At 56.2% G+C, this 113702-nt stretch carries 110 protein-coding genes and 4 tRNA genes (2 of these 114 cut by a window edge); 64 read left to right on the forward strand and 50 right to left on the reverse strand.

From position 1 onward, the window contains the following. The 3 genes in view from ACR0JR_RS12575 to ACR0JR_RS12585 are tightly spaced (at most 53 nt apart) and all read left to right on the forward strand, a layout consistent with a single transcriptional unit that may run on beyond the window. A protein-coding gene (locus ACR0JR_RS12575; protein WP_480456429.1) for a maleate cis-trans isomerase family protein crosses the window boundary here: on the forward strand, window positions 1-186 show its 3' end. Its footprint begins 558 nt before the window's first position; only the last 186 of its 744 coding nucleotides appear in the window; the start codon falls outside the window, past its left edge; the stop codon is at window positions 184-186. Further along, window positions 183-386, forward strand: coding sequence for a hypothetical protein (locus tag ACR0JR_RS12580; protein ID WP_170477150.1), 204 nt, complete (start codon window positions 183-185; stop codon window positions 384-386). The genes ACR0JR_RS12575 and ACR0JR_RS12580 overlap by 4 nt, the downstream gene beginning before the upstream one ends. A gap of 53 nt (window positions 387-439) precedes the next feature. Then, window positions 440-1408, forward strand: a complete 969-nt coding sequence (locus ACR0JR_RS12585) for a D-2-hydroxyacid dehydrogenase (protein ID WP_480456430.1) — start codon at window positions 440-442, stop codon at window positions 1406-1408. 220 nt (window positions 1409-1628) lie between these two features. Here the strand turns inward: ACR0JR_RS12585 and ACR0JR_RS12590 are convergent, their stop codons facing one another. Together ACR0JR_RS12590 and ACR0JR_RS12595 are read right to left on the reverse strand one after the other, a co-directional pair. Beyond that, window positions 1629-2384 carry a truncated hemoglobin gene (locus ACR0JR_RS12590; protein WP_480456431.1) on the reverse strand — a complete coding sequence of 252 codons (756 nt, stop codon included), beginning with the start codon at window positions 2382-2384 and terminating at the stop codon, window positions 1629-1631. Window positions 2385-2442: 58 nt separating this feature from the next. After that, a complete protein-coding gene (locus ACR0JR_RS12595) occupies window positions 2443-3564 on the reverse strand; it encodes an NAD(P)/FAD-dependent oxidoreductase (protein WP_480456525.1) in 1122 nt (373 codons plus the stop codon). A gap of 41 nt (window positions 3565-3605) precedes the next feature. Between ACR0JR_RS12595 and ACR0JR_RS12600 the strand changes: the two genes are divergently transcribed. Continuing rightward, the gene (locus ACR0JR_RS12600) at window positions 3606-3959 is read left to right on the forward strand and encodes a winged helix-turn-helix transcriptional regulator (RefSeq protein WP_480456432.1); all 354 of its coding nucleotides are present in this window, start codon (window positions 3606-3608) and stop codon (window positions 3957-3959) included. 104 nt (window positions 3960-4063) lie between these two features. Here ACR0JR_RS12600 and ACR0JR_RS12605 read toward each other — a convergent pair whose 3' ends face one another. Further along, window positions 4064-5077, reverse strand: a complete 1014-nt coding sequence (locus tag ACR0JR_RS12605; protein ID WP_480456433.1) for a LacI family DNA-binding transcriptional regulator — start codon at window positions 5075-5077, stop codon at window positions 4064-4066. A gap of 104 nt (window positions 5078-5181) precedes the next feature. Here ACR0JR_RS12605 and ACR0JR_RS12610 point away from each other — a divergent pair, with 104 nt between their 5' ends. The 4 genes from ACR0JR_RS12610 (at window position 5182) to ACR0JR_RS12625 (ending at window position 11149) form a co-directional block, all read left to right on the forward strand. After that, complete coding sequence (locus ACR0JR_RS12610; RefSeq protein ID WP_480456434.1) at window positions 5182-7503, forward strand: DUF1989 domain-containing protein; 2322 nt, start codon at window positions 5182-5184, stop codon at window positions 7501-7503. Window positions 7504-7538: 35 nt separating this feature from the next. Further along, window positions 7539-8507, forward strand: a complete 969-nt coding sequence (locus ACR0JR_RS12615) for an ABC transporter substrate-binding protein (protein ID WP_480456435.1) — start codon at window positions 7539-7541, stop codon at window positions 8505-8507. Window positions 8508-8571: 64 nt separating this feature from the next. Next, the gene (locus tag ACR0JR_RS12620; protein ID WP_480456436.1) at window positions 8572-9621 is read left to right on the forward strand and encodes a quaternary amine ABC transporter ATP-binding protein; all 1050 of its coding nucleotides are present in this window, start codon (window positions 8572-8574) and stop codon (window positions 9619-9621) included. Window positions 9622-9631: 10 nt separating this feature from the next. Further along, window positions 9632-11149, forward strand: a complete 1518-nt coding sequence (locus ACR0JR_RS12625; RefSeq protein ID WP_480456437.1) for an ABC transporter permease — start codon at window positions 9632-9634, stop codon at window positions 11147-11149. Window positions 11150-11566: 417 nt separating this feature from the next. On the opposite strand, the gene ACR0JR_RS12630 is transcribed toward ACR0JR_RS12625, so the two are convergent. The 7 genes from ACR0JR_RS12630 to ACR0JR_RS12660 are packed head-to-tail and all read right to left on the reverse strand — an operon-like array spanning window position 11567 to window position 18078. After that, window positions 11567-12631, reverse strand: a complete 1065-nt coding sequence (locus ACR0JR_RS12630) for an ABC transporter ATP-binding protein (RefSeq protein ID WP_480456438.1) — start codon at window positions 12629-12631, stop codon at window positions 11567-11569. Continuing rightward, window positions 12631-13416 (reverse strand): ABC transporter permease, encoded by a 786-nt coding sequence (locus tag ACR0JR_RS12635; RefSeq protein ID WP_170477118.1) that lies wholly within the window; start codon window positions 13414-13416, stop codon window positions 12631-12633. The genes ACR0JR_RS12630 and ACR0JR_RS12635 overlap by 1 nt, the downstream gene beginning before the upstream one ends. Beyond that, a complete protein-coding gene (locus ACR0JR_RS12640; RefSeq protein WP_480456439.1) occupies window positions 13413-14276 on the reverse strand; it encodes an ABC transporter permease in 864 nt (287 codons plus the stop codon). Before ACR0JR_RS12640 ends, ACR0JR_RS12635 begins: the two co-directional genes overlap by 4 nt. 28 nt (window positions 14277-14304) lie before the next feature. Continuing rightward, window positions 14305-15345 (reverse strand): extracellular solute-binding protein, encoded by a 1041-nt coding sequence (locus ACR0JR_RS12645; RefSeq protein ID WP_170781917.1) that lies wholly within the window; start codon window positions 15343-15345, stop codon window positions 14305-14307. 41 nt (window positions 15346-15386) lie between these two features. Next, entirely contained in the window at window positions 15387-16319 is a 933-nt protein-coding gene (locus ACR0JR_RS12650; RefSeq protein WP_480456440.1) for a PfkB family carbohydrate kinase, read from the reverse strand. Next, window positions 16316-17341 (reverse strand): ADP-ribosylglycohydrolase family protein, encoded by a 1026-nt coding sequence (locus tag ACR0JR_RS12655; protein WP_480456441.1) that lies wholly within the window; start codon window positions 17339-17341, stop codon window positions 16316-16318. The genes ACR0JR_RS12650 and ACR0JR_RS12655 overlap by 4 nt, the downstream gene beginning before the upstream one ends. A 5-nt stretch (window positions 17342-17346) precedes the next feature. Then, the gene (locus ACR0JR_RS12660; protein WP_170543534.1) at window positions 17347-18078 is read right to left on the reverse strand and encodes a GntR family transcriptional regulator; all 732 of its coding nucleotides are present in this window, start codon (window positions 18076-18078) and stop codon (window positions 17347-17349) included. A 172-nt stretch (window positions 18079-18250) separates the two neighbouring features. Here ACR0JR_RS12660 and ACR0JR_RS12665 point away from each other — a divergent pair, with 172 nt between their 5' ends. Genes ACR0JR_RS12665 through ACR0JR_RS12695 form a run of 7 tightly spaced genes read left to right on the forward strand, consistent with a single transcriptional unit; the run spans window position 18251 to window position 25740 of the window. After that, window positions 18251-19078 carry an FAD binding domain-containing protein gene (locus tag ACR0JR_RS12665; protein WP_480456442.1) on the forward strand — a complete coding sequence of 276 codons (828 nt, stop codon included), beginning with the start codon at window positions 18251-18253 and terminating at the stop codon, window positions 19076-19078. Further along, window positions 19078-21813 (forward strand): molybdopterin-dependent oxidoreductase, encoded by a 2736-nt coding sequence (locus tag ACR0JR_RS12670; protein ID WP_480456443.1) that lies wholly within the window; start codon window positions 19078-19080, stop codon window positions 21811-21813. The genes ACR0JR_RS12665 and ACR0JR_RS12670 overlap by 1 nt, the downstream gene beginning before the upstream one ends. Then, window positions 21813-23297, forward strand: a complete 1485-nt coding sequence (locus tag ACR0JR_RS12675) for a 6-hydroxynicotinate reductase (RefSeq protein WP_480456526.1) — start codon at window positions 21813-21815, stop codon at window positions 23295-23297. The genes ACR0JR_RS12670 and ACR0JR_RS12675 overlap by 1 nt, the downstream gene beginning before the upstream one ends. Next, the gene (locus ACR0JR_RS12680; protein WP_480456445.1) at window positions 23294-24157 is read left to right on the forward strand and encodes a UPF0280 family protein; all 864 of its coding nucleotides are present in this window, start codon (window positions 23294-23296) and stop codon (window positions 24155-24157) included. The genes ACR0JR_RS12675 and ACR0JR_RS12680 overlap by 4 nt, the downstream gene beginning before the upstream one ends. Then, complete coding sequence (locus ACR0JR_RS12685; RefSeq protein WP_480456446.1) at window positions 24144-24725, forward strand: amino acid synthesis family protein; 582 nt, start codon at window positions 24144-24146, stop codon at window positions 24723-24725. Before ACR0JR_RS12680 ends, ACR0JR_RS12685 begins: the two co-directional genes overlap by 14 nt. Further along, complete coding sequence (locus ACR0JR_RS12690) at window positions 24722-25306, forward strand: amino acid synthesis family protein (protein WP_319546706.1); 585 nt, start codon at window positions 24722-24724, stop codon at window positions 25304-25306. Before ACR0JR_RS12685 ends, ACR0JR_RS12690 begins: the two co-directional genes overlap by 4 nt. Window positions 25307-25314: 8 nt before the next feature. Beyond that, a complete protein-coding gene (locus tag ACR0JR_RS12695) occupies window positions 25315-25740 on the forward strand; it encodes a MarR family transcriptional regulator (protein ID WP_170477091.1) in 426 nt (141 codons plus the stop codon). A gap of 61 nt (window positions 25741-25801) precedes the next feature. Here the strand turns inward: ACR0JR_RS12695 and ACR0JR_RS12700 are convergent, their stop codons facing one another. Next, window positions 25802-26968, reverse strand: a complete 1167-nt coding sequence (locus ACR0JR_RS12700; protein WP_480456448.1) for an amidohydrolase family protein — start codon at window positions 26966-26968, stop codon at window positions 25802-25804. Between the two features lie 224 nt (window positions 26969-27192). On the opposite strand from ACR0JR_RS12700, the gene ACR0JR_RS12705 reads away from it, so the two are divergent. Further along, window positions 27193-27996: a ferredoxin--NADP reductase gene (locus ACR0JR_RS12705; protein ID WP_480456450.1), complete on the forward strand. Its 804-nt coding sequence runs from the start codon at window positions 27193-27195 to the stop codon at window positions 27994-27996. A gap of 69 nt (window positions 27997-28065) precedes the next feature. Here ACR0JR_RS12705 and ACR0JR_RS12710 read toward each other — a convergent pair whose 3' ends face one another. Continuing rightward, window positions 28066-28833 (reverse strand): copper chaperone PCu(A)C, encoded by a 768-nt coding sequence (locus ACR0JR_RS12710; RefSeq protein ID WP_480456451.1) that lies wholly within the window; start codon window positions 28831-28833, stop codon window positions 28066-28068. A gap of 87 nt (window positions 28834-28920) precedes the next feature. Here ACR0JR_RS12710 and ACR0JR_RS12715 point away from each other — a divergent pair, with 87 nt between their 5' ends. The 6 genes from ACR0JR_RS12715 (at window position 28921) to ACR0JR_RS12740 (ending at window position 34947) form a co-directional block, all read left to right on the forward strand. Next, window positions 28921-30258 carry a hypothetical protein gene (locus ACR0JR_RS12715; RefSeq protein ID WP_480456453.1) on the forward strand — a complete coding sequence of 446 codons (1338 nt, stop codon included), beginning with the start codon at window positions 28921-28923 and terminating at the stop codon, window positions 30256-30258. Between the two features lie 91 nt (window positions 30259-30349). Further along, window positions 30350-31642, forward strand: coding sequence for an ABC transporter substrate-binding protein (locus ACR0JR_RS12720; RefSeq protein ID WP_010442637.1), 1293 nt, complete (start codon window positions 30350-30352; stop codon window positions 31640-31642). A gap of 30 nt (window positions 31643-31672) precedes the next feature. Then, window positions 31673-32599, forward strand: coding sequence for a branched-chain amino acid ABC transporter permease (locus tag ACR0JR_RS12725; protein ID WP_170781907.1), 927 nt, complete (start codon window positions 31673-31675; stop codon window positions 32597-32599). Then, window positions 32599-33540 (forward strand): branched-chain amino acid ABC transporter permease, encoded by a 942-nt coding sequence (locus ACR0JR_RS12730; protein ID WP_480456454.1) that lies wholly within the window; start codon window positions 32599-32601, stop codon window positions 33538-33540. Before ACR0JR_RS12725 ends, ACR0JR_RS12730 begins: the two co-directional genes overlap by 1 nt. After that, complete coding sequence (locus ACR0JR_RS12735) at window positions 33528-34259, forward strand: ABC transporter ATP-binding protein (RefSeq protein ID WP_480456455.1); 732 nt, start codon at window positions 33528-33530, stop codon at window positions 34257-34259. The genes ACR0JR_RS12730 and ACR0JR_RS12735 overlap by 13 nt, the downstream gene beginning before the upstream one ends. Then, window positions 34252-34947, forward strand: coding sequence for an ABC transporter ATP-binding protein (locus tag ACR0JR_RS12740; RefSeq protein ID WP_480456456.1), 696 nt, complete (start codon window positions 34252-34254; stop codon window positions 34945-34947). The genes ACR0JR_RS12735 and ACR0JR_RS12740 overlap by 8 nt, the downstream gene beginning before the upstream one ends. Before the next feature lie 126 nt (window positions 34948-35073). Here ACR0JR_RS12740 and ACR0JR_RS12745 read toward each other — a convergent pair whose 3' ends face one another. The 5 genes from ACR0JR_RS12745 to ACR0JR_RS12765 are packed head-to-tail and all read right to left on the reverse strand — an operon-like array spanning window position 35074 to window position 39868. Then, complete coding sequence (locus ACR0JR_RS12745; protein ID WP_480456457.1) at window positions 35074-36552, reverse strand: aldehyde dehydrogenase; 1479 nt, start codon at window positions 36550-36552, stop codon at window positions 35074-35076. An 8-nt stretch (window positions 36553-36560) separates the two neighbouring features. Continuing rightward, window positions 36561-37595 (reverse strand): LLM class flavin-dependent oxidoreductase, encoded by a 1035-nt coding sequence (locus ACR0JR_RS12750; protein WP_480456458.1) that lies wholly within the window; start codon window positions 37593-37595, stop codon window positions 36561-36563. Between the two features lie 3 nt (window positions 37596-37598). Beyond that, window positions 37599-38522, reverse strand: coding sequence for a flavin reductase family protein (locus ACR0JR_RS12755; protein ID WP_480456460.1), 924 nt, complete (start codon window positions 38520-38522; stop codon window positions 37599-37601). After that, entirely contained in the window at window positions 38509-39297 is a 789-nt protein-coding gene (locus ACR0JR_RS12760) for an alpha/beta fold hydrolase (protein WP_480456462.1), read from the reverse strand. The genes ACR0JR_RS12755 and ACR0JR_RS12760 overlap by 14 nt, the downstream gene beginning before the upstream one ends. Further along, window positions 39269-39868 (reverse strand): amino acid synthesis family protein, encoded by a 600-nt coding sequence (locus ACR0JR_RS12765; RefSeq protein WP_170477060.1) that lies wholly within the window; start codon window positions 39866-39868, stop codon window positions 39269-39271. Before ACR0JR_RS12765 ends, ACR0JR_RS12760 begins: the two co-directional genes overlap by 29 nt. Window positions 39869-39974: 106 nt before the next feature. Here ACR0JR_RS12765 and ACR0JR_RS12770 point away from each other — a divergent pair, with 106 nt between their 5' ends. After that, window positions 39975-40820 (forward strand): LysR family transcriptional regulator, encoded by an 846-nt coding sequence (locus tag ACR0JR_RS12770; protein ID WP_480456463.1) that lies wholly within the window; start codon window positions 39975-39977, stop codon window positions 40818-40820. 203 nt (window positions 40821-41023) lie between these two features. Here the strand turns inward: ACR0JR_RS12770 and ACR0JR_RS12775 are convergent. Beyond that, window positions 41024-41107 (reverse strand) — tRNA-Tyr (locus ACR0JR_RS12775). A gap of 116 nt (window positions 41108-41223) precedes the next feature. Between ACR0JR_RS12775 and rlmB the strand changes: the two genes are divergently transcribed. From rlmB to ACR0JR_RS12800, 5 genes are all read left to right on the forward strand, one after another. Next, a complete protein-coding gene (gene rlmB / locus ACR0JR_RS12780) occupies window positions 41224-41997 on the forward strand; it encodes a 23S rRNA (guanosine(2251)-2'-O)-methyltransferase RlmB (protein WP_480456464.1) in 774 nt (257 codons plus the stop codon). Window positions 41998-42009: 12 nt separating this feature from the next. After that, window positions 42010-42282 (forward strand): hypothetical protein, encoded by a 273-nt coding sequence (locus ACR0JR_RS12785; RefSeq protein ID WP_170477292.1) that lies wholly within the window; start codon window positions 42010-42012, stop codon window positions 42280-42282. Between the two features lie 175 nt (window positions 42283-42457). After that, window positions 42458-42829: a YHS domain-containing (seleno)protein gene (locus ACR0JR_RS12790; protein ID WP_480456465.1), complete on the forward strand. Its 372-nt coding sequence runs from the start codon at window positions 42458-42460 to the stop codon at window positions 42827-42829. Window positions 42830-43030: 201 nt separating this feature from the next. Further along, window positions 43031-43501, forward strand: coding sequence for a CoA-binding protein (locus ACR0JR_RS12795; protein WP_480456466.1), 471 nt, complete (start codon window positions 43031-43033; stop codon window positions 43499-43501). Window positions 43502-43649: 148 nt separating this feature from the next. Then, a complete protein-coding gene (locus ACR0JR_RS12800; protein ID WP_480456467.1) occupies window positions 43650-44123 on the forward strand; it encodes a GFA family protein in 474 nt (157 codons plus the stop codon). 76 nt (window positions 44124-44199) lie between these two features. Here the strand turns inward: ACR0JR_RS12800 and ACR0JR_RS12805 are convergent, their stop codons facing one another. The 3 genes from ACR0JR_RS12805 to hisF form a co-directional block, all read right to left on the reverse strand. After that, window positions 44200-44766 (reverse strand): hypothetical protein, encoded by a 567-nt coding sequence (locus tag ACR0JR_RS12805; protein WP_480456468.1) that lies wholly within the window; start codon window positions 44764-44766, stop codon window positions 44200-44202. Between the two features lie 69 nt (window positions 44767-44835). Then, window positions 44836-45153: a phosphoribosyl-ATP diphosphatase gene (locus tag ACR0JR_RS12810; protein WP_480456470.1), complete on the reverse strand. Its 318-nt coding sequence runs from the start codon at window positions 45151-45153 to the stop codon at window positions 44836-44838. Beyond that, a complete protein-coding gene (gene hisF, locus ACR0JR_RS12815; protein ID WP_480456471.1) occupies window positions 45150-45911 on the reverse strand; it encodes an imidazole glycerol phosphate synthase subunit HisF in 762 nt (253 codons plus the stop codon). Before hisF ends, ACR0JR_RS12810 begins: the two co-directional genes overlap by 4 nt. Window positions 45912-46031: 120 nt before the next feature. On the opposite strand from hisF, the gene ACR0JR_RS12820 reads away from it, so the two are divergent. After that, entirely contained in the window at window positions 46032-46478 is a 447-nt protein-coding gene (locus tag ACR0JR_RS12820) for a DUF302 domain-containing protein (RefSeq protein ID WP_480456472.1), read from the forward strand. 12 nt (window positions 46479-46490) lie between these two features. Here the strand turns inward: ACR0JR_RS12820 and ACR0JR_RS12825 are convergent, their stop codons facing one another. Together ACR0JR_RS12825 and hisA are read right to left on the reverse strand one after the other, a co-directional pair. Continuing rightward, the gene (locus tag ACR0JR_RS12825; RefSeq protein ID WP_319546725.1) at window positions 46491-46955 is read right to left on the reverse strand and encodes a DUF2867 domain-containing protein; all 465 of its coding nucleotides are present in this window, start codon (window positions 46953-46955) and stop codon (window positions 46491-46493) included. A 4-nt stretch (window positions 46956-46959) separates the two neighbouring features. Further along, window positions 46960-47682 carry a 1-(5-phosphoribosyl)-5-[(5-phosphoribosylamino)methylideneamino]imidazole-4-carboxamide isomerase gene (gene hisA / locus ACR0JR_RS12830; protein WP_480456473.1) on the reverse strand — a complete coding sequence of 241 codons (723 nt, stop codon included), beginning with the start codon at window positions 47680-47682 and terminating at the stop codon, window positions 46960-46962. A gap of 133 nt (window positions 47683-47815) precedes the next feature. Between hisA and ACR0JR_RS12835 the strand changes: the two genes are divergently transcribed. Continuing rightward, on the forward strand, window positions 47816-48217 hold the full coding sequence (locus tag ACR0JR_RS12835; protein WP_010442615.1) for a DUF2147 domain-containing protein: 402 nt from the start codon (window positions 47816-47818) through the stop codon (window positions 48215-48217). Between the two features lie 4 nt (window positions 48218-48221). On the opposite strand, the gene hisH is transcribed toward ACR0JR_RS12835, so the two are convergent. Both hisH and hisB read right to left on the reverse strand, forming a co-directional pair. Continuing rightward, window positions 48222-48860 (reverse strand): imidazole glycerol phosphate synthase subunit HisH, encoded by a 639-nt coding sequence (hisH, locus tag ACR0JR_RS12840; RefSeq protein ID WP_480456476.1) that lies wholly within the window; start codon window positions 48858-48860, stop codon window positions 48222-48224. After that, window positions 48861-49448 carry an imidazoleglycerol-phosphate dehydratase HisB gene (gene hisB / locus ACR0JR_RS12845; RefSeq protein WP_480456477.1) on the reverse strand — a complete coding sequence of 196 codons (588 nt, stop codon included), beginning with the start codon at window positions 49446-49448 and terminating at the stop codon, window positions 48861-48863. A gap of 154 nt (window positions 49449-49602) precedes the next feature. Here hisB and ACR0JR_RS12850 point away from each other — a divergent pair, with 154 nt between their 5' ends. Then, window positions 49603-49842, forward strand: coding sequence for an Lrp/AsnC ligand binding domain-containing protein (locus ACR0JR_RS12850; RefSeq protein WP_480456479.1), 240 nt, complete (start codon window positions 49603-49605; stop codon window positions 49840-49842). Here the strand turns inward: ACR0JR_RS12850 and ACR0JR_RS12855 are convergent. From ACR0JR_RS12855 to ACR0JR_RS12880, 6 genes are all read right to left on the reverse strand, one after another. After that, window positions 49839-50090: a GNAT family N-acetyltransferase gene (locus ACR0JR_RS12855; protein ID WP_480456528.1), complete on the reverse strand. Its 252-nt coding sequence runs from the start codon at window positions 50088-50090 to the stop codon at window positions 49839-49841. The genes ACR0JR_RS12850 and ACR0JR_RS12855 overlap by 4 nt on opposite strands. Window positions 50091-50183: 93 nt before the next feature. Then, window positions 50184-50501 carry a hypothetical protein gene (locus ACR0JR_RS12860; RefSeq protein WP_480456480.1) on the reverse strand — a complete coding sequence of 106 codons (318 nt, stop codon included), beginning with the start codon at window positions 50499-50501 and terminating at the stop codon, window positions 50184-50186. Next, window positions 50483-50704: a hypothetical protein gene (locus tag ACR0JR_RS12865; RefSeq protein ID WP_480456481.1), complete on the reverse strand. Its 222-nt coding sequence runs from the start codon at window positions 50702-50704 to the stop codon at window positions 50483-50485. Before ACR0JR_RS12865 ends, ACR0JR_RS12860 begins: the two co-directional genes overlap by 19 nt. A 106-nt stretch (window positions 50705-50810) precedes the next feature. After that, window positions 50811-52028 (reverse strand): RidA family protein, encoded by a 1218-nt coding sequence (locus tag ACR0JR_RS12870; RefSeq protein WP_480456482.1) that lies wholly within the window; start codon window positions 52026-52028, stop codon window positions 50811-50813. A gap of 112 nt (window positions 52029-52140) precedes the next feature. Beyond that, window positions 52141-52215 (reverse strand) — tRNA-Gly (locus ACR0JR_RS12875). Window positions 52216-52249: 34 nt separating this feature from the next. Continuing rightward, a tRNA-Gly gene (locus ACR0JR_RS12880) sits at window positions 52250-52324 on the reverse strand. 83 nt (window positions 52325-52407) lie between these two features. Between ACR0JR_RS12880 and ACR0JR_RS12885 the strand changes: the two genes are divergently transcribed. Next, window positions 52408-52626, forward strand: coding sequence for a hypothetical protein (locus tag ACR0JR_RS12885; protein ID WP_480456483.1), 219 nt, complete (start codon window positions 52408-52410; stop codon window positions 52624-52626). 15 nt (window positions 52627-52641) lie between these two features. Here the strand turns inward: ACR0JR_RS12885 and ACR0JR_RS12890 are convergent, their stop codons facing one another. From ACR0JR_RS12890 to ACR0JR_RS12900, 3 genes are all read right to left on the reverse strand, one after another. Beyond that, a complete protein-coding gene (locus ACR0JR_RS12890) occupies window positions 52642-53025 on the reverse strand; it encodes an MAPEG family protein (protein ID WP_480456484.1) in 384 nt (127 codons plus the stop codon). A 71-nt stretch (window positions 53026-53096) separates the two neighbouring features. After that, window positions 53097-56534 carry a pyruvate carboxylase gene (locus ACR0JR_RS12895; protein ID WP_480456485.1) on the reverse strand — a complete coding sequence of 1146 codons (3438 nt, stop codon included), beginning with the start codon at window positions 56532-56534 and terminating at the stop codon, window positions 53097-53099. A 324-nt stretch (window positions 56535-56858) separates the two neighbouring features. After that, window positions 56859-58649: a sensor domain-containing diguanylate cyclase gene (locus ACR0JR_RS12900; protein ID WP_480456486.1), complete on the reverse strand. Its 1791-nt coding sequence runs from the start codon at window positions 58647-58649 to the stop codon at window positions 56859-56861. Window positions 58650-58816: 167 nt separating this feature from the next. On the opposite strand from ACR0JR_RS12900, the gene ACR0JR_RS12905 reads away from it, so the two are divergent. Beyond that, on the forward strand, window positions 58817-61339 hold the full coding sequence (locus ACR0JR_RS12905) for an ATP-dependent helicase (protein ID WP_480456487.1): 2523 nt from the start codon (window positions 58817-58819) through the stop codon (window positions 61337-61339). Between the two features lie 3 nt (window positions 61340-61342). Here ACR0JR_RS12905 and ACR0JR_RS12910 read toward each other — a convergent pair whose 3' ends face one another. Together ACR0JR_RS12910 and ACR0JR_RS12915 are read right to left on the reverse strand one after the other, a co-directional pair. After that, complete coding sequence (locus tag ACR0JR_RS12910) at window positions 61343-61633, reverse strand: DUF1330 domain-containing protein (protein WP_010442602.1); 291 nt, start codon at window positions 61631-61633, stop codon at window positions 61343-61345. 369 nt (window positions 61634-62002) lie between these two features. Further along, entirely contained in the window at window positions 62003-62227 is a 225-nt protein-coding gene (locus tag ACR0JR_RS12915) for a DUF1127 domain-containing protein (RefSeq protein WP_170781881.1), read from the reverse strand. Window positions 62228-63128: 901 nt separating this feature from the next. Here ACR0JR_RS12915 and mraZ point away from each other — a divergent pair. From mraZ to ACR0JR_RS12960, 9 genes are all read left to right on the forward strand, one after another. Continuing rightward, on the forward strand, window positions 63129-63632 hold the full coding sequence (mraZ, locus tag ACR0JR_RS12920) for a division/cell wall cluster transcriptional repressor MraZ (protein WP_170543605.1): 504 nt from the start codon (window positions 63129-63131) through the stop codon (window positions 63630-63632). 4 nt (window positions 63633-63636) lie between these two features. Then, window positions 63637-64629 carry a 16S rRNA (cytosine(1402)-N(4))-methyltransferase RsmH gene (gene rsmH, locus ACR0JR_RS12925; protein WP_480456488.1) on the forward strand — a complete coding sequence of 331 codons (993 nt, stop codon included), beginning with the start codon at window positions 63637-63639 and terminating at the stop codon, window positions 64627-64629. Beyond that, the gene (gene ftsL / locus ACR0JR_RS12930) at window positions 64626-64994 is read left to right on the forward strand and encodes a cell division protein FtsL (RefSeq protein WP_480456489.1); all 369 of its coding nucleotides are present in this window, start codon (window positions 64626-64628) and stop codon (window positions 64992-64994) included. The genes rsmH and ftsL overlap by 4 nt, the downstream gene beginning before the upstream one ends. Then, on the forward strand, window positions 64991-66778 hold the full coding sequence (locus ACR0JR_RS12935) for a peptidoglycan D,D-transpeptidase FtsI family protein (protein WP_480456490.1): 1788 nt from the start codon (window positions 64991-64993) through the stop codon (window positions 66776-66778). The genes ftsL and ACR0JR_RS12935 overlap by 4 nt, the downstream gene beginning before the upstream one ends. 22 nt (window positions 66779-66800) lie before the next feature. Beyond that, window positions 66801-68282, forward strand: a complete 1482-nt coding sequence (locus tag ACR0JR_RS12940) for a UDP-N-acetylmuramoyl-L-alanyl-D-glutamate--2,6-diaminopimelate ligase (RefSeq protein ID WP_480456492.1) — start codon at window positions 66801-66803, stop codon at window positions 68280-68282. Further along, window positions 68279-69673: a UDP-N-acetylmuramoyl-tripeptide--D-alanyl-D-alanine ligase gene (locus ACR0JR_RS12945; protein WP_480456493.1), complete on the forward strand. Its 1395-nt coding sequence runs from the start codon at window positions 68279-68281 to the stop codon at window positions 69671-69673. Before ACR0JR_RS12940 ends, ACR0JR_RS12945 begins: the two co-directional genes overlap by 4 nt. 34 nt (window positions 69674-69707) lie before the next feature. Beyond that, entirely contained in the window at window positions 69708-70790 is a 1083-nt protein-coding gene (gene mraY, locus ACR0JR_RS12950; RefSeq protein WP_010442593.1) for a phospho-N-acetylmuramoyl-pentapeptide-transferase, read from the forward strand. 151 nt (window positions 70791-70941) lie between these two features. After that, window positions 70942-72336 carry a UDP-N-acetylmuramoyl-L-alanine--D-glutamate ligase gene (gene murD, locus ACR0JR_RS12955; protein WP_480456495.1) on the forward strand — a complete coding sequence of 465 codons (1395 nt, stop codon included), beginning with the start codon at window positions 70942-70944 and terminating at the stop codon, window positions 72334-72336. Window positions 72337-72448: 112 nt separating this feature from the next. Next, window positions 72449-72823: a glycine zipper family protein gene (locus ACR0JR_RS12960; protein ID WP_259462652.1), complete on the forward strand. Its 375-nt coding sequence runs from the start codon at window positions 72449-72451 to the stop codon at window positions 72821-72823. On the opposite strand, the gene ACR0JR_RS12965 is transcribed toward ACR0JR_RS12960, so the two are convergent. Next, a complete protein-coding gene (locus ACR0JR_RS12965; protein WP_480456496.1) occupies window positions 72820-73998 on the reverse strand; it encodes a BaiN/RdsA family NAD(P)/FAD-dependent oxidoreductase in 1179 nt (392 codons plus the stop codon). The two genes, ACR0JR_RS12960 and ACR0JR_RS12965, sit on opposite strands and share 4 nt — an antisense overlap. A gap of 241 nt (window positions 73999-74239) precedes the next feature. Between ACR0JR_RS12965 and ACR0JR_RS12970 the strand changes: the two genes are divergently transcribed. The 17 genes from ACR0JR_RS12970 to ACR0JR_RS13050 all read left to right on the forward strand — a co-directional run bounded on the left by ACR0JR_RS12970 (window position 74240) and on the right by ACR0JR_RS13050 (window position 92183). Then, on the forward strand, window positions 74240-75286 hold the full coding sequence (locus tag ACR0JR_RS12970) for a Hint domain-containing protein (protein ID WP_480456498.1): 1047 nt from the start codon (window positions 74240-74242) through the stop codon (window positions 75284-75286). 170 nt (window positions 75287-75456) lie between these two features. Then, window positions 75457-76620, forward strand: coding sequence for a putative lipid II flippase FtsW (gene ftsW / locus ACR0JR_RS12975; protein WP_480456499.1), 1164 nt, complete (start codon window positions 75457-75459; stop codon window positions 76618-76620). Then, on the forward strand, window positions 76620-77711 hold the full coding sequence (locus tag ACR0JR_RS12980) for a UDP-N-acetylglucosamine--N-acetylmuramyl-(pentapeptide) pyrophosphoryl-undecaprenol N-acetylglucosamine transferase (RefSeq protein WP_480456500.1): 1092 nt from the start codon (window positions 76620-76622) through the stop codon (window positions 77709-77711). Before ftsW ends, ACR0JR_RS12980 begins: the two co-directional genes overlap by 1 nt. Continuing rightward, window positions 77708-79114 (forward strand): UDP-N-acetylmuramate--L-alanine ligase, encoded by a 1407-nt coding sequence (murC, locus tag ACR0JR_RS12985; RefSeq protein ID WP_480456501.1) that lies wholly within the window; start codon window positions 77708-77710, stop codon window positions 79112-79114. Before ACR0JR_RS12980 ends, murC begins: the two co-directional genes overlap by 4 nt. A 4-nt stretch (window positions 79115-79118) precedes the next feature. Beyond that, complete coding sequence (locus tag ACR0JR_RS12990) at window positions 79119-79367, forward strand: DUF2484 family protein (protein ID WP_480456502.1); 249 nt, start codon at window positions 79119-79121, stop codon at window positions 79365-79367. Further along, window positions 79364-79630, forward strand: coding sequence for a DUF2484 family protein (locus ACR0JR_RS12995; RefSeq protein ID WP_480456503.1), 267 nt, complete (start codon window positions 79364-79366; stop codon window positions 79628-79630). The genes ACR0JR_RS12990 and ACR0JR_RS12995 overlap by 4 nt, the downstream gene beginning before the upstream one ends. Before the next feature lie 22 nt (window positions 79631-79652). Then, entirely contained in the window at window positions 79653-79946 is a 294-nt protein-coding gene (locus ACR0JR_RS13000; protein WP_480456504.1) for a hypothetical protein, read from the forward strand. Further along, window positions 79943-80866, forward strand: coding sequence for a UDP-N-acetylmuramate dehydrogenase (murB, locus tag ACR0JR_RS13005; RefSeq protein ID WP_480456505.1), 924 nt, complete (start codon window positions 79943-79945; stop codon window positions 80864-80866). Before ACR0JR_RS13000 ends, murB begins: the two co-directional genes overlap by 4 nt. Window positions 80867-80977: 111 nt before the next feature. Beyond that, window positions 80978-81895: a D-alanine--D-alanine ligase gene (locus ACR0JR_RS13010; protein ID WP_480456507.1), complete on the forward strand. Its 918-nt coding sequence runs from the start codon at window positions 80978-80980 to the stop codon at window positions 81893-81895. Beyond that, complete coding sequence (locus ACR0JR_RS13015; RefSeq protein ID WP_319546747.1) at window positions 81883-82887, forward strand: cell division protein FtsQ/DivIB; 1005 nt, start codon at window positions 81883-81885, stop codon at window positions 82885-82887. The genes ACR0JR_RS13010 and ACR0JR_RS13015 overlap by 13 nt, the downstream gene beginning before the upstream one ends. A gap of 8 nt (window positions 82888-82895) precedes the next feature. Next, window positions 82896-84230, forward strand: a complete 1335-nt coding sequence (gene ftsA / locus ACR0JR_RS13020) for a cell division protein FtsA (protein WP_010442579.1) — start codon at window positions 82896-82898, stop codon at window positions 84228-84230. Continuing rightward, window positions 84217-84636: a hypothetical protein gene (locus tag ACR0JR_RS13025; RefSeq protein ID WP_480456508.1), complete on the forward strand. Its 420-nt coding sequence runs from the start codon at window positions 84217-84219 to the stop codon at window positions 84634-84636. Before ftsA ends, ACR0JR_RS13025 begins: the two co-directional genes overlap by 14 nt. A 348-nt stretch (window positions 84637-84984) precedes the next feature. Beyond that, window positions 84985-86586 (forward strand): cell division protein FtsZ, encoded by a 1602-nt coding sequence (gene ftsZ, locus ACR0JR_RS13030; protein ID WP_480456509.1) that lies wholly within the window; start codon window positions 84985-84987, stop codon window positions 86584-86586. A gap of 214 nt (window positions 86587-86800) precedes the next feature. Continuing rightward, a complete protein-coding gene (gene lpxC / locus ACR0JR_RS13035; protein ID WP_319546750.1) occupies window positions 86801-87721 on the forward strand; it encodes a UDP-3-O-acyl-N-acetylglucosamine deacetylase in 921 nt (306 codons plus the stop codon). A 126-nt stretch (window positions 87722-87847) separates the two neighbouring features. Beyond that, window positions 87848-88708 (forward strand): outer membrane protein assembly factor BamD, encoded by an 861-nt coding sequence (locus ACR0JR_RS13040; RefSeq protein WP_260025019.1) that lies wholly within the window; start codon window positions 87848-87850, stop codon window positions 88706-88708. 35 nt (window positions 88709-88743) lie between these two features. Then, window positions 88744-90393 carry a DNA repair protein RecN gene (recN, locus tag ACR0JR_RS13045; RefSeq protein WP_480456510.1) on the forward strand — a complete coding sequence of 550 codons (1650 nt, stop codon included), beginning with the start codon at window positions 88744-88746 and terminating at the stop codon, window positions 90391-90393. 104 nt (window positions 90394-90497) lie between these two features. Beyond that, window positions 90498-92183, forward strand: a complete 1686-nt coding sequence (locus tag ACR0JR_RS13050) for a chloride channel protein (RefSeq protein ID WP_480456511.1) — start codon at window positions 90498-90500, stop codon at window positions 92181-92183. Here ACR0JR_RS13050 and ACR0JR_RS13055 read toward each other — a convergent pair whose 3' ends face one another. Beyond that, window positions 92184-93554, reverse strand: coding sequence for a DUF3179 domain-containing protein (locus ACR0JR_RS13055; RefSeq protein WP_480456512.1), 1371 nt, complete (start codon window positions 93552-93554; stop codon window positions 92184-92186). A 316-nt stretch (window positions 93555-93870) separates the two neighbouring features. Between ACR0JR_RS13055 and speB the strand changes: the two genes are divergently transcribed. Further along, on the forward strand, window positions 93871-94842 hold the full coding sequence (speB, locus tag ACR0JR_RS13060; protein ID WP_480456513.1) for an agmatinase: 972 nt from the start codon (window positions 93871-93873) through the stop codon (window positions 94840-94842). Between the two features lie 212 nt (window positions 94843-95054). Here speB and ACR0JR_RS13065 read toward each other — a convergent pair whose 3' ends face one another. From ACR0JR_RS13065 to ACR0JR_RS13110, 10 genes are all read right to left on the reverse strand, one after another. Continuing rightward, window positions 95055-95444, reverse strand: coding sequence for a VOC family protein (locus ACR0JR_RS13065; protein WP_170476921.1), 390 nt, complete (start codon window positions 95442-95444; stop codon window positions 95055-95057). After that, window positions 95441-95755 carry an ArsR/SmtB family transcription factor gene (locus tag ACR0JR_RS13070; RefSeq protein ID WP_170543638.1) on the reverse strand — a complete coding sequence of 105 codons (315 nt, stop codon included), beginning with the start codon at window positions 95753-95755 and terminating at the stop codon, window positions 95441-95443. Before ACR0JR_RS13070 ends, ACR0JR_RS13065 begins: the two co-directional genes overlap by 4 nt. Before the next feature lie 165 nt (window positions 95756-95920). Then, window positions 95921-97141 (reverse strand): aminopeptidase P family protein, encoded by a 1221-nt coding sequence (locus ACR0JR_RS13075; RefSeq protein WP_480456514.1) that lies wholly within the window; start codon window positions 97139-97141, stop codon window positions 95921-95923. Window positions 97142-97301: 160 nt separating this feature from the next. Then, window positions 97302-98513: an ABC transporter permease gene (locus tag ACR0JR_RS13080; protein WP_010442568.1), complete on the reverse strand. Its 1212-nt coding sequence runs from the start codon at window positions 98511-98513 to the stop codon at window positions 97302-97304. A 5-nt stretch (window positions 98514-98518) separates the two neighbouring features. Further along, entirely contained in the window at window positions 98519-99793 is a 1275-nt protein-coding gene (locus tag ACR0JR_RS13085; protein ID WP_170476917.1) for an ABC transporter permease, read from the reverse strand. Between the two features lie 70 nt (window positions 99794-99863). After that, on the reverse strand, window positions 99864-100955 hold the full coding sequence (locus ACR0JR_RS13090; protein WP_170476914.1) for an extracellular solute-binding protein: 1092 nt from the start codon (window positions 100953-100955) through the stop codon (window positions 99864-99866). A 102-nt stretch (window positions 100956-101057) separates the two neighbouring features. Beyond that, window positions 101058-102158, reverse strand: a complete 1101-nt coding sequence (locus tag ACR0JR_RS13095) for an ABC transporter ATP-binding protein (RefSeq protein WP_010442565.1) — start codon at window positions 102156-102158, stop codon at window positions 101058-101060. Window positions 102159-102290: 132 nt separating this feature from the next. Then, entirely contained in the window at window positions 102291-103004 is a 714-nt protein-coding gene (locus ACR0JR_RS13100) for a maleate cis-trans isomerase family protein (protein ID WP_480456515.1), read from the reverse strand. Next, window positions 103001-104146, reverse strand: coding sequence for a M24 family metallopeptidase (locus ACR0JR_RS13105; protein WP_480456516.1), 1146 nt, complete (start codon window positions 104144-104146; stop codon window positions 103001-103003). The genes ACR0JR_RS13100 and ACR0JR_RS13105 overlap by 4 nt, the downstream gene beginning before the upstream one ends. Continuing rightward, the gene (locus ACR0JR_RS13110) at window positions 104143-105186 is read right to left on the reverse strand and encodes a pyridoxal-phosphate dependent enzyme (RefSeq protein ID WP_480456518.1); all 1044 of its coding nucleotides are present in this window, start codon (window positions 105184-105186) and stop codon (window positions 104143-104145) included. Before ACR0JR_RS13110 ends, ACR0JR_RS13105 begins: the two co-directional genes overlap by 4 nt. A 215-nt stretch (window positions 105187-105401) precedes the next feature. Here ACR0JR_RS13110 and ACR0JR_RS13115 point away from each other — a divergent pair. Then, a tRNA-Leu gene (locus ACR0JR_RS13115) sits at window positions 105402-105487 on the forward strand. Window positions 105488-105495: 8 nt separating this feature from the next. Here the strand turns inward: ACR0JR_RS13115 and ACR0JR_RS13120 are convergent. Together ACR0JR_RS13120 and ACR0JR_RS13125 are read right to left on the reverse strand one after the other, a co-directional pair. After that, a complete protein-coding gene (locus ACR0JR_RS13120) occupies window positions 105496-105948 on the reverse strand; it encodes a hypothetical protein (protein ID WP_238528824.1) in 453 nt (150 codons plus the stop codon). 37 nt (window positions 105949-105985) lie between these two features. After that, entirely contained in the window at window positions 105986-106747 is a 762-nt protein-coding gene (locus ACR0JR_RS13125; RefSeq protein ID WP_480456520.1) for a helix-turn-helix transcriptional regulator, read from the reverse strand. Between the two features lie 611 nt (window positions 106748-107358). On the opposite strand from ACR0JR_RS13125, the gene ACR0JR_RS13130 reads away from it, so the two are divergent. From ACR0JR_RS13130 to ACR0JR_RS13140, 3 genes are all read left to right on the forward strand, one after another. Continuing rightward, the gene (locus tag ACR0JR_RS13130) at window positions 107359-109770 is read left to right on the forward strand and encodes a hypothetical protein (protein WP_480456521.1); all 2412 of its coding nucleotides are present in this window, start codon (window positions 107359-107361) and stop codon (window positions 109768-109770) included. Window positions 109771-109899: 129 nt separating this feature from the next. Next, a complete protein-coding gene (locus ACR0JR_RS13135) occupies window positions 109900-111846 on the forward strand; it encodes a type I secretion protein (RefSeq protein WP_480456522.1) in 1947 nt (648 codons plus the stop codon). 36 nt (window positions 111847-111882) lie between these two features. Then, on the forward strand, window positions 111883-113702 hold the 5' portion of the coding sequence (locus ACR0JR_RS13140) for a type I secretion system permease/ATPase (RefSeq protein WP_319546763.1). It continues 472 nt past the right edge of the window; only the first 1820 of its 2292 coding nucleotides appear in the window; its start codon is at window positions 111883-111885; its stop codon lies off the right edge, out of view.

The following is a 113702-nucleotide window of genomic DNA, read 5'->3' on the forward strand; positions in this document are numbered from 1 at the left end:
GCCGATGCGATTGTGCTGTCTTGCACTGACATGCGCAGCGTCGAGATCATCGCCCATTTAGAGCAAGCTGTGGGCAAACCAGTAATCACGTCTAATCAAGCAATGGCTTTCCGTGCGATGCAGCTTGCTGGAATCGGCGAGGCCTTGCCGGGGTTCGGTCAGCTTTTGGAAAGAGAGCGGCTATGAGTTTTGACCGGGTCGCTGAGCTCTCGCTCGCATGCCAGGACATGCTGCGAGGTGCTCTCAACTTGGGCGTAACGCTGCTGATCGACACGGTTCGCATGGTAGCCGCTGCAACAGGTGTGATGGCAGGGCGAGTCACTGTGGATTGTGCCTTTGCCACTCGCGGCACCGCGAAAGATGCCAGGGCGGTTGATGCGGCCTGAGACCAAATTTAGTGAAATGGAACAGCATGTCCGTGCTCTCGTGGAGGAAAACCATGTCTGACACCCCGCGTATCATTCTGCACAACAGCGACACGGCACCGCTTGCCGAAAGCTTGTGCGCCGCATTCCCAAAAGCAGATTATCGTGAATGCAACAGCTATGAGGGTCTTCCTACGCTGATCGACAGCTATAAGCCCGAGGTCGTCTATTCGGTTCGTTTCGCGGGCACGCCTGGCTATCCGCGCGACGCGCTGTTTGGCCCGCAAGGCCCAAGTTGGATTGCCAATGGCGGGGCGGGTACTGATCATTACGGCCAGTGGGACCCTCAGAGGACTATCGTGACCAATGCTGCGGGTGTGGCCGCTGGGATGATGGCGGAATATATCTTTGGCGGGTTTTTGCATTTTACCCTGGATGTGCCTGGTCTGCAGAAAGACAAGGCTGCGCGGCACTGGAACGCGCGTACGGTCAGGCCGTTGGCGGGCAAAACACTCCTGATCATCGGGCTGGGTCATACCGGTCAGGCGATGGCGGCGCGCGCCAAGGCCTTTGGAATGAAAGTCTTGGGAACCCGTGCCCGCCCCAAGCCGATGAAAAATGTCGATGAGGTGCACGCAGCGGATGAACTGCATGACCTTCTGCCATTTGCGGATTTCATTGCAGTCTCGACCCCACTAATTCCAGCGACACGTGGCTTGATCGGTGCGCGAGAGATTGCGGCGATGAAGCAAGGCGTCATCCTCGCGGATGTTTCACGCGGCGGTGTAGTGGATCAAGCTGCCCTTCACGTAGCACTGAGTGCAGGTCATGTGGCGGCGGCGGTACTGGACGTGTTCGAAACCGAGCCTCTTCCCGAAACAAGCCCGCTCTGGGCTCTTGAGAACGTGGTCATCTCACCGCATTGCTCATCGGTTTATGCCGAATGGGAACAGGCTTCTTTTGAGCTGTTTATTCAGAACCTGGATCGCTGGATACGCGGCGAGAGATTGGTCAATATCGTGAACCCTGTGCGTGGATACTAAAGAAAATGACCTGACCTGTAGCCTGTTTGGTTCGGAGCGCATGTTTTCTTCAGGATCAAATTTCAAGCCAAGCCGAATAGCGACTCTTTCCAAGCGGCGCGGTTTCTGCACGGCACAAGGGACAATCATCGGAATCGGTCTGGCAGCTTCAACATAAGTGTTTGTGATGCTGCCAGCTGTTTCGGCGGGGTGATTTGGTGTCTGGCTTGGATTGCAGGCGTCACATCATCAACGCTTTTTCAACAAGCGCCTGTTTGTCCGGATATTGGGACACGTCTACACCGTGCTCAGCCAGCGCGTCGCTTAGCTCTTGCGTGCTCAAGTTTTCGATTGCGGCGGTCGTCATTCTCAGGAAGTTTATCCGGCGCTTTAGCTGTCCGTTCGTTTCACCAAAAATGTGCCGATCCTGGAAGGCGAATTCTTCGGCGTATTTTGTCATGAAGTATGACAGGAACGTGTTGAGGCTGATCCGCACGCGTGGATCATCAGTGAGCAGGTCCGCAGAGGCATCCAACGTCTGTCTCATCAGGTTGGCCCAGCGTTCTGCCCCCTTGTCATTCATCAGAGCAATAGCGTTATGCGCGTGATGAAAGTTCAACCGAAACTCAGCGCCGTGGTAATAGGGGCCACCCCCCATGACATCGATCCACATGGATGCCTGGGTCGCAACATGGTGGTGCAATCCCCCAACCCTTTCGAAGACGGATGTGAACCAAGGCTCATCGGCAAACACGCGTTCATAGAATCTGGTGACTACGCCAACAATTGCATCTTGTCCCAAGACAGAGAATAGCTGCCAGAACTGAATCGGCTTTGAGGTGTCGCCCGGTGCAGTTAGCGAAACAACCTCTGCCATGCGGTGGGCGTCAGCGGGCAGCAGTCCATTTTCGATCGCAGCTGTGATATATGCCTGCTGAACGCGCTCACTCATATACCCGTGGCTCGTTGGAAATTTCGGAAGGTCGACACGTGTCATCAGTTTATGTCCTGGCAGTCTCTTGTCGGGAGGTGAATTGTGGGGCATTCAGCCGATCCTATCGCCCGAACGCCTTGCGATACTTCGAAATAAAAAGGTCTTTTCCCTTCATCTGGCGCGTGACCCAATCGCCAACAGTCGCAAATAGCCAGCTGTTCCCGATTTTGGGACCAAGGGGCAATAAGATCGGGGCTTTTTTCCATGGCACATATGGCTTTAGACCCTCGATCGCCTGGCCTTTCAGTGCTTGTTTCAAGGTTTTGATCAGCCACGGATTCTGTCGGGATATTGCCACAATGGTCATACCGTCACCGATATCGGCAATGTCTCCTGCGATGAAGACGTTCGGGTGCTTGGAAGGGCGTAACCAATTGTCGGTTTGAATCCGGCCAGAAGGTGCCGTGGCGACCCCGGAAAGCGTTTGCGCCAAAGCCGTATTTGGCCTGGATCCGATCACAGGAAACACCAGATCAGCACTAATCACCCGGCCATCGGTCAATTTGACCGACCCGGCATAGGGTCTGTCCAAGTGTAGCAAGTTTTCCGCTCTTTGGCCCAGAACGATGTTCACACCGGCGCGTTCCAGCTTGCGTTTCAACTGCGCGCCCAACTTTGCCGGGTACATTGGAAACAAAGTGTTATCTGAAGAAACCAATGTTATGTCCTTGTCGGGTTGAGCTGCGGCGATTTCCCCTGCCAACTCGGTGCCGACCGCACCTGCTCCGATGATGACAACCGACTTTGCTGACGCCAATTGCAAACTAACCTCAGCACTCGCCTCGCAAAAATCCTTAATGCTGTTGCCTTCAGGTTTGAAAGGCGCAGCATAGGACGAACCTGTCGCCAGGACGATGTAATCGGCGGGATAGATGGTTCCGTCTTCTAATGTAATTTCGGATTGTGTAACCCTTGAGGCCCGACCGCGAATGACGCGTCCATGCATCAGCAAACGATCATAGGGCAGAATGATTTGATCCAACAATTCGGGCTGCAAAAGTGCACGAATGGTCGCTGGTGGCTGCACAAAGGCTTCGCGCTGCTCGATCAGCGTGACATCAGCGTATCCATCCAGTGCTTTGGCGACCTCAAAGCCAACATATCCACCGCCGACAATCACGACTTTCTTCTGGGTCATCTTCTTCCTCGTTGCGTTCCGTAAGTCTGAGGCGTAGTTAAAAATACAAGATCAAAACGACAAGTACGGTCATATAGGATACCGCTATGGCAACGCTCGAACCAGATGAAAACTGTCTGATTGAGCCACTGATAGAGGCGATCTCGGGCAAGTGGAAACTCTTGATCATCTATTGGCTGGCGCAGGAAACCTCGCGGTTTAATCAGCTTCAGCGCAACCTCGGTAGCATCACCCACCGCACGCTAACCCGACAACTTGGCGAGCTACAGGACGCTGGCTTTGTGTCCCGCAAGGACTTTCGGACTATCCCTCCACATGTGGAATACAGTCTGACCTCATTGGGGCAAAGTCTGATCCCTTTGTTGCAGGCCATGCATGAATGGGCGGCCACAAACGCGGGCAAAATGGCACATCCGAAAGACAGCAAGGAGCGCATATAGTTGCGTACGTCCCGGCAGTAATTACATCCTTCCAACGGTTGCTTTCAGGACACTGAAGCCCAGTATCGAACGCGTCGGCCAATGTCTGGTCTGGACCACTTGCCTCAACAACGTTTTGTTGAGTTGCGAACAACGAGTTGTGTAAACAGCTCTTCGGATTTGGGCGCCTGATGAGATGTGATCCAGTTGGCAAGCGCGTCTGCTGCGCGTTCACCCATTTGAGAGACCGGTAAATGTACGCTTGTCAGTGGCGGAACGGTCACAGACGAAGTTGGAAGATCGTCAACCCCGACCATGGAAATTTGGTCCGGGACGATGATATTTTGCGCCTGAAGACCAAGCAAAACCCCCAGGGCGACGACATCGGATAGACATAGAATTGCCGTTGGCCTGGTGCTTAGATTGCCCAAGTGTTTTGCAGCGTCTGCGCCGCCCTGATGGCTGATCTCGGTCTCGAAGGTTGAGAGCTTTCCGTCGAAGGGAAAGGCTTTGAGGCCGGTTAGGCGCGCTCGGGTGCGGTCATTATCGTTAACGTGGCCATGCACGACCGCAATGTCTCGGTGTCCGAGTTCAACAAGGTGTTTTAGGGCAAGTTGCGCCGCAGCCGCGTTATCATACCCGATGGTCGGCAGCGGATTTTCTGGATTAAAGAAAGACGTGACGATCGTTGGCAACGACGCCCGTTCGATCAGTTCGTGAAACGCCGGGCTGTGGGTAATGCCAGTGATGATCAGTCCTTCTGCCCCGATATCCAGCAGGCTTTTGGCTTTCTCGGCTTCAATCTCTAGGCTCGCCTCGGTTGTCGCAACGATCAGAGACAACTGATGGTCTGATAGCTTACGCTCCAGAGCAGCAAGGAATCGGGCAAAGATCGCATTGTCCAGCGTAGGGACCAAAGCCCCAACAAAGCGGGTGCGACCAGAATTGATTGCCCTGGCAGCCGCGCTAGGAACGAATTTTAGCTCGGCAATCGCGGTCTGAACTTTTTCGAGCGTTTCCTTCTTCACCACGGTCGGTTCATTCAGCACCCTGGACACCGTTGCGACGGACACGCCCGCTGCTTTTGCTACATCTCTGAGATTTGAGCGTTTTTTAGGCTCGGGGGTTTTCTGCGTCACTGATTTTAGGGCCCGTCTTGCCAATTTCCAAGTAAAGAGTTGACATATGTAACTGGTTTCATCAAGCTCTGTAACTAGTTACATTTTGGGAATCTGGCTGCACCATGCACGGGTCTACGGTTTTGCATACTTTTACTAACACGGGGTACGACGGCCCCGGTCGCCGGTTCCCGGGCTTCCCAAATGCCCTTGACGCACGCACGCATGTCCTGTCGCCGCGCGAGGCGGTGAAGCTGTCGATCAAACCCGGAGATTTGCTGTCAGTAGAAGGGGCTCGTTCAATGCAGCCATTGGATCTTGCTGCTTTGGCAGAGGGTGGGCAGCCGATGCTTGCGGCGCTTGGGCTGAGCCAAACCGGGTTGGTTGAATGGGACGGTTTTGACAGTGCCCAGTTCTCGGGCTGGATAGCAGCGCGGGATGGGGATCAGCGGGTTCCCTGTTACAGATTTGATCAGTCATCCGAGCCAGTGATTATACGTGCCAGTCAGACGATGACGGTCTGGTTGATCCGACCCGTCGGAGTTGCCGGGCTAATCGAAGGCTCAGGCGCCGGAAATGTGACGGTTCTGCACAAACCCGCAGCCAAACGTGATGTGCAATTGCCGCCTTTTCTGGGGGATACACGAGACGAATTCACCATCGCTCGCGGCAGCGCCATGGCGTATGAGCTTAAAGCTGGCGAATTCGTTCAAATCATCGATGTTGAAGGTCAGCAATGTTCCGATTTCATGGCGTTGCGGGCTGATGGCCTGGACCGTGGCGAGGAATGGATGATCGACTCCACTGCCACTCGGTCCATGGTTAGACGGGCTTTTCCCGGTCCCGGTTTGCTGGATAAATTCTTTGATCGCGATATGCGCCCGTTGCTGAATGTGGTTCAGGACACTTGTGGTCAACACGATACATTCGGTCTGGCGTGCACCGCTCGCGGTTACGAAGAGAGAGGCTTTCCCAGCCATCTAAACTGTTCCGACAACATGACCAATGCTCTGGTGCCCTACGGTGTCAAAAAGCGGACCGCTTGGCCCGCAATCAACTTCTTCTGGAGCACGTGGGTTGACCCGGCTTCGCATCATATCCTGACTGAAGAATCCCGTTCACGCCCTGGTGATTATGTTGCCATGCGAGCGTTGGAGGATCTGGTCTGCACCTCGACCGCCTGTCCAGACGATATTGATCCGATCAACGGCTGGAACCCGACGGATGTGCATGTACGTATCTATCGCCCTGAAACACCGATCCGCCGTGCGGTTGCCTATCGCGAAAAGGAAGACGCCCTCATGTCGATCAGCCAGGAGTCCGCTTTTCATGACCGTCTGGCCCCGCTGACCCAGCATTTTGCGCCAGCGCGTGATCTATGGGCACCGGTCAGTTACCCGGCCCATGGTACTTTGGGTGAATATTGGGCCTGCCGCGAAGCTGTGACAGTGCAGGACATGAGCGGTCTGCGCAAATTCGATATCGTCGGCCCGGATGCCGAAGCGCTGCTGCAACTGGCCACCACTCGAAACGTGGCGAAACTGTCGGTTTGGCGTGGATCTTACACGCTGATGTGCGACGAAAGTGGATCGGTCATTGACGATGGCACCCTGTTCCGTCTGGCACCCGAAATTTTCCGTTGGTGCTGCGGGTCCGAGGAAAGCGGGCGGGTGTTGCAGGAACTGGCAGACGCGCGCGGCTTGCAAGTGCGGGTCCACGCATTGCGCGGAACGATGCCGAACCTGGCTATTCAAGGGCCGAAATCGCGCGACTTGCTACGCAAGATCGCTTTTACCCAACCGCATGTTCCCAGCCTGGATCATCTAAAATGGTTCGGTGTCACCGTCGCACGGCTTAACGATCGCGAAGGTTCGCCGTTCATGCTGTCGCGATCGGGCTATACCGGCGAATTAGGGTATGAAGTTTTCTGCTCAAAATCCGATGCTGTCGCGATCTGGGATGCGGTAATGGCAGCCGGCGAAGAGTTCGGGATCACCCCGATGGGTTCAGCCGCACTAGACATCATCCGGATCGAGGCAGGTCTAGCCGCCGCAAACGCCGAATTCGCACCGGGCGTCGATGCGTTCGAGGCTGGGTTGGGCTTTGCGGTCGATCTGACTAAGTCTGACTTCACCGGCAAGTCGGCTCTGCAACGCAACGCACGCGATCCGCGCCGGGTGCTCAAAGGGCTGCTGATCGGCTGTGATGACGTGCCAGCCCACGGTGCGCCGGTCTATGCAGGAGAACGGCAGGTGGGTGTGGTGACCTCGGCTATACGTTCACCGATGCTGGAGCATGCGATTGCGATGGCCCGATTGTCGGTCGAGCAGGCGGAAAACGGCACTCAATTGGAGATCGGACAGCTCGACGGGCGGATGAAACGCCTGTGCGCGACGGTCTCGGACATTCCATTCATAGATCCGCAACGCAAGCGGGCGCGCGCCTGATGGCGCATGTAACTCAACGAAACGGGAGAAATAATATGAAAAAAGGAATGCTAACGGCAGCATTGTCCCTGACATTGGGCGCGACAACCGCGATCGCACAGGACAAAGTGATGGTCGGTGAACCCAGTTGGCCCGGTGCCAAGATTATGAGCCGCGTCATTGGTCAGGTTATCGAAACACGTCTAGGCGGTGAAGTTGGCTATGCGCCTGGCGCCAATGCGGTGATCTTTGCAGCGATGGATGGCGGGCGTGGCGATATCGACGTGCACCCGGATGTCTGGCTGCCGAACCAGTCTTCGTTCACCGACGAGTATGTCGATCAGAAGGGCACTGTCGCGCTGTCTTCTGGCAGCTACGAGGGGCGCGCCGGCATCTGCGTGCCGAACTATATGGTTGACGATCACAACATCCGTTCAATCTACGATCTGGCCACCCCAATGGCGCAAGAGCTCTTCGACTCGGATGGTGACGGCATGGGTGAGGTTTGGGTTGGTGCTTCGGGCTGGGCCTCGACCAACACATTCAAAGTGCGGGTGCGGGACTATGGGATCGAGACCTTCCTGACACCAACGACCGAGGATGAAACCGTGTTCTATTCGCGCTTGAAGGATCAGGTTGACCAACAGAAGGGTGCGGCCTTCTACTGCTATGCGCCGCATTACGTGCATGCTTTGTATGATGTGACAATTCTGGAAGAACCCGAACATGATGCGACCACCTACAAGATGGTGCAGCCCGATCAGGACGCGGATTGGTTCAACAAGTCCCATATCAGCACCGGTGAACCGGTCAAGACCGTGACCGTCGCCCATTCCAAATCGCTTGAGCAGCGCAACCCGGCAGCGGCGTCCTTTTTGGCCAATATCGACATGGATGCCGGTGAGCTAAGCGGTCTGACTTACGAGGTCGTCGTCAAAGGGCGTGATACAGACGAGGTCGTGGCCGAGTGGATCGCCGCCAATGGCGATACCGTCGACAGCTGGCTTGGTCTGACCACCAACTAAAACCTGTGCGCCCCCGATGATTTCGGGGGCGTCGCTCGATTCATTCAACTGCGGTGGGGTCAGTATGACAGCGGATATCGCAATCGACGCAAAAGGCGTTTGGAAGGTTTTTGGTGCGCGGTCGCAGGAAGCTTTGCAAGCCATCCACAGCGAGGGGCTGAGCAAGGCCGAAGTGCTGGAGCGCTTCAACTGCGTTGTCGGCGTCGCCGATACAAGTTTCGAAATCGAGCGGGGTGAGTTGTTCTGCGTCATGGGCTTATCGGGTTCGGGCAAGTCGACCCTTGTGCGCCATGTGAACCGTCTGCTGGAGCCCACGGACGGCCATATCTATCTGGATGGCGAGGACGTGATGGGCCTGAATGATGAGGGCCTGCGCGACCTGCGCAACCGGCGCGTCGCGATGGTGTTCCAGAACTTCGGCCTGATGCCCCACCGTACTGTCCGCGACAACGTAGCGATGCCGCTGGAAATCCGAGGCACCGGCAAGGCGCGCCGCTGGGAAGAAGCGGACCGGGTGCTGGAACTGGTCGAGCTCAACGGTTGGGAAGACAAATATGCGCATGAGCTGTCGGGCGGTATGCAGCAACGTGTGGGTCTGGCCCGTGCCATCGCCGCCGACCCCGAGATATTGCTGATGGACGAGCCGTTCTCGGCCCTCGACCCGCTGATCCGAAAGCAGTTGCAGGACCAGTTCATGGATCTCAGCCACAAGCTGAACAAAACCACGATGTTCATCACCCACGATCTAGATGAAGCGATCCGCATCGGCCATCGTATCGCGATCATGAAGGATGGGCGCATTGTGCAGATCGGTACGCCGGAAGAGATCATCCTCAACCCCGCCGATGACTATGTGGCCGACTTTGTGGCAGGGATTTCCAAACTCAACATGATCTTCGCCCATGCGGTGATGAAACCGGTTGAAGAGTTCGAGGCGCATCACGGCGAAGTGCCCGAAGATGCCAAAGAGGCGCATCCGGACATGGATTTGTCCGATCTGATGAACCTCTGCGTTGATGGTCATGGAGTTGTAGCCGTCACTCAGGATGGCAAGACCGTGGGTGTTATCAACCGAGCGGGTCTGATCCGCGCGATTCAGGACAGTCAAGCCTAGGGGGACCGCTATGAAACATGTTGATACACAACAGATCCAACCGGAAACCGCCGACCGCCTGAATGGCTTGATCGGAGATTTTGTGGGAAAGGGGCAGTCCTATTACCAAAAGACCTTTGCCTACATGATGCAGGCCCCCGGCTACCGCTTTACGCTGAACAAGGCCGCTGCAATTTTAGGTCCGATATGGTTCGGGGCGCGGGGGCTGTGGTCGTGGTTCCTTGGGTTTTTGGTGCTGGAAACGCTTGCCTATAACCAAATCGGCCTGGGCTTGTTCGGTGATCTGGGCCGTGAGTTTCGGGAACGCGCGGAACAGATTGAGCAGACATTGGAGCTGCGCCGCCAGCAAATTGCAGCGGCAGAGCAATCCGGTTCAACCACTTTGGAGTCATTGAAGCGCGCCGCGGAATCGCTTGAGGGTGCTTTGGCAGGCGCGCAGGAGGCCGCACGTTCGGCGGATTCGACAGGATTCACCTATCTGGTTATCGGGATCGTCCTTCTGCTGGCGTTTAAGTTCCTGGCCGCCTCGTTGGCCAACTGGACGCTTGAAGGGCAGTTCGCGCGCTGGCGTTCGGACCCGAGCGTAGCGCATGGCTGGTCGCTGCCTCGGGTAGTCGTCGCGACGGCGCTGACCGCCGTGGTAGTAATCTTGTCGATGATCAAGTTCGCGCAACCCGATGCGCTAGCAGTACTCAAAACTTTCCCAACCAACCGGGACTGGCGTTTGAACGTCGGGGATGGCGTACAAGCAGTGTTTGAATGGACCAAGACCGCCGGGCGCGGCTTCTTCGATGGGCTGACCTTTGGGATGCGCACCCTGCTGGACTGGATTGAGGTAGTGCTGGTCGATACGCCGTGGCCGGTCGTGGCACTGGTGATTATCATGCTGGCCTATCTCTCTGCCGGACCGCGCGTGGCAATCTTCACCGGTGCAGCGCTGGCCTATCTGGGTCTATTGGATTTCTGGGAAAAAGCGATGACCACGATTGCCCTGCTGGGCGCAGCGGCGCTGATCTCGATCACGCTAGGTATCCCGCTGGGCATCTATTGTGCGCGCCGCCCGCGAGCGTTTGCAATCGTGCGACCGATTTTGGATTTCATGCAGTCGATGCCGTCCTTCGTCTACTTGATCCCGGTCGTGGCCTTTATCGGATCAGGCAAGCCAGCGGGCGTGGTCGCTACAATGATCTTTGGCAGCCCCCCGGTGATCCGTTTTACCGTCCTTGGCCTGCAGCAAGTCCCCGAAACCGTGCGGGAGGCCGCCTTGGCCTTTGGAGCGACGCCCCGGTATCTGCTATGGATGGTAGATCTGCCCCTGGCGCACAAGACTATCATGGCGGGCGTGAATCAGACTATCCTGATGTCTCTGGCGATGGTGGTCGTCGCCTCGCTGATCGGTGCAAAAGGCTTGGGCGAGGACGTGCTGGAGGCACTTCAATATGCCGCTGCAGGACAAGGAATTTTGGCTGGATTGGCGATCCTGTTCTGCGCGCTCATCCTGGATCGGATTGTGGCTGGAAGAAAATGACGAATACATCAAGCGCACGATCACTCGACAGTATTTCGAGGTGGGCGATGCAGATTTGTTCGCGGATGTCACGGTTTCGTCTGAGCCCTTAGTTTGAGCAACCTCTCTGGTCCGGCGTGTGGGCAGCGCAGGCACCTACATGGTGACAGGCTATTTTGTTCTACTAATCTGATTGAAGCTGGTTCGAATTGTTTTCCAACCCGGTGGCAGCGCAGATCCAGTGCCGCATATGTTGGATTGATGTTTGAACCCAGATCGCCGGACTATTAATCGCATTCGCCACCCAGTGAGGCGTCATTCAATTAGTAGGGTGATCCGGCCGCGTGCAGTCAGTTCGTTTATCACGAGGTCACCGTACAACAGGCAGTGTTTGTCGTAGCGCCACGCACGAGGGTTTCGATCTTGATCTTGCTCGTCTCAATTGGGGTCTAACCCAACTGATCCGTCTGGAACGACAATCGTGTGCTCAGGTTTCCAGCTAAGCCATATTTCGCCACCTTCGGGCAAATCCGGGATGTCCTGATCGCGCGCTATGACTTTGAAGGTGTTGTCGTTGTGTTTCAGGACGCAGGTCGCCATCGCACCAGCGAAGATGCGACGGACCAGCGTGGCGGGGAGTTTTGAAATCTCGTCGCCGTCAGGCTCAGAGATTGATATGCTCATGTTCTCGGGTCTGACGGCCAGCGTCGACTGCGGTGTCGCGCTGTGTGGTAATTTGATATCCGCACCGCCAGAATTCAGAGCCAAGCCGCTTTGACCTGTCAGAATATTGGCTTCGCCCAGGAATTCGGCGGTAAAGACGTCGACGGGATTGTTGTAGACTTCGCGTGGCGGGCCAGCCTGTATCATCGTTCCCTGTCTGAGGATGCCGATCTTGTCTGACAAAGTAAGGGCTTCTTCCTGATCATGGGTCACAAAGATCGTTGTAATGCCAATCTCACGCTGAATACGCTTCAATTCTATCTGCATGTCGACGCGCAAGGATTTGTCCAAGGCCGACAGCGGCTCGTCCAATAGAAGCACCTTTGGATTAGTGACAATAGCCCGTGCCAATGCCACGCGCTGTCGTTGACCACCAGACAATTGATGAGGCTTGCGGTCGCCCAGTTGCCCAAGCTGTACCAATTCTAGCGCTTCACTCACGCGGCGGCGTTCCTCGGCGGCACCTACTTTGCGTACACGCAAGCCAAAACCCACATTGTCGGCGACGGTCATATTGGGAAACAGAGCATAGTTCTGGAACATCATTCCGATGTCACGCTTTTCGACGGGAATGTGCTCGACCGACTGATCACCGATATGGATCGAACCACTGTCCGCAAAGATGAATCCGGCAATGGCACGCAGCAACGTCGTCTTACCGCTGCCTGATGGACCGAGCAGGGCAAAAAAACCACCATCCGGAAAGTGCATGGTGACGTCATTCAAAGCCTTGAGTGACCCGAATGTTTTGGTGACGTTTTGGACAGAAACATCGGCCATCAGCGTTCTCCTCCGAAATTTGAGAACCGGGCTGCAAACAGCATCACGGCCATCGAGATTACGATAATGATTGTCGAGATTGCATTGATTTCCGGCGTGAAGCCTTTGCGGATCGAGGTGTAGATCAAAACCGGCAGCGTGCTGTCTCCGGGTTCGGAGAGGAAGTACGATACAACGAACTGGTCAAAGCTGACCGCAAAAGCGAACAGAGCACCGGCAATGATCCCCGAAGCGATCCAGGGCAGGGTGACGCGGCGGGTCACGGTCCAGCTGTCGGCGCCCATGGACCTTGCGGCCTCTTCCAGTGTGGGATCAAATGTCGCCAAGCGGGCGCTGACGACGACGATCACGTAAGGCAAGGCCAGGGCGACATGGCCAATCAGAACCGAGGGTGTGCCGCGGCCAAGACCGACGCCATAGAAAAAGATCAGCATCGCCGTGCCGGTGATCAGCCATGGAATCGCGATCGGCGGGAACAGCATCACCTGCAGGAAGCGCTTGCCACGGAACTCGAACCGGAACAGGGCCAGCGAGGCGGCTGTGCCCAAGATGGTGGCAATCACTGTTGTAGCCAGCGCGATCAGAATTGAGCGGGTCGCGGCATTCAGAATTTCGGTGTTCTGGCCCAGTTTTTCGTACCATTTTAGCGAAAACTCAAAGGGCAGTTGATAATACTGTGACGCGTTGAAGGACATGAACGCCATGACGATGATCGGGGCGTAAAGAAAGAATAGGATTAGGCCAAGCCAAACCTTACCTGCCCAGACCAGATAGGTGTTCTTCATGTCTGTGCCCTCCGTAATACCGGGCTGGCGGTTGCCAGGATCACCAAAACCACCGCAAGCAGGATAAAGGACAAGGCAGCCCCTAAGGGCCAATTGAACACGGCCACGAACTGATCCTCAATCACGGTGCCAAAATAAGTTCCGACACGACCACCCAATATGCGTGGTTCCATGAAAGAGCCGACGACAGGTACAAAAATCAGTACCGCACCTGCCAGCAGCCCGGGCAGGGACAAAGGCAGGATGACGCGCCACAGGATGGTCAGTTTGTTCGCCCCCATTGACCGCGCGGCGTCGATCAGATTGTCGTCGATGGCCTGTAAAGCCAGATACGAAGTCAAGATCACGTAAGGCAAGTAAGAGTGGACCAGGCCGATAACGATCGCAGGGGTCGAGAACATCAGGTTCACATCGACCTCGAACGGCAGGATCGCGTTGAGGCCGAGCTCTAGCACTCCATTTCCGCGCAGAACGATGGCCCAGGAAAATATCCGGACCAGCGAATTCGACCAGAAGGGCAGGATGACTAGAAGGAATAGTGCTTCGCGCGACTTACCCTTAATCGCCTTGGCCAGAACATAGGCGCAGGGAAAGCCAACCAGCACGGAAATCACCGTCACAGTCAGGCCCAGCTTTATGGATTTCCACAGCAGCGTTGCGTAAGTCGAGGTCTGGAAGAAGGCCTGATAGTTTTCAGATGTGTAGTGCCATTCGGCATCGCCAAAAGGCACATCGGACAAAAAGCTGAAATACAACATCGCCGACAGCGGCAAAAATATTGCCACCGTCAGCCAAATATAAGCCGGAGAAAGCAGGCTGACGATCTTGAGCCTGTCTTGTCGGGCGAGAACCGTTGACATGTCTGCTTTCTCCTTAGCGTGCCTGGGCTTATTGGGCGGCTTTCAACCCTTGCCAGAGCTCAAGGTATTTCTCGCGATTTTCATCCGAGACCGGACGCTGGAACTGGACGCGTGCCACGACTGCGGGGTCGCCCAGAACGCGTTTGTTGAAGGCGTCATCAGGCAACGCAGCGGCGGCCTTGGCATTGGCCGAAGCCGGGGCACCGCTTTCGGCCCATTTGACGTAGAACTCTGGATCGATCATCCAATTGATAAAGGCGTGCGCAGCCTCTTTCTTGGTCGATGAGGTTGGGATGGACAGACCATCCAACCAGCCGATTGCACCCTCGTCCGGCACGATGAACTGAACCGGTAGTCCGGAAGCCATCGAGCGGCTCGCAGAACCTGACCAAAAGGTTGCCACATCCAGATCGCCTGCGGCCATGAACTGGTTCCAGTCGTTTTCCGACCCCCAGTAGGTTTTGATCTGAGGCATCAACTCGGCAAGTTTGGCCTCGATGGCATCGAGATCCTGGATGTCGTTGATATCCTGGCCCGTTGCGATAGCTGCGAATTGTACGGCTTCCAACGCGTCATCGCGGATCGAGACTTTGCCTTCGTGCGCCGTGTCCCAAAATACCTCAATCGACGTTGGCATCTCGTTGAATTCATTGGTGTTCACAGCAAAGGATGTCAGGCCCCAGGTCCAAGGCATTCCATGCAGCGCACCTCCGGCGTTGAGGTCCGGATTGGCGGCCAGATTTTCGGGCACGTCGCTAAAATTCGCGACCATCGAGCTGTCCACTGGCCCTATCAGCCCCTCGGCCTGCGCCTGTGGCGTAAAGGCCGCGTTGATCAGCACGACGTCATAGGCACCGGGGTTGGTCCGAAGCTTGGTCAACATCTCTTGTTCAGAATTGAAGTATTCATGAACGACGGTGTGGCCCGTTGCCTCGGTAAAGGCAGAAATGGCCCAGTCTTCGTCGGTTCCATACCCTTGCCAATTGAGAACTCGGATCTCATCGGCCAGAACGGCCGCGCCCGTTGTTGTCAAAGCAACTGTGGTTGCTAATAGGATACGTTTGTTCATTGTGATCTCCCGGTTGAATGGTCTTTAGCTTTGGTTCTCGATCAACCCGCCTCTTTCTTGTTTAGGGCGTCCGCCACGACCGCTTGGGTCGGCGCCGTTGCGGGCCCTTGTTGTGTGGTTGACAACGCCGCAGCGACATTTGCGTAAATGGCTGCTTCCTTTGGGGTATCACCGCGCGCCATTCGCGCGATGAAACTGCCAACATGGGTGTCACCAGCGCCGTTGGTGTCCACCGCTTGAACGCGGTAAGCTGGGATATGGTGAAGAGCATCGGGCCGGGCCAGAATGCAGCCGTCTTCCCCCAGTCGCACAACAGTTCCACCGTCATCAGGGCGGGTTTCAGCAAGTGCTCTGGCAGCAGCAACAGGGTCCGTGTGACCAGTCAGAACCGCAGCTTCGCGCGCATTTGCACTGATCCATGTGGCCCGTCTCAACGCCGTCTGCAGCACTTCATGTGGGAGAGAAGCGATGATGGGCGAAGGATCGAACACTAGGTTATTGATGCGGGCATCCGAAGATAACCTCTGGTGCAGCGCATCACGCGAGCCCGTGTAGTGCAGAGCGTAGCCAGACAAAAGGGTCCAGTCGAATTCGGCAAAGCTGATCTGCGTTAAGTCCTCGGTAGTCACGTGCCCCTCAGCACCGTCGCTTGCCACAAAGGTCCGCTCACCCTGAGGGTCGATCATCACGGTACAGCAGCCCTGATCGCGTGTTAGGTCTTGTGCCCGCAGGAACGGGATACCTTCGGTGTTAAGACCTTCGCGAATAATCTTGGCAAATGGGCCTGATCCGATAGAGCCTCCATAGAATACCATCATACCTGCGCGTTTCGCGGCCACCATGGCGTTGAACCCGCCACCAGGTGCGATGGAGAAACCCTTGACGATAGCTTCTTCACCAACCGCTGGAACAGCTTCGACCTGATAGAGCAGATCGGCCACAACACCTGACATCTGAAGAAGACGATTGGTCATCTTGGGGCCTCCGTCTTTGCGTCAGACGTATGGCGAAGAGAAAGCAACTGTTCCGCTATTACTTCGATGGGTAGGTTGTTGGCAGCACGAACAGGGTCGAGTACAGCGGGTGCGATGGCTTCAATTCCGGCGCATGCCCCGGCCATCGCTCCGGCAATAGCGCCGATTGTATCTGTGTCGTCCCCGATATTCGCAGCAATCCGGGTGGCCTTCCAGACATCCCCCGACGCCATCCTTACGATGCCAAAGGCCGCCGGGACAGATTCATACGAAGAGACAGAAGTTCCGACGATTTGCGCGAATTCTACATCGGTCAGGCCCTGATCAGCGAGATCAAGTGCGTTTGAAATCCGACGGCGCATGTTTGCTTCGCCAAACCGATGGCCGCGTTTCTGCCCTTGCTCTGCGGCGTCCAGCGCTGCGTCGAGTGCTGAGTCGAAATCAAGACCATCCACACCACAGCTGACGACAGTGGCAACAGCAGCAGCAGCGGCGATGGCTTCGCCCGTGTTATGCGTCATACGGCAGGCCAGTTCCACGCGGTCCAAGAAATTCTGCGTTGGCGAGAAATGCGTGGCGATCCCAACCGGTGCAATTCGCATCGCAGCGCCGTTTGTCGTTCCGTTGCGCCCCGTTTCGCTGGCTGGTTCTCCGTTCAGCATCGCTGCAAGAGCCGCTTTGGAAGATGGACCCAGCAGGTCGCGCAAACCACGCGCTCGGACGTCACCCTCCCAATCCAGCAGGTCTTGCGCCCAAAGCGCCTCGTCAAACCCTTCGCCATCTTTCACTAAACGTTGAGCCAACAGCAATGCCTGTTCGGTGTCATCCGTCACCTGCGCCGCCTGTAGGCCATGAGAGACCGGATGGTCGGGGTAGGGGGCGACATAAGCTGTGATCTCGCCATAATGTTGCGCTATTTCTGAGCGCGACAGCGTTTGTGAGGGCATACCCAACGCATCCCCGATGGCCATTCCGGCAAGAGCGCCGCAAGCGCGACTGAAAGCCAGTTCTGCAGTGGCCATAGCCGTCAAAACTCCATGTGCAGACCAAACAGGTCTGGGTCCAGAATGCTCTCGACAAATTCCAGGGAGTCCCCGTCGGCTGAACGGGTTAACCGGCACAGTCGCAACATCGGTTCTCCTGACACGCGCCCCATGACAGCCGCGTCTTCCGCGCTGAGCGCGGGCAACACACGCGCCCATTCGCTACCGCCATTGACCGCCAACCCGCGACTGCGAAGCGTTTCCGTCAAAGAGCCGTTTTCTAGGCCGGTCTCAATTATTTCGGAAAACTCCGAACGCCATGGGACACGGCTGCGTTCCAGCGACACTCCCTGACCGGTGTTCACACGAAAACGTAAACGATCGACCATCAGGACATCGGTGCCGACACTTTCAGGTGCGTCTGCTAAATCCATTTTACCGCGTGTCAGGCGAAGAATCCGCGTCGCAAGTTCGGTTTCACCCGAGGATAATGCAACGCTCCAACCTTTCCGGTCGTCGATCGTTTTTCCCCCAAAGGTAACAAATGATCCGATGCCACGCCGGGTCGTGATCAGACCCTTGCGGCTGAGGATATCGAGGCTTTTGCGTATCGTGTTTCGACTGACCGAGAACCGTTTGACCAGCGCGTTCTCACTGGCCAGCGGTGCGCCTGTGTCCAACCCACCTGACCGGATCTCTTCCTCGAGCATGAGTGCGATCCTGACAGATTTCGGTGCTCCGATCCGATCAGTGCTTGTTGATTCTTGTTCAGACATGTTCATGCTTGTACCTTATCCGGATTCGATTATCTGTCAACTTGGGTATACGGAGGTCCACTTGGCTCAAACTGAGGCCCATGTTTGATTGGATGTGTTCTCATGACAGTTCTGTTGACTCTGGCAAACGTCCACACTTATCATTAGTGTGCTAATGAAAGTGGATATGTGCATGGCCTACTCACAACCAAGCTTGTTGCCCGATGCGCTGGGCATTCTTAAGCAGGCTGGGGTCCGCGTTGTTGCAGGTGGGACAGATTTCTATCCGGCGTTGAAAGCAGGCCAGCATCCCGAAAATCTGTTAGATGTAACAAGAATAGATGGGTTTTCGGACATCACGCAATCTGAAGGGGGCACAAGAATTGGTGCAGCCGTCACTTGGTCGGATGTTGTTGGAACTGATCTTCCTCGGGCCTTTGATGCCTTGAAGCAGGCGGCGCGCGAGGTCGGAAGCCTGCAAATTCAAAATGCAGGTACGGTTGTCGGAAACATTTGCAACGCCTCTCCCGCCGCCGATGGTGTTCCACCTTTGCTTGCATTGAATGCTGAGGTTGAGCTGGCCAGTGCAGCAAAGGGAAAGCGTGTTCTTCCCCTCGAGGCATTTATCAGGGGTGTGCGGCAAACAGCGTTGATGGATGACGAGCTGGTGACAGCGATCATCGTGCCGAAACCCCATGCTGGCATGACGTCTGGTTTTGAAAAATTAGGGAGCCGTCGCTATTTGGTCATTTCCATTGCCATGACAGCGGCAAATGTTCTTTTGGATACACAGGGAAGAATAGCCGAGGCTCGCATCGCAGTAGGGTCCTGTTCCGCTGTAGCGCAACGGCTTACGGCGTTAGAGGCGAGCCTGATCGGTCAGGATCCCGCTGATGTCAGGATTTCTCCGATTGATGTCGCAGCATTAACGCCGATCGATGATGTCCGAGGGACAAGTTCGTATCGGCTTGATGCAGTGCGTCATCAAATTCAGCGTGCAATTTACAAGGCGGTTTCGTGATGAACAAAGCGCTTTCAGGCACCCCGACCCCATTTCGTTTGAATGGACGTGAAGCGGCCCCATTGCTTTTCCCTGGCCAACGACTGTCCGAAGTTCTGCGCGAGGGTTTGGGGCAACGCGATGTGAAGATTGGCTGCGATGCGGGGGATTGCGGCGCGTGTACTGTACTGCTTGAGGGCGAGCCCGTTTGCGCCTGTCTGACCCCAGCACATCAGGTTGCGGGGCGCGAAGTCGAGACTGTGCAAGGACTATATGCCAATGACCCCGTGGCGGCCAAACTGGCGCAGAGCTTTCTGGACCATGGCGCAGCGCAATGCGGGATCTGTACGCCTGGCATGATGGTATCTGCCGTTGCGCTGCTGCGGGACGTGCCTGAGCCCACCGAGGTGCAAGTGAAGGATGCGCTAGGCGGTGTGCTATGTCGTTGTACAGGTTACCGCAAAATCATCGACGCGGTGATGGGTGCGCCCTCGGTTGCCATCGCGACAGCAGGTAAGGTGGGCGATGCGGTTAAGCATTTGGATGGGATCGAAAAAGTTTCGGCTACCATCAAGTACGGCGATGATATTGCACCAGTGGGGTGCCTTGAGATTTTGGTCATTCGCTCCCCCCATGCCCGGGCGGTCTTTGAAATCGGTGACCTCGAAGGGTTCGCGCAGGCGGCTGGACTGGACGCGGTTCTGACTGCGGAAGACGTGAAGGGCCAGAACAACTTTGGCGTGATACCCGGATTTGAAGACCAGCCCGTCTTTGCTGAGCGGGAAACGCGTTTCAGGGGAGAGGCTGTCGCGGCCCTGATTGGTGCTCGGGATGTGCTTCGCGTGATCGATCCAGAAATGGTACCGATTGCTTGGACCGAACTGCCTGCCTTACAAGACATGGACGCAGCCCAAGGTGAAAGAACCGATCAACTACATGATGGCCGGGACAACAATGTGATGTGTGCTGGTTTTGTGACTTGTGGCGATCCGAATGCGGCCCTGGCACGCGCGCATGTAATCGTGGAAGGCCGGTTTGAAAGCGGCTTTGTAGAGCATGCCTATATCGAACCTGAAGCGGGTTTCGCCGAAGTCGTGAACGGTCGCGTTGAGGTGCATGCCTGCACGCAAGCCCCGGTTATGGATCTCGAAGGGCTCGAGCGTGTTCTGGGGCTTGACCGCTCGGACATACGTGTTGTGCCAACGGCCACCGGAGGCGGTTTCGGTTCCAAGTTGGATATGAGTGTACAGCCCTACCTGGCGCTCGCGGCACTGAAGACGGGCAAGCCTGTGCGGCTTTGCTATACGCGTACTGAATCCATGCAATGTTCGACCAAGCGGCACCCCTCAGACATCACGCTTAGGATCGGTGCTGATAAGACGGGCAAGCTCTGCGGCTTTGACTTTCGTGGCCGCTTTGACACGGGGGCTTATGCCAGTTGGGGACCGACGGTGGCGAACAGGGTGCCAGTCCATGCTTCGGGACCGTACCGCGTGGCGGACTACATCGCGCAGGCCAAGGGTGTGCATACCAACAACCCGCCGTCGGGGGCGTTTCGCGGCTTTGGTGTGCCTCAGGCAGCCATTGCACAAGAATGTCTTTTCGACGATCTGGCTGAGAAGCTGGGAATGGATGCGCTGGAGTTCCGTGTTCTCAACGCTTTGGATAATGGTGTGCCGACCGTGTGCGGACAGGTGTTTGACCAGGGGGTCGGGATCAAGGCCTGCCTTGAGGCATTGCGGTTTGCCTGGACGGAAGAGCGCGCAGGTGTTGAGGCATTCAACGCACAAAATGACGCTGTAAAACGCGGTGTGGGTATCGCCAGCGGATGGTATGGCTGTGGCAACACGTCTTTGCCCAACCCATCGGCCATCAAATGCGGCATTCGCGCTGATGGCACGGTGGTGCTGCATCAAGGCGCGATGGATATCGGTCAGGGGGCCAATACCGTCATCACCCAGATTTTTGCCACCGCACTTGGGGCCGAGGTGGGTCAGATTACGCTTGTCGGAGCGGATACGGATGTGACACCCGATGCGGGCAAAACCTCGGCTTCGCGCCAGACTTTTGTCTCGGGCAATGCGGCGCGGCTGTCGGGTGAGGCATTGCGGGCCATGATACTGGAGCGTCTGAACGTTGCCGAAGATGCTGCCTTGGAGTTCAGCGCCGGGGAAATTCAGGCGACTGATGCCGGGGGGGCTCGTGTGCTGGATCTTTCGGCTCTAGAAGCGGACTCGGATGGGTATGTTCTTCGCGCCGAAGAAAGCTATGATCCGCCGACAAAGCCCTTGGATAAAAATGGGCAGGGGCATCCTTACGCCCAATTCGGTTATGCCGCGCATCTGGCTGTTGTCGAAGTGGATACCGCGCTGGGCACAGTCACGCCAGTGAAATTCATTGCGGCTCATGATGTCGGTCAGGCCATCAACCCGATGCTAGTCGAAGGGCAGGTCCATGGCGGCATTGCTCAGGGTCTGGGGATGGCGCTAATGGAAGAATACATCCCGGGACGGACCGAGAACCTGCATGACTATTTGATCCCGACAATCGGGGACATCCCCCCGATTGAGACGATTATCATAGAAGAAACTGACGCGCATGGCCCGTATGGCGCCAAGGGACTGGGAGAGCATGTTTTGATCCCAACGGCACCGGCGATCCTGAACGCAATCAAACATGCAACAGGGGTACGACTGTTCAAGGGACCGGCAATCCCCAGCGTCGTCCATGCAGCCCTCAAGAAGAGTGTAACATGATGACGGATGTAGCGAAGCCAGAAAAAATCCGCTGCGACGCCTGCCCGGTGATGTGTTATATCGCCGAGGGCAATTCGGGCGCCTGCGACCGTTATGCCAACCACGGTGGCGAGCTGGTTCGGCTTGATCCGTTGACCATCATCCAAAGTGGCCAAGACCTTGTTCCGTTCATGGGCGAGGGCGCGACTGAGGAATGGGATGGCGATATCTTCAAAGGTGAGCGTCAGTTTGTGACAGCTGTAGGAGCGGGAACCACTTATCCCGACTACAAGCCCGCGCCTTTTATCGCCAGCCAAGAGGTTGAAGGCGTCGATATGGTCACGGTCGTGACCGAGGGCATCTTTAGCTATTGCGGTGTGAAGGTGAAGATCGACACTGACCGTCATATCGGCCATGAGCGAGACGTGGTGCGCGTCGACGGGGAACCGATCGGCCATGTCATGACCTCTGAATATGGCTCAAAGATGCTGTCCTTGGGTGGTGTCGAGCACCTCACAGGTGGTAGCAAAAAAGAAGGCCGCGTAACATGTGACGCCCTGCTGCGGCTGTGTAACCGAGAACCAGTGACGATGGTGATCGGCGAAGAAGATCACGCTACCGAAGTTGTGGTCGAGGCCGGTAAGCCACCGATCATCAACGGCGTGACAGAAAGCTTGATGCGCGTAGGCTGCGGTTCTGCCACGATAGGCATGTTCCCGAAACAGTGGATCGGTCATGTCGACGACGTCGTGGTGGTGGATGACCACATCACCGGAGTGCTCAGCGAGCACGAGACCGGCAAGCAGCTTGATGTCCCTGCAACGGGGATCAAGATCAAAGGACGGCGCTCGACGCCTGGGCGATACTTTCAAGTGGCTGAACCCGGTACAGGTTGGGGGGGGACAGATATCGAGGACCCTCTTGCGATCCTTGGCCCCTTCAACCCCAAAACAGCGTGGGAAGGCCTGCGGCTATTTATGGTGTCCACAACGGGTGAGCAGTTTTCATACTATGAACTCGACGCCGATCTTGACCCGCAACTGCGGGACGTACCCGCGAAACTGGCGGCTTCAGCTGCGCTGATTGCGGAAAACTGCGAACCTTCGGTTTGTTCAGTGCTGTTCATGGGTGGGGCAGGGGGATCGCTGCGCGCAGGCGTTACTGAGAACCCCGTACGCCTGACCAAATCGGTCAAGGACGCGCTGACCCACGTGTCTTGCGGTGGTGCAGATGCCTATGTGTGGCCCGGAGGCGGGATCACTGTGATGGTAGATGTGTTGGATATGCCCACGAATTCTTTTGGCTATGTTCCAACTCCCGCGCTTGTCGCCCCCATCGAGTTTACCTTGCGTGTCAGAGATTACGCTGCTCTGGGCGGACATGTGGACCACATGCGCCGCGTCAGTGACATCAATTCGGATCAGGCTCGCCACGTACGACAAAAACCTAATGCCGGGGATCCGATGGATCTTGGAAACTACAACTGGAAGGCGGACGCAGAATGAGGCCGCGCGCGCGCCTTTTGCCCGATGGCCAACGGCTGCATCTGCAGCATGGCCCCAGTGATCTGATTGTTTGGGTGGAAGGGGATCGGGATCAGGCGTATTGGGCCGCAGCAAAGCGGTTCGAAACGATTATCGCCGAAATTGTCGCGGAACTGCCGGACCTACGGGGGATGCTGTCTCCGCTAACAAAACGTCCTAACGGCACAGTTGCGCGTCGAATGCATGACGCGTGTCTGCCGTTGATTGATGTCGGGTACGTCACACGGATGGCCGCCGTGGCTGGAAGCATTGCGGATGAGGTGCTTGCGGCAATGACCCAAAGCGCGAATATCACGCGCGCTTATGTCAACAACGGTGGAGATATCGCTCTATATCTGACCCCAGGAACGAGCTTCAATACCTCGATTCAAGCCCATGACGGCGGCGAATTGGGTCGGATTGAAGTTACGGACAAGGATCGTATCGGGGGTATTGCGACCTCTGGTCGCCACGGGCGCAGCCTGTCTCTGGGCATTGCGGACAGCGTGACGGCGCTCGCCTCATCGGCCGCTGAGGCTGACGTTGCGGCAACACTCATCGCCAATGCGGTGGACCTGCCGGGTCATCCATCGATCACACGTCGCGCCGCTTGCGATATCGACGAGAACAGTGATTTGGGGGAGTTGCCGGTCACTGTTAGCTGTGGTGCTTTGTCAGCCGAAGATTGTGAACGCGCTTTGGCCCGTGGTCTCAACCGCGCGACGTCGTTTCAGGCCCTGGGACGGATCGCGTCTGCGGGTTTGTTCCTCCAGAGCCGATCTGTCACAACCGGTGCACACGCATTTTCGTTCCAACAAGAGATACAACATGTCCCAGCTTAATGTCCGGAAAACAGCCTATTCTGTCGAAGAGATTTTCCACGAAGGTGGCCCGGCCCCGGCGAACCCCCTGCGCCGGGCGGCGGTGATTGCGATTATCGAGAACCCATTTGCCGGGCGTTACGAGCCTGATATTCAGTGGTTCATGGAGGACCTCAAGCCACTTGGTTTGCTGATGGCGAGGCGATTGGTCGAGATGCTGGGCGGGGCGGACAAGATTGAAGGCTATGGCAAAGGCGCATTGATAGGTGAGGCGGGTGAGCTGGAACATGGCGCCCTGTGGCACGCTCCGGGAGGTTACGCGATGCGCGAACTTCTCAATGATTCCAACGCGATCGTACCCTCTACCAAGAAAGTCACGGGCGTTGGCGGGCGGCTCGATGTGCCGATCACCCATATAAATGCCTCTTACGTTCGAAGCCACTTTGACAGTATGGAGGTCGGCCTGAACGACGCGCCCAAAGCTCATGAAATGGCCGTCATTCTGGTCATGAGCACGGGACCACGTATCCACGACCGCGCTGGCGGCCTGGCAGCCAAGGATATCAAAGGAGAGGACGGCCTGAGATGAGCGCTAAAATTCGCAAGATCGCTGTAAACATCGAAGAAACGCATTCCGAAATCGGACGAAAGATCGACCCGGCCACGCGCAAGGCCGTCGCCGTTGCAGTAATCGAGAACCCGTTTGCGGGCACCTATACCGAGGACTTAAGCGCATTGATGGGGATCGGTGCAGAGCTGGGAACGCTGTTGGGTCGCAAATGCGTAGAAGCCCTTGGCATCACACCAGAGCAGGCAGAGAGCTATGGCAAGTCGGCCATGGTCGGCGAAAATGGCGAGTTGGAACATGCCGCTGCGATCCTCCATCCCAAGTTGGGCGCGCCGTTGCGTAAAGAAGTGGAAAAAGGGGCCGCCTTGGTGCCGTCTTCGAAAAAGATGGGTTCGCCCGGTCAGGTGCTTGATGTACCGCTTGGGCACAAGGACGCAGCCTATGTGCGCAGCCACTTTGACGGCATCGAAGTACGGCTGAACGATGCGCCGCGTGCAAATGAAATTATGGTGGCCGTGGCTGTGACCGACAGCGGGCGGCCATTACCCCGTGTCGGTGGCTTGACCCACGATGAAGCAGAAGGCAAAGACGGGCTTCGTTAGGAGCACTTATGTCAAACAGCGTCGATCCCTACCACCTTGAAGACCAGGTCGGATATCTTTTGCGGCTGGCCAGTCAGCGTCATTCGATCATCTTTCAGAACCGAATTTCCAAAGATCTGACGCCGACGCAATTTGCCACGCTGATCCGGGTGGCCGAGAAGAAAGAAGTGTCGCAAAATCAGCTGGGCCGACTTGCAGCAATGGATATTGCGACGATCAAAGGGGTGGTTGACCGTCTGAAAGCTAAGGGGCTTTTGCGCGCGACCGCCGATCCCGGTGACAAGCGCCGATCTATCATCTCATTGACCGAGGCGGGCGCTGAGTTAATGGAACAGCTTTACGCTGACGGGTTTGGGATTTCGCATGAAACCCTCGCACCTCTCAAGAAGTCCGAGCAAAAGACGCTTCTGGCATTGCTCAAAAAGATAACCTGACCTTCAAAGATCGCGTTGCCCGCATATTGCGCCAAACAACCCAAGTCACCGAAAATCGAGCTTACAAAATACGTTCCGGCAGGCGTTGTGCGGGCGGTGTGTTGCGAGAACGTTCCGAGCAGATCACGCCGTCAATGATCGTCATGCCAACACCCGGCAGGTTCCCCTGCGCAACGCTTTCAAGCATGTTTTTTCCGGGCGCGTGCTGCGCTTGGTCCAGCAGGACGAAATCGGCGCAACGACCCTTTTCAATAAGACCCACATCCAGATCACGCTGCCGTGCGGTGTTCCCATTGCCAAAGCAAAAGGCAATCTCGGCGGGGACGTTTCCGAAGGCCGACAGCATGGCAATCATCCGCAAGATTCCAAGCGGTTGCACACCTGACCCTGCTGGCCCGTCGGTACCCAAGATCACTTGATCCAGCTTGCCTAACTCGCGCGCGGTATTCACCGTAAGCACTGCGGCGCGTTCATTGCCGTTATGAACGATTTCAAAGGCTTGCTTGGTGCAGGTTTCACAAAGGCAGATGATCTGATCATCCGGCAGTGCCGAATGACCTCCGTTAATGTGCCCGATCACGTCGGTACCCGTCTCGATCACCATATCCGCGTCGATGAGGCCGGACCCGGGGATGGATGGGCCTCCCGTGTGGATCGTGGACTGAATCCCATATTTTCTGGCCCATTCGACCATCTGGTTTGCGGTTTTGCCGTCCTTGACCGAACCCAAGCCGACTTCGCCCAGATATTTCACTCCGGCGTTGGCCAGTTCGGCGAAATCCTCCTCGACCATGCCATGTTCGATGACAGGGGCGCCGGCATGGACCTTGACACCGGAGGGGCGAAAATTTTCATACCAGCGTTGTGCCGCGATCGACATCGCCTTGAGGCCGATCACATCTTTGGGTCGCCCCGGCATATGAACCTCTCCGGCCGAGATCATTGTGGTCACACCGCCGTTCAGAGTGGAGTCGATCCAGTGGAGTTGTTGCTGACGGGGCGTGTAGTCACCTACCACCGGGTGCACATGGCTGTCGATCAGACCGGGGGCAAGCGTCACACCATGGGCGTCTACGATGCTGGTTGCGTCGTCGGTATCGAGGTCCTTTTCATTGCCCCATGCGTCTATCTTACCATCTATGGCAATCAGACAATCGCCATCAAAAATCGGTTCTTCCATTTTTCCTGACAGGATCATGCCGATGTTCTTTATGACAAGTTTTTCCATAAGATCCTCCCACTATTCATTAGTATACGAATATAATTAGCAGGCATGCGTCAAGATAATTCTGGGGCGAGAGGCATTCTTCACAAATCAATTGACAGGATATTCCATTACCTCATAGTCATTAGTATACCAATGAGCTGAATGACCTGATCTGGGTGACTGACAAAGAATACCTAAGGGTGAGGCATCTGGCCGCTTTCTTGGTGGCAACAGGAGGTGATCTGATGGCGCTCGATTCCAAAGAGACAAAGTTCCCGATCCCGGCGGGTGTATTTGCCCAGACTGTAACTGAAGTGCAGCACTATACTGATCGGCTGTTTCGGTTCCGTATGACACGGCCTGCATCTTTCCGCTTCCGGTCCGGTGAATTTGTGATGATTGGCCTGCCAAATGCCGAAAAGCCTGTGTTTCGGGCCTACTCTGTGGCGTCTCCCAGTTGGGATGAGGAGTTGGAGTTTTATTCGATCAAAGTTCCGGATGGTCCGCTCACCGAACATCTACAAAAGATCAAGGAAGGTGACATCGTTTTAATGCGCAGAAAACCAACGGGCACCTTGGTGAACGATGCGCTGCTGCCGGGCAAACGGCTTTGGATGTTTTCTACAGGTACCGGATTCGCGCCCTTTGCAAGTTTGATCCGAGACCCCGAGACCTATGAGAAGTTTGATGAAATCATCGTCACCCACACCTGCCGCGAAGTTGCTGAACTCACCTATAGCAAGAACCTGGTTGCGTCTGTGAAAGACGATCCGTTGTGCGGAGAGTTTGCGCATGGTCTGCGCCTTTATGCGACCACCACACGCGAAGACTATCCGTTCATGGGCCGCACTACCGATCTAATGACCAATGGCAAGCTGTTTAGAGACCTAGAGGTTCCCCCAATTTCGCCAGATACCGACCGAGGCATGATCTGCGGCTCAATGAATATGCTCAAAGATACCAAGGCTCTACTCGAGGAGTTCGGTCTGGTCGAGGGATCGAACAGTAAACCAGACACGTTTGTTGTTGAGCGTGCTTTTGTCGATTAAGAACAACTGCTTGTGTTCTGCTTTTCTGTGATTCACTGAAGGTTTGTCACTTGCCAAAGGCAATCCGCATCATAGTGTAAATCTATAGGTTACCGAGATGGGTGCGCCATCGGACATATAAGGGCGGTGGTCGTTAGAGTTCAGCGCAACAGTTAATTCATAATCGCCGGGCTTCAGCGCTCCGACTTGAAAGCTGTTTTCGTAAAGTCGGCCAAGCTTCAGGCCGTTCAGATAGATATGGGCGTGACCCTGACCGTCGATATGCGGTGTGCCGTCCTCGACAAGGACAAACTCGAAGTTTTTAACGCTAATTTGAACAGCAAATCCGTCAGTGCTGACCTGCGGGTCCTGAATCAGCGCGATCGTCGGGCTAGGGGAGATTTCGATGCCGTTGGCATTGCTGTGGTCCATTGACGTCATACTGCCGGTTGCCTCTGGATTCAGGATGCGAGCCACTACCTCGCTGCCATCGTCAAAGTTGAGCGCCAGCGAATGATACGTGCCTTCGGGAAAGCTTCCGTCGGGCACTTGCAACATGATATGGGCCCCGTCCATTGCCAGTTGCGCCGGATCGCCGCCAGGCACTACAAGTGGTTTGTCATGGCCAGGGTTCATTAATGACGTGTGGGCTCCAGATGGCGACGTGACGCTTTGAAGAATGCGAGGGTCACCGTCATTTTGCAGCTTAAGAGTGACCATGAACAGCGATCCCGACGCCCCCATCGGCGCGGCGCGCCCGTCGCTGACCTTTACAGCAGTTTGCGGCGTACCTGCGAATATGTAGGCGAAACCCAACGCGGCCGCGATACCTGCCACAGCGAACCAGCGTTTGCTCATCTGACTTGCCTCCTTGCAAGAATTTGTGTGTATGCTAACGAAGTGAAGTTGATTGTGAAGTCATTTCTAGCGTTAATTTGCGCCACTATGGTTGCTGGACCAGCCTTTGCCCATGCCGCCGATCAGGGTTTTGTGCTTCTTTTGCCCACCACCGCCTACATCACTGGTGGTACAGCGACTGTGGCTGCGACAATCCTGCTGCTTGTTTGCCTGAGACCAGGGCAGATTGAGGTTATACTGCGGCCCATTACATTGCCTCTCAAGCGCGGTCGAGGTCGATGGTGCAACTGGGGTCAGATCGCAGCCTCCCTTTGTCTGATGTTGTTGATTCTGATTGGCCTAAGGGGCCCAACGGACCCGCAAGCGAACCTCATGCCTTTGGTGCTGTGGACCATATGGTGGATGTTGCTTTTCATGGTGCAAGCGCTGATCTTCGATGTCTGGAAATGGGTTAATCCCTGGCCGGGCTTGCACCGTCTGTTGGCCCCAGATCACAAAGCACCTCTGACACTTGCAAAAAAACTTTCGATTTGGCCGGCTGTTGTTCTTATGGCGGCGTTTCAGGGCTTTGTTCTTGCCGATGCAGCACCAAACGATCCGGGCAGGCTTGCGAGTTTCGCGCTTGGATACTGGGGTTTTACACTACTGGGTATGACCCTTTTTGGGCGCAAATCCTGGCTTGGTCAGGTCGAGTGCTTTTCGGTCTTGTTCGCACTGATCGGCACAATCAGATCGGTGCGCGGGGCAGCATTTGGCGTGCCGGGATGGCAAGTCTTTCACGGTAATCAGTTTGATCTAAGCCATGCGGCCTTTGTAATAATTATTCTCGCATCCGGCAGTTTCGATGGCCTCTACGAGACCTTCTGGTGGCTGGATCAGTTAGGGGTCAATCCCTTGGAGTATCCGGGGCGAACCGCGATGATCTGGCCGACGACGCTTGGCCTCTACACCAGTATGCTACTGCTGACGTGTATTTTTGCGCTCGCCGTTTACTTGGGAACGGTACTGGTGCACGAGACCGTTTCCTTCAAAATAGCCTTCATCCGCTTTTCCATCACCTTGCTGCCGATTGCGATTGGCTATCATTTTGCCCACTACTTCGTGACGTTTCTGGTTCAAATTCAGGTTGCAGTCGCAACACTGGCCGATCCTTTCGCGCTTGGTTGGAATCTGTTCGGGCTAGGCGGCCGCCCCGTCAGGGTCGGGTTTCTGACGATTCCAGAAACTGTGAAGACCATCTGGCTCACCCAGGCGGGTGTCGTTGTATTGTCGCATGTTTTAGCGGTCATCTTGTGCCACAGGACAGCTGAGGCTCTTTGCACATCCCGCAGGGACATTCTGCTGTTGCAATTGGGTCTGTCTATCTTGATGATTTTCTATACGATTTTCGGGCTGTGGCTGCTTTCCAGCCCGCGCGGAGCCTAAAAAATGTAGACAACTCGTTAGTATACATACAAACTGACTAAAAAAAGAGAGGCGAAACATCGCCCTAAAAACAACAGAGGAGATGAACGCCATGACAAAGACTTCAAAGATCAGTCGCCGTAGTACACTGCTTGGTCTCGGGGCCGGTGCAAGTGCTCTGGCCGCGGGTGGGGTGTTGCCTGGTTCTCTTGGTTTTGCGCAAGCGCAAAGCTCGGCACCGATCAAGATCGGATTTCAAAAGCACGCGACTGGCATTGGCGCTGCATATGGCCGCTGGTATGACGTGGCAACCAACGCTGCTGCTGCGCGCATCAACGAAATGGGCGGCATCAATGGTCGTCCGGTCGAGATCATCACTGAAGACGACGCAACCGATCCCGGGCGTGGGGCCGAAGTGCTTGAAAAATTTGCCAACCAACACGAGGTAGACGTCGCTTTCGGTACCTTGTTCAGCCACGTGGTAATTGGCTCTGCGCCCCGCGCGGGCGAGTTGAAACTGCCTTATTTTGTTGTCTCCGAAGGTCACCATGTCGCCAGCGGCATGCTGAATCGCTATACGCTGCAACCAGGTATCACTGATGTGAAAAGTCAGGTTATTTCGATGGCACCCTTCGTTGCCGACAATCTGGGTAAGAAGGTCACGATGATCTATCCTGACTTTGCTTTCGGCCATGATCATCGCGACTTTTTCTCGCAAGCGATTGAGGCGCAGGGGGGCGAAGTTGTTGCGAAGATTGCGATCCCGCCCACCGAGACAACCTTCACCCGCTATTTCCCAAGCATCCCGCGCGAAACCGAAGTGATCTATCATGTGATGGTGGGCCCGGCAGTGCTGACATTCGTCAAAGAGATGGGCGAGTTCTTCGGGCCCAGCCGACCCGAGATTTTTGGCTTTATCGACAGCCTTGAAGCGGTTGATATACAAAGCCCCGGGCTTGAGTTCCTCGAAGGCACGTATTTCTGGGAAGGCATGCCGCGCTATAAGCAAGCCAACGAATCGGAGGCGGCCTCAGCCTATCGTGCGGCAGTTGGCGTGAATGACAGTGGCGCTGCGATCGATGACCCGGCCAATGTTGCCACTTACGCTCATATGTTCGGGTGTTGGGAAACGATGCATATCATCAAAGCTGGTATGGAAGCAGCGGACTACCAAGGGCCTGCAGATCGCTCCAAACTGATCGAAGCGGTCGAGGCGATGACTGACATGCCGGAATCCATCGAACATCCGCAGGGTGAAAAAGTCTTTAACGGCAAGACCCATCAGACCTTTGGCAAACAGTATATCTCAAAGGTTGGTGATGGCCGTCTTGATGTGGTGCATACCGCGTCAATCGAGGATGGCCTTTATGAAGATGAGGTGGATTACACCACGCAATCCTTCTGATCCCGACATTAGGCAAAAGCGAGACTGGGTATGGACTTCGGGCCTCACCTGATGCTCGCCTCCATCGAGGGGGCGGTCATTTCGGCTATTCTTGTGCTGACGGCAATGGGGCTCAGCATTGTGTTCGGCGTCATGCGCGTTGTGAATGTCGCCCATGGCGAGTTCTTCATGCTGGGTGCGGTATTTGCCTGGGCGGTAAGCACGATGATCGGCGGCCATGCTGGTTTCGGTTTCGTGGCTGCCCTGCTTATAGTGCCGGTTTTGGTCGGCTGCATTGCGGCGGGGGTCGATCAGCTGATCCTAAAGCGGATCGACTATGACGTGGACCGGACCATCGTAGCCACGATTGGCGTACTTTATATTGTGCAGCAATCGACGCTGATGCTGTATGGACCCGAGGCGCGGCCTGTCGCGCCACCATTCAACACTCGCTTGGCACTGCCCTGGTTCGATTTTGGTGCAGATGGATTCCAAATGATCTGGCCCTGGGGGCTAAGTGTGACGACCTACAAGCTGTTCGTGATTGTTGCGGCGATTTCCGTATTGGGGGCGCTTTGGTTTGTGCTGACGCGCACCAAGATCGGATTGATCATGCGCGCAACGCAGCAGGATCGCGAGATGGCTCAGGCCTTTGGGGTGCCGGTCAATCGTGTGTACTCCTGGGTATTTGGCCTGGGTGCAGGGCTGGCAGCACTAGGTGCTGTGTTGGTGGTTCCAATTCAGCAGGCCCATTATCTAATGGGCGGAGATCCATTGTTGCTGGCGTTTATCGTGGTAATCATCGGCGGTCTCGGAAGTTTGCCCGGCACTGTGATTGCAGCGGTGCTGATCGGAATGAGCGACGGCATTATCTCGGTCTTTTTCTCGCCGACTCTGGCCAAAATCATCGCGACCTTCCTTGTCGCAATGGTGCTTGTTTTTCGGCCGCAAGGCTTGATGGGGCGGGTGGCGGCCTGATGACGGTGTCCAGAACAACCGCATTGCATATCGGCACTTTACTTGTGCTTATCGCATTGTTCTTCGTGCTGCCCGCATATCACGTCGGAGCCTTCTCGCGTATCATGGTGCTTGCGATTTATGCCATCGGGTTCAATCTGCTGTTTGGCTATACCGGCCTACTGAGCCTCGGCCACGCCATGTTCTTTGCCGCTGGAATGTACGGGTTTGGGCTGAGCATGAATTTCGGCGGACTGTCAGTGCTACCAGCTTTTGCAGTTGGCGTCCTCGCTGCGGGATTGTTGGCGCTGGGCGTAGGCTTATTGGCGCTGCGTACCATCGGTGTCGCGTTCATGATCGTGACGCTGATGTTTGCTCAAACCTTCTATCTCGTGATCCTGTATTTCGGAGAATACACGCGCGGTGACGAAGGCTTCATCATTCAACAGGCCCAACGTAACCTCGCTGGGATTGACCTGACAACGGAAACGGCACGTTACTTCGCTGCATTTACCCTTTTCGCCATCTGCTTTCTCGCCATGGCGCGTTTGGTGCAAAGCCCATTTGGAAAGCGACTGGTTGCCATACGGGAAAACGAAGAGCGAGCCCGGATGTTGGGATATGACGTAGGGCGTCTGAAACTTGCTGCGCTGGTTGTATCTGGCCTGTTTTCAGGTGTCGCAGGCGCCGCCTACGCGATGCTGTTCGGCTATGTCGGTGCAAGCTTTGCCGCGGTGCATTATTCTATCTTCCCGCTACTGTGGGTCTTGCTGGGCGGGGCCGGAACCACGATCGGACCTCTAATCGGCGTCATCTTCATGTTCTATCTGATCGACATTTCTAGCGGTTTCACCAACGCATATATGCTTGTTGCCGGTGTTGCTTTGGTTCTGCTGACCCTGTTCGCCCCCCAAGGTATTGCGGGCACAATACGCAAGAGAGCTGTGTCATGGTTGCCGTAAATATCCTTGAGACCAAAGGCCTGACTAAGATCTATGGCGGGCTCCAGGCCAATACTGACATAGATTTCTCTCTGCGAAGGAATGCAATTACAGCGTTGATAGGGCCCAACGGCGCGGGCAAGTCGACATTTGTTGGAATGGTTAGCGGGCGGACTCCACCAACGCGCGGCAGCGTTTCATTCGAAGGCCGGGACATCAGCAAACTGCCCGCGCATAAACGCATGCAACTCGGCATGGCCTATACGTTCCAGATCACTTCGATCTTTCCCGGACTGACGGTTGAAGACAACGTTGCCCTTGCTGCCGGTCGCAGGCTTGCGCATGATAAAGCAGCACATGCTGAAAAGACCGCTGCTGTGCTGGATAGAATTGGATTGAAGGATCGCGCTGGCCAGGTCGCCTCGGACCTCAGTTATGGCCATCAACGGGTTCTTGAAATAGCCATGGGACTGGCGCAGGATCCCAAACTTTTCATCCTTGACGAGCCGACCCAAGGTCTGGCCGAAGGTGAAGTTGAAGCGTTTGTGGCGCTCATGCGGACGATGGCCGAAGAAACAACGATCCTGCTGATCGAGCACAATATGCGGGTGGTCGCTGAAACCGCCGATCATGTTGCAGTGCTGGATCAGGGTCGCCTTTTGGCCTCGGGTAGCTTTGACGAAATTCGCGCGAACGCTGCCGTGCAATCCGCCTATTTGGGGGCGCCCGCCGATGTTTGAGGTCCAGAATATCCACACCGGCTATGGCAAGGTAAAAGTACTGTTTGGCGTATCGCTGACCGTCAGTGCAGGGGAAATTCATTGCCTGATGGGCCGCAACGGGGCGGGCAAAACGACATTGCTGAAAGCAATCATGGGGCAACTACCCCTGAGCCAAGGTGAGGTCATCTTAGATGGTGAACGCCTCAGCGGCCTGCCTGCACACCTCGTGCCACAACGTGGGATCGGCTATATCCCGCAGGGACGGCGGCTTTTTCCTGAGCTTACGGTTTCAGAGAACATCGAAATGGGCCTTTTGGCGCGGGATGAAGGTGCAGATACACGAGATTGGGTGCTTGAACTCTTTCCCCGGCTCAAGGAACGTCTGAGCCAAGTCGCTGGTACACTTTCAGGAGGCGAACAGCAGATGTTGGCCACAGCCCGAGCGTTATGCCTGCGCCCCAAGGTATTGCTTTTGGACGAACCGACCGAAGGCTTGCAGCCTTCAATGATCGAACAGATCCGGCAAGTCGTGGTCAAAATGAAAGCAGAGGGCTACGCTATCGTCCTTGTGGAACAGCGTATCGATGCGGTTTTGTCGATTGCTGACCGGATAACCTTTATTGAAAACGGCCAAGATCGTGTGACTGTCCAACCCGCAGATGTCGCTGAAGATCAGACGATCCTTACTCGTTACCTCGGTGTCTAACAGCGTCGACCCAGTTAAGCATCTGTAGTTTTTCTGGATTTGGGTCGAAATCATCGCTGTAAGCGGTGCCTATTCCGTCACCAATCCGTCAGAAGTTGGCTCAAAATATTCCAGTTCATATAAATGTCAGCGCATGGTGAATGGATTGGCCATTGCCGCATCTGACGTATTGATCCAGGTGGTTTTGGTTCTCGTGTAGTCATAAACCACGTCAATCCCGGCCTCTCGCCCATAGCCGGACTGATTAAACCCACCAAATGGGGCAATGGGAGAGACTGCGCGATACGTGTTCACCCAGCAAATCCCTGCTTTGAGCCGTCCTGACACACGATGTGCACGGGCGACGTTTTGGGTGAATACCCCCGCGCCGAGCCCATATGGCGTTTCATTGGCGATTGCGATGGCTTCCTCTTCCGTATCAAACGGGATCAAGGACATAACCGGGCCAAACATCTCAACCTTCAGGGTCTCGATGTCGGTATTGGGGCATTCCACAAGCGTCGGCGCCATATAGTTGCCAGCGCGCTCCAACCTGCTTCCACCAAAACGGATACGCGCGCCCGCAGAACGGGCGGCATTTAGCGCGGCCTCTATTTTCTGTATCTGCGCTGACGTACACAGAGGTCCGATTTGCGTATCGGGCGCAAGAGGATCGCCGACAGTGACGCCCTCCATTTTGGATTCAATCAGAGATACGATCTTTTCAAATACCGGGCGGTGGACAAGCCCACGACTACCAGCCACACAGCTTTGCCCTGATGCGCCAAAATTTCCTGCAATCAATCCATTCGCGGCACCATCGAGATCAGCGTCATCGAAAACGACCATCGGGGATTTTCCCCCAAGCTCAAGCGAGGTAACCGCGAAATTTTCGGCCGAGTTGCGAACGACATGACGCGCAGTTTCCGGCCCGCCGGTAAAGGCGATACGGTCTACATCCGGATGGCGCGTCAAGGGTATGGCGCAGTTTTCGGCATCACCAGTGAGGACCGATACAACGCCAGGCGGAAACCCGGCTTTTTCAATGAGACGGGCAAATTCAAGCAGAGGCGCAGGAGCGATTTCTGAGGCTTTTAGTACAACAGCACAGCCCGCAGCCAGCGCCGGTCCCAACTTGGTTGCGGTCAGGAACATCTGTGCGTTCCAGGGGACGATCGCGACCACTACGCCGATTGGTTCGCGCTGGGTAAACGCATGCATGTCGGGTTTATCAATGGGCAGAACTGCACCTTCGATCTTGTCTGCCAGTCCCGCATAATAGCGATAGTAATCCCCGACATAGGCGGATTGCGCCGCAGTCTCAGCCAGCAGCTTGCCGCTGTCGGTGGTCTCGATGCGGCCGATCTGTTCGGCATGCTCCTCGATCAATTCTGCCAGACGATACAACAGCTTGCCACGCTGAGTCTGGGTCATGTCGCGCCATGCAGGGTCGTTGAGGGCCCGGCGTGCGGCGCTGATCGCGCGATTAACATCGTCGGGTGCCGCACAGGCAAAGGTGGCCCAATGTGTTCCGGTGGCGGGGTTTTCCGAGGACATGGTTTGCCCTTGGGCACCATCGGTAAATTCCCCGTCGATGAAAAGCTGGTAGTGTGGTCTCTGGTCCATCTCTTCGCTCACTGGAATGCTGGCATGACGTCGTCGATAAAGCGGGCAAGCGAGGCGCGTTTACGCTCAAAACTCATGCCGCTGTCGATCCAGAATGAGAACTCATCATACCCTAAATCTTCGTAGCGTTTGATCTGATCAATCACCTCAGTTGCGGTTCCGACCGTCAGATCACGCCGCAGGTTTTCCGGGGCCATCAGCGTGTTGGCAGCGATTTCTTCTGCCGTCAGTTGTTGGATCAAACCTTGTTTCACTGGCCGCTTGTTCTGGAACCATGCACCAAAATAGCAATAAAACCGCGACAACTCTTGTGCAGCTAAATCTACATCGGCTGCATCTTTTCCGACATATGTGTGGTGCAAGAGCATGATTTTGGGGCGTGGCCCAGCATACCCTTCACAAGCGTCATTGAAACGGCCGACCAGACTCTCAATCTCTTCCATCCCTTGCCAGAGTGGGGTGACTTGGATGTTAAATCCGTTGTGAACGCCAAATTCATGGCTGTTGGGATCACGCGCGGCGATCCAGATCGGAGGCCCGTCTTTCTGAACAGGTTTCGGCGCAGAGGTCGTTGCGGGAAACTGAAAGAACTCTCCTTCATGTGCACAATCGCCAGCCCATAGTTTGGGGATCAGAGGCACCAACTCGCGCATACGTTGCCCGGCCTCCCACGCGTCCATACCCGGCATGAGACGTTCGTATTCATAAGAGTAAGCACCGCGCGCGATGCCAAGCTCGATCCGACCACCTGTAATCAGGTCCGCCGATGCAGCTTCGCCTGCCAGTTTGATGGGGTGCCAGAAAGGGGCGATGACTGTACCGGTCCCAAGTTTCACATGGTTGGTGTGATGGGCGAGGTTGACCAGTTCCAACAAAGGGTTAGGGGAAATGGTGAAATCCATTCCATGATGCTCACCCGTCCAGACTGCACGCATTCTGGCGTCATCGGCCATTTTGCACAGCTCGATGAAATCACTGTGAAGATTTTCCTGGCTTTGATCAGGGGTCATGCGTTCCATGTGCGCAAAAAGCGAAAAATCCATGGATCAGTTCCTTTCAATCAAGCTATGAACATCGCCGCGATCCGCATTGCCAAGGTAAAACCCAAAGCTGTTCGTGCGAGATTCGAGCGCATACCGCAGCATCATGTCGGCAATCGCGGAGGTCGTGTATGAGAGGGTCGGCAGAGTAGCGGTTGGGATGGGTTGCAACGAAGTTTGTTCGGTTTGCACGCCACTGTGGGCCAGAAAATAAACATGGTGGGTCTGTCTTTGCGCATCGTCATAGACAGAATAAACCGGGCCAAGCTCGACGGGGCTTCCCTGCGATGCGAGGGCGTCGGCCAAGTCCTGTCGCAGATTGCCATTGTCGCTTAGGCTGATCTGAGGCGGTCGGTATCCATCGTCAGTGAGTTCCAGCAAAACGCAGTCGTTTGAGTTAATAATTGCGCCACAAGTTGTTGTGCCACCATTCCGGTCCATCGCGGCGCGTTCGAGGCCAAGGCTGAAATACTGCCCGCCGGAATATCCAAGCCCAAGGGCGTCGGTTTCAGTGAACGCTTGTACTTCTCCGATCAGGATTTGGTGGTCTCCTGCGGGCAATGATTGCCATGTGCTGCAAGAAAACTGAGCAATAGCCCCATCGATCAACGGAATGCCGTTCAAATCGAGCGTATGGGGCACCGCGGCGAAACGATCTCCGGTGAAACTGGCGAATGTATTGGATACTTCTTGCTGCCCCTCGGCCAGAACACTGATTGCGAAGTGACTGCAGTTCGAGAACTGGTCAAAGGTCGACAGAAACCGACCCGGACAAACCAGAAGCAGAGGCGGGTCAAGCGAGACCGACGAAAAGGAATTGGCGGTGAAACCGCAAAGCGTTCCGTCATTTGCACGGCAGGTCACCACGGTCACGCCCGTCATGAAACGGCCAAACGCGCTGCGTAGGGTGCGGGGATCAATCTCTGTCATGAGCTGACTTTCTAGCAAATTCCAGCAGCGCAGCATTAACCTCGGCTGCATGTGTCATGGGCAACATGTGCGCAGCACCTTTGATTATTTGGGCTTTTCCTTTCGGGGTAAGCGAGGCCATGGTTTCAGACATCTCGGGTGTCGAATTGGGTTCGGCGCTCCCCGTCAGGAAAAGTGCGGGGCAGGTCAGCGCAGAGAGCGTGTCGATACCTGGGCCATTTTCATGCGCAAATATGCTGTAGGCTCTGCGATAGGCCATAGGGTCGACGTTTGTGAGCCAATTTCTACAAACCTCTTTCTCGATGACATCTGCATCACCGAACCAACGGGCCAGGGTAGGCGTCGGGTCAGCGCCTGTTTCCGTGTCCAAAAGAGATGCGCGCGCTTTTACGGCTTTGGCAGCTGTATCACTTCGATTGAATATGGCATTCAGTGCCGCCACACCCAGCACCTTTCCCTTATGTCGCGCAGCCAAATCCAGTGCGATCATGGCGCCCATGGAATGACCAATGACGATTGCCGGTGTATCCAGGCCGGATGCAATCGTATCTGTATAACCCCGGAGGTCTTTTGCTCCGGCTGGCAAGGCGCTTGCGCCATGGCCCGGCATGTCCACTGCGGTGACACGGAACATTGACGACAAGGTGTCCAGCTGCGCGTTCCACGCTTCGGCCCGAAGCCCGACACCATGTATCAACAAAACCGCTGGGCCGTCACCTTGGCGGATCGCGCGGAGGCGTCCGAAATCAGACCGCGGCCGGGTTGTCCAGATCATGGCCCAAATCCTTCAAATCCTGATAGCGATCTCCAATCCTATGATGCGGGCGTCCACCGGTAGCTGCTCCCAGCACCACCACGATCTCGTCATCCCGCGGAGCATCAGGGATCGAGAATTGGATGGTGAGGTAGTGTGATCGCCGGCCTGCATCGTTTTTGTCCATCAGCGGAACCATGATCGGTGCATTGGCCGTTCCGCGTGTATTGGTAAACGCCAGATAAGATTTGGCGCCGACCGCCTCACGATAAAAATTGCCGAAGCGCAGCGTATGAATTAGCCCCGAGGCATGTTCGACCTCGCCGTTCAGACCAACCACGGCGGCTTTGCCATAAGCTTCGATTGCATCTCCGCCGCCGGCCAGGGTGATCATCCGGTTGGTCATCATCTCTCCCAAAACAGGGCCATAGGCCTGTATTTCGGGTTTCAGGTCCTCAACAAACCGCCCCGCCCATGGGTTTTTGACAACAGCGGCAACAGCGAACATGCGCCAAGGTTGTTGTGTTTCTTTGAAACCTTCGATGAGAACCTCTTCATCATAGGTCACGATCTTCCGTATCTCGGGGCGCATAAATTTCTCCTGTTCGCTACCCGAGAAATTCAGAGATTACACCGATTTTGACAAACGATTGATTTAAGGGCTTATGTATTAAAAAGACTAATGGCTTACTTGACCCATGAAAAAATCGCTGCCCCCGCTGACCTGGTTTCGCGCGTTCGAGGCCGCTGCGCGCCATCTGAGTTTTACCGCTGCCGGTGAAGAGATCGGCCTGACCCAATCTGCGGTCAGCCAACAGGTAAAATCCCTTGAAACACGGCTGCGTGCAGCTTTGTTTACGCGCCATGCGCGTGGATTGTCGCTGACCGACGAAGGGCGCAAACTGCTGCCTCAGGTCGGGGCGGCACTGGGGGTGTTGTCTGCAGCGACAGATACATTCGATACTGGGCCGTCAGAGAACCTTTTGACCATCGCGTCGTCAGTCAGTGTTGCCCAGTGGATTATCGCGCCAAACCTTGCTGAATTTCGGAAGAGACATCCGAATATCCGCGTTCGTCTTCTAAGTGCGGTATGGCCGGACGAGTTCAGTTCTGCACGTGCAGATGTAGAAATCCGCTTCGGATCAGAAAAACAGGTAGGAAGAAATGCCAGATTGCTAACACCTAACCGGCTCATTGCCCTCAAATCACCGGGCCTTGAAGGTGGGGTAAGTGATTTGCCGTTGATCGAAGCGGTAGGCACATCCAGCGGATGGAAAGAATGGTCCGCAAAGGTTGAGCCTGTTCCGGAGCCTCAGATTTTTGCGGATTCGTACGGTGTGGCCTTGCACTTTGCTGCCCACGGCAATGGAATTGCGCTTGTGAGCGAACTTCTGATCAAACACGCGATCAATTCTGGTGTGCTTGAAAGGGCGCATCCGGCAACCGTCGAAAGTAACGAAGGATATTACCTGTCGAGCAACGAAGAGAATGAATTTGCAAGGCAATTTCAGGGCTGGCTGTTGGAGCAATTACCACAACAATAAAGAGATCAATGTCTCGAAAACACTAATCTACGAGTGGTTTGCCCTATTTGATACCAGAGACAAATTTCCAGTTAATGGATGTGGGCCATTCGCATTAGTCTAGATTCCCACTTTGCAACAAACAAACAGTCGACCAAAGCGGGCGCAAAACTTATTGGAACACCCTAAATGGCATTTACCGACCCAAAGACTGAGAAGCTGAATGGTGGGCGACCCTGGAATCGAACCAGGCGTGCGTCTCCGCGAGGGAGTTACAGTCCCCTGCCACACCTTGCGGCCTGTCGCCCACTGTCAGGCGTTGCACCTGACGTGGAGGCGTGATTACTAGCGCGTCTAAAGGGCGTCAACAGGAAAATACCGCTTTGACGCAGGAAACCGAATTCCCGGCCCGGAGGCCCGTAAAATGAAGAAACCAAAGTGGGTCGTCGAGAAAGAACAGGCGCGAAAAGCTGCTGCTGCCGAAACCGTATGGCTGTTTGGATTACATGCTGTTCGTGATGCCTTGATGAACCCGAAACGGCAGAAGTTACGCTTGATCGTGACGCGAAACGCCCGCGATAAGTTAGCGGAATCCATTGATTTTTCCGGGATTGAGGCCGAGGTAGTTGATCCACGGAAATTCACGGCTCCGATTGATCCGGGCTCTGTTCATCAGGGGGCTGCGCTTGAGGTCAAGCCACTGGACTGGGGTGGGCTTGCCGAGAATTGTATCGGGCAGGAAAACCCGCGTGTGCTGCTTTTGGATCGGGTAACGGACCCACATAATGTTGGGGCGATTCTCCGTTCAGCGGAAGTATTTGGCGCAAGTGCAGTAATTGGCACGCGGCACCATTCGGCCCCTGAAACGGGCGCACTCGCGAAAACTGCCAGCGGGGCGTTGGAACGGCAACCGTATCTGCGTGTCCGTAACCTGGCTGACACGATCAATGCGCTGCAGGATATGGGCTTTCTGGTTCTGGGTCTGGATGGTGAGGCAGATGAAACCATCGAAACCGTATTGGAGGGCAAACGAACGCAGCCAGTAGCGTTAGTATTGGGGGCCGAGGGACCGGGCCTGCGCCAAAAGACCAAAGAAACTGTGGACCAGCTGGTCAAGATTGACGCGGCGGGCGGATTTGGGTCACTCAATGTCTCAAATGCTGCCGCAATTGCACTATATGCGTCACAGCCCAGATGACAGGAGGTTCACATTTCCACGCCGCACAAAATCGCCACCTGCTGTTATTGTGGAACCCGCGCTGCACTGGTTCTTAGGGGGAAACAGCAACATGAACTAAGTTGCTCAAGCTGTGGTGCGCCTTTGCATAACCTCAAGATGGTTCCAAAGGTCAAACTTGTTGATCGTCCGGTACAAAAATCTAGGCCGGCCCATTACAATAAGAAAAAGGCAAAGAAGAAAAAGGGCCTGTTTTCGCGCGTATTGGACGAAGCCTGGGATGCTATTGAAGACGTTTTCGATTGAAGACCGCACGCGTGTTCACAAGGGCGTCATGGGGGTTTTCGTGACCAGATGAATTGTGCAACTTAAAACCCTCTCAAAATCAATCGATGAATCAGTGATGCTGTCCCGACGTTCCTTTTTAACCAGTCTCGCATGTCTTGCCGTAGCACCTTCAGTAAGAGCGCAGGAAAAGCCAATGTTCTATTCGGACGGCGGATTGGCTGTTTCTGGTTATGATGCGGTCTCATACTTCAGGATCGGTACGCCTGCGCTGGGGAAATCTGATTTTTCCCTGATGTGGAAGGGGGCCGTGTGGCAGTTCACATCGGAAGATAATCGTGACAGATTCGAGCGCAACCCACGGGCTTTTGCTCCTCAGTTTGGTGGATATTGTGCGTATGCGATGGTGCAGGGGATGCTCAGCAGCACTGACCCGCAAGCATGGCAGATCGTTGACGGAAAGTTGTACTTGACCCATTCGGAAGCGATTGAGCGTATCTGGAAGCAGAACGTGTCGCAGAACATTCGCGAGGCCGAGGGGCATTGGCCTCAAGTACTGTATAACTGATCGGCAAATCTCCGCCAATTGTGACTTGTCATCACAAAAATGCGCGCGCCCTCTTTTTTTTCACAAACTTAGGCTTAAATGTCACAGTGACCGCGGAATGGAACTGCCGCGGGTCATTTCACTGTCCCTCGTTCCAACAACTGGCGCTCAGGCAAGACCTGAGCGCTTTTTTCTTTTTGGCATGGCGTCTAGGGTGCGATCATGCCTGATTACTCTGACCAGTTCCTGACCACAGTGTTGAAACGTACCAAGGTTGTTGCCGTTGTTGGCGTGTCGATGAATCCGGTAAGGCCCAGCTACTACGTTGCGCGTTACTTGTCGCTCAAAGGCTATACGGTGATTCCGGTGAACCCGGGGCATGCCGGTAAACCTCTCTTTGGTCAGACGGTCAGGGCGTCGTTATCCGAGATCTCTGAAGCGGTAGACATGGTTGATATTTTTCGACGCTCTGAAGCCGTTCCGCCTATCGTTGACGAGGCTTTGGCCGAGTTGCCGAATCTACGCACGATCTGGATGCAGATCGGCGTAGAAAACGCCGAGGCCGCCGCCAGAGCGCAGGCCCGCGATATTGACGTGGTCATGAACCGCTGCCCCAAAATCGAATACCAGCGTTTGTTTGGCGAGCTGCGGATGGGTGGGTTTGCAACGGGCGTCATTTCGTCCAAACTCTAAGCAATTCATGGCTATTGCGCTTTCACAGCAAAATCGCGCTATGATTGGATTGCCAGTCGGCCTTGGTTGAGTGCCGCCTTCGTGCAATCCGCTGATTCCCAGCCTCCCGAAATTGAACCCGTCTGATCCCTGCAGAGGGGCTTGTGAAATGGAAAGTGAGCTAAGAACAATGTCAATTCTAGAACCTCCATTTGAAGGTGCTTGCGTATGTGGTGCGGTGCGCGTTCGTGTGACGGCAGCCCCCCTGTTAACCGTTGCGTGCCACTGCCGGGATTGCCAAAAATTCAGTGCGAGCGCTTTTTCTCTTACCACCATGTTCCCAAGCGATAGTTTCTCCTATGACGGTGAACTGGTTCTGGGTGGTCTTGGATCGGTCGAACGCGCGCATTATTTCTGCAAATCGTGTCTGAACTTCATCTACTCTCAGCTCAAAGGAGCACCGGAACGGGTCAACCTGCGGACGTCGATCTTAGATCAAGCAGCTTCATTCGAGCCATTTCTCGAAGTGATGACAGAGGCGAAGATGCCTTGGGTGGATGTTCCTGCTGTTCACAGCTACTCCCGATTTCCGGAGACACCGGAAGAGCTGCAATCGCTAATGCGCGACTATTCAAAACGCTGAATTCTGGTGCAGACAGACTGAACCGTGACGGGCTTTCGAGGTCGAACACATCGGAGCCTGATGATGCACAACGGGTTCAGTTCAAAGCCAATGGGGTCAGTTGCCCGACTTGTTCCTGACGACGCTTTTCCAGAACCACTTCGCGTGGAACCCACTCGTAACGGGTATCCTCAACTAGGGGCGACCAGAATAGCACTCCACCATAGCGCCAGGGGTCCAGGACGACGCCATCATACATGCTCTCGCCTTTGCGGCTGATAATGGCAGTGCTGTGGTCGATGCGGAACGGGTTATCCGCATTGGCAATAGCGCGGTGCATCTCGAGCGTACGGAATTGTTCCTGATCCAGTCGCCGCTCGATATCCTCGGCCCAATGCCAGCACAAGCCGCGCGGGCGCAGGCCTTTGTTGACCTTGGCATTGTGGATCAGCGGAGGGTCTGTGATTTTGTATTCCTGCACCAGCTGAGCAGTATAGGCATGGGCGATGCGGGCGGCGCGGGTGGCTTCTTCCGGGTCGATATCGGGACCGAGGCTTTGGATCTCGGCGGCAAGCCGCTGGACCTCATCTCCAGAGGAAGGGGGAGGGGTGGCGCAGGCCGTGAGGGTGGCAAGTGCTGCTGCGAACACCAAAGCTCTGATCATCTGCGCGCCCTTTGCCTCAATGCACCCGAACCCGGAGTATAGCGGGCCGGGTAATTGCACGAAACCCGCTTAGCCTTTTGGCCGGGATGCCTTTTCAGTGATGCCACTGGTGCCCTGGCGTTGAGCCAGTTCGGCCAACACATCGTCCAGTTCTACATCGCGCGTGGCGAGCATGACTAGCAAGTGGTAAAGCACATCCGCCGCCTCAGAGGTCAGCTTTTCTTTGTCGCCTTTGGCTGCCTCAATGATCGCTTCGATAGCCTCTTCACCAAATTTCTCAGCACATTTCTCAGGGCCTTTGGACAACAGCTTGGCGGTCCAGCTGCTGTCAGGATCCGCCCCTTTGCGGGCCTCAATGGTTGCGGCCAGATCGTGTAGAATACTCATGTCAGCCTCATTGGAATGCCGGCGGCGGCCATATGTTCTTTGGCCTCTTGGATGGTGTATTCGCCGAAATGGAAGATCGAGGCCGCCAGAACGGCGCTGGCCCCACCTTTGGTGACGCCTTCGACCAGATGGTCCAGATTGCCTACGCCACCACTTGCGATCACGGGCACATCGACGGCTTCTGAAATCGCGCGGGTCAGGGGCAGGTTGAATCCGGCCTTGGTGCCATCGCGATCCATCGAGGTCAGCAGGATCTCTCCCGCGCCTTTGGCGACAACGGTCTTGGCGAACTCAACCGCGTCGATACCGGTGGGCTTGCGCCCACCGTGGGTGAAAATCCCCCACTTGCCGGGGCTAACGGTTTTGGCGTCGATGGCGCAGACGATACACTGACTGCCGAACTGGTCCGCCGCCTCAGCAATCACATCCGGGTTGGCCACAGCGGCCGAGTTAAAGCTGACCTTATCCGCTCCTGCCAACAGCAGGGCACGTACATCATCCTTGGTGCGAACTCCGCCACCCACGGTCAGGGGGACAAAGCATTGTTCTGCCGTGCGTTGGACGACATCAAACATGGTGCCGCGATTTTCGTGGGTTGCATGGATGTCGAGAAAGCAGATTTCGTCGGCTCCAGCAGCATCATAGGCCTTGGCGGACTCCACCGGATCACCCGCATCGCGTAGGCCCACGAAATTCACACCTTTGACCACGCGGCCATCAGCGACATCCAGACAGGGAATGATACGGGTTTTCAGCATTGGGTATCCTCTGTTGCTGGCACCTCTACCGGCAAAGCCTCGCCGATGCCAGACTTGTGATTGTGATCTACCGAGAAGCCATGGAAATTAGAGATGAAATTCATGAAAAGGATTATCCAGATGCGACATCTTATTTTGGCTTCAATAATCACATTCGGAGGCACCCTGTCCGCCATGGCTGACGACATCATCAAAGTACAAACCAATAAAACAGTGGCCGAGGCGCTGGACGCCCTCGAAGCTGCGGTAGGCAATGCAGGCGCGACTGTATTTGCCCGTATCGATCACGCGGCTGGGGCAGAAAAGGTCGGTACTCCGATTGCAGCCAATCAGGTGCTTATCTTCGGCAACCCAGCACTGGGCACGCCTGCGATGCTGATCGATCCGCGCGCCGGGTTATTTCTGCCTCTGAAGGTGCAGGCTTATGAGGATGCGAATGGTCAGGTATGGCTGGCTTATGAAGACCCAAAGGAGACCATGGATGAACTCGATGAGGTCGAAAAGTCACCGGTCATCGAAAAGATGCGTGGCGCATTGAAAAAGCTGACCACAGCCGCAGCGGGCTAATATGGCTTCGTGTCAGGCGCTTGCGCGGCTCACCCGTGCAAGCGCGTTGCGCGCAATCAGGATGTGGAAAGGCAAAATAATCGCCAGATATAGTCGCCCACCCAGATTGTGTCGATGAACCCAGGTCGCGAGGGAAATACGACCGTCTTCGGAAAAGACAGACACTCGGAAATCGAGGTGACGGTCATCGAAGCCAGCGATCACCTCGCTCGCGTCATCGTGCTCAACCGGAAAAATACCCACCTTATCAGTTGCTTCTGGCCCTGTATTATCAAGCCCAAACGGGGCGACCAGGATGCCGCGCAGTCGAACCAACATTTTGGCCCAAGCAGGGAAACTGGTGATAATCTCTGCCGCCTGACGCGGCGAAAGATCAGAAACCACGCTGAAACAATCCAGAAAATCGCCATCTTCCAGCCGGCTATGCAGCAGACTCTTGGTTGGCAGTTCGGATCGCTTCACGCGTGATTTGAGCATCGGACTATTCTCTGAGTGTTGTCAGAGCCTCTTTCAGATCGATGGCGCCATCGTAAAGCGCGCGCCCTGAGATCGCACCATTCAAATCTGCGCCACAATCGCGCAGGGCGATCAGGTCGGAAATAGAAGACACACCACCCGAGGCAATGACCGGGATGTCGACAGCTTTGGCTAGGTCAGCAGTGGCTTCGATATTTGGTCCCTGCATCGCACCATCCCGGTTGATGTCGGTGTAGATGATTGCAGCGACGCCAGCATCCTCGAAACTGCGCGCCAGATCGGTGACCTGAACATTGGTCTCTTCAGCCCATCCTTTGGTGGCAACCATGCCGTTGCGGGCGTCGATTCCGACGGCGACTTTGCCAGGGAAGGCTTTGGCTGCTTCGCGCACCAGATCGGGGTTCTCGACCGCGACAGTGCCCAGAATCACTCGCGCCAGGCCTTTCTCGATCCAGGCCTCGATTGTTGCCATGTCACGAATGCCGCCACCTAACTGAACTGGAACATTGCACTCCCTCAGAGTAGCTTCAACCGGGGCTGCGTTTACCGGCTCACCGGCAAAAGCACCGTTCAAGTCAACCAGGTGCAGCCATTCACAGCCGGCTTCTACAAAGGCGCGGGCTTGCGCGGCGGGGTCTTCATTAAAGACCGTTGCCTTGTCCATTTCACCGCGCAGCAATCGCACAGCATTGCCGTCTTTGAGGTCGATAGCGGGGTAGAGGATCATGTCAGGCGGCCCTATATCTTTGTTACACGCGCGGGATATCGCACAGGCGGGGCAAGGGCGCAACGCGACGCAAAGTCAATCTTGCCCGGTACCGACCGGCGGGTCAGACTGTCTGCAAAACAGGGAGACAACAATGAAGACATATACTCTTGCAGCTATATTCGCTGCGATGGCCACAACCGCCTTTGCCGCCGATCCGGTGGACGGTTTGTGGAAGACTGCCCCAGGAGATACGGGCGGTTATCTGCATGTGACGATATCCGAATGCGGCAGTGCCATTTGCGGTACCATCGACAGCGCGTTTGACGCTGAAGGCAATCAGCAACTGGAGTACGAGAACCTTGGGAAGCAGATCATCTGGGACATGGTGCCAGATGGTGCCGGTGCCTATAGCGGCGGCAAAATTTGGGCACCGGATCGCGATAAGACCTACAACTCAAAAATGTCGCTGAACGGGCAGAACAAACTGACGGTGAAAGGCTGTGTCGCGGGTGGTTTGATCTGCCGTGGACAGGATTGGACCCGAGTTCAATAACCGATCACGGAGTCCAGGTCAGGAAATTCCCGATCATGCGCAGGCCTACGTCCTGGCTTTTCTCAGGGTGAAACTGCATCCCGACCATGGTGTCACGGCCAATCACGGCCGTGACCTCTTGCCCATAATTCACATATGCCAATCTTTGGACCGGATCGGTCACCCGAAAGTGGTAGGAGTGGACAAAATAGGTGTGATCACCTGATTTCACCCCGTCAAAAACCGGGTGGTCGCTTTCCAAAACCAAATCGTTCCAGCCCATATGCGGAACCTTCAGGGTACTGTCCGAGGGTTCGATCTTCACGACATCACCGGCAACCCAACCCAGACCGTCGGTCTCGGAGTATTCGTGCCCCTTGGTCGCCATCAACTGCATACCAACGCAGATGCCCAGAAACGGTCGGCCCTTCTGTTCGACCGCCTCGACCATCGCGTCATAGATGCCCTTGTGGCCGCGCAACTCGGTGGCGCAAGCCGGAAAGGCTCCATCTCCCGGTAGGACCAATCGATCCGCGCGCGCAACAACGTCAGCGTCCGAGGTCACGACGACTTCGCCAGCATCCTGCTCGCGCGCCATGCGTTGAAACGCCTTCTCTGCCGAGTGCAGGTTCCCGCTCTCGTAGTCGATGATGGCTGTCAGCATCTACAATGCGCCCTTGGTCGAGGGAATCGCATCCGCCTTGCGCGGATCGGTCTCGACCGCATTACGCAAAGCGCGGGCGACTGCCTTGAAGGCGGCCTCGGCAATGTGGTGGCTGTTGAAGCCGTGTAATTGGTCGACATGCAGGGTTATGCCGCCATGGGTACTGAGCGCTTGAAAGAACTCGCGCACCAACTCTGTATCGAACGTACCGATATTGGATGTCGGCAGGTCCACATTCCAGATCAGGAAAGGGCGGGCGGACAGGTCCAGCGCACAACGCACCTGTGCATCATCCATGGGCAGGTGACATTCGCCATAGCGGCGAATACCCTTCTTGTCCCCTAATGCCTGCGTCAGCGCCTGACCCAGAGCAATCCCGGTATCCTCCACCGTGTGGTGGTCGTCGATGTGGTAATCACCCTTGGCGCGGATCGTCATGTCGATCAGCGAATGGCGCGCCAGTTGGTCCAGCATGTGGTCGAAGAACCCAACACCAGTCTGGTTGTCATACTGGCCGGTGCCGTCCAGATTGACCTCGACCGAGATCTCGGTTTCGGCGGTCTGACGGCTGATCTTAGCGCTGCGCATGGGCGAATTCCTTTTGCTTCTGGGGCGCTTATAGACCCGGAAGAGCAGCCTATCCAGACCGCTTTGAGCCTTCGGTGCAAACTGTTGCTGGGGATTGCACCCGGGCGCGGCCCGTGCCAGCCTGCGGTGAACACGAACCAACAAGGCCCGGCCCATGTCCACCTGCGTTTTTATCCAGATCCGCTGTAAACCCGGCACCACCTACAAGGTAGCCGAAGAGATTGCCCTCCGCGAAATCCACTCGGAACTGTATTCCACCAGCGGCGAATATGACTTGCTGCTGAAACTTTACATCCCCGAAAACGATGATGTGGGTCATTACATCAACGAAAACCTGCTGGTGATTCCCAATATTGAACGCTCGCTAACCACGATGACGTTCAAGGCTTTCTAGCCCAGTTCAAACGTCGTCACGCCGAAGATTCGGTTCAGGTCAGTCTCGGGTTCGTGGTCGGAATACATCCGCGCGGTCTCAAAGACCTTCTCCAGCCCAAGCTCTTCGGCCAACGCGAACGCCGATACATTGGGCTGTGGCATATCGATGAACACTTCGTGCGCGTTGTGATCCTCGGGAATCGACGGGAGAACAGCGGCCAGCAACGCCCTCGCGATTTCTTTAGTGTCTGCAAATAGGGTGCCGATCTAATAACCCGTTAGACAAGGGCGCAGTGTTGCATAGCCCCTGATCCTGCCGTTCTCGGCGTAAAGCTTTGAAACGTGGCTGAAAGCACCAAATCAGCTTTCCAGAAACAGAGCGCGTGGTGCGGGGAACAGAACGCGATCATATACCTTCAATTCATCAAACGCTTGTTTCAGATCCGATATATGGCTGTTCGGCTCACTCTCTAGCTTGGCCAGAATCTGGTGTTTTGTCCCTGCGAAACGATAGTTGTTATAAGCAAAAGAAAAGCCAGACTTACGATAGTTATCCTGCTGTTCGACCACGCCATCCAGACCCATGTTTCGGCCCGTGCAATGGCTCAGCGCATGCTGTGCGATTTCAAGCCCGTGGCCGTGGTGCCTGAACTCGGGCTTTACGATGCAGAAGCCCAAAACGAAAATGTGTCGTCGTAATTCACAGCCGAAACAGATGAGATCATCTCACCATCCAAAAGCCCGCCCAAAAACCCATTAGGGTCTGTTGGGCGAAAGCACTCGGCATCATGCACACCCGGGTTCCAACCTTCGCGCCCGGCCCAATCCACGGCGTGCTGAACCTCGGCTATGGTGAGAGGGCGTATGTCATAGCGCGGCATGGTCAGGTCCCTGTCTTATGGCTGTATTGGTCAGAGTGGCCCAGCCCGCCGAAAAGAACCAGCCCCTTGCTGGCTCGGCGTGAGCGCGGGTCCAGAGCAGCACTGCTTAATCCAAAATTGCGATCGCTTCGATTTCGATCATCATTCCTTCATAGATAAGCGCGGGCACGGGTATGCCAGTCGTAGCAGGCCCCGGCGCCGTGTAAGAATTCGAGCGTATCAGCAGGTTTTCATGCAGCGCTTCCGCTGAAGCACTTCCCTGATAGAAGGTCGTGACTTTTACGACGTCGTCCAGTGTCGCACCAAACTCGGCTAGAACTTTGGATAGGTTATCCATTGCGATCTTGGTTTGCGCGACCATATCTCCGGGCTTAAGGACTTGCGCCTGATGATCCAGGGCTACTTGCCCGCCAATGTGGATGACATTGCCACACCTGTTACCCTGTTTGTACGGAAGCGGTGTGGTCCAATTCCAATGCCCGTCTGGCCATGCAAAATTTTTGGGCTCATCAGTCGCCGACGTGCAAATCGCCGTTGCTGCTATTTTGGTCGTCAATCCTTCGTGCGCAAAGTTGGGAACCGGGATCCCCGTCGCTGCAGGTCCGGGATCGGAGAAATACGAAGCTCTTAGACTTGCGGCTTTCTTCCAGCTACTGCCATGTAGATCATCTGGATAAAATGTGTTGAGCTTGACGATGTCGTGCAAGTCCGCGTCGACCGTCGACAGCGCCCGCTTCAAACGCTCCATGGTTTTGGCAGTTTGCGCTGGAATATTGTCTGGGGCCTCAACCGTTCCATGTGGTGTCAGGGCAGACATCTCGCTGGTAAAAACCATATCCTCGGAACGAACCACATGTGTAAACCCGTCTGGCAAATACGGCATGTCCTCAAGTCGATGGCATTGTTTTGGTATTCTGGCGCCGTCTGGACGCCGCATGGCAACGCCTTCGATTTCTGTGAGCATGTCCGGATAACATAGCTCTGGCATGTTGATCATGCTGATCACGGGGCGGGCCGTGTCGCCAATGATCTGGCTTAGAAGCTCCTGTAAGTGGCCTTCGTCATTCGCATCCCCTACGTAATAGACGACCAAGCGCACCAGATCATCGAAATCGACACCCAAATCAGAGAACAGGTTGGCCATATAGGCCATAGAGTTTCTGCATTGCGCTGTCAGATCGCCAATGTTGCGCACATTGCCTTGCGCATCCAGATCGACTTGCCCGCCAGTGAAAATCATGTCCCCGGCACGGACGGCGTGGTGATGAGTCAATTTGACGGGCCAATCCCAATGCCCGTCAGGAAAACTGTATCGTCTGGTCAATCCATCCTCCGCGCCTGATTTGGCAACTGTTGGATGGAAGCCAATATGATGTCAAAACAGAAACGAGTTCCGTAAAGCACCACATTCAAACAGGTGTTGAAGGTCTGGTATCTGGAGCGGGCGAGGCGATTCGAACGCCCGACCCTAACCTTGGCAAGGTTATGCTCTACCCCTGAGCTACGCCCGCATCAGATACTTATGTCGGTCCAAAGACCTCTCAATGGAGCGGGCGAGGCGATTCGAACGCCCGACCCTAACCTTGGCAAGGTTATGCTCTACCCCTGAGCTACGCCCGCGCCGTTGAGTGAGGAGGGATGTATAAATTCCCACACGTGGCTGCAAGAGGAAAATGGGGCCGTTGGAAAATTATTTCGACGGAATGCCTGCCCCTCACGCGTTCAAGAGCAAATGGAAAGCAAAGCAAGCTGCGCGGGAAGGTGTTACGATGATCAATGTCTCAGATTTGAAAGCCATAGCGTTGGGTGTCATGATCATTCTTGTGATCATGGTTTCGAAATTTGACAGCGAGCGCATGGAATCTGAGGTCTCGCACCGATTTAGCGGCGCTCAGCCTGGTTGGTACGCTCCTATCGGATAACAGCGATCAGGTGCTTCAAAGCGCCAGAATAAGACCCGCGCTGGCCGCGACCAAAATCGCCGAGAATGTCAGTAACATTCCGATCTGTCGCATAATGATTGTTTGTGGCGTCTTTCCGAAGCCGTAGGCGTGCGACAGCCGTCCGGCCAGCAACATCAGACCCAGCAGATTAACAAGCCATGCTTCAGCGCCCTGCAACTCAACCATGGCGATCAGCAGCAATGCGAAAGGAGCATATTCGGCACAGTTGGCCTGCGTCCGCATGGCTTTGATCATGGCCTTGTCGCCGTGATCTCCGACCGAGATTTTGCCTTTGCGACGCTGCAGGATGACGTTCACGCTGAGCGCAATGAACAGAAATGCAATCAGTGCAGCGTAGATCGGGGTGATGGACAGCATGACAGCTCCTGATATTGAAAAGGCCGCGCAGAGAACTGCGCGGCCCTGTATGCCTTTATGTGATAACTGGCTTATTCCAGTTCGACCAGCAGGTCCTTGGCGTCAATCTGGCCACCGGGTTGGACGTGGACGGCCTTGACCGTTGCGTCTCGCTCGGCGTGGATGCCGGTTTCCATCTTCATCGCTTCGATGGTCAGCAGCAGATCGCCTTCGTGTACTTCTTGACCTGCCGAGACGGCAACGGTGGCCACGACGCCCGGCATCGGCGCGCCAATATGGTCGGGATTCCCAACTTCGGCTTTGGGCCGCTGCGCAGTAGTGGCTTTGACCATCCGGTTCGGCACGCGGATCACACGTGGTTGGCCATTGAGTTCAAAGAACACGCGCACTTCGCCGTTTTCGTCGGTCTCGCCGATGGCCTGACAGCGAATTTCCAGCGTTTTGCCGGGGTCAATCTCGGCAGTAATTTCTTCGCCGGGTTCCATGCCATAGAAGAAGGTGCGCGTGGGCAGGGTACGGACCGGGCCATAGGTCCGGTGGCGGCCCATGTAATCCAGGAACACCTTGGGATACATCAGATAGCCGTTCAGGTCCTCGTCATCGACCTCTTTGCCCTCAAGCTGTTTGGACAGATCGGCGCGGGTGGCTTCCAGATCGACGGCCTCGACATTTTTGCCGGGGCGTTCCGTATTCGGTACTTCGTCTTTTAGTACCTTGGTGATGATCGTGTTAGGGAACCCGCCCGGAGGTTGACCCAGATTGCCGCGCATCATGTCCACGACCGAGTCAGGGAAGGCGACGTCGGTGGCCGGGTCTTCAACCTGTTCACGTGTCATGTTCTGACTTACCATCATCAGTGCCATGTCACCGACCACTTTGGACGACGGTGTCACCTTGACGATATCACCGAACATCTGGTTCACATCGGCGTACATCTGGGCGACCTCGTGCCAACGCTCCTCTAGACCCAGCGAACGCGCCTGTGCCTTTAGGTTGGTAAACTGACCGCCGGGCATCTCGTGCAGATAGACCTCGGAGGCCGGGGCCTGCAGGCTGGATTCGAAGGCCGCGTATTGGCCACGGACGGCCTCGAAATAGTCGCTGATCTCGCGGATGGCCTTGATGTCCAGCCCGGTGTCACGCTCGGTATGACGCAGCGCCTCGACCACGGTCCCCAATGTTGCTTGGCTGGTGTTGCCGGAGAAGCTGTCCATCGCGCAATCCACCGCGTCCACGCCCGCCTCAGAGGCCGCCAGAATAGTGGCGCTGGCGATACCGGCCGTATCGTGGGTGTGGAAGTGGATCGGCAGGCCGACCTCTTCCTTAAGCGCGCGGATCAAAATGCGTGCCGAGGCTGGTTTCAACAAGCCCGCCATGTCTTTCAGGCCAAGAACATGCGCGCCCGCATCTCGCAGCTCTTTTGCCATACCGACATAATATTTCAGGTCATACTTGGCGCGATCCGGGTCGAGGATATCGCCGGTATAACAGACTGTACCTTCACAGATCTTACCGTTCTCGATCACTGCATCCATGGCGACGCGCATGTTCTCGACCCAGTTCAGCGAGTCGAAAACGCGGAACACGTCGATATTCTGCGAGGCTTGCCGCACGAACTCCTGCACCACATTGTCGGGATAGTTTGTATAGCCAACCCCGTTTGCGCCACGCAGTAACATCTGGGTCATCAGGTTCGGCATTGCCTCGCGCAGGTCGCGCAAACGCTGCCACGGGCATTCCTGCAGAAAGCGATAGGCCACATCAAAAGTCGCGCCACCCCAACATTCAACGCTGAACAACTGGGGGAGGTTCGCCGCATAACTTGGCGCTACCTTGATCATGTCGATCGAGCGCATCCGGGTGGCCAGCAGGGACTGGTGCCCGTCACGCATGGTGGTGTCAGTGATCAGCAGTTGCCGCTGCGCCTTCATCCAGTCGGCAACTGCCTGCGGGCCTTTTTGCTCCATCAGGTTGCGTGTGCCCATTTGGGGCTCGGCCTTGGGCGCGGGGGGCTTGGCCTCTTTCAGATCGGCGCGTGGTTCGGGGCGATCCTTGGTTTCGGGATGCCCGTTCACGGTGATGTCCGCGATATAGTTCAGAACCTTGGTGCCGCGGTCGCGACGCTTCTTGAACTGAAACAAATCCGGTGTCTCATCGATGAACTTGGTCGTGTATTCATTCGACAGGAAGGTCGGGTGCTTCAGCAGGTTCTCGACAAAAGCGATGTTGGTGGAAACGCCACGCACCCGGAATTCGCGCAGGGCGCGGTCCATCCGGGCGATCGCTTTCTCGGGGGTAGGCGCCCAGGCAGTGACCTTAGTCAGCAATGAATCGTAAAACCGCGTGATCACCCCGCCCGCATAAGCGGTGCCGCCGTCCAGACGGATGCCCATGCCGGTGGCCGAGCGATAGGCGGTGATGCGGCCATAGTCGGGGATGAAGTTGTTCAGCGGGTCTTCGGTGGTCACACGGGTTTGCAGGGCGTGACCGTTCAGGCGGATCTCGTCCTGGCTGGATTTGCCGGTAGCCTCGGCCAGCGTCTTGCCCTCGGCAATCAGGATTTGCGCCTGCACGATGTCGATGCCCGTTACCTCTTCGGTGACAGTGTGCTCGACTTGCACGCGCGGATTGACCTCAATGAAGTAGAACTTACCGGTGTTCATATCCATCAGAAATTCAACCGTGCCCGCGCATTCATAGTTCACATGGGCGCAGATGCGGCGACCCAGCTCGCAAATTTCGGCGCGCTGTTCGTCGGTCAGGTAAGGGGCAGGGGCGCGTTCGACGACTTTCTGGTTGCGGCGCTGGACCGAGCAGTCACGTTCATAGAGGTGATAGATCTCGCCATGTTTGTCGCCGAGAATCTGAACCTCGACATGGCGGGCGCGGGTGATCATCTTCTCCAGATAACCCTCGCCATTGCCAAACGCCGCTTCTGCCTCGCGACGTCCTTCCAGAACCTTCTCTTCCAGCTCATCTTCGGACAGGATCGGACGCATTCCGCGCCCGCCGCCGCCCCAGCTGGCTTTCAGCATCAATGGGTACCCAATCTCGGCCGCTTCAGTTTTGATGGCAGCCATGTCGTCGCCCAATACTTCAGTTGCCGGGATAACTGGAACGTCAGCCGCAATCGCCACTTTCCGGGCGCTGGCCTTATCGCCCAATGCGCGCATGGTTTCGGCCTTGGGACCAATAAAGGTAATGCCATTCTGAACACAGGCATCTACGAAATCCGGGTTCTCGGACAGCAAGCCGTAACCGGGATGGATTGCATCCGCGCCACATTCCTTGGCAACTCGGATAATCTCGTCGATCGAAAGATAGGCCGCGACCGGTCCCAGATCCGCACCAATACGATATGCCTCATCCGCCTTAAAACGATGCAGCCCCAACTTGTCTTCCTCGGCAAAAACCGCGACGGTTCGTTTGCCCATCTCGTTGGCAGCGCGCATCACGCGAATGGCAATCTCGCCGCGGTTGGCGATCAGGATTTTCTTGAAGTCTGTCATTGCAGGTCCCGGTCTTTACTAGGTGTGGCCTTGTGAATAGGCGGACAATACAGCCACGTACATATGTAGTTCTGGGTAGAACCGGCATGTTAACGCTCGCAATCGCCGCCTATTGCCGCTTTTCTTTACACGCGCTGCGCCGCAGCATCAAATACTGTATCTATGATGTCAGATTTTCTGTACCCTATGTGCTTAGGGCTGTGGATTTCACTTCTGAAATCCGTCTCAATCCGAGTGATTCGGAAGCGCACAGGGCCAAGATTTCAAGATCAGCGAATTCCTAGACGCCATGCCGGTCGCAAGCAGGCAACGACCGGCATAGGCTTAAGGCTTAGCAAGAGAGGTCGAGGAACCTGAAACCACCGGCCTTTTTCGATCGGCAATGTCCGTGACGGTCTGATTGGATTTTCCAACCTGCACCTGATTGCGACCTTTGTCCTTTGCCGCATACAGCGCATCATCAGCAACACGCATCAGATCCTGCGGCATCACACCGTGGGTCGGATAATGTGCAACCCCAACTGAGATGGTGATGCGCGGCAGTGATTTCTCGCCATACCGAACCGTGATCGCTTCGACCGCCTGCCGGATCTGTTCCGCACGGGTCATCGCATCATCCGGCGTATTGTCCGGTAGGATCAGCATGAATTCCTCGCCGCCGATCCGGCAGGCCACTTCATCCCGATCACACCCAGTTTCAAGGGCCGATCCAACCGCGCGCAGCACCATGTCACCTGCGTCATGTCCATGCGTATCGTTAAACTTTTTGAAATGATCCACGTCCACCGCGATCAGGCTCAGCGGAGAGCCGGTTTGCTGACTGCGACTGATGGCTTTGCGCAGTGTCTCAGTCATGTGGCGGCGATTGAACAATCCGGTCAGCGGATCGCGGACGGACTGGTCATGCAACTGATCCCGCATTCTGACATTCGCGATGGCCATGCTGATTTGCTCTGCACACAGCTGTGCCAGTTTCTTACTGTCATGGAACGCCTCTCCGCTGCCTTCATGAGCGCGCAGATGCAGCAAACCCACTGTCTCGCCATGGGCAAGAATGGGAAAGCAGAAATAGGGCCGTCCGTCATGAGGTTCAGCGTGTTCGCAGACAAAATCGACCTCGGATGCACCGAATTCATAAGTCCGTCCACGTCGCAGACCCCAGCACCCCTCGGGATGAATGTGCGCTTTGTGCGAGCCACCATTCCAGCTGGCACAGCCATCCAGCACATCGCGCGAGTTTGAGTAGACATATACGCTGCCCTCGGCCTCAGGCAGAATGTGGGTCATGAAACGCGATACCATATCGAAGAGCTCATCCAATGACCGGCTGGATTGCAGCCATTCATTCAACTCACCCAGCAGACGCACCTCGCGCGCGAGGCGCAGTTGATCATCCATGAGCTCGCGTTCCTTGTCTGACCTGTTTTTCAGCGACTGGAGCTGATACCGGTTGGTGCGATAGGTCACCAGACTCACCGCACTCAACGCAAACAGGGCAATCCCGCTTAGAATCGCCAGAGAAACCCGCAACCGGTAAATGAATGTACTGCGCAGGTCGGTGAAATCCGTAAAGAACTCGATCGCGCCTATGAAGCGGCCGTTCTTGGTGATCGGCATGAATACCTCGGCCACGTGATGCTGGGTGGTTTTGCTGGTGTTTTCCGTGTGCAGATCAAGCCCGTCAATTTCGGACAAAGGAACAGTTTCCTGAATGTAGTGGGTCATGCCCCGCGCCACGTCACTGCGAAAGAAGTTTCGCGGTTCCGAGGTGCCGATTTCCTCGGGGCGGGTCGACCAGACCACCCGTCCGGACGTGTCGAACAGTTTGAAGCGATAAACATCCGAAGCCTCGGGCATTGTAGAAAGAAACTCGGCATCATGATGATCGATTTGCCCTGTGCGCAGGGCGTTTTCTGGATCCTCTAGATGCAACACGACCCGGCGCTTCCAAAGCTCGGCCTGTTTAAGAATATCGGTTCTGAGCATACGGTCTACGACTGGAGCGGGCAGCGCATAAATGCTCCATCCCGCGGTCGCAGCCAGCGCTATAAGCAGAATGGTGATTCCCGCCCATTTCAGGCGATGGCCAAGCGGTCGCCGATCCTTCAATTTCATATTCCGCACTCCCACTGCATTGAACCAAGCATCATTGCCAAGGTTTGACAGGGGGTTAACGGCGGTGGGTGATTGTTTAGAATTTAACGGATGTGGCGGCAAAATCCTTGTGAACAAGGCGTGAACAAACTCTTTCCCTTGGCGCGCATCCGGCGTAGTTTGGGGCCATGAGCAGTTTTGACGAAATGGACGCCTTCGAAGGCGCATCGCTGTCGGCGCGGGCTATGGCGGCGATGAAGCCACAAAGCGATTATCTTGACGATCTCAACCCGGCGCAGCGCGAAGCGGTCGAGAGGCTAGATGGCCCGGTGCTGATGCTGGCAGGCGCGGGAACGGGAAAAACCAAGGCGTTGACTGCGCGGATCACCCATCTGCTCAGAACCCACCGGGTGCGCGAGAACGAGATTCTCGCGGTGACCTTCACCAACAAGGCCGCGCGCGAGATGAAACAGCGCGTAGGGCGCATGCTGGGTCGACCCGCAGAGGGAATGCCCTGGCTGGGCACGTTCCACGCAATCTGCGTCAAGCTGTTGCGTCGTCACGCGGAATTGGTCGGGCTGAAGTCGAACTTCACCATTCTGGACACGGATGATCAGAAACGGTTGCTGAAGCAGCTTACTCAAGCCGCCAATATAGACGACAAGCGCTGGCCCGCGCGGATGCTGGCAGGGATCATCGATGACTGGAAAAACCGAGCCCTGACGCCCGACAAGGTGCCTGCCGCAGATGCAGGGGCCTATAATCACAAGGGCATCGAAATCTATGCCCAATACCAGACTCGCCTGCGCGAGCTGAACGCGGTGGATTTCGGCGACCTGCTGCTGCACATGGTCACGATTTTCCAGACCCATCCGGACGTGCTGGAGCAATACCAGCGCTGGTTCCGCTACATCCTTGTGGACGAGTATCAGGATACCAACGTCGCCCAATATCTCTGGTTGCGCCTGCTGGCCGGTGGACACAAGAATATCTGCTGCGTCGGTGACGACGATCAGTCGATCTATGGCTGGCGCGGTGCCGAGGTGGGAAACATCCTGCGGTTTGAGAAGGATTTTCCCGGCGCATTTGTAGTTCGGCTGGAACAAAACTACCGATCGACCCCGCATATTCTGGCCGCTGCGTCCAACGTCATTCGTGGCAATGAAAGCCGCTTGGGCAAAGAGCTTTGGACCGACCGCGAAGAGGGCGAAAAGGTTCGTCTGATTGGCCATTGGGATGGCGAGGAAGAGGCGCGTTGGATCGGCGAGGAAATCGACGCGATGCAGGGTGGCACGCGCGGCGTGCGACCGATGAACCTTGATGAGATGGCGATCCTCGTGCGCGCCTCACACCAGATGCGCGCTTTTGAGGACCGGTTTCTGACCATTGGGCTGCCTTACAAGGTGATCGGAGGGCCGCGATTCTACGAGCGGATGGAGATTCGCGATGCCATGGCCTATTTCCGGCTGGTGGTCAGCCCCGAGGACGATCTGGCGTTCGAGCGCATCGTGAACACGCCCAAACGTGGCCTTGGCGACAAGGCGCAGCAGACCATTCAGGTGGTGGCGCGCGAAAACGGGGTATCTCTGGTCGAAGGCGCGCGGATTGTTGTTGAAAGAAAACTGATCGGCGCAAGAGGCGTCAAGGCGTTGCGCGAGTTGATCGACGGGCTGGCGCGGTGGAATTCTGTTGTTATTTCTGGAAGACGAGCAGCAACCTCACAAACGCCACAGCGGCCGCCACGCTCACTCTTAGGTGAAGAGTACGATGCATCTTATCGACAGGAAGAAGACAACAATGATGTCTTAGAACCGGTGGTCGAAACAATGCCTTCAGAGTCTGCTCGCGGCTATGATCATATCGAACTCGCCCAAACAATATTGGATGAGTCGGGCTACACGTTCTCCTACTTTAAGCCTCAGACCGAAGAAGAACGTGAGCGCGGTGACCCACTCGTTCATATTAGTCCCGAAGCGCCGGGGCGGTTGGAAAACCTCAAGGAACTGGTCAATCAGCTGGACAATTTCGAGAACCTGCAGGGGTTTCTGGAGCATGTCAGCCTTGTGATGGATAACGAGCAGGACAGCGACGGGGCTAAGGTCTCGATCATGACCCTGCACGCGGCCAAAGGGTTGGAGTTTCCTGCCGTGTTCCTGCCGGGGTGGGAGGATGGCTTGTTCCCCTCGCAACGCTCCATGGACGAATCGGGCCTTAAGGGCCTCGAAGAGGAACGGCGGCTGGCCTATGTCGGCATCACCCGTGCCGAAGAGGTCTGCACGATTTCCTTCGCGGCCAACCGACGCGTGTTCGGGCAATGGCAGAACTCGATGCCATCGCGTTTCATCGACGAACTGCCCGAGGATCATGTCGAGGTGCTGACGCCGCCGGGGCTCTATGGCGGTGGCCAGACTACAGCCGGAATCGAAACCCGTGCGGCCGAGGCGAATGTCTATAACTCTCCCGGTTGGAGACGTCTGCAGGCGCGGCAGGGGCAGTACGGGATGTCTCAGCCGAAAGAAAGCCGGAACACGGTGATTGATGCGACTGCCGTCGCCAGTTTCACGCTGGGCGAGCGGGTGTTTCACCAGAAATTCGGGTATGGCGCGGTGATCGGCATCGAGGGCGACAAGGTTGAGGTTGAATTTGACAAGGCCGGAACGAAAAAGGTCGTCTCGCGCTTTCTGACTGCGAAGGATGACGTGCCGTTCTGACGCTTACAGCCCCTCGACCAGCACCAGATTCGCTGTCGCCGTTTGTTGCCTGATCTTGGCCAGCTCAACATAGTCCGGATCGTCCTTCCACGCGTTTGCGGCAGCCATGTCTGGGAACTCCATCAAGACAATACCGTCTTCTGCCCAACTGCCTTCGATCACTTCGACGGGCTTTGAGGATATGGTCAGCAGGCGCCCGCCATGCCGGTCAAAGATCGGCATGAAGCCTTCAAGGTATTTCTGGTATCCATCCGGGTCATGAATGGAAATCTGGGCGATGAAATAGGCGGCCATGGGACACTCCTGAAAATCGTTCACGGCCCCAGCTTACATCTTGTGCGTCAAAAACGAAAAACGGCGGTTCCCAGGGAGGAGGGGAACCGCCGTTCTTTTCTACATCAGGGCAGGGAGGAGGAAGCCCGGATGTATCCGAGCCCGGGTTTGATCCCGGTATGAGGAAGACGCGGCGACGTCAGGGAGGAGGAAGGCGTCGCCGCGCGCTTTCAACATCAGGGCAGGGAGGAGGAGAGCCCCGATGTATCGGCTTCCGGCAGTCAGGGCCGGTATTAGGTGCGGCAACGTCAGGGAGGAGGAGAGACGTTGCCGCTGATTACAGACCCAAAAGGGAGGAGGATGGGCCTGATCTCAGTATCTGTGTCGCGCTTACTGCGCGGTTTGCTCTTCGGTGGCCTGCTGGGCCAGCCGACGGATCATCGAACGATGCAGGCCCAGATCGGCCAGCTCGCGATCCGACAGTGCCGACAGTTCGTTTACCGTCTGGCGGTACAGGCGGTAGCGCGCAACGCGGGTCTTTACGGTTTCAATCAGTGCTGCGACTCCAAATACCGGAGCGCTCTTCAGACCTGTTTGTGTGCTTGCGACTGCCATCTTCATCATCCGTTCATTCTTGTTGCTGCCGGCATCGTCCGGCGCTTGCTTGAGACTGAAGATAGGCAAATGCTGCGATTGCACAATAGCTCGCGCCATCAATGCTGCTATGCAGCAAATGCATGGATTGTCGGGATGATCCGGGCTACCCCAATAATTGCCTTTAAAATATAGGTTTTCGCATGCGGTTGGCTTTTTGCCAGTTCAGGTGCCGTGATTAAAGGTGCTTATCCCTTAAGCGGGATTGGCATTTGTTTGGGCATGTTGTGTCAGATCAAGAGGGGGTAGAGCTGTTCGCCTCTGATCCAGCCCGTGGTGCAACGGTGCCATGGGAAAGCATGGGTCGCCTATGGGAATGACCTCCTAAGCGATCGCGATTCGTCCTGCTTGGCCGGATTTCATGGGGGCTTGCACCGGATTTATCGCCAATTAGGAGGTTTAATGGGAATTCGTGGGAAAAAATTTTTCAACGCTGGGTTGCGCATATGTGGTGTTGATGGATACAAAAATCACAATTTATGGTGCATTTAACCCTGATTTCGATTGCTTTAACCTTATTCTGAAGCCGGAATCAGTTCTCTTCTTGCAAAATTCCTGTTGATTTCCATGATTTCCCATGGCATCCCTTGTTTACCCGATGAGGGCGAGGACAGTTAAGGGGCGCCAAACGACCCCGAACCAAAAATACAAAAACAGGTTTCATACAGGCATCTCGCTTTCATCAATCAACAGATCCGGCGCGCGGGCGAGCAGACATCCCCCCAGGTGGCGCGCGCAGCTGGACATCCCGCAAAGCGGGTCAATGCGGCGGGTTGATCAGTGGCAGCAGATCAACCCGCCGTTTTTCATCCGGGGGGAACGTGAATTTTGAGGTGGGGCGCAAGCGAAAGGGACAGTCGTCTTGGCGCGCAGGTTTAGAGGTGAAAGCCACCATAAGGTGGATGCGAAGGGCAGGGTCTCGATCCCGGCCTCGTTTCGCCGTGTGCTTGAAGCGTCCGATCCCAACTGGCAGCCCGGTGACAATCCTGAGCTTGTGATCGTTTATGGCGACCACCGCCGCAAATACCTTGAGTGCTATACGATGGAAGCGATCGACGAGGTGGACGCCAAGATCGACGCGCTGCCGCGTGGCTCGATGCAGCGTCGGATGCTGCAGCGGATGTTCCACGGTCAGTCCTTTCCGACCAATGTGGACGAAACTGGCCGTCTGGTTCTGCCCGCCAAGTTGCGTAACAAGATCGATCTTGAGAACGAGGCATTCTTTATCGCCGCTGGTGATACCTTTCAGATCTGGAAGCCCGAGACATACGAGGCCGAGGAACTGGCCACGACCGAGGAATGGCTGGACGATCTGCCAGAGGATTTCGATCCGATGCAGTATCTCGACGGCATTGGGGACGGGTGACGGCATGGCCGGCGCTCAAAGCTCATCGGACAAACCTCACATCCCTGTTTTACTACGCCCGTTGCTGGCTGCAGTGGCGCCTGTGTCCGGCATTTGGCTGGACGGAACCTTTGGTGCAGGTGGATACACGCGCGGTCTGCTCGAAGTCGGGGCCGAGAAGGTAATTGGTGTGGATCGCGATCCACTGGCCTTTGAAATGGCCGCGGATTGGGCCAGTAAATACGGTGATCGGTTGGTGATGCAGCAGGGTGTGTTTTCGCGCATGGATGATTATGCGCAAAATCTGGACGGCGTCGTGCTGGACCTCGGCGTTTCTTCAATGCAATTGGATCAGGCAGAACGCGGCTTCTCCTTCATGAAAGACGGCCCGCTCGACATGCGCATGAGCCAGGAGGGTGAGAGTGCCGCTGATCTGGTCAATACGGCAACCGAGACGCAACTGGCCGACATCCTGTTCCATTTCGGCGAAGAACGCGCCAGCCGTCGCATTGCCAAAGCCATCGTGAAGGCACGGACCGATGAACCGATCACAACGACTTTGCGGTTGGTCGAGATTATCGAATCCTGCCTGCCGCGCCCGAAGCCCGGTCAGTCACACCCAGCGACGCGTAGCTTTCAGGGGCTGCGAATTGCAGTGAATGCGGAATATGAAGAGCTGTTTCAAGGCCTTATGGCAGCAGAACGCGCTTTGAAGCCGGGCGGGCAGCTGGCTGTAGTCACTTTCCATTCTATTGAGGACCGGATGGTCAAGCGGTTCTTCCAATCGCGCGCGGGCAAGACAGGCCGCGCGAACCGCTATGCACCCGAGATGGTGCAGGAAAAGCCGCAATTCACCCTCAAAACCCGGAAAGCTGTGGGGCCGGATGAGCAGGAACTGAAGGAAAATCCACGCGCACGCTCGGCTAAGTTGCGTGTCGCCATTCGTACAGATGCTCCGGCGGGTGAAATTGAGGCACGGGCCATCGGGATGCCGGAACTGGGGGGAAGGGCAAGATGAAGAGTATTTTGTATATGTTGACGGCCCTTTCTGTCTTTGGGCTGGCGCTCTGGGCCTATCAGGAAAACTACCGCACCCAACAGGTGGTGAAGGAAACTCAGTCATTGCAGGGCGAGATCGGTATGGCGCAGGCACGATTGGCGGTGCTGAACGCTGAATGGGCCTATCTGAACCGGCCGGATCGTCTACGTGAACTAGCAGACCTGAATTTCGAGCGTCTCGGGCTGCTGCCTCTGCGCGCTGAACAGTTTGGCCGCGCGGACCAGATTTCTTATGGTGAAGATCCGGACCTGCCCATAGTCGACCCGCTTGAACTGCAGGCGATTGCCGAGACGCAGGCACTTGGTGAGGTGCAGTTCCCATGACCCGAACACCACTCCGTCCGCTGGCCCGAATCCTCGACGCCCGCGCCAAGGGCGAGAACCCGAAGACGATCGAGCGGGAGAATATCCGCAAACGTCACGAAGACATGAAAGACCGCGCCCGTGCGCGCGCCGAAGGCCGCCTGCTGGTATTGGGTCTGTTCTTCTTCTGCGCTTTCTCGGTGGTGGGTTTCCGCATGGGCGTTTTGGCCACGTCTGAAGCACAGGAACCACTGGCCAGTGCGCCGGGTGCTACCATCGCGATGCAACGCGCGAACATCGTTGATCGCGAGGGACGCATTCTCGCGACCAATCTCGACACCTATTCCGTCTACGCCCAGCCGCCGCTGATGATTGACCCGATTGCCGCCGCGGATCAATTGGTGGCGATTTTTCCCGATCTCGAAAAAGAGAGGCTGGTCAAGGACTTCACCGGCAAACGCAAATTCCTGTGGATCAAGAAACGCATCTCGCCCGAGCAGAAGCAGGCCGTGCATGACATTGGAGATCCAGGTATCCTGTTCGGACCACGTGAAATGCGGCTATATCCCAATGGCCGACTGGCGGCGCACATTCTGGGTGGCTCGGGATTTGGTCGTGAAGGTGTCAGCGCAGCTGAAGTGATCGGCGTTGCGGGCGTCGAAAAACAATTCGACGATTATCTGCGCGATCCGGCCAATGGCAACAAACCCCTGCAACTGTCGCTGGACCTGACCGTTCAGGCAGCCGTTGAACAGGTGCTCTATGGTGGCATGAAGATCATGAATGCCAAGGGGGCATCGGCGGTACTGATGAACGCCCATACGGGTGAGGTTGTCTCGGCGGCTTCACTGCCGTCATTCGACCCCAATGATCGTCCTCGCCCACCGACGTCGGGCTTTGACCCCTCGGACAGCCCGTTGTTTAACCGCTATGTGCAGGGTGTGTATGAGTTGGGCTCAGTCTTCAAAATCTTCACCGCCGCACAGGCCGTTCAGTTGGGGCTGGTCAATTCCAACACGATCATCGACACATCCGGCCCGATGAAAATCGGGCGTTTCCCGATCGGCGAATTCAACGGCAAGAACTATGGCGAGATCAGCGTGGCCGATGTGATCGTCCATAGCTCAAACCGGGGCACCGGTCGCTTGGCCTTGCAAATTGGGGCCAAGCGGCAGCAGGACTTCCTGAACGCATTGGGAATGTTCGACCCAACCCCATTTGAAATCGTCGAAGCCAAAGGCGGTCAGCCTCTCAAGCCCAAGAAATGGGGCGAATTGAGCACTGTGACCATCTCCTATGGCCACGGCTTGTCGACCAGCCCAATGCATCTGGCCGCTGGGTACGCTGCGATTGCCAATGGCGGGCACTATGTCAGCCCGACCATCCTGCGCCGCAATGGTCCGCAATACGGCCCACGCGTGATGTCCGAAAACACGGCCAAACAAGCGCAGAACATGCTGCGCAAAGTGGTCACGGATGGCACCGCCAGCTTTGGGGATGTCAAAGGTTATGACGTAGCCGGCAAGACCGGCACTGCCGACAAGCCCAAGCCACGCGGTGGGTATTATGACGACAAGGTTATCGCCACTTTCGCCACTATCTTCCCGGCTTATGATCCGAAATATGTGCTGATCGTCACGCTGGATGAGCCCTCGATTGTCGCCTATGGCGAAAAGCGCCGCACCGCAGGCTGGACAGCTGTTCCGGTTGCCGCTGAATTGATCGGGCGCGTGGCACCGCTCTTGGGGCTCAGACCCCGGCTTGAGCCTGAGGCGCGCGCTGCTATAACGCTGACCTCAAATTAGGCCGTCGGACAAGAGGTGGGTCATGGGCAATCGGTCACAGAAACTTAGCCAACTGGCCCTGACCGCGCGGGGCGGGGCGAATCCCGACATCACCGGACTGGCCGTCGACAGCCGTGAGGTGAAAGACGGCTTCCTCTTTGCTGCCCTTCCCGGCACTCGCGTTCATGGCGGAGAGTTTATCCAATACGCCCTGCGTATGGGGGCAGCCGCCATTCTCACAGACGCAGAAGGGGCCGAGCTCGCTGCCAAAGAACTGGTCGCATCCGACGCCGCGCTGATCGTGACCGAAGATCCACGCCAGGCCTTGGCCGGGGCCGCGGCACTTTGGTTCGGCGTTCAGCCGCAAACCATCGTGGCGGTCACTGGCACTAACGGTAAAACATCCGTGGCCAGCTTCGTGCGCCAGATCTGGACCGAGTTGGACCTCGCCGCCGTCAACCTCGGCACCACCGGGGTTGAAGGTGCATGGACCGCGCCTTTAGCGCATACCACGCCCGAGCCGATCACGCTGCACCGCTGTCTGGCCGAGGCAGCCGACAATGGTGTGACCCATGCGGCGATGGAGGCCTCATCTCACGGCCTTGAACAACGTCGGCTGGATGGAGTGCATTTGGCAGCAGCCGGGTTCTCGAATTTCACGCAGGACCATCTGGACTATCACGATACGTTCGAGGCCTATTTCGCCGCTAAGGCCGGTCTGTTTGACCGTGTGCTGCCCGAGGACGGGGTCGCGGTGATAAACCTTGGCGATCCGAAGGGCGTCGAGATGCGCAAGATCGCTGAGGCGCGGGGGCAAAATATTATCACCGTTGGACCTGAGGGCTCTGATCTTTGCCTGTTGAACCAACGCTTTGACGCAACCGGGCAGGACCTGCGTTTTTCGTGGAAAGGCAAGATCTATCAAACCCGTCTGAACCTGATCGGTGGATTTCAAGCAGAAAACGTCCTGCTGGCCTGCGGTCTGGTTATCGCGGCAGGAGAGGGCCCCGACCGCGTTTTCGAAACCCTGCCGCATCTGACAACGGTCCGGGGCCGAATGCAACTGGCCGCCACCCGCAACAATGGCGCGGCGGTGTTTGTCGATTACGCGCATACGCCGGATGCGGTTGCTACAGCGCTGAAAGCGATGCGCCCTCATGTGATGGGTCGTCTGATCGCCATTGTTGGCGCAGGTGGGGATCGGGATGCCACTAAACGCCCTCTCATGGGGCAGGCGGCCACAGAGAATGCAGATCTGGTCTTCGTTACCGACGATAACCCCCGCAGCGAAGACCCGGCGATCATCCGTGCCGCTGTCATGTTGGGTGCGCCTGAAGCGACTGAAGTCGGCGATCGGGCCGAAGCGATCCTGCGTGGCATCGACGCGCTGCAACCGGGTGACGCCCTGTTGATTGCGGGCAAAGGCCACGAAACCGGCCAGATCGTTGGCGATCAGGTTCTGCCCTTTGATGACGTGGAACAGGCCAGTATCTCGGTCGCCGCGTTGGACGGGAGGGTCGCATGACGCTCTGGACCGCAGCCGAGGCCGCCGAGGCCACCGATGGACACGCCACCACCGATTGGCAGGTGAGTGGGGTCTCGATCGACACCCGCACCTTGGAACCCGGAGACCTGTTCGTCGCGCTCAAAGCTGCCCGCGATGGCCATGATTTCGTCGCGCAAGCGCTGGAGAAAGGGGCAGGTGCCGCGCTGGTATCCCGCATTCCCGAAGGCGTATCCGAAGATGCGCCGCTCTTGATCGTTGATGACGTGCAAACCGGGCTGGAAGCTTTGGGGCAAGCGGCCCGTGCCCGGACGGCGGCGCGCGTGGTGGGTGTGACCGGCAGTGTCGGCAAAACCTCGACCAAAGAAATGCTGGCCAGCATATTGGAAACGCAAGGGAAAACCCATGCCAGCGTCGCCAGCTACAACAACCATTGGGGTGTCCCGCTGACACTGGCGCGGATGCCCAGTGACGCCGAGTTTGCCGTGATCGAGATCGGCATGAACCACCCGGGCGAAATCGCCCCACTGGCGCGTCAGGCGCAGCCGCATGTGGGGCTGGTGACGACGGTGGTGGCGGTGCATCTCGAAGCGTTCGATTCGGTCGCGGGGATCGCCCATGAGAAGGCCGCGATTTTCGACGGTCTGACCAAGGGTGGGGCCGCTATCGTGAACGCCGATATCGAACACGCCGACATCCTGCGCAGCTGTGCGCAGGCGCTGGGCGCGAAGATTGTCGATTTTGGTCGAACGGCCCAAGATTACGCTCTGACCGAGGTGGAGCGGGGCGCCAACAGCCTTCAGGCGCAGGGTAAGGTTGGCGAAAACACTATCTCGTTCAACGTCCAATCGGCAGGTACGCATTTTGCCATGAACGCGCTGGGCGCTCTGGCGGCTTGTGTCGAGCTGGGCGTCGATCTGGATCAGGCCGTTGCTGGCTTGCGCCGCTGGTCCCCGGTCAAAGGGCGCGGGGTGCGTGAGGTTATCGCGCTGCCTAGCGGCGATCAGATCGAGCTGCTGGATGACAGTTACAACGCCAATCCAACCTCGATGGAGGCCGCATTGGACGTGCTGGCCGCATCGCAAGGTAATCGCAAGATTGCCTTTCTGGGCGACATGAAAGAGCTGGGTGCGCAGGAACACGCGATGCACGCGGCCATGGCCGATGTGGCCGCGATGGCTCAGGTCGATCAGGTTCACTGCATCGGTCCACTGATGCAGGCGCTGCATCAGGCCTTGCCGGAGGGCAAGCGTGGGCTTTGGACTGAGACCAGCGCCCAGATGGTCGGGCAACTGCCCGAGTTGATCCGTAACGGCGATGCGGTGCTGGCAAAGGGTTCGCTCAGCATGGCATTGGCACAGATTGTTGACGGTCTGCGGAAAATGGGGCAAGGGGGCGCGCTTGAGCCGTAAGCGCCCGTGATGCCCGTGTGAGAAAGGTTTTGGTATGCTCTATTGGTTGACCGCCCTGTCGGACGGAGGGGATTTCTGGAACCTCTTCCGCTACATTACGTTCCGGGCAGGTGGAGCCTTTCTGACGGCACTGATCTTTGGATTTCTCTTCGGAAAACCTCTGATTAACGTACTGCGTCGCAAGCAGGGCAAGGGCCAGCCAATCCGGGATGATGGCCCCGAAGCGCACCTGTCCAAAGCCGGAACCCCTACTATGGGTGGCCTTTTGATTGTTGGCGCACTGGTAACTTCAACGCTGGTCTGGGCGCGTTGGGACAATCCCTATGTGTGGATGGTACTTTTCGTAACACTGTCTTATGCGGCCATTGGATTCGCTGACGACTACGCCAAAGTATCAAAACAGAATACCAAAGGCGTTTCGAGCAAGATGCGTTTGGCTTTGGGAGTTCTGATTGCGGTTCTGGCGTCTTTTTGGGCAGGATTGCACCATCCTGCCGATTTGCAAAATCAACTGGCTATGCCGGTGTTCAAGGATACGCTGATCAATCTGGGCCTATTTTATATCCCATTCGCGGTCATTGTGATCGTTGGGGCTGCCAATGCGGTAAATCTGACCGATGGTTTGGACGGGTTAGCCATCATGCCCGCGATGATCGCCGCCTCGACGCTGGGCGTGATTGCCTATGCGGTGGGGCGGGTCGACTTCACCGAATACCTTGACGTGCATTATGTGCCCGGCACAGGTGAAATCTTCATATTCACCTCAGCGCTTTTTGGAGCGGGGCTTGGCTTCTTATGGTACAACGCCCCTCCGGCAGCAGTGTTCATGGGGGATACAGGATCGTTGGCTCTGGGCGGTGCACTTGGCGCAATCGCTGTTGCAACCAAGCACGAACTGGTGTTGGCCATTGTGGGTGGCCTATTCGTGGTTGAAGCGCTGAGCGTGATCATTCAAGTGCTTTACTACAAGCGCACTGGTAAACGTGTATTCCTGATGGCCCCAATCCATCATCACTATGAGAAAAAGGGCTGGGCTGAGCCGACGATTGTGATCCGCTTCTGGATCATCTCGCTGATCCTGGCGATGATTGGTCTGGCGACGTTGAAAGTGCGGTAGGACTCCCGCCGGGTTCGGAGGGCCTGTGGCCCGCCTGCCACCCGTTGGGCCCGGCTCGCGCTGCCGCGCGAGCCTGAGCGCCCCCCTTGCCTTTGGGAAATCCTTCGGTGCAGTGTGGCGCAAATTTCTATGCGATGAAGGTGGACAGCAGATGATCCCGGTCAAAGGGTTTTCAGGGAAAAAAGTTGCGGTTCTGGGGCTAGGGCGGTCTGGTTTGGCCACGGCTCGTGCATTGCAGACGGGCGGTGCCGAACCGGTGTGCTGGGATGACAACCCGGCCGCGCGTGAGGCGGCTGAAGGAGCGGGGCTGGTCTGCTCTGATCTGCGCCGACATGGAGCGTTCGAAAATATTGCTACCCTGATTGTTTCACCTGGTATTCCGCATCTTTATCCCATGCCCAATCCGGTCGTGGCTGCTGCAACAGATGCTGGCGTCTCGGTAGACAATGATATTGGCTTGTTCTTTCGCTCCTTCGCCGGGCCTGAATGGCACAACTATGACACCCCGCCGCGTGTCATCGCAGTGACGGGATCGAACGGCAAATCAACCACTGCAGCCCTGATCCACCATATCCTGACCGAGGCCGGGCGCGACTCGCAGTTGGCGGGCAATATTGGGCGCGGTGTTCTGGATATCGACCCGGGCGGTGATGGCTCGGTCGTGGTGTTGGAGCTGTCCAGTTATCAAACTGAACTGGCCCGCGCCCTGACGCCAGATGTGGCGGTTTTCACCAATCTCTCACCTGATCATCTTGACCGGCATGGAGGTAAGGGTGGCTATTTCGCAGCCAAACGCCGCCTCTTTGCCGAAGGCGGGCCGGATCGCGCTGTGATCGGGATCGATGAGTCTGAAGGCGCGTTTTTGGCTGGTCAGCTGGCCGAGGGGCCATCTGATGATCGGGTGATCCGCATTTCGGTTGCGCGTAAACTGACTGGACCGGGCTGGCAGGTTTTTGCACGCAAGGGGTACTTGTCTGAATACCGCAAGGGACGTCAGACGGGATCAATTGATCTGCGCGACATCAAGGGCTTGCCAGGCGCGCATAACCACCAGAACGCTTGTGCTGCCTATGCTGCCTGCCGTTCTCTGGGCTTGGCCCCCCGCGTGATCGAAGACGCGCTGCATAGTTTTCCTGGTCTGCCGCATCGCAGTCAAATTATTGCCGAAGTGGATGGGGTGACCTTCGTGAACGACTCTAAGGCCACCAATGTGGACAGCGCCTTGAAAGCGCTGAGCGCCTTCAAAAAGGTTCGCTGGATCTGTGGCGGGCTTGAGAAAGAGGGTGGGCTTGAGGCGCTGAACGGGGCCGAAGGTCACGTGATCAAGGCCTATGTCATTGGACGCGAAGCTGCGGGTTTTGCCATGCAGCTAACTGCGGATGCTCAGGTTTGCACCACTATGGCTGCCGCTGTTGAACAGGCCATGGCAGACGCGCAGCCGGGCGAGGTGGTCTTGTTGGCCCCTGCAGCGGCCAGTTTCGACCAATATGACAATTTCGAACAGCGCGGTGATGACTTCACCGCCGAGGTGAAAAAACGCCTCTGAAAGCAAGGCGTTTGCAATTGTTTGCCGGTTCGGCGAAGCTGAGCGCCTATCTGCTTGACGCGCAATCTGCATTGGTTTTTGCCTTCAGGAAATTCAACACGAGGTTATGAAAATGCCAAACCGTAAGTTTCTATTGATCGTTCCCGCTCTGCTTGTGGCGGGGGCATGCACCAATACCGGTGCCAACTATCAGCCTGTGATCGATGGCCCTGTAGGCCCGAACTACAATGTTGATCTGCAGCAATGCCAACAACTGGCGGCCTCACAGGCCAGCGTTGATGGGTCCACTGCTGGCAATGCGGCCATCGGCGCGGTAGGCGCAGCTGCCGTAACGGGCATCGTTCAGGACAGCAGCGACAATCTGGGTCGCGCAGCCGTTGCCGGCGCTCTGGTTGGGGCAGGCGCGGACGTGATCAACAAGAACCAGAACAAGGAAGTGCTGGTGCGCAATTGCATGCGCGGACGAGGCTATAACGTCGTTGGTTAACGGCCTGCGATGGCACTTCCTGCAGCGTGGCCCGAAGACCACGCCCATTGGAAGTTATAACCACCCAGCCAACCGGTGACATCCACCGCTTCACCAATAACATAGAGGCCGGGGACTTCCCTGGCCTCCATCGTTTTGGACGACAACCCTTGAGTATCGATTCCACCCAGCGTTACCTCGGCCGTGCGATAACCTTCAGTGCCAGCAGGAGTGAGGTGCCAGTCCGACAGAGCCGCGACCAGGTCGGTCAGCGCAGCATCGGATTGATCCGCCAGATTGCCTTGCATCTGGAAATGGTGCTTGAGGTAGTCCACCAGACGCGAAGGTAAATGGCGTGCAAGCTCTGTGGTCAGCGCCTTGCGTCCACCCGCCTGCCGCTGATCCCGCAACAGCTCGAACAGCCCTAGATCCGGGATCAGATTCACCCTAATGACCTCGCCCTCGCGCCAATACGAAGATAGTTGCAGTACAGAAGGGCCGCTCAGCCCGCGATGGGTGAACAGCAAGGCCTCATCGAAACTGGTGCGTTGATTTGACAGCCGCACGGGCAGCGAGACACCGGATAGGTCTTTGAACCGTCCATCTGAAAAGGTAAATGGCACCAGCGCTGCCCGGGTTTCGGTCACCTTTAGCCCGAATTGGCGCGCAATGTCGTAGGCCAACCCTGTTGCGCCCATCTTGGGGATCGACTTGCCGCCCGTGGCCAAAACCAGATTGCGGCATGTCAGGGAAATGCGATTGCCTTCTCGCTCGACCTCCAGCGAGAACCCGCTCTCGGTCTTGCGCAGCGAGTGGAAGGTAGTCTGTACCCACAGCTCGGCCCCGACACGCGCCATTTCGTCCAGCAACATTTGTATAATCTGTTTTGACGAACCGTCACAAAACAACTGCCCCAGAGTCTTCTCATGCCAGGCAATGTGGTGACGTTCTACCAGATCGATGAAATCCCATTGTGTGTACCGCGCCAAAGCCGATTTGCTAAAATGGGGGTTCTGCGACAGGAAGTTTCCTGGCCCCGCATGCAAATTGGTGAAATTGCACCGCCCGCCGCCGGATATACGGATCTTTTCGCCGGGCGCTTTTGCGTGATCGATCACCAGCGCGCGTCCGCCGCAATGGGTCGCGCACATCATGCCAGCCGCCCCGGCGCCAAGGATGATTGTATCGTAATTCATGTATGGCCATTGGCCTGTTATCCGCCAGATGGCAAGGGCCACGGGACCACGCGCATTGAAGTGAGGCGGATTGATCTTGTTCTACAAGCCTCATGGTCCAGTATTGGAGCAGTGCGCACGCGCCACAGGGGTGAAATATCCCGTGAGCTCAGCTTGACCCATCGTAAACCAAGCTCTAGCAAAAAATGGCACATATACTGGATATGTGCGTGTGTTTTGAGATGTTGTGGAGTTACGCCCGATGCCGACGAATATCTATGGTGCGTTTCGCAGCAACACCACGTTGTCGGACGCAGGCGCTTCAACAACCGTCGTGGGCTCAACTTTCCAGATTTTTGCATATGATCAAATCACCGTCGAAGATGGTGCCGACGGTACGATTTACAGCGGTGACAGCATTTCCAACGAAGTCTCGAACGATCCGACGCAGACTTACAACGGTGAGATCATATTCTGGGATTTTACGGTTACGGTGACAGATGGCACCAACACCTACCAGATCGGCCTGTTTGACTATGATATCAACGGCGATGGTGACTCGATCGGAGTTGACGGCGAAGACGGATATTTCATGGCATTTATCGGAGGGTCTATTCCGCCGTTAAATACGACGCTGACGATCACGGCGATCGTCGATAATGGACCCAGCATTGATGTAGATACCGTTGTACCATGTTTCACTTTGGGGACTAAGATCGATACCCCGTCTGGCCCGAGACCGGTTGAAACCCTCGAAACAGGTGATTTTGTTCTGACACTCGATAATGGACCTCAGGCCATCCGTTGGATCGGAAGGCGCACTCTGGACAGTATTGACCTGAATATTAAACCCAAGTTGCGCCCCGTCAGAATTGCCAAGGGTGCGTTGGGCGAAGGTCTGCCCGAACGCACATTACGCGTTTCTCCGCAACATCGGATGCTGCTGCGCTCAGCCATTGCTGAACGCATGTTTTCCAGTCACGAGATCCTGGTTCCAGCGATCAAACTTTTGGGGCTGCCCGGTGTTTCGGTGGATCAGGAGGCGCAGAGCGTAACATATGTTCACATCCTCTTTGACAGGCACGAGGTGGTCTTCGCAGAAGGCGCACCATCGGAAAGCCTGTTAACCGGGCCCGAAGCACTAAAAAGCGTTGGGAAAGACGCCCTGGCGGAAATCACCGAGTTGTTTCCCGAAATTGTCGCCAAAGACTACGAGCCTCAGGTGGCGCGCCTCGTGCCGCAACAGGGTCGGAAGATGCAATCTCTGATCCAGCGTCACGTGAAAAACGACAAGCCGTTGTTGTCCTGACAGATGGTCCCAGCGTGCGGCGCTGGCTTTGACAATGATGTCGTCATGTCGGGAAAAGTGTTTTGAAAATCTATTCCGTCATTCCTCTGGTCTGAAAACAAAAATCACTGTAGACTCCCGAACAGATCCCGAAAACGGGACGTTGACGAGGCAGATAGTGGCGGTATCTCATGACTGAGATGGTGTATGGCGCGGTCCAGGACCAGCGCGGCGAACCGATTCTACCGAAGTGGTGGCGGACGATTGACCGCTGGACGATGTCCTGCGTTTTGATCCTGTTTGTCATAGGGCTTCTGCTTGGGCTGGCTTCTTCGCCGCCGCTCGCGGGGCGCAACGGATTTGATCCCTTCCACTATGTCGAGCGGCAGGCGCTTTTCGGAGGGCTCGCGCTGGTTGCGATGCTTCTGACCTCGATGATGTCACCCACGCTGGTGCGGCGTCTGGCGATCTTGGGCTTTCTGGTCTCGTTCGTGGCGCTCGCCTTCCTGCCGATCTTTGGCACGGATTTTGGCAAAGGCGCAGTGCGCTGGTATTCGCTGGGCTTTGCTTCGCTGCAACCATCAGAATTTCTCAAACCCGGTTTTGTCGTAGTGGCAGCGTGGCTGTTGGCTGCTTCGCACGAAATCAATGGCCCTCCGGGGCGGTTATGGTCCTTTGCGCTGTGTATGGCGATTGTTGCGATGCTGGTGATGCAACCCGATTTCGGTCAGGCCTGCCTGATCCTCTTTGGTTGGGGGGTAATGTATTTCGTGGCGGGCGCTCCGATGCTGCTGTTGGTTGGCATGGCGGGGGCCGTGGTTTTGGGTGGAATGTTCGCCTATTCCAACTCAGAGCACTTTGCGCGCCGTATTGACGGTTTTCTAAATCAGGAACTCGACCCGACCACGCAGCTTGGTTACGCGACGAACGCAATCCGCGAGGGTGGATTGTTCGGCGTTGGCGTGGGCGAGGGGCAGGTGAAATGGTCGCTGCCTGACGCGCATACTGATTTCATCATCGCAGTGGCGGCAGAGGAATATGGTCTGATCCTCGTTCTGATCATCATCGCACTCTATTCGTTGATCGTCGTGCGTTCGCTGCTGCGACTGATGCGCGAACGCGACATGTTCATTCGCCTGGCGGGTACCGGGCTGGCCTGCATGTTCGGTGTACAGGCGATGATCAACATGGGCGTTGCTGTACGTCTGTTGCCTGCAAAAGGCATGACGTTGCCTTTCGTAAGCTATGGTGGCTCGTCGCTGATCGCAGGCGGCATCGCGGTCGGCATGTTGCTGGCCTTCACCCGAACCCGCCCGCAAGGCGAACTCGGTGATATTTTGCGCGGGCGAGGATGATGCCGTATCTTCTGATCGCAGCAGGTGGCACCGGAGGACACATGTTCCCTGCGCAGGCATTGGCAGAAGCGATGCTGGCCAAAGGCTGGCGTGTGCGCTTGTCCACCGATCCGCGAGGCGCGCGCTATACCGGTGCATTTCCCGAAGGTGTTGAAATTGTCGAGGCATCCTCGGCCACGTTCGCCCGCGGCGGTCTGGCCGCCAAAGTGCTGGTCGGGCCCAAGATTGCTGCTGGTGTGACCGGTATGGTGGCGCAGATGATGCGCGACAAGCCGGACGTTGTGGTGGGATTCGGAGGCTATCCGTCGATCCCGGCGCTGGGCGCGGCAACGCTGTTGAAAATCCCGCGTATGATTCATGAACAGAACGGCGTTCTGGGTCGTGTAAATAAAGTGTTTGCAACTCGGGTTGCGCAGGTGGCCTGCGGTGTCTGGCCCACCGATCTGCCGGACGGTGCCAACGGTATCCACACCGGCAACCCGGTGCGCGGCTCGGTACTGGAACGTGAAGGAGCGCCCTTTATTCCGCCCGGAGATTACCCGATGTCGGTGCTTGTGATGGGCGGCTCGCAAGGCGCGCGTATTCTCAGCGATGTGGTCCCCGGCGCGATTGCGGCGTTGCCCGAAGCCGTACGCGACCATATCCGCGTCTCGCATCAAGCCCGCAACGAGGATAGCGAGCGGGTCAAAGCCTTTTACTCAGATCACGGCATCCGCGCCGATGTGCAGCCATTTTTTGACGATGTGCCGCGTCGCATGTCTGATGCGCAGCTGGTTGTCAGCCGCTCGGGTGCCTCCAGCATCGCCGACATCTCGGTGATTGGCCGTCCGTCGATATTGATCCCGCTTGCTACCGCCGCTGGTGACCACCAAACCGCCAATGCGCGCGGGTTGGTTCAGGCGGGTGGGGCGATCATGATCCCGGAAAACGCCCTTGACGTTCCCGCGCTGACAGAGCAGATGACCACGGTTCTCACCAACCCCGAAGCCGCACAGCAAATGGCCCATGCCGCGCTATCGGTCGGGGCTCCGGACGCAACCGAGCGTCTGGTCGCCCTTGTCGAGCAACTGGCGCAGAAGGAGACCTCATGAATCCAGCAACCAAACTGCCCCAGGACGTTGGACCGATCCATTTCGTGGGTATCGGCGGGATCGGGATGTCAGGCATCGCCGAGGTGCTTTTGAACCTTGGCTACCAGGTACAAGGTTCGGATCTGAAAACCTCGAAGATTACTGACCGACTGGCTGGGCTCGGTGCTGAGATTTTCGAAGGCCAGCGTGCCGAGAACCTGCAGAACGCCGCTGTGGTCGTGGTCTCGACCGCGATCAAACCGGGGAACCCGGAACTGGATGAGGCGCGCGCGCAAGGCCTACCGGTGGTGCGCCGCGCCGACATGCTGGCCGAACTCATGCGGCTGCGCTCGAATATTGCCATCGCCGGAACCCACGGAAAAACGACCACTACCACGATGATGGCTGAACTGATGGTTGCGGGCGATTTCGATCCCACCGTCATCAATGGCGGCATCATCCACGCCTATGGCAGCAACGCGCGCATGGGGCAGGGTGAATGGATGGTGGTTGAAGCGGACGAGAGCGACGGCTCGTTCAATCGGCTGCCTGCAACCATCGCCATCGTCACCAATATCGACCCCGAGCATATGGAGCACTGGGGCGATTTCGACCAACTGCGCGACGGGTTTTACGAATTCGTCTCGAACCTGCCGTTCTACGGTTTGGCCGTGTGCTGCACGGATCATGCCGAGGTGCAAGCTCTGGTCGGCCGCATCTCGGACCGTCGCGTGCGCACCTATGGTTTCAACGCACAGGCTGATGTGCGGGCCGAGAACCTGACCTACAAAGGCGGCGTTGCCCATTTCGACATCCATTTGCGCTACGAAGACACGGTGATCGAGGGCTGTACCCTGCCGATGCCCGGCGATCATAACGTATCGAATGCTCTGTCCGCAGTGGCCGTTGCCCGTCATCTGGGGATGAAAGCTTCGGAAATTCGCGACGCGCTGGCCAATTTCGGTGGCGTTAACCGCCGCTTCACCAAGGTCGGAGAGATCAACGGTGTCACCATCATCGACGATTATGGTCACCATCCAGTAGAAATCGCAGCCGTTCTCAAGGCTGCGCGCCAAGCTACCGAGGGCCGCGTCATCGCCGTCCACCAGCCGCACCGGTATTCGCGATTGTCTGACCTGTTTGATGATTTCTGCACCTGTTTCAACGATGCCGATGTGGTCGCCATCGCCGAGGTCTTTGCGGCAGGAGAAGACCCGATCGAAGGGGCGGACCGCGACGCACTGGTCGAAGGGCTGATCCGTCATGGCCACCGCCATGCACGGGCCATTCTGGATGAAAGTGACCTCGTGCGGCTCGTCCGCGAACAGGCCCGACCGGGGGATATGGTTGTATGCCTCGGTGCCGGGACCATCAGCGCCTGGGCCAATGGGTTGCCTGACCAATTGATTGCGAAGGCGAGTTAGGCTCGTGTCGCTTTCGCTCATCATCGCCTGCGCCTGGGTTTTTGCCTCAACCATCGTCGCAATGCTACCGATGCGTCTGCAATTTCCACCGGGCATATTGCTGCTGGTTAGCGCACCCGTACTGATTTTGTGGCTTGGACATGATTATGGATGGTTCATTGGGGTATTGGCTTTCGCCGCCTTTGCTTCGATGTTTCGTAATCCGATCCGCTATTACTGGCGTAAATGGACGGACAAAGAGGTATCAGAGTGAATTGGTCGCTTGCGCTTGCCGGTCTTTGGGGCGTTGTTGCCAATATATTGGCAATGCTTCCTAGCAAAGATAATCACTGGAAACGGGCATATTTCTTGATCGCCGTGGGAATTCCGATTCTTGGTTATGTCACCTATGAAAGCGGTCCCTGGATCGGGCTTGTGGTGCTGGCTGCGGGTATGTCGATCTTGCGCTGGCCGGTGATATACCTGACCCGTTGGACAAAGTCGAAATTGCAGGGCATGAAGGCGGTCAACAAGTAACCGACCTTATCAGGAGGCCTCCATGGTCGACATTGCCACCTTTGCTTATCTGCCATTGATCTCTCTCATCTTCGGTGCCGTATCTGGTTTTGTTGCCGGACGCTGGATCGGTATCAAAGCGCTGCTTTGGTTGATCGGTTTGACTTCGGCTGTGGCATTGGTGCTGATCGTGATGTTGGCTGGTGTCGAAACAGGCGAAGAGGAACAGGCATTTGGCCCATTTGTTTGGCTCACAGGTGGTGTCCTACCGTTCCTGTTTGCCGTCATTATGGGGGGCGTTGGAGGGCGCAGCCTGTCAGCTAGGACAAATGCATGACCGATCTACCCGTGGTGCGAGGTCGCCTGACCGAGGCGCGTGCGCTCAATGATTTGACTTGGCTTCGCGTTGGTGGGCCTGCTGATTATTTGTTTCAGCCTGCCGATACCGAAGACCTGCAGGCCTTTTTGCGCGCCCTGCCCGCAGACGTTCCGGTTTTTCCCATGGGTGTCGGATCAAACCTAATTGTACGGGATGGCGGCCTGCGGGCCGTGGTGATCCGTTTGGGGCGTGGGTTCAACGGTATCACAGTCGACGGAAATACTGTTACAGCAGGCGCGGCGGCGTTGGATGCACATGTGGCGCGCAAGGCAGCGGATGCAGGTGTTGACCTGACATTTCTGCGCACGATCCCCGGCTCTATCGGCGGGGCGGTGCGCATGAACGCGGGTTGCTATGGCAGCTACACGGCGGATGTGCTGCAAAAAGCCACGATCGTCACACGGCAGGGCGAACTTGTCGAACTCAGTCCCGATGACTTCAACTTCCGCTACCGTCAGTCCGATCTGCCAGAAGGTGCGGTGCTGGTTTCAGCCACTTTCCAAGCCCCCTCGGGCAATCCGGCCGAGCTGCACGCCCGCATGGAAGCGCAGCTTAAGAAGCGCGACGAAACGCAGCCCACCAAGGACAGAAGCGCTGGTTCGACCTTCCGCAACCCGGCGGGATTTTCTTCGACCGGGCGCGAAGATGATGTGCACGACCTCAAGGCGTGGAAGGTGATCGACAACGCGGGCATGCGCGGCGCTACCAAAGGCGGCGCGCAAATGAGCCCCAAGCACTCGAATTTCCTGATCAATACCGGTGACGCGACTGCCGCTGACCTCGAGGGACTGGGCGAAGAGGTCAGAAAAAAGGTTTACGAAACAAGCGGCATCACGCTAGAGTGGGAAATCATGCGGGTCGGTGATCCGCTGAAATAATATAGCCCCAACCGTCAGACCAAAACAGGCAAATTCAGGCGACGGATCAAAGGCATAAACGCAATACGGACCACTACATAAGGTCCGGGGACATTGAGGCGCACATTGGGTATGTCGAGCAGGACAAACCCCAAAGTGGCGGTATTGATGGGCGGCCCCTCGGCGGAACGCGAGGTGTCTCTCAGCTCTGGGCGCGAATGCGCAGCCGCCCTTGTGGGAGAAGGCTTTGAAGTGGTCGAACTGGACGCGGGTCCCGACCTCTACGCGCGCCTTCTGGAGATCAAGCCAGATGTAGTTTTCAACGCCCTGCATGGCCGCTGGGGCGAGGATGGCTGTGTGCAGGGTCTACTGGAATGGATGCGCATTCCCTACACGCATTCCGGCGTGCTGGCCTCGGCTTTGGCGATGGACAAACAGCGCAGTAAAGAGGTTTATCAGGCCGAGGGTCTGCCTGTTGTGCCCAGCGTGATCGTGCCCAAGGTCGAAGTGGTCGAAGTCCACGTGATGGAACCACCCTATGTGGCCAAGCCCAACAACGAAGGTTCTAGCGTCGGCATTTATATCGTGCACGAAAATGCCAACGGCCCGCCGCAACTGGACGCGGCGATGCCCGATCAGGTGATGGTTGAGAAATACGTCGCAGGCCGTGAACTGACCGTGACGGTGATGGGCGACCGCGCCTTGACGGTAACCGAAATCATGACCGATGGTGGCTGGTACGACTATGACGCCAAGTACAAACCCGGCGGCTCGTGGCACGTGCTGCCCGCCGACATCCCGCAGGATATCTTTGACCGCTGCATGGACCACGCGCTGAAAGCCCATAATGCACTGGGTTGTCGCGGCGTATCCCGTACCGATTATCGCTGGGATGACAGCATGGGTGCGGATGGCCTGTTCCTGCTGGAGACGAATACGCAGCCCGGCATGACGCCAACCTCGCTGGTGCCCGAACAAGCCGCGCATCTGGGCATGACATTCGGCGAGCTTTGCGCCTGGATGGTGGAGGACGCCTCATGCGACCGCTGACCGCTACCCGCACGCCAGTGATCCACCGGACCAAACCGCTGGCGGGGCCAGATGCGGATTTTGGTGCTGCTCCAAAGTCGGAATCCGAAGTTGAACCTAAACTGCGCTTGCGAGGCACCCGATTCTTTGGTCGCGGACGCTTGTCTGATCCTGCGCCTTCACGCCTCAGCTACCGTTTTCAGCGCTGGATGCTCACCCCCGGCATCCGGCGCGGGGTGAAGATTGGTCTACCGGTTCTGGCGGTCGTCGGATTGGTCGGAGGCTTCTTTGCCGCTGAAGAACGCCGCGAGGCCGTCAGCGCCTATGTCACCGGCATCAAGACCTCGATTCAGGAACGTCCGGAATTCATGGTCAACCTGATGGCCATCGACGGCGCGGGGACCGCGCTATCGGAAGATATCCGCGAGGTTGTGCCTCTCGATTTCCCGCTCAGTTCCTGGGACCTGGATGTCGAGATGATCCGCGACACCATCACTGGGCTTGATCCGGTGAAATCGGCAACCGTGCGCATTCGCCCCGGCGGTATCTTACAGGTGGACGTAGTTGAACGTCAGCCGGTCATCGTCTGGCGTACGCGTGACGGGATTGAGCTACTGGATGAAACCGGTGCCCACGTGGATATGATTGCGGCGCGTGCTGATCACGCAAACTTGCCTTTGATTGCCGGAAAAGGCGCGGACAAGCATGTGCCCGAAGCGCTGCAGATTCTGACTACAGCCCGCAGTTTGGGCGAGCGGGTCCGGGGGCTCGTGCGTGTTGGTGAACGCCGCTGGGATCTGGTGTTGGATCGCAACCAGCGCATCATGTTGCCAACCGAGCGACCCGCGCGTGCACTGGAACGCGTACTGGCCGTAAACGAGGTACAGGACCTTTTGGAACGCGACGTGGCTGCGGTTGATATGCGCCTTGGCCAGCGACCAACCATCAGAATGAACAAAACAGCCAGCGAAGACTGGTGGAACACAAAAGTAGATGTGAGTAACGGGCAGTAACGACCATGATGACCGATCTTTATCAGTCCCAACGGGCCATGCGGCAGATGCGCCGGCAGGCAATGCAACGCGGTGTTGTCGCCATTTTGGATGTGGGCAGCTCCAAAATCGCCTGCCTCGTCCTGCGCTTCGACGGGACGGGGCGGTTGTCCGAGGACAATTCGATTGGCTCCATGGCGGGTCAGACCGGGTTTCGGGTGATTGGTGCCGCGACCACTCGCTCACGCGGGGTTCAGTTCGGCGAAGTTACCGCGATGCAGGAGACCGAGCGCGCCATCCGCACTGCCCTGCAGGCAGCGCAGAAAATGGCCGATATCCGTGTTGATCACGTCATCGCGTCCTTCTCAGGGGCCAATCCGCGCTCATACGGTCTGGATGCACAGGTCGATCTGGAAGGCCAGCTGGTCACCGAGGCCGAAGTGGGGCGCGTGCTGAACGCCTGTGATGTGCCGGATTATGGCGAAGGACGCGAAGTGTTGCATGCCCAGCCGGTGAATTTCGCACTGGACAACCGTTCGGGTCTGATCGACCCGCGTGGACAGTTAGGTCAAAGCCTTGCAGTGGATATGCACATGCTGACCGTCGATGCGGTTGCGATCCAGAACATCGTCCGCTGTATCAAGCGCTGCGATCTGGAACTGGCGGGGATCGCTAACTCAGCCTACGTTTCGGGCATTTCCGCCTTGGTCGAGGACGAACAAGAGCTGGGTGCAGCCTGTATCGACATGGGCGGCGGTACGACCAGCATCTCAATCTTCATGAAAAAACATATGATCTATGCCGATTGCGTGCGCATGGGCGGCGATCACGTGACCAGCGATATCTCCATGGGCCTTGGAGTGCCCGCAGCAGTGGCTGAACGGATCAAGACCTTTAACGGCGGCGTCCATGCCACCGGGGCTGATGATCGTGACCTGATCGATATTGGCGGCGATACCGGTGATTGGGAGCATGACCGTCGCACCGTCAGCCGTGCCGAATTAATCGGCATTATGCGACCACGCGTCGAAGAAATCCTCGAAGAAGTCCGCACCCGCTTGGATGCAGCAGGATTTGATCACCTGCCCAGCCAGCAAATCGTTCTGACTGGCGGTGGCAGCCAGATCATGGGACTCGACGGTTTGGCCAGTCGTATTCTGGGCCAGCGTGTTCGCTTGGGTCGCCCGCTGCGCGTCCATGGTTTGCCGCAATCGGCGACGGGGCCGGGCTTTTCCTCGGCGGTTGGGCTTAGCCTGTTTGCTGCGCATCCACAGGACGAATGGTGGGACTTTGAAATCCCGGTTGACACCTACGCTGCGCGCCCGTTCAAACGTGCTGTGCGCTGGTTCCGTGACAATTGGTAAACAACTGCGCCGGGTGGCGCTCTGCGCGGCGTTCTTACCCACCGTCGCAGAGACCCAGACACTGATCACGCCTGAGGCGTTTCTGAACGCTGTTGTTGGTAAAACGATCACCTTTCACGAAATCCGCAGCGGTATGCTGATCGGAACCGAAGAGTTCCTGAGCCCGACTCTCTCTGTCTGGCGGATGGAGGGGCGGGGATGCGTTTATGGTCAGATCACCACGCCAAACGGCCAGATTTGCTTTCTCTATGATGATGCGCCCGATGGCGTACCAGTTTGCTGGTGGCCCTTCCTTCATGATGACCGGCTGTTGGTGCGTCTCGCGCGTTTTGTAGGGAGCGAAACGCAAGAAGTCCGAAGTGTTACAGACGACAGTCTAAACTGCCCAAGTACTCCAGTAGGCTAAAGAAATCGGTTGCAGCCCGTGCCAGAATCCCGCAAGATATCCACAAGGCCCGAAAGAGGCCTAGCGGCAGGACGTTGAGCAGTTTTCCGCGACCATATTGAATGATCAACGAGTTTCGCACCCCCGTAGGGCGGGTGTGGTTTTCCGTACGTAGTGGTACATGAACCATTCGCCGCAACATATCGCGGTTGCAGCGAAATGCGGCAGTTTGTTGCCTTCTTTCCTCCATATTTTGTGGAATCTGGCGATTTTTCTGGTGACGTTTCCGAAATGACACAGTAAAATCAATTGTGGATAGGTCAGAATAAACCGCATTTTGCGGCAACATATAAAACAGGCGGACAGAGCATGACATTAAATCTTTCGATGCCCGGGCACGACGAACTCAAGCCTCGGATTACCGTATTTGGCGTTGGCGGCGCTGGGGGCAATGCTGTCGACAATATGATTGAAAAGCAGTTGGACGGCGTCGAATTTGTCGTCGCCAATACAGACGCGCAGGCGTTGCAGCAAAGCCGCTCATCAGCGCGGGTGCAACTAGGCGTCAAAGTCACAGAAGGGCTAGGTGCGGGGGCACGCCCGACCGTAGGAGCCGCGGCTGCCGAAGAAAGCATCGAACAGATCGTTGACCACCTGGCAGGGGCACATATGTGCTTTATCACTGCAGGTATGGGCGGCGGGACTGGTACCGGGGCGGCCCCGATCATCGCACAGGCTGCGCGGGAACTCGGTGTTCTGACCGTTGGTGTTGTAACCAAACCCTTCCAGTTTGAAGGGGCCAAGCGGATGCGTCAGGCCGAAGACGGCGTTGACGCATTGCAGCAAGTTGTCGACACACTGATCATCATCCCGAACCAGAACCTGTTCCGTCTGGCCAATGAAAAGACCACGTTCACTGAAGCGTTCTCGATGGCGGATGACGTTCTGTATCAGGGCGTCAAGGGCGTGACCGACCTGATGGTGCGTCCGGGTCTGATCAACCTCGACTTTGCCGACGTCCGCGCTGTGATGGATGAGATGGGCAAGGCGATGATGGGCACCGGCGAAGCGACTGGCGAAGATCGCGCCATTCAGGCCGCCGAGAAGGCCATTGCCAACCCGCTGCTGGACGAAATCAGCCTCAAGGGCGCGAAGGGCGTTCTGATCAACATCACTGGTTCGCACGACCTGACCCTGTTCGAATTGGACGAGGCCGCCAACCGCATCCGCGAGGAAGTGGATCCTGAGGCCAACATCATCGTCGGTTCGACCCTCGATACCGAGATGGAAGGTGGCATGCGCGTGTCTGTTGTTGCGACGGGTATCGATGCCAGCGAAAAAACCGATGACGTGCCAGTCGCACGCCGTTCGATGTCAGCTCCTCTGACCCGCACGGTTTCAGCGGAAGAGCAGCCGCAGGAGCCGGTTGCCGGCGCCCCGACAGCAGAAGAGGACAACATTGCTCCGACGCTGTTTGAATCCATCGAAGACGTTGAGTTCAATGAGGGCTGGCAAGACGAACAACCCGCGGCTGAACAGGATGATGACGGGCTGCCTCCGCCTGCCTATCAGCCACAAGTGGCACAATTCGAGCCGCAACCAGAAGTGGAAGAAACCCCCGAGGCTTACGTCGATCAGCGTGCTCCGACCCCCGGCACTCCGTCGCCAGAAGCGATGCAGCGATTGCAGGCAGCCGTACAGAAGGTACCGCATAACCGGCTACGTCCAACGGCTGCAACCCCTCGTGAACCTGCCCCACAGCCGCAGCAGGCAGCCGAGGATCGTCCGCGTTTTGGATTTAACCGACTGATCGATCGTATGACTGGTCATGCGGCCGATACGCCTGCGCAACCGGTGCGCCAACAGCCTGCTATGCGGTCGGTTGACGCCACGGCACCTGCGCAGGATGAGGTTGATCCAGACCAGGAGCGCATCGAAATTCCGGCCTTCCTGCGGCGTCAAGCCAACTGATCGCGGTAACAAAATCGTTTCAAAGGGCCGCAAACATGCGGCCCTTTTCTGTTGAAACACAAGGTATTAAACCCATGTAAGCAGGGATTTGCCGATGTGTCACAATCATGTTTCATTCGGTTGCAAAGAGTGAGTTGAGCCTTGACGCCCCCTTCCTTAGTTGAGGGTGCAACACAGCCCCTGGCAGGCTGGACACAATTCACCGAGGCTCACATTGCAACATACGCTCAAATCTTCAGTCACGTTTACGGGCACTGGGCTGCATAGCGGCAAGCCTGCGACGATGGTTCTGAAGCCTGCGGCCGCAGGTCATGGAATCTGGTTCAAACGGATTGATATCGAGCTGGGCAATGCGATGATTCCCGCGATCTACGATGTCGTTGAACGTACGCCGCTTTGCACCCGTCTCGTGAACGAAGCGGATGTTTCGGTTTCGACGGTTGAGCACATCATGGCGGCACTCGCCGGGTGCGGCATACACAACGCTCTGATCGAGATTGACGGCCCCGAGGTTCCGATCATGGATGGCTCGTCTATCGAGTTCGTTCGCGGTATCATGGCTAAAGGTGTGCGTCGTCAGGCGAGCCCCGTGCTGGCCTACGAAGTTCTCAAACCGATCACCGTTTCGCGCGAGGGCGCAAGCGCGTCGATCGTTCCTGCCGACGGGCTTGAGATCGAATTCCACATTGATTTTGAAGATCACGCTATTGGCAGTCAGACCAAAGTTCTGGATATGCGCAACGGATCCTTTGCGAGAGAGTTGTGCGACAGCCGCACATTCTGCCGCCGTACGGATGTTGAGGCGATGCGCGAGAACGGTCTGGCGTTGGGTGGAACGCTTGAAAACGCGGTCGTTGTGCAAGGTGATGAAGTTCTGACGCCGGGTGGTTTCCGCCACGATGATGAGGCCGTGCGTCACAAGATGCTGGATGCCCTGGGTGATCTTTATCTGGCAGGCGGTCCGATCCTGGGTCGCTTTACCGGTGAAAAGTCGGGTCATTCTATGACCAACACGCTGCTGCGCAAGCTGTTCGAGACACCTGGTGCGGTGCGCCCGATCCTATGCACGCCTGAACAAGCCGCGCGCTTGCCGGGTCAGGGTCTGGTGCGGAGTGAAATTCCACAAGTCGCGTGACCCGGTCAACTCTGGCGACATTTGCGTCAATAGGGTGGATAAGGCGTTTTGCACTGGAATTTTATGTGCTAGACCGAGGTCCGATCAGGGATAAATCCCGCTAAGTTAACGACAAGGATGAGCGGAATGGTTGGCAGCAAAGCGGCAGTCAGATTCGCAGCGGCGATTCTTCTGGCAGCATCTTTGACGGCGTGCGGGGACGGAGGCCTTTTCAGAAAAAAGGGCGCTGACCGCAACCAGAACCTCGAAGGTTTCACACCAGAACAGATTTATACCCGTGGTGAATATGAGCTGTCTCAGAACCGTTCTGACGACGCGGCGTGGTATTTCTCTGAGGTCGAGCGGCTTTATCCCTATTCCGACTGGGCCAAGCGAGCGCTGATCATGCAGGCGTTTTCCTTTCATTCGGATCAAAACTACGAAGAAAGCCGCGCCGCTGCGCAGAGATACATCGATTTTTATCCAACCGACGAAGATGCGGCGTATGCGCAATATCTTCTGGCGCTCAGCTACTATGATCAGATCGACGAAGTTGGTCGCGATCAGGGCCTGACCTTTCAGGCGCTGCAGGCCCTACGTACGGTGATCGAAGTCTACCCTGATAGCGAATATGCCACCTCAGCGGTTCTCAAATTTGATCTGGCCTTTGACCATTTGGCCGGAAAAGAAATGGAGATCGGGCGCTATTACCTGCGTCAGGACCACTTTACTGCGGCCATCAACCGATTCCGTGTTGTGGTTGAAGACTTCCAAACCACCTCGCACACGGCTGAGGCGCTGTATCGTCTGATCGAGGCTTATTTGGCACTGGGTCTAGTAGATGAGGCGCAATCCGCCGGAGCAATTCTGGGTTACAACTATCAATCCTCTGAATGGTACGATGCAGGTTACACACTGTTGACCTCACGCGGGCTGGATCTGAAGAGCCGAGGCAATAACTGGCTCAGCACGATCTATCGCCAGACCATCAAAGGTGAGTGGTTGTAAACGCGATGGCTAAAGGCGTGGGACGCTAAGACCCGATGCTGCGCGCCCTTGATATCCGCGACATGCTGATCATCGACCGGTTGGAGCTGACGTTCCAGCCGGGCTTGAACGCTTTGACCGGTGAAACCGGGGCAGGCAAGTCGATCCTTCTGGACTCTTTGGGTTTTGTGTTGGGTTGGCGCGGGCGGGCTGAACTGGTCCGTCAAGGCGCTGAACAAGGCGAGGTTGTCGCTGAGTTCGAGTTACCTGAAGGCCATCCTGCCCATGCCGTGTTGGCAGACGCCGGTTTGCCTGGGGGCGAGGAATTGATCCTGCGTCGAGTCAATACGGCTGAGGGACGTAAGACTGCTTGGGTCAACGATCGTCGTTGCTCGGGTGAGGTGTTGCGGGCTTTGTCAGAAACCCTGATCGAGTTGCATGGCCAACATGATGACCGGGGCTTGCTGAATCCGCGTGGCCATCGCGCAATGCTGGATGCGTATGCAGAGGCAGAGGACAAACTTGCTGCTGTTCGCTCCGCCTGGGGTCAAGTGTCCACCGCTCGAAAAGTGTTGGCTCAGACCGAAGCTGCGCTGACCTCCATGCGCGCGGAGGAAGAGTTCTTGCGTCATTCCGTGGCTGAGTTGGACAAGCTAGATCCGCAACCGGGTGAAGATGCCGACCTCGACGCTCGCCGCCGTATGATGCAGGGGGCCGAGCGCATCCGCGATGACGTAGCCCGCGCTTTTGCGTTGATGGGCGGAGATGGGGCCGAAGGCGCCTTGGCCGACGCAGTGCGCTGGCTGGAAGGTGTCTCGGACCATGCGGAGGGGCAGTTAGAAGAACCCATCGCTGCGCTTGGCCGTGCCCTAATCGAATTGGGTGAGGCGCAGGATGGTGTGAATTCCTGCCTGCAAGCGCTTGAGTTTAACCCCTCGGAGCTGGAGCAGATCGAAGAGCGTCTCTTTGCGATCCGAGCACTGGCCCGAAAACACGATGTGGCACCAGACGAATTGGGTCTCTTCGCTGATACGCTGCGCGACCGTCTACACCGATTAGACGCCGGCGATGCAGATATTAGCGATAAGCGCGCTGCCGTTGCCGCTGCACAGGCGACTTATGACAAGGCAGCTGAAGCTCTTAGTTCTTTAAGGCAATCTGCAGCCAAAGCGCTCGACAAAGCGGTCATGGGGGAACTTGCGCCGTTGAAAATGGAACGCGCGGTTTTCCAGACCGAGATTGCGCCTGGCGATCCCGGTCCCGAGGGCATCGATGCAGTAGCCTTTACCGTCGCCACGAATCCCGGGGCGCCCTCAGGGCCACTTAACAAGATCGCTTCGGGCGGGGAACTCAGCCGCTTTCTGCTGGCACTCAAGGTTTGCCTGACCGGCGAGGATAGCGCCCGCACAATGATCTTTGATGAGATCGACCGGGGCGTTGGCGGGGCCACCGCTGATGCGGTCGGGCGGCGTCTTTCGTCGCTGGGACGGGGTGGGCAGGTGGTGGTGGTGACGCATTCGCCGCAGGTCGCTGCCCGCGCAGCACATCATTGGCGGGTGCAGAAGCAGGTGGCAGGGGATCAGACCCTGTCAACCGTGACCCCGTTGTCCGATCCTGATCGCATTGATGAGATTGCGCGCATGGTCGCGGGTGACACAATTACGGATGAGGCGCGCGCTGCAGCCCGTGCCCTGCTTGAGGCTTAACGCGCAACGCCTGTAAACAAACCACCGTGAACCGACTTTTCTCTGCGCTCCACGTCGCTTACTAAAGGTCAGCGACCATTCTTACGCGATCCCCATGAGGGCCAATGACCCAGTCCACCCGCACTGTGCTGCGTAATCAATTCAATCAGGCGCTGTCGGCCCTGAAGGATGCTTGGCGCGTGATGCTCCATCGTGGTCCCAGCCAGATACAATTCTGGTTTATCGCGCTGATCATCGGGATCGCTGCTGGTTTCATGGCGCTGGGGTTCCGGATGTCCATCGCGTCGCTGCAAGCCTATCTCTATAGCACTGACAACATTCTTTTCCTTCATAGCCATGCTGAGAAACTGCACTGGTTCTGGATATTCATCACACCCGTCATAGGCGGATTGGTTGTCGGGGTTCTATTAAACCGATTTACAGATGATGGACGGGTACGTTCAGTCGCGGATGTGATTGAGGGATCAGCCATAACTGATGGGCGCGTAGAGAAAAAGGCCGGTATCGCATCATTCATTGCCTCGTTGATCACGCTAAGCTCGGGTGGCTCGACGGGCCGAGAGGGGCCAGTCGTGCATATGGCAGGGGTTATTTCGACCTGGGTCAGCGACCGCATTCGTGCAGATGGGATCACGGGGCGTGATCTTTTAGGCTGTGCAGTGGCTGCCGCTGTCTCAGCCAGCTTTAATGCCCCAATTGCAGGAGCGCTGTTCGCGCTTGAAGTTGTGCTGCGCCATTTCGCCGTGCATGCCTTTGCCCCTATCGTTATCGCATCGGTCGCAGGTACAGTGATTAACCGTCTGGCATATGGCGACGTGACCGAGTTTACATTGGACACGCCCGGTTCGCTGCAGTTTTATGTCGAATTGCCTGCCTTTCTGATCCTCGGACTGATCTGTGGGTTGGTATCTTTGCTGCTGATGCGCTCGATTTTTTTTGCTGAAGATATCGGCACACACATCCAAAATCGATTATCGCTACCAGGCTGGCTGCGCCCGGCAGTGTCTGGTGCGATGCTGGGTCTATTGGCGATCTGGTTCCCCCATATCATCGGCGTGGGTTATGAAACGACAATACGCGCCCTGACGGGTGACATAGTGCTAACAGCGGCAATCGTGCTGGCTGTTGTGAAAACAGTTGCAGTTGCCGTCACCATGGGTGGGCGCATGGGGGGGGGAGTCTTTTCCCCTTCACTGATGATTGGGGCGCTTACCGGGTTGGCTTTTGGTCTGATCGCCACCGGCCTGCTACCCGACGTATCGGGAACTCATACGCTTTATGCCTTTGCCGGGATGGGTGCCGTTGCTGCGGCGGTTTTGGGTGCTCCGATCTCGACAACGCTTATCGTCTTTGAATTGACCGGAGATTGGCAGATCGGCCTCGCCGTGATGGTTTCGGTCTCGATGTCCACAGCGCTGGCCTCGCGTCTGGTGGACCGGTCGTTCTTCCTGACACAGCTGGAACGTCGCAATGTGCATCTGGCCGCCGGGCCTCAGGCCTATTTGCTGGCCATGCTGCGGGCGGGCAGCGTGATGCGACCGCTTGGTGGCACCCGCTCAATAACGAAAGAAGAAGCGCAGGCGCTGATCGAACAAGGGCTTTGCGTCAAGGCCAGTGCCACGCTCGAGGCTGCCATGCCCTATTTTGATCGCGACGACATCCCCTGTATCCCGGTTGTCATAGTCGACGAAAAGGGGTGTGAGGATCCCGTCGGAGCGCTCTATCACGTCGACGCACTCAAGGCGTATAACCGCGCACTGGCCGCGACAGCGGCCGAAGAACACTCTTGATCAGCCGTCATAAACGCTGGCAGCATCACCCAGATAGTTATCCCAGGCAAACCAGTAGGAAATATGCCCGGCCACCCGCGGCAATTGCGTACCATTCGGGGAGACCAGCGCCTCTTCGGTGACGGTCCATTTGGTCCCTGCTTCGTCGAGCAGCCCGCCGTTTGGTGTTGCACGGAACTGATGCGGACCACGTTCGTACGCGCGCACGCTGCGTTTGTCTGGATCGCCCATCAGCATCAGGTTCCGACCGCCGATGGCATCATTGATGACCGGTTTGCCCTTAAACGCATCCAGAGGCCAGGCCCGCGCTGCGCCAAATTGGCGAACGGCAAACACATAGTCTTTTTGTCGATGCTTGGATTGATCGACCAGCGCAGGGAACATCAGATCAGGCGAGGCAAAATAGTCACGATACACGACACCGGATCCATAGTTGCGTCGATAACCAGTGTTCAGCGACAGAACCCGGGTATTGGGATGTGAGGCTTTCCAGCTATCCCAACGTGTAATCACCACCGGGCGCTGCCTAAGCTCGATCCCACTTTCTGTCAGCGGGCCTACAACAGGTTTGCCGGTATACTGGTTCCAGAGCGAGTGCGTTTCACGATCGAACATCAACTTGTTTGAACGATAAAGGAAACCGGATGAACCAAAGATAAAGGGTTTCCGTCGCCCTGCAACCTGCGTTTCAAACAAGATTCCGGAACCGCAAAGTGTACAGTAAGCCAGCGCAACCGGAACGCCGCCGATTACATCATTGAACATCTCATGCCAGCCCATGATCCGCAGAGGATAAGCGCGCTCGTCTCCGTTGATCGAAACGCCAAAGACCAAATCATCGTCTTTCAGATAATCTGCCTGCGCTGCTGAAATCAGTTTGGGATTATCCAGTGACGGGATGCCATCCTTGACCACGCCGCCCCAGGAAATCTCTTCCAGTCGGATCTTCATTTTGTCGCGTTTCAGATACTCAGGTCGCAGAAACAGGTCAAAATTCTGATCAATCCCCAATAAAACTTCGCGTTTGAAGGGCGCGAGTGACGGATGGGGAACAATCTGTGCGTTCCGTTCCTGCCATAGCATCCATTCGAACCAATCCGTGCCGTGGTTTTCTCCGGTCAAAGCTTCCATGACTTTGGCGATGTCGCGTACGCGACGTCCGCTGAACCGCATCGAAGTCAAAAGCGCTGGGACAACATCGGGGTCATCTCTCTCGGTCAGAAACTCCATACCGGCTTCGAATTCCGCATTATCTCCAAACACGGTTGAACGCACGGCCTCATATACAGGGTCTTCCTGTGCCCACAGCGTTGTGGGCAAGACCATCCCAGCGCTAAGAAGTCCCGCAAAGCCTCGGCGAGAGATCGACATGGCATCCTCCGGTTTCGTTCGCGCCCATTCTGCCTGCAAACCTCTTCACATACACGAAACACCCGCGTGAGGCCTTCGTAACATCCCGAGTTAAAGAGGTCGGTTGTTGGTACTATGAAGCTATTTATTTCTTACGTGCCGCGACCTGATATTCGTAGTGACTTATTATTATGAACCCCCGAAACGTAATTTGGATGTTGGCAGGTTTCGTTGGCTCGACATCGTGCGTTTCTCTGCACATGATGCTCGACAAAGCTCTGGGTATCGGATTTTTTTCGATAACTGTTGCCGGGAAATACAAAAAGGAAAACACCCCATGCAGGATCATGGCTATGAATCTGGCAGATTGAATCTACCGTTTGTTGGTATTTCTACCTTCGCAAAATCACCATACGTCGCGGATTGGAATGCTATCGATGCAGATGTTGCGATATTGGGGGCGCCGTTCGACTTCGGGACCCAGTGGCGGCCCGGCGCGCGGTTTGGTCCGCGGGCCGTGCGCGAGGCCTCGACCCTGTTCAGTTTTGGTCATGCCGGCGCTTATGACCACGAGGACGATGCGACCTATTTGGATAGCGCGGTGCGGATGGTTGATCTTGGGGACGCAGATATTATCCACACCAAGACCGAAGAGAGCCATGCAAATATCGCTTATGGCGTAGGTAAAATCCTGCAGGCGAAGGCTATGCCCGTGACCATTGGCGGCGATCATTCGATCAACATCCCATGCATCAACGCCTTTGCCCAGGATTGTGCACAGAATGGGCCAATACATGTGGTTCAGATCGATGCCCACTTGGATTTCGTGGATGAACGTCACGGCGTTATCGCCGGACACGGTAACCCGATGCGGCGCGCGATTGAGAAAGATTATGTTTCGGGCATGACGCAGCTTGGTATTCGCAATGTATCCTCCACCGCGAAGGAAGGGTACGAGGACGCCCGTGCACGTGGTTCGGACATCTTGTCGGTAAGGCAGGTACGTAACCTGGGAACCGAGGCCGTGTTAGCACGCATTCCAGAAGGGGCGCGGTATTATGTGACGATCGATATCGATGCGTTTTGCCCTTCGATAGCCTCAGGCACCGGCACGCCCAGCCACGGCGGATTTCTATATTATGACGTGCTGGAGATTCTGCAGGGACTGGCCAAGCGCGGAAATGTTGTTGGCATCGATTTGGTCGAAGTCGCGCCTGCCTATGATCCCACCGAAAGCACCCAGATTCTGGCGGCGCAGTTGTTGCTGAATTTTCTTGGTTTCATCTTTCACGAACGCGCACAGCGATAGAAGATACGGCTTGTCACTTCGCCCTTTGCATTTCGTGGTGCATGTTCGGGCGAAACGCCTTGCTCTTAATAAATCCGCTTCGAACAGAAGCTCCCGAAGGCTTCTTCGGGAGCTAACTATGTTGAATGTCCGCAGCGCTGTGCTTTGCCACCGATGATACGGGCTCAACAAATGCCCAATTCATGGATTGATGGATATCTTATGCTTGCCGTTCAAACATGTAGTTCAACCAATTGGATAAGGTTTCCGCAGGTGTCATCAAATACAGCCATGGTCGCACCGCCAGCCTTCACAGGAGGTTGTGTGAACTCGACACCTTTAGATTCCAGTTTGGCAACTTCTGCATCGATATCTTCAACGCTGAACGCTGAAACGGGAATGCCGTCAGCCATAAGTGCTTCCTGATAGGCGCGCGTAGCAGGATGTGCATTCGGTTCAAGGCCCAACTCCACCCCATCTGAATCGTCGTCGGAGACCAATGTCAGCCAACGATATTCTCCGAGGGGAATATCATGCTTCACAACAAACCCAAGTTTGTTGGTGTAGAAATCGAGAGCCTTGGACTGATCATCAACAGCGATGCTTTTCATATACATTTTCATCTAGTGTCTCCTTGAGAATATAGTTCCACCCAGGGGTTGATTGCATCCGAAATTGGCGCTGATACAAGCGTGTGAATCTTGGTGCGCCCTCGCCAGGTCGTGGCGATGAGACCAGCCTGCTCCAAAGTGTTCAGATGTCTTGTGATGCCTTGTCTGGATATTGTGACTGAATGCTCTTCGAACAGTCTTGCGCAGAGCTCGAAAAGCGTCTGGTGCTCTCGTTTTCTCAACTCATCAAGGATCAACAAGCGCGTTGTGTCACCGAGGGCGCTGAAAAGAATGCTTAGCTGCGGGTCGAATTGAACGCTCATGCCGCATAATGCAACAAAATTGTTGCATGTCAAATCGAACCTGCGTTCGTGAAAATTGCAGCATTGTTTAAGTTCGGCTCGGAGCGAACAATGCGCTCCGAGCCTTTTTGTCGTTTGTCTGCGCTATTTTAGGTAATGGGCTGCTATTGCACCCCACCTGTTTCCTTACGCGCCGATGATGTTGTGGCCGGGGCCGTAGGGGAAACCGGTGATGTTTTCGGCCCCGTCCTCACCGACCACGAGGATATCGTGCTCACGATACCCACCCGCGCCGGGCTGGCCTTCGGGGATCCACAGCATCGGTTCGATCGAGACAACCATGCCGGGCTCCAGCACCGTGTCGATATCCTCGCGCAGTTCCAGACCGGCCTCGCGCCCGTAGTAATGGCTGAGGATGCCGAAGGAATGGCCGTACCCGAACGAGCGGTATTGCAGCAGACCCTCATCTGCGAAGAAACGGTTGATCTCAGCGGTGATGCCCGAGCATGTCGCGCCAGGTTTGATCAGGCTTAGGCCCAACTCATGCGCGGCTACATTGGCCTTCCACAGGCGCAGGCTGTCTGCATCGGGTTCACCGAGGAACAAGGTGCGCTCCAGCGCAGTGTAGTAGCCCGAGATCATCGGGAAGGTGTTCAGTGACAGGATATCGCCCTTTTGCAGCGCGCGTTTGGTCACTGGGTTGTGGGCACCGTCGGTGTTGAGGCCGGACTGGAACCAGACCCATGTGTCGCGGTATTCTGCGTCGGGGTAGGCGCGGGCGATTTCCTCTTCCATCGCATCGCGACCGGCCATGGCGATTTCAATCTCGGTTGCGCCTTCGCGGATGGCCGCATGGATGGCAGCCCCGCCGACGTCAGCGGTACGTGAGCCGCCTTTGATCAACTCGATCTCTTCTACGGATTTCACCATGCGGGCAAACATTGTGTCAGGTGCGATGTCGATCAGTTCCGGCTGACCCAGCATGTCCAGCGCCGTATTGCGCGCCGCCAAAGTCATGTGGTCGCCTTCAATCCCAATTCGTTTGGCCCCGCCGATCAGGCTGGCCACGGCGCGCCAGTAATTGTCACGCTTCCAGTCAGTATAGATGACATTGTCTTCGACCGAGCGCCGCCACGGCTGGCCCGCATCGATATTGGCCGAGACGGTGGTGCAGGCGTCTTGCGTCACCACGCAGCCGTATGGGCGACCAAAGGAACAATATAGAAAGCCAGAATAATAGGCGATGTTCTGCATCGATGTCAGCAGGACTGCGGGGATGTCATGTTTGGCCATGATGGCGCGCAGTTTGCCAAGGCGGCGGTCGTATTCGCCCTTGCTGAACGGAAGGGGGGCTTTGTCGCCATTGTGGCAAGTGAAGAATTCGGGGCGTTTTGTTGTGTCTGTCATCACAAGGTCTCTCATCTTTGCCGGGCGGCAAACCCGGCCACTTGTCCCGGCGTTCAGGACAGGCGGTCTCGGGTTCCGAGAGCCGATCATCCCAGTGTGTCCGCGACGCCATCGCGGCTGGGATGAACGGGTGAATCGTTAGATCACGCGCTGGCCTGCGTCAAGACGGGGAAAGCCCCCGCAGACGCTCGGACCGGCGGCGCAGCAATTCAACTGTGGTCAACAGCGCGATCGAGATCACAACAAGGATTGTCGCCACCGCCAGAATTGTCGGGCTGATCTGTTCACGCAGGCCGGTGAACATCTGCCAGGGCAGGGTCTTCTGACTGGCCGAGCCGACGAACAGCACCACAACCACCTCGTCAAACGAGGTAATGAAGGCAAACAAACCGCCCGAGATCACGCCCGGCAGGATCAAGGGCATTTGAATCTTGAAGAACGTCCGCACCGGACCCGCGCCCATATTCGCCGCCGCCCGTGTCAGTGAGCGGTCGAAACCGACCAGCGTCGCGGTCACGGTGATGATCACGAATGGAATTCCCAGAACGGCGTGGGCAAGGATAACTTTCACATAGCCAACGAAGTTCTTGTTCATGCCTAGCGTGCCCTCCATGAAGCGACCGATATCGCTGTAAAAGAAGAACATGCCGGTGGCCGAGATGATCAGTGGCACGATCATGGGTGAGATTAGAATGCCCATAATGGCGCGCCGGCCGGGAACATGGCTCTGGCTGAGGCCGATGGCTGCCAACGTACCTAACGAAACCGAGATGATTGTCGCAATCGGGGCGATGATCAGCGAGTTCTTGAAGCTGCGCTGCCATTCATTGTTGGTAAAGAAGTCGCGATAATGCTTCAGCGAATACCCTTCAGGGTCCAGACGCAGCATCTCGGGCGTGAAGGTAAAGAAGTCCTGCGCGTTGAACGACAGCGGCAGCACCACGAGAATCGGGGTGATCAGGAAGACAAAGATCGCACCGCAGATCACCCGGAACAGGTAGTGATAGAACACTTGTTTCGGCGTCAGGTACGGCAACAATTTCTGACGATAACGGCCTTCGTACAGCCAATAGATAAACCAGACGAAGAACCATCCGCCCAGCAGGCCAAGAACGCCACCCATCGCGCCAGAGAACAGAAAACCGATAATGCCAAAGCCCAGAATGTTAATCCAGCGGGCCAATTTCTCATTCTTGAGGACAGTGATGTAGATCCAGGCCACGGCTGCGATCAGAGCAGCCCCACCTATTATGCCGAGCAGTATCGACCCATTGCCCGCGCCGACAAAGATACCGGCGAAGGCTCCAGCCAGCGCGACGCTGGGTAGGACCATAGAAAGTGGTTTGCGGGATATCGGAGTAAGTGCGGCCATGTCGATTATCCCAGTTTCACGTTATCAATGCCGACGATCTTGTCGTAGCACCAGTAGAGCAGCATAACGACCGCCAGAAGGATCGTCCCCAATGCCGCTGCCAATCCCCAGTTCAGCGAGGACGAGATGTGGTAAGCGATCCGGTTCGAAATGAAGACACCTTTGGTGCCGCCGACGATTTCGGGTGTGATATAGTAGCCAATCGCCAGAATGAACACGAGGATCGAGCCCGCGCCGATGCCCGGAATGGATTGCGGGAAATAGATGCGCCAGAAGGTCGTCCAGTTGGTTGCGCCCATGGATTTTGCAGCACGGGTATAATAGGGCGGAATGGTCTGCATCACCGAATACATTGGCAGGATCATGAACGGCAGCAGGATATGCGTCATCGCAATTATTGTGCCGAATTGGTTGTTGATGATCACTAGTCGCGCGTCATCAGCCACCAGCCCAAGCCAGACCAACGTTTCGTTGATCACGCCTTGTTGCTGCAGCATCACCTTCCAGGCTGATGTCCGTACCAGCAGCGAAGTCCAAAAGGGGAGCAGGACAAGGATCATCAGCAGGTTCGAAACCCGCATCGGAAGTGTCGCCAGCAAATAGCTAACTGGGTATGCCAGCAGGATACAGGCTCCGGTAATCACCAGCGACATGAAAAGTGTTCTGCCGAACAGCTTGATCAGGATTTGCTTGTCTTCGGGTTGAGACTGCGCCCCTTCAGGCGTGCGGCGCATGTCGACCGCGTTGAGGAAATAACCGTTGGTGACAGCAGGAGAGTGCGTCTTGATCACCGCCCAGGTCTGCGGTTCGCCCCAACCGTCATGAACCTCAATCACCTGGTCCTTGAATGGGCCATCGGTTTCGGGGTCCATCTTGCCTAGCTTCCGGCCTGAGCGGCGGAACATCGAAGACATGCCTGTCTCTTCGTAGTTCAAACGCGAGCCCAATCGGGTATGTGTCTTGTTGTCTACGGCCACGACCATGTCTCGGACGAACGCATCATATACTGCCTCGTCCGGCAGTTCGCCGCTGGTCTCATCCCAGTTCTTCAGTGCCTCAACCGTAAGAGGCAGCGTTTCCTGCACGATGCTATTTTCAACCGAACGGAACAGCATCGAAGCGATCGGCACGATGAACGAGAACAAAACAAACAGCAGCAAAGGGGCCACCAGCATCAAAGCGCGCAGCTTTTGCCGCCGCAAAGAACGTGCAAGCGATTGCTTGAGCGGTGTTCCGTCCGCTGCCAGCATAGGTCCGGCGTTTTGGCTAGCGTCAGTCATCGGTGCCCCTTGGGTTTTCTTTGGTCCGGGGGCGGCGCACCGCCCCCGACTGTGTCAGGAAATTAGCCGCTTATTGCGCCAACCACGCCTGGAATTTGGCGTCGATGTCGTCGCGGTAGTCCGCCCAGAACTCGTAGTTATACAGGAACGTGTTCTTCGCGTTTTCTGGATCGGTTGGCATATGCGGTGCCATGTCGATGCCCAGTTCGGCGTGCTGACCCACCAGCGGTGCCGACGAAGCACGGGCCGGACCGTACGAGATGTACTTGGCCTGATCTGCCAGACGCTGAGTGTCGGTCGCGAACATGATGTAGTCCAGCGCGCGCTGCTTACGCTCATCGCTTAGGCCAGCCGGAATGATCCAGCCGTCCAGATCGAACACTTGTGCGTCCCACAGCATCGCTACGGGCTGCTTCTGCTCTTCGATCACGCTGAACAGGCGACCGTTATAGGTTGAACCCATGACGACTTCGCCATCAGCCAGCAACTGCGGTGTATCCGCGCCGGCAGACCACCAGACTACGTTGTCCTTGATAGTGCCCAACTTGGCCAGCGCTTGCTCCTGACCTTCCGGAGTTGCTAGCACGTCATAGACGTCATCCTTGGCGACGCCATCGCAGAGCAGGGCCCATTCCATGTTGTTGATCGGACGCTTTTCTAGCGAACGCTTGCCCGGGTAGTTTTCAAGATCGAAAACAGCGCAGATATCGCTGGGCGGGTTGTCCCCTACCAGATCGGTACGATAGCCGAACGTGGTCGAATAAACGATCTGAGGAATAAAGCAGTCGCTGACAAGCAGGTCGCCGAAGTCGTCCGCAGCCGAGGTGCCATCGGGTGCCGGGGCCAGCATGGTGTCAGGGTCGATTTCCATCGCCAGACCTTCGTCGCATAGACGGATCGCGTCCGCCGCAACCACGTCAACCACGTCCCAGGTGATGTTGCCCGCTTCGTTCATCGCGCGCAGTTTGGCAACCGCTTCGGCTGAACTGTCATCGTTCAGGATGGTGACGCCGGTTTTTTCCGAATAGGGCTCGTGATAAGCCTTCAGCTGCGATTTGGAATAGGCTCCGCCCCAAGAAACGATTGTCATCTCTTCAGCAGACACCCCGCCAGCCGCTGTCGCCAGCGCTGCTGCGGTCAGCAGTGTTTTGGTTGGTTTCATGTGTTACTCCCAGTACTTCCCGTTTATCATAGTGTCAGCTGACGCACGGGTTTTCGCCAGCCGGTCCCTCGGTGAAACCGCGCTTGTGCCGCGCGGTTTGGTCTATGCGTCGAGCGCACGACAATCCTTGGCCAACCAGCCGATATCGATCTCTTGACCGGGCTGCAGGCGAACGGCATCGGGGGCGTTGCGCGTCTTGACGATGAACTCGTCATTCCCGGCCACCGACATGCGGAAGCGGAACACGTCACCCATATAGATGAACTCTTTGACTGTGGCCTTTAGCGTATGTGCGTCTGCATGCAGTCGGTCTTTGTTGAATTCCACACGTTCGGGCCGAATCGAAACCTTGGTCCGTTCACCCGGATTATGCACGTTGATCGGAACCGCATCGATTTCCGATCCGTCATCCAACTGCACAAGACAAGTGTCACCGTCTATCGATTTAACAACGCCTTCTAGCGTATTGTTTTCACCGATAAATTGCGCAACGAAACTGTTTTCAGGCTCTTCGTATAGTTGATCCGGTGGCGCCAGCTGTTGAATGCGGCCATCGTCGAATACCGCCACGCGGTCGGACATGGTCAGGGCCTCGGTCTGGTCATGGGTTACGTAAACGGTTGTGATACCCAACTCATGCGCCAGACGGGTAATTTCGAACTGCATATGCTCACGCAGTTGCTTGTCGAGCGCACCCAGCGGTTCATCCATCAGAACCAATTCGGGCTCGAACACCAGTGCTCGGGCCAGGGCGATCCGCTGTTGCTGACCACCAGAAAGCTGCGCTGGACGGCGGCCGCCAAAGGCGCCCATCTGGACCATATCCAGAGCCCGTTTAACTTTCTCTTCACGCTCAGACTTGCCAAGCTTGCGAACCTCAAGCGGGAACGAGAGGTTCTCGGCTACGGTCATGTGCGGAAACAAAGCATAGTTCTGGAACACCATCCCGATACCGCGTTTGTGCGGCGGAATGTTGTTGATAGGTTTCCCATCCAGAAGAATTTCGCCATGTGTGGCGGTTTCGAATCCGGCAAGCATCATCAAGCAGGTTGTTTTGCCTGAACCGGACGGCCCGAGCATAGTCAGGAATTCGCCCTTTGGCAGTGCCAGGTTGAGATCTTTAACGACGAGATTCTCGCCGTCATAAGACTTTTGCACGCGTTGAAATTCGACAAACGCAGCGTCGCTATTTGTGTCGGTCACAAGACCCCCTGTTGCGTCAATTGACTATCCGGTTGGTCCGGATTTCATTGATCTTCTCGTGTATTAAACCCGAGGCTAACAAATGGTCGCAAGCCCGTAAAGCAAATGGATTACTGATAACGCCGCTTTTGCCTAGTTTTGCGACATGTTCAGCTTCTTCATATGCCAGGCTAAGCTTTGATTGCTTGAAAGAACCGGTTTGCGGATCACCTTTTCGATCCGGGGAATCGCAGCAAGGGTTCGCAGGTTCGTACAGCTCAAGAACACCGCATCGACGGCTGAATCAGAGCCCAGACGGATTGCGGCTTCAACCACAGATTCGGTTGATATACGCACCACTTTGGCCTCTTCTGCCTCGCCAAAAGTGCCGAACACATCCATCGTGATTCCCTGATCCGCAAATGTGCGACGCAGCGGGGTGTTCACTTCTTCGATGTACGGGGAGAGCAGCGCAAACTTCGATACCCCTCGATCCTCGGCGCAAGCTGTCGCGGCGCGCAAAGGATTCGTTACCGTTTGAACATCACAGGTCTGCTTGACCATTTTTTCAACCTGATCCGATCCGATGACTGAGCTGGCGGACGTACAGCCATATCCCACAACCAGATAACGCCGTGCCTTGGGCAGCAAATCGGCCGCTGCTGGCAGGTCGGTTTCCATCTGCGCCAGAGTATCAGTGTTAACCTCATTCCCACTAGGTATGCGGCTGACATAGAGCGGGCTTTTGTCATTGGCGAAAATTGCACGAAACTCAGACTCGATTGTCTCATCCGTCTGTAGCACGATCAGGCCCATTGGCACCGCTGAGGGATCATCCGCATCTAGGATATATGGCAGGGTGCTCATAGCTCAGGGATCTCCGGTCCTATACGCGGGCTTAGGAATTCAGGCGCGCCATCGGTGATCAGGATGTTTTCTTCATGAACGAGGATCTTGTCGTTCACGGCGATGCCTGGCTCCAGAGTTAACACCATCCCGGCCTTCAATTCTGTATGGTCATCAGGGATAAGCGAGGGCCATTCAGTCAGTGACATCCCCAACCCGTGGCCCAGTCGACCAGCATCCGTACCAACACCTCCGTCAGTCAAGATTGTATTCATGGTGTGAAACAATTGCGACGCGGTGGCACCGGGACGAGCTTGTTCAAAGGCGGCGTCCGATGCTTCGATCAGCCGCGAATGCGCCGCACGAACCGGCGCGCTTGCCGGACCGACCGACCAGTTGCGATCATAATCACAGAAATATCCATCGCGTACGAGGCCTGTATCCAGCATCAGAACATCACCCGACCTAAGTGGCGTTTGACTGGCAGGGGAGATCACGTCTATGTACCCGCCTTGTTCGGCACCGCCGGCCAGATAGGGGACCCAGTCCGCGCCTTCCTCAAGGCAAAGCATCTGAAAACGTCGAAAAACCTGATCCAGCGGTGTGCCGGCCGAGGCAATTTCCGGCACCCGTGCAAACGCGCGCGCGCTGATTTGACAGGCAGCTCGGATCTTGGCGACTTCGGCATCAGATTTCACCATGCGCAGCCCCCTTAGGATGCCATGGTCCCCGACAATTTTGCGCGTTCCTATAGCTGATTGAAGGCGTCTTAAATCGGCCAGAGGCATGCGCAGATGTGTCTCATGCCCATCGGGGCAGCCGATTTCATCGCCCTCGGCCGTCAATTCGCTCAGCGTATCCGCCAACAAGGATACCCCGTCATCTATTAGGTCGGGTGCGCTCCAGGTGCGAATGTCATCAATCCAAGTCTGCGCCATGAGCGCGGCACCAATGGAGGGAATTACTGCAACCGGTTTGCCGGAGGCCGGTACAATCAGAAACCAGGGTCGGGTCGGGCTTTCCCAGAACCGAGTGAGATAGCCGGTGAAGTATCGTAGTTCGGGCTCCGTTGTCAGCAAAAGGGCTGCAAGACCTAACCGCTGCATCCGCGTTTGAGCGCGCGCAACCCGAGCCTCGAACTCTGCCGGAGCGAATCCAGTCATGCCGGCTGCTCGGTCAACATGCATAGCACCTTGGCATCAGGGCCAATTTCCAAACCGGTGCGGCTGGCGTCGTTCAAGACAGCAGCAATTCCAGCGCCTCCCGAGGCACTGGTTTCCAACCCTGCCTCTGCCATGACAGGCAATAGGGCTGCTACGTCAGTGTCGCTGATGGTCAGAAATGCATCAGCATCCCGCGCAAGCCCATTCAACGCAATAAGCGACGGTTCTTTGCAATCCAACCGACCCATGATGCTGTCTGGCCCATCTGCAAAAACGCAGTGCCCGGCCTCGATGCTGGACTGAAGCGCAGGGGCGGACGTCGGCTCCACAACAATGATCTGTGGTTCGTCACCCCAAACCACGCGTGCATAGGCGGCGACAGCGCCAGCCATGCCTCCGACACCGGCCTGCAGCAGAATATGGGTGGGCGCTTCGGGGCATTGCTCGGCTGCTTCGACAGCCATTTGTAGATACCCTTCCATCAAAAGATGTGGGAGTTCGGTGTACCCGTCCCAAGAACTATCCGAGAGCAGGGTCCATCCATTTTCTTGCGCGGCAAGGTTGGCGGCCTCCATGCTTGCTGCGTAGTCCGCACCGGCCCGAACCACCTGTGCGTTTTGCGCGCGCAGACGTTCGGCAAAGCTCTCGGGAACGGTTTCCGCGATGTAAACCACCGCATCGGCCCCGAAGACACGAGCACCGGCGGCCATACTCATCCCGTGATTGCCCGCGCTTGCCGTGACATATGTACGCCCTTTGAGGGTGTCGTTGCCTGGTTTGTCCGAAGCCTCGTTCGCCTGACAGGCAATAACATAAGCAGCGCCCAGAGCCTTGAACGATCCCAGACTCATGCGGGGCCGTTCATCTTTGACCCAGAGGCTTGCGACCGGTGCAATCGCTGATGCATCAACCAAGGGCGTTGGCTCAAAATCCGGGCAGAACGAACGGTGCCGCCCCAGTCGAACGGTTTCGACTGACGGGTAGGGGGCCTGATCTGCAAGCTTGGATCCGTTTCGAAACGGGTTGCTGATTATCTTCATTCTTCGCTCCCTGACCGGTTAATGCGCAGACGTGAACGAATTGCCCGAACCCTGTCAAGTAAAGCGTTTCCTTGACACGTCCGGTCCTGAATTTTGATCGCACCGACATTCGAATTTATGGATCAATCCATTGAGTATCTTTTCAATCGTTTTGGTTGCTTGTAAGAGATTGCCTAGATCATCAGTGTGGTTTGAATTTATCGCTCAGGTGATATGCGGGCGTGATGGAATGGTAGACATATCGGACTTAAAATCCGAAGGCCTTAGCGCCGTGTGGGTTCGAGTCCCACCGCCCGCACCAGCTGAGCTTCAGACCGGGAAACCCAGCCGGGATATCAGTTTCCAGATGTCTTTGTTCGCGTCCGAAAGCTGAGAGACGACATCCTCGATTTCTTTCATCGCTTTGTCATCCACCGTATCTTCCCGCCCTAATTTAATATCAGTTTTGCGATCAGCGATTCTCATCAGGATGGTCTTGGGATTTCCGCTTTCCTGATCAAAGGAGTAAATGCAGTGGTTGTACTTATTCCGGATGGAGGACAAGCGAGACAATCGCTGGGTGTGTTCAAGGATCGGATCACGGATTTCAGGTGCGCGACCTTCCATCTTCGCAAGACGCTCGACCAGATCGATGCGGGCTCGCGTCGTGTTCAAAGTCAGGAAAATGATCACTGCTACATCTTTGTTGGCCTCGGTTAGCCCAGCAATGAGGTGGATCAGAAGGCTTTCGGTATTTGTCCACATGTAATTGAGGCGACCCACCAGCAGGATGAGCCGGTCAAATCGGGTTTCGAAAGCCTCATCCAACGGCTGCGCTACGCGCTTCGTTCGGCGCGACCTCGAAATAGAAATGAGCGGCCTCGGTCCGGTTGCTCACATCGATTTTGCCCGAAACATTATGCATATGCAGTTTGACTGTATGTTCAGTAATGCCCAGCCTGGTCGCAATCGTTTTGTTGCTTTGGCCTTTGGAAACAAGCCTCAAAACTTGTTTTTCCCGGCGTGTAAGCTTTGCGTATTGCAGTAGTTTGTCGGGTGACCGAGTTCTGGTCGCAGGCTGTTTTTCGATTGGTACGTCCGCTGCGCCTGGCGATGCCGCCATACTGTCGGCCAGAAAACAAGGTAGGTGTAGTTCCTCATGCATGAGAAGCCGCAATATCGCGCGCCACACATCCGGAGCAACGTTCATCGGCAGATATCCGATGTTGCCAAAACTCGTGCGGTCCCAGTGTTCGAACAAAATCCGAGCGGGGCTTTTCTTGCGATAGGCGAAGGCAAGGCAGCCGTTTTCTGCAACTTTTGCATAATCGGCGGGTCGCGCCAGCAGCTCATCCAGCATCATCTGATCCACCACGATTATTCGTTCGGCGGAACTCGCGACACTACTTTTGGCCAGCACGTCTTCCAGGTGATTAAAACGCTCTGCACGAACACCGAATTCAGTTTGAACACTTCTTAGGGTTTGGTCCGAATAGAACAGTTCTTTGCCGATAAATATTATCGAAAGCTCTTCGGGATATTCGATCTGACTACGGGCATCGTCTTGTAAGGAATAACTCACTGATCTTCCCCCACTAGTAAAAACGTCACCTTCTGAAGCCAAAAAATGCGGGCACAGGGTTAAGCGACGTGAGAAAATTTTTTATTCAAATTACGTTTCATCATACCTGAAAGTACGGGTTTCAGCAACCAGAGGCAGTACTTAGGAGCCGCATATTTAGAACCTTTGATTAGGTTCAATTTCATTCCAGATTGCCTAACCTGATGAAATGGCTTCATTAATAATGATGTTCGATCTGCCGAGATTGTTTCCCCTTCGATTTGGCGATGGAAGGGACAATTTTTCCAATAAAGCGCATTAATAATAAGCAGTTAAAGAAGCTAATGCTTTCGACCAGCTATGCATGCCCGCTCATGACTGCAACCATGATGGTGCTTTGATTTGTAAAGCGCACTTGAACCTGACGTGCCCATGGATTCGCGTATTTTGGCGAGACCCCCATGGTCACGGAATCGGCTAAGCCGAGAAAGGGGGGCAAACCAAACAGAAGACGATCACTGCCGCGCGAGTGTCCAGTTTGACGCTCTGTGCGCGACGTTTGTTTTAACCGCGCCAGTAACCGCTTTGTAGATGAATGGCGGTCGGGTGCTTCCGTAAAAGTGGAATTTATTATGAGACGCCAGCCTAATCAAACGACAACCGTAACAACAGTTGATGAAGTCCAAATCGACGATCTGGACGCCGATTTTGATACTGATATCGCGGTAGATGAAGCAAATATCGAAGCGGACATCAACGCTCAACAACAGCAACAAGAGCAAGATGTTGATAATTCTGCGAACAATTCTGACTCACAGGACCAAGATCAATCACAACGCTCAAGAAATGATAATGACAACGATCAGGATCAGCGCCAAAACCAAAATCAGAACCAGCAAAACACCAACGGTGGAGAAGACAACAACGACAATGACAACTCGAACCACAACGAAGTGAACATCGACTTCGGTGGTGGCGAGTGGATTCCGCGCGATGACGACAAAGTAGATGTCGATATCGAAGATATTGATGGCGATGTAGGCGACGTAATCACCGCAGGCGACGACCTGGATTATGATCCCGGTGATGATATCAACATTGATATCTCACAAGATGGCCCAGGAAACGACTTCGCATCCATCAACAGCCAGTACGCGAGCCTAGAGGATAACGACTCACTGGGTAACGCATCGGTATCAAATTCAGGTGACTTTAGCCAAAGTGGCAACGCTCATGGAGGTGAGGCCTACGCGGAAGACGGTATCGACGTAAATAACGATGGTGGCGACTCGGGTGATGGCGGAGAGAGCTATGGAGGTGATGCCGATGGCGACACCAGCGGCAGCCATTCGTTTGCACTCGGTGGTCATTCTGGAAACGCTGATAGTTCGGCGTCTGGTGGTGATGGCGCATCTTCGGGTGATGCCTATAACGCAAGCCTTGGTCTTGGTCTTTCCGGTGCGCACTCCAGCGGTGACAGCACCGGTGGCGATGGCGGTGACGCCGATAGCGAGTCCAATGCGGATAACTACGGTGAAGCAAGCGCAGACAGCGACTCGACCGGTGGCGACGGTGGTGACGCTGAATCGTTTGGTCTTGGTCTTGGCCTAGCTCTGTCCGGATCGAACGCTGATGGCGATGCAGATGGTGGTGATAACGCCTCAGGCGCGCTAGCTGCCGGTCTCGGCCTAGCAGGCAATGACTCGTCAGCCGGAGATGCTGATGGTGGAGATGGTGACGCTGAAAATGACGGTTCGGCTGACAACTCCAGCGAAGGAACCAACGAAGCTAACGAATCTTCCTCTGGTGGTAATATCGGTCTGGGTCTGGCGGGTGCGGGTGCACTTGGCCTGAACGATGCCGATGGCGGTAGCGGTTCTGGCGGCGAAGGATCAGGTGGTGAAGGCTCAGGTGGTGAAGGTTCTGGTGGCGAAGGCTCTGGTGGCGAAGGCACAGGCGGTTCCGGCACTGGTGGCGACGCCAACGGTGGTGACGGTACCGGTGGAGATTCGGGCTCTGTAGAAGAAGCCTTCCCATTCCCGGTACTCCTTGTCGAAGAGGAAGATCCAGACGGTGAAGAAGAAGCTGCAGCTGGTAACTCGAACGGTACCGGCGGTGACGGTGGTACTGGTGGTGCTGGTACCGGTGGTACGGGTACTGGCGGTACGGGTACCGGTGGTACGGGTACTGGTGGTACAGGTACTGGTGGTACGGGTACTGGTGGTACAGGAACCGGGGGCGCAGGTGGCGGTTACGTAGACACAGATGCGGCAGCGCAAGGCGTTGGTGACCAAGATGCCGCTGGTCCGGTAATCACGCAGTCACCCGGTGACATCGACGGCTCGGCCGATAACGATCAGGACGTTGATGGTTCCGGTGGTAACGGTGGAACCAACACAACCAATGGATCTGCGGACGCCAGCGGTGATGGTATGGCAACCGCCGAAGGTACTGGTGGTGCAGGCGGAACAGCCAACCCCGAGTCAAGCTCGGCGGCAAGCGGCGCAGGTTCTGCTGACGCAACCAACGAAGCCGGAAACGGTGGCGATTCCGAAGCGTGGTCCGATGCAGCCAATGACGGTTATGCAGAAAGCCTTGCCGAAGCGATTGCCGGATACGGTGGTGACGCGTCATCTGACAATGATGCAGACTCGTCGGCTTCGGGTGACGCAACCGGTACCGCAACGTCCGGCGCCGGTGGTGCAGGCGGTGCAGCGGCGTCGAATGGCGGAACCAGTGGTGACGTCATGGGCTCGTCGACTGGCGGTGCAACCACGGGTGCGATGAACACCGGTGGCGAAGCTTCCGGCGCATATTCAGGTGCCGGTGGTGCTGGTGGTGACGGCGGAATGTGGGGCTCGAACAACGGTGGCGATGGTATCGTCAACGGTGAGTCCTACGCATCAGCAGCTGCAGTAGTCGATACATCGGCCTTCAACCAATCGATCGTCATGGGTGCCAACGTGCTTGGTAACTCGGTCGATACGACCATGGTTGGTGGTTCGATGACATCGTCCTACGCAAGCGACGACACCGACGTGTAAGACCAACCTTTCGGGGGCCGCATTCTCGGCCCCCGTTAAATGAAATCGCCGGGGCCACACGATGTGGCCTTGGCCCAGTAAATCCCGAACCGGAAATTTATGCCGGTAAGGGGGTAAGGGATCATCGAAATGTCATTCGATAGTGTTACCGAAAAGATTGCACACTTTATTGGAACTTTTGATCTCACGATTGAAAAAGCCCGGCTGAGGGATCAGTACGAAGAGTTCACCGCCGTCAGACGCAAGGCGGAACTCGACGAACTGGAAGAGCCCGCAAAAATCCGGGTCAAAGCAGATCTTGAATTAGACCCGGGCAAATTTGGCCCGCTACCCTATGGGTTCAACACCCCCCCGGCCACTCCTGAACTTCCACCACTGGTTGAGGGACCGGACATTCAAACGGCCATCACACTAGAGCCACCACTCACTGACGGTCCACCGTTGCCTGAGACGACCACCGGCATTGGCGCAACGTTCATAATCGAACAGAAGCTTGAAATTGTGACCGAACTTATCGGCTCGGCAGTAACCTATACATTCCAGAACATTTTTCTACGCGACAATGATGTCGTTGGCGAAGGGGATTTTCGCGACGTCGACCAACTTATCGCCCAGGCAGAAGCAGCAGCGCAGGTTGCGGCCTCGATGCATGGGTTTGCTGTGCCTTCATTCTCGATCTCCGACTATCTGTCTATCGAATATGTGGAGACATTGGCCGCAGAGATGCTCGCACCGATCAATATCGAAGTTGAAGGCGCAGTTGTTTATCAGTTCCACGGCGAAGACGCGATGGGTGTAATCGTCAATGGTGAGTATGTGGACGAAGCCCCGGTTTGGGATGACCTTTTGCCCGAGCATCACAGGCCCGACGAAGAGGAAGAGGATGAAACGCCTGATGCGATGCCTGCGGAATGGGATCAGGATGAGGATTCCGAATTTGCCGATGGCCACACGGTGATTGCAGGCGGCAATCTTGCGATCAACGAAGTGAACGCAACTGTAGCGTGGGTCGACGCGCCCTACATCGCCGTGGGTGGAAAATCGATCGAGTTGGCCATGATCAGCCAAGTTGCTGTTGTATCGGACACGGACAGAGGCACGAATGGTGACTCGGGCACCAACGTGGTGCACTCTTCGACAATCGAGGTCGAAGGTAATTCCGCACCTTGGCTGAAACAGGGTTCAAGTGACGACGACGCTCCGGCATTCATACATGTTGATTGGATCACCACTGACCTGATCGTCGCTAATTTTGTGAAGCAGAACATTGATGCGACAGATATCGATCACATTGATACCGAGATCAACGCGACGACGACGCTCTATGCACTGGGCGACAATGAGATGGTGGATGTCACAAATATCCTCCAACTTGGCAGCTATTATGATCTGATCATGATTGAAGGCGACATGATTACGGTCGATGCGTTCATCCAGACCCATGTGTTGATGGATGACGATGTGGTTACGGGTGGACTGCCTGGGCCCGTCGAAGGATCGGATGAGAACCTGGTCATGAACGAGGTTTCTCTGAAGAAAGAAGGCGAAGACACGCATCAGGAGATGCATAGTTCAATGGCCGAAGCAATGGCCTTTGGTGAAGAGAACATGGCCGCGCTGGAAGAAGCGCTGATGAACGATCCGATGTTCGCCGGCATGGAACAGATGCGGGTACTCAAAGTGGATGGTTCTCTGGTTCAGGTCAATGTGACCGAACAATCGACGGTCCTCGCTGATCAGGATGACGTTCACCTGCATGGCCAACACGCTGATGAGACTCAAGTAATAGCTGGCAGTAATGCGATGTTGAACGCGGCGAACATCACCAAGGCTGGCGTGGATTCAGTCGTGATGGCGCAGGACGGTGCATTTTCGGACCTGCTGCTGCATCAGGCGAGCCTGATTGACATGCCGACCAATGAGGAAGTCTCGGAAATGACTAACGAAGCCATTGCCGCGATTATGGCAGAGGCGGGGATGCCCGGACACCAAGGCGACATCGCTCCAAACGGCAATGACCTCACGCCCAGCGAAATGGCAAATTCCTCTGATGGCCTGCAAACCATGCTGGCCTGATTTTCCCTGATTTACGAGTGACCGGAAGGTTAGTTTATGTCGATCGTTTTTTCGTCGCGCCGCACCCGATTTGCTAGCCCATTGGACCGGCACGGAGGAGGGGGTCCGCTGACCCTCAAAACCCGTGATCGCGTGGCCAAGTCAAACGGGAATTCTTTGTCGAAAACAGAGGCACGATTGCGGTTGACCCCTGAAATGCGGATGCCTGATCCTTGCGTTGGAACGGCAGCTGCAGAACCTGCGACGCACCCCAATGATCCAGAAGAATTGCCGCGTGCGGCGCAACAAACATACAGACCGACGCAGGCAGAAGCAGAGGCAGAGCAGCAGAATGCAAATTCAAAATCGTGCGCTGGCTCTCCCCTTCGGCGCACGCGGTCGCGGCCCAAAAAAGACAAGGATCCTGTGGGTGGCGACGCTGGGGTGGCCGATGCGGAAGCCCCTGATCGTGACGCCGCCGATCAATCGACTGCGCGCATGACCCCCTCTGTGCCGTCGGACGGCAAAAATCGCATGGGCACTACGATCGAGGCTAAGGCAAATGAACCGTTGATGCGCCTGGAAACGGGAGGCGGCGACGGGAACGGGCCACCCCAAACTTTTCACAAACGCACCCCGCCTGAAGATTTCCAGAAGACGCTGCGCACATCGCTGCGGGCAATTTGGCGTAATCTGGCTTTCGTGCTGGTTCTGACTTGCGCAACTAACGTTCTGATCCTTGCGATCCCAATTTACCTGTTTCAAATCAGTGACCGAGTTCTGACCAGCCGGTCGCTGGATACGCTTATCATGCTGACCGCTATCGTCGCTGGGGCAGTCATTTTTCAATCAGCCTTTGATGCGGTTAGGCGATTCATGTTGATGCGCACGGCGGTTGAAGTGGCCGCGCGTCTTGGTGCTCCGGTTTTGAGTGCCGCTGCACACGCTTCTCTGCATGGTAATGGACGTGAATATCAGACCTTGGGTGATCTGCAGCAGGTGCGGGGCTTTCTGGTTTCCGGCACATTGATTTCGTTTCTCGATGTTCCGTTTGCGCCGCTCTTCATCCTGATGATCTTTCTGGTCCACCCGCAATTGGGGATGATTGTCGTGACGACGGCACTTATCCTGATGGTGATCGCGCTGATCAACCAGAAGATGACGGCCAAGCCCTTTGCCAAGGCCAATCAGGCGCAATCTTTGGCCAACCAGCATTTGGATTCGATGTCGCGCAACAGTCAGATCATCAACGCGTTAGCGATGATCCCCGAGGCGGTGCGCATCTGGGGTCGTGACACCGCACAATCGCTGACCTGGCAGGTCAAAGCGCAGGACCGCAACGTCATCTTCGCTGCTATTTCCCGTGCCGTTCGCTTGCTGACACAAATCAGCATTTTGGGGTGGGGCGCCTTTTTGGCCCTGCAAGGAGAGATCACCGGAGGAATGGTCATCGCCGCTTCGATCATCGCGGGCCGGGCCTTCGCTCCGATTGAGGGATCGATTGAGGGCTGGAATACATTCCTGCTGACGCGAGGTGCTTTTGGCCGGATCAAGGCTCTGCTGTCGAGTTCGGCTCTGCAATACGAAAAATTACGCCTGCCGCGGCCCGAGGGACGGCTGGATGTAGAGCGTCTGCTCTATGTCCCGGGTGGAACCAAGAGTGTCGTTCTAAACGGGATTACCTTTGCACTGAACCCCGGGGAAACTTTGGCAGTCATCGGGAATTCAGGCGCGGGGAAAACGACGCTGGGCAAAACGCTGGTGGGTTCGATTCTTCCGACCTCGGGAAGCGTCCGGTTGGATCTGATGGATATCCGCAATTGGGATCCACGCCAGTTTGGCGAGAATATTGGCTATCTTCCGCAGGACGTGCAGCT

It is taken from the genome of Ruegeria sp. AA3, assembly GCF_056542905.1.

Excerpts from the sequence above, each read along its gene's own strand:
- recN (WP_480456510.1), top strand. The coding sequence starts at position 88,744 with ATGCTGCGCGCCCTTGATATCCGCGACATGCTGATCATCGACCGGTTG.
- ACR0JR_RS12865 (WP_480456481.1), bottom strand. The coding sequence starts at position 50,704 with ATGCCGCGCTATGACATACGCCCTCTCACCATAGCCGAGGTTCAGCAC.
- ftsW (WP_480456499.1), top strand. The coding sequence starts at position 75,457 with ATGACTGAGATGGTGTATGGCGCGGTCCAGGACCAGCGCGGCGAACCG.
- ACR0JR_RS12640 (WP_480456439.1), bottom strand. The coding sequence starts at position 14,276 with ATGTCAACGGTTCTCGCCCGACAAGACAGGCTCAAGATCGTCAGCCTG.
- ACR0JR_RS12725 (WP_170781907.1), top strand. The coding sequence starts at position 31,673 with ATGGACTTCGGGCCTCACCTGATGCTCGCCTCCATCGAGGGGGCGGTC.
- ACR0JR_RS12810 (WP_480456470.1), bottom strand. The coding sequence starts at position 45,153 with ATGAGTATTCTACACGATCTGGCCGCAACCATTGAGGCCCGCAAAGGG.
- ACR0JR_RS13055 (WP_480456512.1), bottom strand. The coding sequence starts at position 93,554 with ATGTCGATCTCTCGCCGAGGCTTTGCGGGACTTCTTAGCGCTGGGATG.
- ACR0JR_RS12820 (WP_480456472.1), top strand. The coding sequence starts at position 46,032 with ATGCGACATCTTATTTTGGCTTCAATAATCACATTCGGAGGCACCCTG.
- ACR0JR_RS12600 (WP_480456432.1), top strand. The coding sequence starts at position 3,606 with ATGGCAACGCTCGAACCAGATGAAAACTGTCTGATTGAGCCACTGATA.
- ACR0JR_RS13050 (WP_480456511.1), top strand. The coding sequence starts at position 90,498 with ATGACCCAGTCCACCCGCACTGTGCTGCGTAATCAATTCAATCAGGCG.
- ACR0JR_RS12800 (WP_480456467.1), top strand. The coding sequence starts at position 43,650 with ATGGAAAGTGAGCTAAGAACAATGTCAATTCTAGAACCTCCATTTGAA.
- ACR0JR_RS13065 (WP_170476921.1), bottom strand. The coding sequence starts at position 95,444 with ATGAAAATGTATATGAAAAGCATCGCTGTTGATGATCAGTCCAAGGCT.
- ACR0JR_RS12675 (WP_480456526.1), top strand. The coding sequence starts at position 21,813 with ATGACGGATGTAGCGAAGCCAGAAAAAATCCGCTGCGACGCCTGCCCG.
- ACR0JR_RS13130 (WP_480456521.1), top strand. The coding sequence starts at position 107,359 with ATGAGACGCCAGCCTAATCAAACGACAACCGTAACAACAGTTGATGAA.
- ACR0JR_RS12710 (WP_480456451.1), bottom strand. The coding sequence starts at position 28,833 with ATGAGCAAACGCTGGTTCGCTGTGGCAGGTATCGCGGCCGCGTTGGGT.
- ACR0JR_RS12945 (WP_480456493.1), top strand. The coding sequence starts at position 68,279 with ATGACGCTCTGGACCGCAGCCGAGGCCGCCGAGGCCACCGATGGACAC.
- ACR0JR_RS13105 (WP_480456516.1), bottom strand. The coding sequence starts at position 104,146 with ATGACTGGATTCGCTCCGGCAGAGTTCGAGGCTCGGGTTGCGCGCGCT.
- ACR0JR_RS12980 (WP_480456500.1), top strand. The coding sequence starts at position 76,620 with ATGCCGTATCTTCTGATCGCAGCAGGTGGCACCGGAGGACACATGTTC.
- ACR0JR_RS13070 (WP_170543638.1), bottom strand. The coding sequence starts at position 95,755 with ATGAGCGTTCAATTCGACCCGCAGCTAAGCATTCTTTTCAGCGCCCTC.
- ACR0JR_RS12610 (WP_480456434.1), top strand. The coding sequence starts at position 5,182 with ATGCACGGGTCTACGGTTTTGCATACTTTTACTAACACGGGGTACGAC.
- ACR0JR_RS12720 (WP_010442637.1), top strand. The coding sequence starts at position 30,350 with ATGACAAAGACTTCAAAGATCAGTCGCCGTAGTACACTGCTTGGTCTC.
- ACR0JR_RS12655 (WP_480456441.1), bottom strand. The coding sequence starts at position 17,341 with ATGGCCACTGCAGAACTGGCTTTCAGTCGCGCTTGCGGCGCTCTTGCC.
- ACR0JR_RS12795 (WP_480456466.1), top strand. The coding sequence starts at position 43,031 with ATGCCTGATTACTCTGACCAGTTCCTGACCACAGTGTTGAAACGTACC.
- ACR0JR_RS12900 (WP_480456486.1), bottom strand. The coding sequence starts at position 58,649 with ATGAAATTGAAGGATCGGCGACCGCTTGGCCATCGCCTGAAATGGGCG.
- murD (WP_480456495.1), top strand. The coding sequence starts at position 70,942 with ATGATCCCGGTCAAAGGGTTTTCAGGGAAAAAAGTTGCGGTTCTGGGG.
- mraY (WP_010442593.1), top strand. The coding sequence starts at position 69,708 with ATGCTCTATTGGTTGACCGCCCTGTCGGACGGAGGGGATTTCTGGAAC.
- ACR0JR_RS12665 (WP_480456442.1), top strand. The coding sequence starts at position 18,251 with ATGGCCTACTCACAACCAAGCTTGTTGCCCGATGCGCTGGGCATTCTT.
- ACR0JR_RS12915 (WP_170781881.1), bottom strand. The coding sequence starts at position 62,227 with ATGGCAGTCGCAAGCACACAAACAGGTCTGAAGAGCGCTCCGGTATTT.
- ACR0JR_RS12735 (WP_480456455.1), top strand. The coding sequence starts at position 33,528 with ATGGTTGCCGTAAATATCCTTGAGACCAAAGGCCTGACTAAGATCTAT.
- murC (WP_480456501.1), top strand. The coding sequence starts at position 77,708 with ATGAATCCAGCAACCAAACTGCCCCAGGACGTTGGACCGATCCATTTC.
- ACR0JR_RS12895 (WP_480456485.1), bottom strand. The coding sequence starts at position 56,534 with ATGACAGACTTCAAGAAAATCCTGATCGCCAACCGCGGCGAGATTGCC.
- ACR0JR_RS12935 (WP_480456490.1), top strand. The coding sequence starts at position 64,991 with ATGACCCGAACACCACTCCGTCCGCTGGCCCGAATCCTCGACGCCCGC.
- ACR0JR_RS12630 (WP_480456438.1), bottom strand. The coding sequence starts at position 12,631 with ATGGCCGATGTTTCTGTCCAAAACGTCACCAAAACATTCGGGTCACTC.
- ACR0JR_RS12590 (WP_480456431.1), bottom strand. The coding sequence starts at position 2,384 with ATGACACGTGTCGACCTTCCGAAATTTCCAACGAGCCACGGGTATATG.
- ACR0JR_RS12750 (WP_480456458.1), bottom strand. The coding sequence starts at position 37,595 with ATGGATTTTTCGCTTTTTGCGCACATGGAACGCATGACCCCTGATCAA.
- hisF (WP_480456471.1), bottom strand. The coding sequence starts at position 45,911 with ATGCTGAAAACCCGTATCATTCCCTGTCTGGATGTCGCTGATGGCCGC.
- ftsZ (WP_480456509.1), top strand. The coding sequence starts at position 84,985 with ATGACATTAAATCTTTCGATGCCCGGGCACGACGAACTCAAGCCTCGG.
- ftsL (WP_480456489.1), top strand. The coding sequence starts at position 64,626 with ATGAAGAGTATTTTGTATATGTTGACGGCCCTTTCTGTCTTTGGGCTG.
- ACR0JR_RS13085 (WP_170476917.1), bottom strand. The coding sequence starts at position 99,793 with ATGACTGACGCTAGCCAAAACGCCGGACCTATGCTGGCAGCGGACGGA.
- ACR0JR_RS12770 (WP_480456463.1), top strand. The coding sequence starts at position 39,975 with ATGAAAAAATCGCTGCCCCCGCTGACCTGGTTTCGCGCGTTCGAGGCC.
- ACR0JR_RS12680 (WP_480456445.1), top strand. The coding sequence starts at position 23,294 with ATGAGGCCGCGCGCGCGCCTTTTGCCCGATGGCCAACGGCTGCATCTG.
- ftsA (WP_010442579.1), top strand. The coding sequence starts at position 82,896 with ATGACCGATCTTTATCAGTCCCAACGGGCCATGCGGCAGATGCGCCGG.
- ACR0JR_RS12670 (WP_480456443.1), top strand. The coding sequence starts at position 19,078 with ATGAACAAAGCGCTTTCAGGCACCCCGACCCCATTTCGTTTGAATGGA.
- ACR0JR_RS12760 (WP_480456462.1), bottom strand. The coding sequence starts at position 39,297 with ATGATCTGGACAACCCGGCCGCGGTCTGATTTCGGACGCCTCCGCGCG.
- ACR0JR_RS12885 (WP_480456483.1), top strand. The coding sequence starts at position 52,408 with ATGCCTGCCCCTCACGCGTTCAAGAGCAAATGGAAAGCAAAGCAAGCT.
- ACR0JR_RS13010 (WP_480456507.1), top strand. The coding sequence starts at position 80,978 with ATGTCGAGCAGGACAAACCCCAAAGTGGCGGTATTGATGGGCGGCCCC.
- ACR0JR_RS12890 (WP_480456484.1), bottom strand. The coding sequence starts at position 53,025 with ATGCTGTCCATCACCCCGATCTACGCTGCACTGATTGCATTTCTGTTC.
- ACR0JR_RS12650 (WP_480456440.1), bottom strand. The coding sequence starts at position 16,319 with ATGACCAATCGTCTTCTTCAGATGTCAGGTGTTGTGGCCGATCTGCTC.
- ACR0JR_RS12755 (WP_480456460.1), bottom strand. The coding sequence starts at position 38,522 with ATGACAGAGATTGATCCCCGCACCCTACGCAGCGCGTTTGGCCGTTTC.
- ACR0JR_RS12620 (WP_480456436.1), top strand. The coding sequence starts at position 8,572 with ATGACAGCGGATATCGCAATCGACGCAAAAGGCGTTTGGAAGGTTTTT.
- ACR0JR_RS12850 (WP_480456479.1), top strand. The coding sequence starts at position 49,603 with ATGTCCACCTGCGTTTTTATCCAGATCCGCTGTAAACCCGGCACCACC.
- ACR0JR_RS13135 (WP_480456522.1), top strand. The coding sequence starts at position 109,900 with ATGTCATTCGATAGTGTTACCGAAAAGATTGCACACTTTATTGGAACT.
- ACR0JR_RS12625 (WP_480456437.1), top strand. The coding sequence starts at position 9,632 with ATGAAACATGTTGATACACAACAGATCCAACCGGAAACCGCCGACCGC.
- ACR0JR_RS13090 (WP_170476914.1), bottom strand. The coding sequence starts at position 100,955 with ATGAAACCAACCAAAACACTGCTGACCGCAGCAGCGCTGGCGACAGCG.
- ACR0JR_RS13100 (WP_480456515.1), bottom strand. The coding sequence starts at position 103,004 with ATGAGCACCCTGCCATATATCCTAGATGCGGATGATCCCTCAGCGGTG.
- ACR0JR_RS12730 (WP_480456454.1), top strand. The coding sequence starts at position 32,599 with ATGACGGTGTCCAGAACAACCGCATTGCATATCGGCACTTTACTTGTG.
- ACR0JR_RS12835 (WP_010442615.1), top strand. The coding sequence starts at position 47,816 with ATGAAGACATATACTCTTGCAGCTATATTCGCTGCGATGGCCACAACC.
- speB (WP_480456513.1), top strand. The coding sequence starts at position 93,871 with ATGCAGGATCATGGCTATGAATCTGGCAGATTGAATCTACCGTTTGTT.
- rsmH (WP_480456488.1), top strand. The coding sequence starts at position 63,637 with ATGGCCGGCGCTCAAAGCTCATCGGACAAACCTCACATCCCTGTTTTA.
- ACR0JR_RS12970 (WP_480456498.1), top strand. The coding sequence starts at position 74,240 with ATGCCGACGAATATCTATGGTGCGTTTCGCAGCAACACCACGTTGTCG.
- ACR0JR_RS12740 (WP_480456456.1), top strand. The coding sequence starts at position 34,252 with ATGTTTGAGGTCCAGAATATCCACACCGGCTATGGCAAGGTAAAAGTA.
- murB (WP_480456505.1), top strand. The coding sequence starts at position 79,943 with ATGACCGATCTACCCGTGGTGCGAGGTCGCCTGACCGAGGCGCGTGCG.
- hisH (WP_480456476.1), bottom strand. The coding sequence starts at position 48,860 with ATGCTGACAGCCATCATCGACTACGAGAGCGGGAACCTGCACTCGGCA.
- ACR0JR_RS13110 (WP_480456518.1), bottom strand. The coding sequence starts at position 105,186 with ATGAAGATAATCAGCAACCCGTTTCGAAACGGATCCAAGCTTGCAGAT.
- ACR0JR_RS12700 (WP_480456448.1), bottom strand. The coding sequence starts at position 26,968 with ATGGAAAAACTTGTCATAAAGAACATCGGCATGATCCTGTCAGGAAAA.
- rlmB (WP_480456464.1), top strand. The coding sequence starts at position 41,224 with ATGAAGAAACCAAAGTGGGTCGTCGAGAAAGAACAGGCGCGAAAAGCT.
- ACR0JR_RS12705 (WP_480456450.1), top strand. The coding sequence starts at position 27,193 with ATGGCGCTCGATTCCAAAGAGACAAAGTTCCCGATCCCGGCGGGTGTA.
- ACR0JR_RS12805 (WP_480456468.1), bottom strand. The coding sequence starts at position 44,766 with ATGATCAGAGCTTTGGTGTTCGCAGCAGCACTTGCCACCCTCACGGCC.
- ACR0JR_RS12685 (WP_480456446.1), top strand. The coding sequence starts at position 24,144 with ATGTCCCAGCTTAATGTCCGGAAAACAGCCTATTCTGTCGAAGAGATT.
- ACR0JR_RS12580 (WP_170477150.1), top strand. The coding sequence starts at position 183 with ATGAGTTTTGACCGGGTCGCTGAGCTCTCGCTCGCATGCCAGGACATG.
- ACR0JR_RS12635 (WP_170477118.1), bottom strand. The coding sequence starts at position 13,416 with ATGAAGAACACCTATCTGGTCTGGGCAGGTAAGGTTTGGCTTGGCCTA.
- ACR0JR_RS12825 (WP_319546725.1), bottom strand. The coding sequence starts at position 46,955 with ATGCTCAAATCACGCGTGAAGCGATCCGAACTGCCAACCAAGAGTCTG.
- ACR0JR_RS13075 (WP_480456514.1), bottom strand. The coding sequence starts at position 97,141 with ATGACAGACACAACAAAACGCCCCGAATTCTTCACTTGCCACAATGGC.
- ACR0JR_RS12910 (WP_010442602.1), bottom strand. The coding sequence starts at position 61,633 with ATGGCCGCCTATTTCATCGCCCAGATTTCCATTCATGACCCGGATGGA.
- ACR0JR_RS12940 (WP_480456492.1), top strand. The coding sequence starts at position 66,801 with ATGGGCAATCGGTCACAGAAACTTAGCCAACTGGCCCTGACCGCGCGG.
- ACR0JR_RS12905 (WP_480456487.1), top strand. The coding sequence starts at position 58,817 with ATGAGCAGTTTTGACGAAATGGACGCCTTCGAAGGCGCATCGCTGTCG.
- ACR0JR_RS12585 (WP_480456430.1), top strand. The coding sequence starts at position 440 with ATGTCTGACACCCCGCGTATCATTCTGCACAACAGCGACACGGCACCG.
- ACR0JR_RS12645 (WP_170781917.1), bottom strand. The coding sequence starts at position 15,345 with ATGAACAAACGTATCCTATTAGCAACCACAGTTGCTTTGACAACAACG.
- ACR0JR_RS12790 (WP_480456465.1), top strand. The coding sequence starts at position 42,458 with ATGTTCTATTCGGACGGCGGATTGGCTGTTTCTGGTTATGATGCGGTC.
- ACR0JR_RS12660 (WP_170543534.1), bottom strand. The coding sequence starts at position 18,078 with ATGTCTGAACAAGAATCAACAAGCACTGATCGGATCGGAGCACCGAAA.
- ACR0JR_RS13015 (WP_319546747.1), top strand. The coding sequence starts at position 81,883 with ATGCGACCGCTGACCGCTACCCGCACGCCAGTGATCCACCGGACCAAA.
- ACR0JR_RS13000 (WP_480456504.1), top strand. The coding sequence starts at position 79,653 with ATGGTCGACATTGCCACCTTTGCTTATCTGCCATTGATCTCTCTCATC.
- ACR0JR_RS12615 (WP_480456435.1), top strand. The coding sequence starts at position 7,539 with ATGAAAAAAGGAATGCTAACGGCAGCATTGTCCCTGACATTGGGCGCG.
- hisA (WP_480456473.1), bottom strand. The coding sequence starts at position 47,682 with ATGATCCTCTACCCCGCTATCGACCTCAAAGACGGCAATGCTGTGCGA.
- ACR0JR_RS12695 (WP_170477091.1), top strand. The coding sequence starts at position 25,315 with ATGTCAAACAGCGTCGATCCCTACCACCTTGAAGACCAGGTCGGATAT.
- ACR0JR_RS12690 (WP_319546706.1), top strand. The coding sequence starts at position 24,722 with ATGAGCGCTAAAATTCGCAAGATCGCTGTAAACATCGAAGAAACGCAT.
- ACR0JR_RS12960 (WP_259462652.1), top strand. The coding sequence starts at position 72,449 with ATGCCAAACCGTAAGTTTCTATTGATCGTTCCCGCTCTGCTTGTGGCG.
- ACR0JR_RS12965 (WP_480456496.1), bottom strand. The coding sequence starts at position 73,998 with ATGAATTACGATACAATCATCCTTGGCGCCGGGGCGGCTGGCATGATG.
- ACR0JR_RS12745 (WP_480456457.1), bottom strand. The coding sequence starts at position 36,552 with ATGGACCAGAGACCACACTACCAGCTTTTCATCGACGGGGAATTTACC.
- ACR0JR_RS12765 (WP_170477060.1), bottom strand. The coding sequence starts at position 39,868 with ATGCGCCCCGAGATACGGAAGATCGTGACCTATGATGAAGAGGTTCTC.
- hisB (WP_480456477.1), bottom strand. The coding sequence starts at position 49,448 with ATGCGCAGCGCTAAGATCAGCCGTCAGACCGCCGAAACCGAGATCTCG.
- ACR0JR_RS12715 (WP_480456453.1), top strand. The coding sequence starts at position 28,921 with ATGGTTGCTGGACCAGCCTTTGCCCATGCCGCCGATCAGGGTTTTGTG.
- ACR0JR_RS13080 (WP_010442568.1), bottom strand. The coding sequence starts at position 98,513 with ATGGCCGCACTTACTCCGATATCCCGCAAACCACTTTCTATGGTCCTA.
- ACR0JR_RS13040 (WP_260025019.1), top strand. The coding sequence starts at position 87,848 with ATGGTTGGCAGCAAAGCGGCAGTCAGATTCGCAGCGGCGATTCTTCTG.